105 protein-coding genes, 1 tRNA gene and 1 pseudogene (1 of these 107 cut by a window edge) are annotated in these 112,753 nt (G+C 67.8%); 59 read left to right on the forward strand and 48 right to left on the reverse strand.

The genetic code is table 11. The annotated features are described in order from the left end of the window. Positions 1–424, forward strand: a 424-nt coding sequence (locus tag ABD719_RS13000) for a penicillin acylase family protein (RefSeq protein WP_344693820.1), incomplete at its 5' end; no start/stop codon positions are given. A 226-nt stretch (positions 425–650) separates the two neighbouring features. On the opposite strand, the pseudogene ABD719_RS13005 reads toward ABD719_RS13000, so the two are convergent. From ABD719_RS13005 to ABD719_RS13015, 3 genes and pseudogenes are all read right to left on the reverse strand, one after another. Next, positions 651–932: pseudogene (locus ABD719_RS13005) on the reverse strand (transposase); the annotation flags it as partial. Positions 933–1,132: 200 nt separating this feature from the next. After that, a tRNA-Gln gene (locus ABD719_RS13010) sits at positions 1,133–1,207 on the reverse strand. A 46-nt stretch (positions 1,208–1,253) separates the two neighbouring features. Beyond that, positions 1,254–2,345, reverse strand: coding sequence for a branched-chain amino acid aminotransferase (locus ABD719_RS13015; RefSeq protein WP_344693821.1), 1,092 nt, complete (start codon positions 2,343–2,345; stop codon positions 1,254–1,256). A 64-nt stretch (positions 2,346–2,409) separates the two neighbouring features. Here ABD719_RS13015 and ABD719_RS13020 point away from each other — a divergent pair, with 64 nt between their 5' ends. Continuing rightward, positions 2,410–2,898 carry a MarR family winged helix-turn-helix transcriptional regulator gene (locus tag ABD719_RS13020; RefSeq protein ID WP_344693822.1) on the forward strand — a complete coding sequence of 163 codons (489 nt, stop codon included), beginning with the start codon at positions 2,410–2,412 and terminating at the stop codon, positions 2,896–2,898. A gap of 33 nt (positions 2,899–2,931) precedes the next feature. Here ABD719_RS13020 and ABD719_RS13025 read toward each other — a convergent pair whose 3' ends face one another. The 5 genes from ABD719_RS13025 to ABD719_RS13045 form a co-directional block, all read right to left on the reverse strand. After that, the gene (locus ABD719_RS13025) at positions 2,932–3,726 is read right to left on the reverse strand and encodes a pyrroline-5-carboxylate reductase family protein (protein WP_425567177.1); all 795 of its coding nucleotides are present in this window, start codon (positions 3,724–3,726) and stop codon (positions 2,932–2,934) included. An 11-nt stretch (positions 3,727–3,737) separates the two neighbouring features. Next, positions 3,738–4,241, reverse strand: coding sequence for a type III secretion system chaperone family protein (locus ABD719_RS13030; protein WP_344693824.1), 504 nt, complete (start codon positions 4,239–4,241; stop codon positions 3,738–3,740). 63 nt (positions 4,242–4,304) lie between these two features. Next, positions 4,305–4,568, reverse strand: coding sequence for an accessory factor UbiK family protein (locus ABD719_RS13035; protein ID WP_344693825.1), 264 nt, complete (start codon positions 4,566–4,568; stop codon positions 4,305–4,307). 32 nt (positions 4,569–4,600) lie between these two features. Next, positions 4,601–5,143, reverse strand: a complete 543-nt coding sequence (locus ABD719_RS13040; RefSeq protein WP_344693826.1) for a TspO/MBR family protein — start codon at positions 5,141–5,143, stop codon at positions 4,601–4,603. A 23-nt stretch (positions 5,144–5,166) separates the two neighbouring features. Further along, the gene (locus tag ABD719_RS13045) at positions 5,167–5,922 is read right to left on the reverse strand and encodes a TlyA family RNA methyltransferase (RefSeq protein WP_344693827.1); all 756 of its coding nucleotides are present in this window, start codon (positions 5,920–5,922) and stop codon (positions 5,167–5,169) included. Between the two features lie 82 nt (positions 5,923–6,004). Here ABD719_RS13045 and ABD719_RS13050 point away from each other — a divergent pair, with 82 nt between their 5' ends. Both ABD719_RS13050 and ABD719_RS13055 read left to right on the forward strand, forming a co-directional pair. Beyond that, on the forward strand, positions 6,005–8,374 hold the full coding sequence (locus ABD719_RS13050) for a hypothetical protein (RefSeq protein ID WP_344693828.1): 2,370 nt from the start codon (positions 6,005–6,007) through the stop codon (positions 8,372–8,374). Further along, a complete protein-coding gene (locus tag ABD719_RS13055) occupies positions 8,371–8,925 on the forward strand; it encodes an NUDIX domain-containing protein (protein WP_344693829.1) in 555 nt (184 codons plus the stop codon). The genes ABD719_RS13050 and ABD719_RS13055 overlap by 4 nt, the downstream gene beginning before the upstream one ends. Before the next feature lie 141 nt (positions 8,926–9,066). Here ABD719_RS13055 and mgrA read toward each other — a convergent pair whose 3' ends face one another. Beyond that, positions 9,067–10,065: an L-glyceraldehyde 3-phosphate reductase gene (gene mgrA / locus ABD719_RS13060; RefSeq protein ID WP_344693830.1), complete on the reverse strand. Its 999-nt coding sequence runs from the start codon at positions 10,063–10,065 to the stop codon at positions 9,067–9,069. An 84-nt stretch (positions 10,066–10,149) separates the two neighbouring features. Here mgrA and ABD719_RS13065 point away from each other — a divergent pair, with 84 nt between their 5' ends. The 6 genes from ABD719_RS13065 to ABD719_RS13090 are packed head-to-tail and all read left to right on the forward strand — an operon-like array spanning position 10,150 to position 17,686. Then, positions 10,150–11,178, forward strand: a complete 1,029-nt coding sequence (locus tag ABD719_RS13065) for a UDP-glucose--hexose-1-phosphate uridylyltransferase (RefSeq protein WP_344693831.1) — start codon at positions 10,150–10,152, stop codon at positions 11,176–11,178. Then, a complete protein-coding gene (galK, locus tag ABD719_RS13070; RefSeq protein ID WP_344693832.1) occupies positions 11,175–12,335 on the forward strand; it encodes a galactokinase in 1,161 nt (386 codons plus the stop codon). The genes ABD719_RS13065 and galK overlap by 4 nt, the downstream gene beginning before the upstream one ends. Positions 12,336–12,342: 7 nt before the next feature. Further along, positions 12,343–12,927 carry a DNA-3-methyladenine glycosylase gene (locus ABD719_RS13075; protein ID WP_344693833.1) on the forward strand — a complete coding sequence of 195 codons (585 nt, stop codon included), beginning with the start codon at positions 12,343–12,345 and terminating at the stop codon, positions 12,925–12,927. Between the two features lie 43 nt (positions 12,928–12,970). Continuing rightward, the gene (locus tag ABD719_RS13080; RefSeq protein WP_344693834.1) at positions 12,971–15,040 is read left to right on the forward strand and encodes a TonB-dependent receptor; all 2,070 of its coding nucleotides are present in this window, start codon (positions 12,971–12,973) and stop codon (positions 15,038–15,040) included. Between the two features lie 40 nt (positions 15,041–15,080). Further along, positions 15,081–15,902, forward strand: a complete 822-nt coding sequence (locus ABD719_RS13085) for an MOSC domain-containing protein (RefSeq protein WP_344693835.1) — start codon at positions 15,081–15,083, stop codon at positions 15,900–15,902. A 23-nt stretch (positions 15,903–15,925) separates the two neighbouring features. Continuing rightward, positions 15,926–17,686 (forward strand): DUF885 domain-containing protein, encoded by a 1,761-nt coding sequence (locus ABD719_RS13090; RefSeq protein ID WP_344693836.1) that lies wholly within the window; start codon positions 15,926–15,928, stop codon positions 17,684–17,686. A gap of 8 nt (positions 17,687–17,694) precedes the next feature. Here the strand turns inward: ABD719_RS13090 and ABD719_RS13095 are convergent, their stop codons facing one another. Both ABD719_RS13095 and ABD719_RS13100 read right to left on the reverse strand, forming a co-directional pair. Then, positions 17,695–18,921, reverse strand: coding sequence for a glycosyl hydrolase 53 family protein (locus ABD719_RS13095; protein WP_344693837.1), 1,227 nt, complete (start codon positions 18,919–18,921; stop codon positions 17,695–17,697). A gap of 92 nt (positions 18,922–19,013) precedes the next feature. Then, positions 19,014–21,428 (reverse strand): TonB-dependent receptor, encoded by a 2,415-nt coding sequence (locus ABD719_RS13100; RefSeq protein ID WP_344693839.1) that lies wholly within the window; start codon positions 21,426–21,428, stop codon positions 19,014–19,016. 245 nt (positions 21,429–21,673) lie between these two features. Between ABD719_RS13100 and ABD719_RS13105 the strand changes: the two genes are divergently transcribed. After that, complete coding sequence (locus ABD719_RS13105; RefSeq protein WP_344693840.1) at positions 21,674–22,150, forward strand: Hsp20 family protein; 477 nt, start codon at positions 21,674–21,676, stop codon at positions 22,148–22,150. Positions 22,151–22,198: 48 nt separating this feature from the next. Here the strand turns inward: ABD719_RS13105 and pyrG are convergent, their stop codons facing one another. Both pyrG and secG read right to left on the reverse strand, forming a co-directional pair. After that, positions 22,199–23,851 (reverse strand): CTP synthase, encoded by a 1,653-nt coding sequence (gene pyrG, locus ABD719_RS13110; protein ID WP_344693841.1) that lies wholly within the window; start codon positions 23,849–23,851, stop codon positions 22,199–22,201. Between the two features lie 83 nt (positions 23,852–23,934). Then, positions 23,935–24,339 carry a preprotein translocase subunit SecG gene (gene secG, locus ABD719_RS13115; RefSeq protein ID WP_344694022.1) on the reverse strand — a complete coding sequence of 135 codons (405 nt, stop codon included), beginning with the start codon at positions 24,337–24,339 and terminating at the stop codon, positions 23,935–23,937. A gap of 300 nt (positions 24,340–24,639) precedes the next feature. On the opposite strand from secG, the gene ABD719_RS13120 reads away from it, so the two are divergent. The 8 genes from ABD719_RS13120 (at position 24,640) to eda (ending at position 32,043) form a co-directional block, all read left to right on the forward strand. Continuing rightward, complete coding sequence (locus ABD719_RS13120; protein WP_344693842.1) at positions 24,640–24,984, forward strand: MarR family transcriptional regulator; 345 nt, start codon at positions 24,640–24,642, stop codon at positions 24,982–24,984. A gap of 52 nt (positions 24,985–25,036) precedes the next feature. After that, a complete protein-coding gene (locus tag ABD719_RS13125; RefSeq protein ID WP_344693843.1) occupies positions 25,037–25,309 on the forward strand; it encodes an SH3 domain-containing protein in 273 nt (90 codons plus the stop codon). Then, on the forward strand, positions 25,306–26,235 hold the full coding sequence (gene argC / locus ABD719_RS13130) for an N-acetyl-gamma-glutamyl-phosphate reductase (RefSeq protein WP_344693844.1): 930 nt from the start codon (positions 25,306–25,308) through the stop codon (positions 26,233–26,235). The genes ABD719_RS13125 and argC overlap by 4 nt, the downstream gene beginning before the upstream one ends. Before the next feature lie 18 nt (positions 26,236–26,253). Beyond that, positions 26,254–27,717 (forward strand): glucose-6-phosphate dehydrogenase, encoded by a 1,464-nt coding sequence (gene zwf, locus ABD719_RS13135; protein ID WP_344693845.1) that lies wholly within the window; start codon positions 26,254–26,256, stop codon positions 27,715–27,717. Between the two features lie 127 nt (positions 27,718–27,844). Next, complete coding sequence (gene pgl, locus ABD719_RS13140) at positions 27,845–28,549, forward strand: 6-phosphogluconolactonase (protein ID WP_192124765.1); 705 nt, start codon at positions 27,845–27,847, stop codon at positions 28,547–28,549. Positions 28,550–28,552: 3 nt separating this feature from the next. After that, positions 28,553–30,364 (forward strand): phosphogluconate dehydratase, encoded by a 1,812-nt coding sequence (gene edd / locus ABD719_RS13145; RefSeq protein ID WP_344694023.1) that lies wholly within the window; start codon positions 28,553–28,555, stop codon positions 30,362–30,364. A 108-nt stretch (positions 30,365–30,472) separates the two neighbouring features. Next, on the forward strand, positions 30,473–31,441 hold the full coding sequence (glk, locus tag ABD719_RS13150) for a glucokinase (RefSeq protein ID WP_344693848.1): 969 nt from the start codon (positions 30,473–30,475) through the stop codon (positions 31,439–31,441). Continuing rightward, positions 31,438–32,043: a bifunctional 4-hydroxy-2-oxoglutarate aldolase/2-dehydro-3-deoxy-phosphogluconate aldolase gene (eda, locus tag ABD719_RS13155; protein WP_192124761.1), complete on the forward strand. Its 606-nt coding sequence runs from the start codon at positions 31,438–31,440 to the stop codon at positions 32,041–32,043. Before glk ends, eda begins: the two co-directional genes overlap by 4 nt. 3 nt (positions 32,044–32,046) lie before the next feature. Here the strand turns inward: eda and chrA are convergent, their stop codons facing one another. From chrA to fabD, 7 genes are all read right to left on the reverse strand, one after another. Continuing rightward, the gene (gene chrA / locus ABD719_RS13160) at positions 32,047–33,234 is read right to left on the reverse strand and encodes a chromate efflux transporter (RefSeq protein ID WP_344693849.1); all 1,188 of its coding nucleotides are present in this window, start codon (positions 33,232–33,234) and stop codon (positions 32,047–32,049) included. Between the two features lie 147 nt (positions 33,235–33,381). Continuing rightward, entirely contained in the window at positions 33,382–34,347 is a 966-nt protein-coding gene (gene mltG, locus ABD719_RS13165) for an endolytic transglycosylase MltG (RefSeq protein WP_344693850.1), read from the reverse strand. 7 nt (positions 34,348–34,354) lie between these two features. Further along, entirely contained in the window at positions 34,355–35,614 is a 1,260-nt protein-coding gene (fabF, locus tag ABD719_RS13170) for a beta-ketoacyl-ACP synthase II (RefSeq protein WP_344693851.1), read from the reverse strand. Between the two features lie 108 nt (positions 35,615–35,722). Beyond that, complete coding sequence (locus ABD719_RS13175; RefSeq protein WP_192124750.1) at positions 35,723–35,959, reverse strand: acyl carrier protein; 237 nt, start codon at positions 35,957–35,959, stop codon at positions 35,723–35,725. Positions 35,960–36,058: 99 nt separating this feature from the next. Further along, positions 36,059–36,802 carry a 3-oxoacyl-[acyl-carrier-protein] reductase gene (gene fabG, locus ABD719_RS13180; RefSeq protein ID WP_344693852.1) on the reverse strand — a complete coding sequence of 248 codons (744 nt, stop codon included), beginning with the start codon at positions 36,800–36,802 and terminating at the stop codon, positions 36,059–36,061. A 4-nt stretch (positions 36,803–36,806) separates the two neighbouring features. Continuing rightward, a complete protein-coding gene (locus tag ABD719_RS13185) occupies positions 36,807–37,235 on the reverse strand; it encodes a GxxExxY protein (protein ID WP_344693853.1) in 429 nt (142 codons plus the stop codon). Between the two features lie 59 nt (positions 37,236–37,294). Then, entirely contained in the window at positions 37,295–38,254 is a 960-nt protein-coding gene (fabD, locus tag ABD719_RS13190) for an ACP S-malonyltransferase (RefSeq protein WP_344693854.1), read from the reverse strand. A gap of 201 nt (positions 38,255–38,455) precedes the next feature. On the opposite strand from fabD, the gene rpsF reads away from it, so the two are divergent. Genes rpsF through rplI form a run of 3 tightly spaced genes read left to right on the forward strand, consistent with a single transcriptional unit; the run spans position 38,456 to position 39,711 of the window. Next, a complete protein-coding gene (rpsF, locus tag ABD719_RS13195) occupies positions 38,456–38,884 on the forward strand; it encodes a 30S ribosomal protein S6 (protein WP_192124743.1) in 429 nt (142 codons plus the stop codon). After that, positions 38,884–39,108, forward strand: coding sequence for a 30S ribosomal protein S18 (gene rpsR / locus ABD719_RS13200; protein WP_007403456.1), 225 nt, complete (start codon positions 38,884–38,886; stop codon positions 39,106–39,108). Before rpsF ends, rpsR begins: the two co-directional genes overlap by 1 nt. 12 nt (positions 39,109–39,120) lie before the next feature. After that, entirely contained in the window at positions 39,121–39,711 is a 591-nt protein-coding gene (gene rplI / locus ABD719_RS13205; RefSeq protein ID WP_344693855.1) for a 50S ribosomal protein L9, read from the forward strand. Between the two features lie 521 nt (positions 39,712–40,232). On the opposite strand, the gene ubiA is transcribed toward rplI, so the two are convergent. Continuing rightward, positions 40,233–41,138, reverse strand: a complete 906-nt coding sequence (ubiA, locus tag ABD719_RS13210) for a 4-hydroxybenzoate octaprenyltransferase (protein WP_344693856.1) — start codon at positions 41,136–41,138, stop codon at positions 40,233–40,235. 83 nt (positions 41,139–41,221) lie between these two features. Here ubiA and ABD719_RS13215 point away from each other — a divergent pair, with 83 nt between their 5' ends. Together ABD719_RS13215 and ABD719_RS13220 are read left to right on the forward strand one after the other, a co-directional pair. Further along, entirely contained in the window at positions 41,222–41,398 is a 177-nt protein-coding gene (locus ABD719_RS13215) for a hypothetical protein (RefSeq protein ID WP_344693857.1), read from the forward strand. Positions 41,399–41,409: 11 nt separating this feature from the next. After that, positions 41,410–42,156 (forward strand): 16S rRNA (uracil(1498)-N(3))-methyltransferase, encoded by a 747-nt coding sequence (locus tag ABD719_RS13220; protein ID WP_344694024.1) that lies wholly within the window; start codon positions 41,410–41,412, stop codon positions 42,154–42,156. Positions 42,157–42,165: 9 nt separating this feature from the next. Here the strand turns inward: ABD719_RS13220 and ABD719_RS13225 are convergent, their stop codons facing one another. Next, positions 42,166–44,436, reverse strand: coding sequence for a TonB-dependent siderophore receptor (locus ABD719_RS13225; protein ID WP_344693858.1), 2,271 nt, complete (start codon positions 44,434–44,436; stop codon positions 42,166–42,168). A gap of 87 nt (positions 44,437–44,523) precedes the next feature. Between ABD719_RS13225 and ABD719_RS13230 the strand changes: the two genes are divergently transcribed. The 10 genes from ABD719_RS13230 (at position 44,524) to ABD719_RS13275 (ending at position 58,329) form a co-directional block, all read left to right on the forward strand. After that, positions 44,524–44,847, forward strand: a complete 324-nt coding sequence (locus tag ABD719_RS13230; RefSeq protein WP_344693859.1) for a ketohydroxyglutarate aldolase — start codon at positions 44,524–44,526, stop codon at positions 44,845–44,847. A gap of 20 nt (positions 44,848–44,867) precedes the next feature. Next, a complete protein-coding gene (locus ABD719_RS13235) occupies positions 44,868–46,382 on the forward strand; it encodes a PepSY-associated TM helix domain-containing protein (RefSeq protein WP_344693860.1) in 1,515 nt (504 codons plus the stop codon). Next, on the forward strand, positions 46,375–46,710 hold the full coding sequence (locus tag ABD719_RS13240; RefSeq protein WP_344693861.1) for a hypothetical protein: 336 nt from the start codon (positions 46,375–46,377) through the stop codon (positions 46,708–46,710). Before ABD719_RS13235 ends, ABD719_RS13240 begins: the two co-directional genes overlap by 8 nt. A 165-nt stretch (positions 46,711–46,875) precedes the next feature. Continuing rightward, positions 46,876–47,511 carry an aldehyde dehydrogenase iron-sulfur subunit PaoA gene (gene paoA / locus ABD719_RS13245; protein WP_344693862.1) on the forward strand — a complete coding sequence of 212 codons (636 nt, stop codon included), beginning with the start codon at positions 46,876–46,878 and terminating at the stop codon, positions 47,509–47,511. Next, a complete protein-coding gene (locus tag ABD719_RS13250) occupies positions 47,508–48,470 on the forward strand; it encodes an FAD binding domain-containing protein (RefSeq protein WP_344693863.1) in 963 nt (320 codons plus the stop codon). Before paoA ends, ABD719_RS13250 begins: the two co-directional genes overlap by 4 nt. After that, positions 48,467–50,686 (forward strand): aldehyde oxidoreductase molybdenum-binding subunit PaoC, encoded by a 2,220-nt coding sequence (paoC, locus tag ABD719_RS13255; protein WP_344693864.1) that lies wholly within the window; start codon positions 48,467–48,469, stop codon positions 50,684–50,686. Before ABD719_RS13250 ends, paoC begins: the two co-directional genes overlap by 4 nt. 120 nt (positions 50,687–50,806) lie before the next feature. Continuing rightward, positions 50,807–52,915, forward strand: a complete 2,109-nt coding sequence (locus ABD719_RS13260) for a malate synthase G (protein WP_344694026.1) — start codon at positions 50,807–50,809, stop codon at positions 52,913–52,915. Next, the gene (locus ABD719_RS13265) at positions 52,915–53,448 is read left to right on the forward strand and encodes a gamma carbonic anhydrase family protein (protein ID WP_344693865.1); all 534 of its coding nucleotides are present in this window, start codon (positions 52,915–52,917) and stop codon (positions 53,446–53,448) included. Before ABD719_RS13260 ends, ABD719_RS13265 begins: the two co-directional genes overlap by 1 nt. A gap of 77 nt (positions 53,449–53,525) precedes the next feature. Beyond that, on the forward strand, positions 53,526–54,821 hold the full coding sequence (locus ABD719_RS13270; RefSeq protein WP_344693866.1) for a DUF2264 domain-containing protein: 1,296 nt from the start codon (positions 53,526–53,528) through the stop codon (positions 54,819–54,821). 82 nt (positions 54,822–54,903) lie between these two features. Continuing rightward, positions 54,904–58,329 carry an amidohydrolase family protein gene (locus ABD719_RS13275; protein WP_344693867.1) on the forward strand — a complete coding sequence of 1,142 codons (3,426 nt, stop codon included), beginning with the start codon at positions 54,904–54,906 and terminating at the stop codon, positions 58,327–58,329. A 31-nt stretch (positions 58,330–58,360) separates the two neighbouring features. On the opposite strand, the gene ABD719_RS13280 is transcribed toward ABD719_RS13275, so the two are convergent. Together ABD719_RS13280 and ABD719_RS13285 are read right to left on the reverse strand one after the other, a co-directional pair. Continuing rightward, positions 58,361–59,743: a sensor histidine kinase gene (locus tag ABD719_RS13280; RefSeq protein ID WP_344693868.1), complete on the reverse strand. Its 1,383-nt coding sequence runs from the start codon at positions 59,741–59,743 to the stop codon at positions 58,361–58,363. Next, the gene (locus tag ABD719_RS13285) at positions 59,733–60,398 is read right to left on the reverse strand and encodes a response regulator (RefSeq protein ID WP_344693869.1); all 666 of its coding nucleotides are present in this window, start codon (positions 60,396–60,398) and stop codon (positions 59,733–59,735) included. Before ABD719_RS13285 ends, ABD719_RS13280 begins: the two co-directional genes overlap by 11 nt. A 112-nt stretch (positions 60,399–60,510) precedes the next feature. On the opposite strand from ABD719_RS13285, the gene ABD719_RS13290 reads away from it, so the two are divergent. The 5 genes from ABD719_RS13290 to ABD719_RS13310 are packed head-to-tail and all read left to right on the forward strand — an operon-like array spanning position 60,511 to position 66,191. Further along, positions 60,511–61,605: an ABC transporter substrate-binding protein gene (locus tag ABD719_RS13290; RefSeq protein WP_344693870.1), complete on the forward strand. Its 1,095-nt coding sequence runs from the start codon at positions 60,511–60,513 to the stop codon at positions 61,603–61,605. Next, positions 61,602–63,122, forward strand: coding sequence for an OprO/OprP family phosphate-selective porin (locus ABD719_RS13295; protein WP_344693871.1), 1,521 nt, complete (start codon positions 61,602–61,604; stop codon positions 63,120–63,122). Before ABD719_RS13290 ends, ABD719_RS13295 begins: the two co-directional genes overlap by 4 nt. 37 nt (positions 63,123–63,159) lie before the next feature. After that, positions 63,160–64,461 (forward strand): CitMHS family transporter, encoded by a 1,302-nt coding sequence (locus ABD719_RS13300; RefSeq protein ID WP_344693872.1) that lies wholly within the window; start codon positions 63,160–63,162, stop codon positions 64,459–64,461. A 7-nt stretch (positions 64,462–64,468) separates the two neighbouring features. Beyond that, on the forward strand, positions 64,469–65,512 hold the full coding sequence (locus ABD719_RS13305; protein ID WP_344693874.1) for an AbrB family transcriptional regulator: 1,044 nt from the start codon (positions 64,469–64,471) through the stop codon (positions 65,510–65,512). A 19-nt stretch (positions 65,513–65,531) separates the two neighbouring features. Beyond that, complete coding sequence (locus ABD719_RS13310) at positions 65,532–66,191, forward strand: alpha/beta fold hydrolase (protein WP_344693875.1); 660 nt, start codon at positions 65,532–65,534, stop codon at positions 66,189–66,191. Positions 66,192–66,196: 5 nt separating this feature from the next. Here ABD719_RS13310 and ABD719_RS13315 read toward each other — a convergent pair whose 3' ends face one another. Next, positions 66,197–67,270: a D-alanine--D-alanine ligase family protein gene (locus ABD719_RS13315; protein WP_425567172.1), complete on the reverse strand. Its 1,074-nt coding sequence runs from the start codon at positions 67,268–67,270 to the stop codon at positions 66,197–66,199. A gap of 112 nt (positions 67,271–67,382) precedes the next feature. Between ABD719_RS13315 and pncB the strand changes: the two genes are divergently transcribed. After that, on the forward strand, positions 67,383–68,687 hold the full coding sequence (gene pncB, locus ABD719_RS13320; RefSeq protein ID WP_344693877.1) for a nicotinate phosphoribosyltransferase: 1,305 nt from the start codon (positions 67,383–67,385) through the stop codon (positions 68,685–68,687). Between the two features lie 24 nt (positions 68,688–68,711). Here pncB and ABD719_RS13325 read toward each other — a convergent pair whose 3' ends face one another. From ABD719_RS13325 to ABD719_RS13340, 4 genes are all read right to left on the reverse strand, one after another. Continuing rightward, positions 68,712–70,463 carry an aspartyl protease family protein gene (locus ABD719_RS13325; RefSeq protein ID WP_344693878.1) on the reverse strand — a complete coding sequence of 584 codons (1,752 nt, stop codon included), beginning with the start codon at positions 70,461–70,463 and terminating at the stop codon, positions 68,712–68,714. Positions 70,464–70,535: 72 nt separating this feature from the next. Beyond that, a complete protein-coding gene (locus ABD719_RS13330; RefSeq protein WP_344693879.1) occupies positions 70,536–71,252 on the reverse strand; it encodes a hypothetical protein in 717 nt (238 codons plus the stop codon). A 74-nt stretch (positions 71,253–71,326) separates the two neighbouring features. Continuing rightward, complete coding sequence (locus tag ABD719_RS13335) at positions 71,327–72,187, reverse strand: SMP-30/gluconolactonase/LRE family protein (RefSeq protein WP_344694027.1); 861 nt, start codon at positions 72,185–72,187, stop codon at positions 71,327–71,329. A gap of 37 nt (positions 72,188–72,224) precedes the next feature. After that, on the reverse strand, positions 72,225–72,689 hold the full coding sequence (locus ABD719_RS13340; protein ID WP_344693880.1) for a MarR family winged helix-turn-helix transcriptional regulator: 465 nt from the start codon (positions 72,687–72,689) through the stop codon (positions 72,225–72,227). A gap of 80 nt (positions 72,690–72,769) precedes the next feature. Here ABD719_RS13340 and hppD point away from each other — a divergent pair, with 80 nt between their 5' ends. From hppD to ABD719_RS13355, 3 genes are all read left to right on the forward strand, one after another. Beyond that, entirely contained in the window at positions 72,770–73,837 is a 1,068-nt protein-coding gene (gene hppD, locus ABD719_RS13345; protein WP_344693882.1) for a 4-hydroxyphenylpyruvate dioxygenase, read from the forward strand. A gap of 118 nt (positions 73,838–73,955) precedes the next feature. Continuing rightward, the gene (hmgA, locus tag ABD719_RS13350) at positions 73,956–75,242 is read left to right on the forward strand and encodes a homogentisate 1,2-dioxygenase (RefSeq protein WP_344693884.1); all 1,287 of its coding nucleotides are present in this window, start codon (positions 73,956–73,958) and stop codon (positions 75,240–75,242) included. 62 nt (positions 75,243–75,304) lie between these two features. Then, entirely contained in the window at positions 75,305–75,625 is a 321-nt protein-coding gene (locus ABD719_RS13355) for a Rieske (2Fe-2S) protein (protein ID WP_425567178.1), read from the forward strand. An 82-nt stretch (positions 75,626–75,707) separates the two neighbouring features. Here the strand turns inward: ABD719_RS13355 and ABD719_RS13360 are convergent, their stop codons facing one another. Both ABD719_RS13360 and putA read right to left on the reverse strand, forming a co-directional pair. Further along, entirely contained in the window at positions 75,708–75,989 is a 282-nt protein-coding gene (locus ABD719_RS13360; RefSeq protein WP_344693886.1) for a CsbD family protein, read from the reverse strand. Between the two features lie 119 nt (positions 75,990–76,108). Further along, complete coding sequence (gene putA / locus ABD719_RS13365) at positions 76,109–79,102, reverse strand: bifunctional proline dehydrogenase/L-glutamate gamma-semialdehyde dehydrogenase PutA (protein ID WP_344693887.1); 2,994 nt, start codon at positions 79,100–79,102, stop codon at positions 76,109–76,111. Positions 79,103–79,224: 122 nt separating this feature from the next. Between putA and ABD719_RS13370 the strand changes: the two genes are divergently transcribed. From ABD719_RS13370 to ABD719_RS13380, 3 genes are all read left to right on the forward strand, one after another. Next, a complete protein-coding gene (locus ABD719_RS13370) occupies positions 79,225–79,659 on the forward strand; it encodes a MaoC family dehydratase (protein ID WP_425567179.1) in 435 nt (144 codons plus the stop codon). A gap of 47 nt (positions 79,660–79,706) precedes the next feature. After that, complete coding sequence (locus tag ABD719_RS13375; protein WP_344693889.1) at positions 79,707–80,885, forward strand: acetyl-CoA C-acyltransferase; 1,179 nt, start codon at positions 79,707–79,709, stop codon at positions 80,883–80,885. 248 nt (positions 80,886–81,133) lie between these two features. Beyond that, positions 81,134–81,616, forward strand: coding sequence for a pyridoxamine 5'-phosphate oxidase family protein (locus ABD719_RS13380; RefSeq protein ID WP_192125076.1), 483 nt, complete (start codon positions 81,134–81,136; stop codon positions 81,614–81,616). A gap of 65 nt (positions 81,617–81,681) precedes the next feature. On the opposite strand, the gene ABD719_RS13385 is transcribed toward ABD719_RS13380, so the two are convergent. After that, positions 81,682–82,911, reverse strand: coding sequence for a polyhydroxyalkanoate depolymerase (locus ABD719_RS13385; protein ID WP_344693890.1), 1,230 nt, complete (start codon positions 82,909–82,911; stop codon positions 81,682–81,684). Between the two features lie 168 nt (positions 82,912–83,079). Here ABD719_RS13385 and ABD719_RS13390 point away from each other — a divergent pair, with 168 nt between their 5' ends. Beyond that, positions 83,080–84,879, forward strand: a complete 1,800-nt coding sequence (locus ABD719_RS13390; RefSeq protein WP_344693891.1) for an ABC transporter transmembrane domain-containing protein — start codon at positions 83,080–83,082, stop codon at positions 84,877–84,879. Between the two features lie 173 nt (positions 84,880–85,052). Here the strand turns inward: ABD719_RS13390 and ABD719_RS13395 are convergent, their stop codons facing one another. From ABD719_RS13395 to gatC, 8 genes are all read right to left on the reverse strand, one after another. Continuing rightward, positions 85,053–87,245 carry a ribonuclease R family protein gene (locus tag ABD719_RS13395; RefSeq protein ID WP_344693892.1) on the reverse strand — a complete coding sequence of 731 codons (2,193 nt, stop codon included), beginning with the start codon at positions 87,243–87,245 and terminating at the stop codon, positions 85,053–85,055. Positions 87,246–87,290: 45 nt separating this feature from the next. Then, entirely contained in the window at positions 87,291–88,319 is a 1,029-nt protein-coding gene (locus ABD719_RS13400) for a potassium channel family protein (RefSeq protein ID WP_344693893.1), read from the reverse strand. A 47-nt stretch (positions 88,320–88,366) separates the two neighbouring features. Continuing rightward, the gene (locus ABD719_RS13405; RefSeq protein WP_344693894.1) at positions 88,367–89,899 is read right to left on the reverse strand and encodes an aminoacyl--tRNA ligase-related protein; all 1,533 of its coding nucleotides are present in this window, start codon (positions 89,897–89,899) and stop codon (positions 88,367–88,369) included. Between the two features lie 51 nt (positions 89,900–89,950). Beyond that, on the reverse strand, positions 89,951–90,577 hold the full coding sequence (locus ABD719_RS13410; RefSeq protein ID WP_344693895.1) for a peptidylprolyl isomerase: 627 nt from the start codon (positions 90,575–90,577) through the stop codon (positions 89,951–89,953). Between the two features lie 161 nt (positions 90,578–90,738). Further along, a complete protein-coding gene (gene gatB, locus ABD719_RS13415; RefSeq protein ID WP_344693896.1) occupies positions 90,739–92,214 on the reverse strand; it encodes an Asp-tRNA(Asn)/Glu-tRNA(Gln) amidotransferase subunit GatB in 1,476 nt (491 codons plus the stop codon). Beyond that, positions 92,207–93,286 (reverse strand): glycosyltransferase family 4 protein, encoded by a 1,080-nt coding sequence (locus ABD719_RS13420; protein WP_344693897.1) that lies wholly within the window; start codon positions 93,284–93,286, stop codon positions 92,207–92,209. The genes gatB and ABD719_RS13420 overlap by 8 nt, the downstream gene beginning before the upstream one ends. A gap of 29 nt (positions 93,287–93,315) precedes the next feature. After that, on the reverse strand, positions 93,316–94,800 hold the full coding sequence (gene gatA / locus ABD719_RS13425; protein ID WP_344693898.1) for an Asp-tRNA(Asn)/Glu-tRNA(Gln) amidotransferase subunit GatA: 1,485 nt from the start codon (positions 94,798–94,800) through the stop codon (positions 93,316–93,318). A gap of 1 nt (position 94,801) precedes the next feature. Then, a complete protein-coding gene (gatC, locus tag ABD719_RS13430; protein ID WP_344693900.1) occupies positions 94,802–95,104 on the reverse strand; it encodes an Asp-tRNA(Asn)/Glu-tRNA(Gln) amidotransferase subunit GatC in 303 nt (100 codons plus the stop codon). Between the two features lie 111 nt (positions 95,105–95,215). On the opposite strand from gatC, the gene ABD719_RS13435 reads away from it, so the two are divergent. The 5 genes from ABD719_RS13435 (at position 95,216) to ABD719_RS13455 (ending at position 99,802) form a co-directional block, all read left to right on the forward strand. Next, positions 95,216–96,364: a DUF3089 domain-containing protein gene (locus ABD719_RS13435; protein WP_344693902.1), complete on the forward strand. Its 1,149-nt coding sequence runs from the start codon at positions 95,216–95,218 to the stop codon at positions 96,362–96,364. Then, positions 96,361–96,819 (forward strand): Holliday junction resolvase RuvX, encoded by a 459-nt coding sequence (ruvX, locus tag ABD719_RS13440; RefSeq protein WP_344693903.1) that lies wholly within the window; start codon positions 96,361–96,363, stop codon positions 96,817–96,819. Before ABD719_RS13435 ends, ruvX begins: the two co-directional genes overlap by 4 nt. 113 nt (positions 96,820–96,932) lie before the next feature. Beyond that, a complete protein-coding gene (locus ABD719_RS13445; protein ID WP_344693904.1) occupies positions 96,933–97,469 on the forward strand; it encodes a hypothetical protein in 537 nt (178 codons plus the stop codon). 132 nt (positions 97,470–97,601) lie between these two features. Further along, on the forward strand, positions 97,602–98,591 hold the full coding sequence (locus tag ABD719_RS13450) for an aspartate carbamoyltransferase catalytic subunit (RefSeq protein ID WP_344694029.1): 990 nt from the start codon (positions 97,602–97,604) through the stop codon (positions 98,589–98,591). Next, entirely contained in the window at positions 98,588–99,802 is a 1,215-nt protein-coding gene (locus ABD719_RS13455; protein WP_344693905.1) for a dihydroorotase, read from the forward strand. Before ABD719_RS13450 ends, ABD719_RS13455 begins: the two co-directional genes overlap by 4 nt. A gap of 73 nt (positions 99,803–99,875) precedes the next feature. Here ABD719_RS13455 and serB read toward each other — a convergent pair whose 3' ends face one another. Further along, a complete protein-coding gene (gene serB, locus ABD719_RS13460) occupies positions 99,876–100,757 on the reverse strand; it encodes a phosphoserine phosphatase SerB (protein ID WP_344693906.1) in 882 nt (293 codons plus the stop codon). Between serB and miaA the strand changes: the two genes are divergently transcribed. From miaA to ABD719_RS13485, 5 genes are all read left to right on the forward strand, one after another. Continuing rightward, positions 100,750–101,676, forward strand: a complete 927-nt coding sequence (miaA, locus tag ABD719_RS13465) for a tRNA (adenosine(37)-N6)-dimethylallyltransferase MiaA (protein WP_344693907.1) — start codon at positions 100,750–100,752, stop codon at positions 101,674–101,676. The two genes, serB and miaA, sit on opposite strands and share 8 nt — an antisense overlap. A gap of 70 nt (positions 101,677–101,746) precedes the next feature. Next, positions 101,747–103,495, forward strand: coding sequence for an acetolactate synthase 3 large subunit (locus ABD719_RS13470; protein WP_344693908.1), 1,749 nt, complete (start codon positions 101,747–101,749; stop codon positions 103,493–103,495). Between the two features lie 70 nt (positions 103,496–103,565). Beyond that, positions 103,566–104,081, forward strand: coding sequence for an acetolactate synthase small subunit (gene ilvN / locus ABD719_RS13475; RefSeq protein ID WP_192124655.1), 516 nt, complete (start codon positions 103,566–103,568; stop codon positions 104,079–104,081). A gap of 48 nt (positions 104,082–104,129) precedes the next feature. After that, complete coding sequence (ilvC, locus tag ABD719_RS13480; RefSeq protein ID WP_192124653.1) at positions 104,130–105,149, forward strand: ketol-acid reductoisomerase; 1,020 nt, start codon at positions 104,130–104,132, stop codon at positions 105,147–105,149. Positions 105,150–105,283: 134 nt separating this feature from the next. After that, entirely contained in the window at positions 105,284–105,886 is a 603-nt protein-coding gene (locus ABD719_RS13485; protein ID WP_344693909.1) for a YceI family protein, read from the forward strand. A 23-nt stretch (positions 105,887–105,909) separates the two neighbouring features. On the opposite strand, the gene ABD719_RS13490 is transcribed toward ABD719_RS13485, so the two are convergent. Further along, complete coding sequence (locus ABD719_RS13490) at positions 105,910–106,323, reverse strand: BLUF domain-containing protein (protein ID WP_344693910.1); 414 nt, start codon at positions 106,321–106,323, stop codon at positions 105,910–105,912. 261 nt (positions 106,324–106,584) lie between these two features. On the opposite strand from ABD719_RS13490, the gene leuA reads away from it, so the two are divergent. Next, entirely contained in the window at positions 106,585–108,240 is a 1,656-nt protein-coding gene (gene leuA, locus ABD719_RS13495) for a 2-isopropylmalate synthase (RefSeq protein WP_344693911.1), read from the forward strand. Between the two features lie 85 nt (positions 108,241–108,325). Beyond that, positions 108,326–108,616, forward strand: coding sequence for a hypothetical protein (locus ABD719_RS13500; RefSeq protein ID WP_344693912.1), 291 nt, complete (start codon positions 108,326–108,328; stop codon positions 108,614–108,616). Between the two features lie 176 nt (positions 108,617–108,792). Here ABD719_RS13500 and ABD719_RS13505 read toward each other — a convergent pair whose 3' ends face one another. The 6 genes in view from ABD719_RS13505 to ABD719_RS13530 are tightly spaced (at most 24 nt apart) and all read right to left on the reverse strand, a layout consistent with a single transcriptional unit that may run on beyond the window. Beyond that, positions 108,793–109,548, reverse strand: a complete 756-nt coding sequence (locus ABD719_RS13505; protein WP_344693913.1) for an SDR family oxidoreductase — start codon at positions 109,546–109,548, stop codon at positions 108,793–108,795. After that, on the reverse strand, positions 109,532–110,149 hold the full coding sequence (folE, locus tag ABD719_RS13510; RefSeq protein ID WP_344693914.1) for a GTP cyclohydrolase I FolE: 618 nt from the start codon (positions 110,147–110,149) through the stop codon (positions 109,532–109,534). Before folE ends, ABD719_RS13505 begins: the two co-directional genes overlap by 17 nt. After that, positions 110,146–110,994: an S-formylglutathione hydrolase gene (gene fghA / locus ABD719_RS13515; RefSeq protein WP_344693915.1), complete on the reverse strand. Its 849-nt coding sequence runs from the start codon at positions 110,992–110,994 to the stop codon at positions 110,146–110,148. Before fghA ends, folE begins: the two co-directional genes overlap by 4 nt. Beyond that, positions 110,991–111,836 carry a formyltetrahydrofolate deformylase gene (gene purU / locus ABD719_RS13520; RefSeq protein WP_344694030.1) on the reverse strand — a complete coding sequence of 282 codons (846 nt, stop codon included), beginning with the start codon at positions 111,834–111,836 and terminating at the stop codon, positions 110,991–110,993. Before purU ends, fghA begins: the two co-directional genes overlap by 4 nt. Before the next feature lie 20 nt (positions 111,837–111,856). Then, a complete protein-coding gene (locus ABD719_RS13525; protein WP_344693916.1) occupies positions 111,857–112,243 on the reverse strand; it encodes a VOC family protein in 387 nt (128 codons plus the stop codon). Positions 112,244–112,267: 24 nt separating this feature from the next. After that, positions 112,268–112,753: the final stretch of an S-(hydroxymethyl)glutathione dehydrogenase/class III alcohol dehydrogenase gene (locus ABD719_RS13530; protein ID WP_344693917.1), read on the reverse strand. Its footprint extends 621 nt past the window's final position; the window shows 486 of its 1,107 coding nt (coding positions 622–1,107); the start codon falls outside the window, past its right edge — the gene reads right to left on this strand; it ends in the stop codon at positions 112,268–112,270.

Raw genomic sequence — 112,753 nt, forward strand, 5'->3', positions numbered from 1 at the left:
GGCGGTCGGGCAACTGACGCGCGATTTCGGCAGCTGGAATACGCCATGGAACGCGATCAACCGCTTCCAGCGGCTCGACGGTGCCATCCGACCGCACTTCGACGACGCGAAGCCGTCGACGCCGGTGCCCTTCACCTCGGCGCAATGGGGCAGCCTCGCCTCGTTCGGTGCCAAGACGTGGCCGGGAACGAAGCGCTATTATGGCACCAGCGGGAACAGCTTCGTCGCCGTGGTCGAGTTCGGCCCCCGCGTGAGAGCCATGGCCGTCATGGCGGGTGGGCAGAGCGGCGATCCTGCCTCACCGCATTTCGCCGACCAGATCGACCGATACGCCACCGGTCGTCTTCGGCCGGTCTACTTCCACCCCGATGAGTTCGCCGGTCATATCGAACGGGTGTATCGTCCTGGCGACGACGCTCCTTGATCGCTGTTCACCTGCAACAACAAGACGACCCGGAAACGAACATGCACACTGCCCTTGCCCCTTCCCGAAAGCAGTCGCGCAGTCATGGACGCGGATTGGCTGCTTTAGCCGCTTCAGCCATTCCCTCGAAACGGCCTATGTTGCGACTAAGTCACCAATAGCGCCGCTTGTTGTATCCGACCGACTCGTTGCGTGCCGCCGATCCAGGATTTCCCTTTTTACCCACAGACGCGGTGCCGTGCGCCTCCGGATAGGTCGCATCGATCATGACGGCCTTCGGATCAGCATCCACTCCGGCCAGCCCTTCCATCATCCGCGTGCCCCCGCCTGCCTCGGCCTGGCGCGTTCACCGGTTATACAGCGTCCCTAGCACAGGCTTACGAGGACCATAGTCATTCGGCGCATTCCGCCAGCGCAGCCCGTTTCGATTGATGAACACAATGCCGCTCAACACCCGGCGGTCATCAACGCGCGGCTTGCCATGGCTTTTCGGAAAGAACCGCCGCAGTTGCTACATCCGCTCGTTCGTCAGCCAATACAGGTCGCTCATGCCGGTAAACGTGCCGGTAAACGTGCCGGGGAGAATCCAAAGCCGAGGCCTTCCCGGCCAGCGTATTGGCACAATCACGCGCGCCAGTGAGCCGACCGTCATGGCCAACCATTTTTGTCAGATACTTAGCATGTCATTGGCTGGAATTTCCAATGACTTGGCTGGGGCGGCAGGATTCGAACCTGCGGATGGCGGCACCAAAAGCCGCTGCCTTACCACTTGGCGACGCCCCAGCAGAGCGCGGGCTTATAGCGCAGCCCGCGTGGTTGGGAAGACCGTTTACAACCGATGCAACCAACCATGGGGATCGGGTGCCGTACCACGCTGGATCGCGACCAGCGATTGATGAAGTCGGTCGGTCACCGGGCCACCGGTACCGTCGCCGATCGTGAAGTCGCCGTCACGATCCGCGATGCGGCCCACCGGGGTCACCACCGCCGCCGTGCCGCAGGCGAACGCCTCGACCAATCGGCCGCTCTGCGCGTCGGCGCGCCACTGGTCTATCGCATAGGGCTCCTCGCGCACAGTCAGGCCAGCGTCGCGCGCCAGTGTCAGCAGCGAATCGCGGGTGATGCCGGGCAGGATCGTACCAGTCAGCGGTGGCGTCTGCAGGCTGCCATCGGCGAACACGAAGAACAGGTTCATGCCCCCCAGTTCCTCCACCCAGCGCCGCTCCACCGCATCGAGGAAGACGACCTGATCGCAGCCATGCGCAATCGCCTGTTTCTGTGCGATCAGGCTGGCGGCATAATTGCCGCCGCACTTGGCCGCACCTGTACCGCCCAGTGCGGCACGGGTATGATCCCGGCTGACCCACACCGTGATCGCACGCACCCCGCCCTTCCAATAGGCGCCGACGGACGAGGCGATGACCATGTAGATATATTCCGCCGACGGCTTCACGCCCAGGAACACCTCCGACGCGATCATGAACGGCCGCAGGTAGAGCGCCCCGTCGCCTTCCGGAATCCAGTCGCTGTCCGCCGCGACCAGCCGCTCGATCGATTCGATGAACAGGTCGTCGGGCAATTCCGCCATCGCCATCCGCCGTGCCGAATCACGGAACCGCGCTGCGTTCGCCTGCGGCCGAAACAAAGCGGTGCCGCCATCGGCCAGCCGATACGCCTTCATCCCCTCGAATATCTCCTGCGCGTAATGCAGGACCGACGAGGCAGGATCGATCGGCAGCGGCGCCCGCGCGGTGATATGCGCATCATGCCACCCTGCCTGATCGGAATAGCGGATCACCGCCATGTGATCGGTAAAGACGCGTCCGAAACCCGGATCGATCAATCGCTTGGCCCGCTCCGCCGCTTCGACCGGGGCAGCATGGGGATCGTGGCGGAAGGCGGCGGGCGCAGGGGCAGACATTTCGTATCGTTCTCTTATCTCATGGGGTTGCGGACGCGTAGGAGTGCGGCTTAGACGGGTCAACATGGCTGTCTCAGCACCTCTTCCCCCCGCCCAGTTCCTCCGCGAGCCCGAATTGCGCCGCGGCCTGGAACTCCTGTATTTTGGCCACAGCCACCTGAATCGCTCGATCGATCGCGATCTGGCGAGACAAGGACTGGGTCGTGCCCATCATCGTGCCCTATATTTCATCAGCAGGAAACCCGATCTGACCGTCAGCGAGCTGTTGTCGTTGCTTGCCATTACCAAACAGTCACTTGGACGCGTGCTCAACGAACTGACGGAGCGCGATCTGGTAGAGAATCGCGCCGGAGAGCGCGACCGGCGCCAGCGCCTGCTCCGATTGACCGATGCGGGCAGAAAGCTGGAAGGCGAATTGTTCGATGCCTGGAAGCAGAAAATCTCGGCGGCATACACTCATGCCGGGCCGGCGGCGGTTGCCGGCTATTGGGCGGTACTGGAAGGCATGATCCCGGAAGAGGCGATGCCGCAGGTCGAGGGTCTGCGCCGCTAGGCCAGCGATGGCACAGCAGCGCGGGATTGATTATCAGTCTCGCGCCGCCGCTGCCATTTCGCCGTTACGCCGGGCGGATGCCGCGAGTGTTTCGGCCAGCAGCCGCTCCAGCGCGCGATCGGCATCGAGGATATTCAGCCCTTCGCGCGTCGATCCGCCGGGGCTGGCGACGCGGTCTGCCAGCACCGCCGGCGGCACGTCCGCCGTCACCGCCATCGCCGACGATCCGGCCAGCGTCGCCAGCGCCAGTCGCCGTGCCTGTTCCTCGGGCAGACCCAATGCTGCTCCCGCCACCGCCAGCGCATCGGCGAAGCGGAAGACGAAGCCCGGCCCACAGCCGGCCAGCGCCGTCACGGCATCGAACGATCCTTCACCGGCCACCCATTCGACATGCCCCAGTACCGCCGCCAGAGCCTCTGCGGTCCGCCGAACATCGGCATCGCTCGTTGGCGTATATAACGCGGTAACGCCCTGACCGATCGCTACCGGCAAATTGGGCATCGCCCGGACGATGGCCGCCGCCTCGATCCGCCGCGCCAGCGCCGCCACCTCGACGCCCGCAAGAATTGATATCAGCAGCGCAGGACGCACATCGGCAAGCAGGGGCGCGATCACATCCAGTTGCTGGGGTTTCACCGCAAGGATCAGGGTCGCCGGACGTTCGTCCGTGGGGATCGAGGTGACCGATCGCACGCCATCCGGCACGCCGCGTCGGGTACGCGTCACCACCATGACCGTCGCCGGGTCAAGCCCGGCTGCCAGCCAGCGGTGCAACATCGCACCACCCATGTTACCGCATCCGATCATCCAGAGCGGCCCAACGGGCATCGCGGCGGCATTCATGCTTCACCCTGCGTTTCGACCAGTGCGGCGGCAAGCGCATCCCGCGGGCTCTTTCCGCCCCACAACACGAACTGGAACACCGGATAGAAGCGCTCGCATTCCTCGATCGCCGATTCGACCAGTAGTTCGGCACCGCCCAGCGTCATCGTCCGGTCATCGTCACCGTCGATCATCGCGGCGTGGCGGAACAACAGGACGCCCGTGGAGGACCATAACTCGAAATGGCCGATCCACAGTTGTTCGTTGACGAGACCGATCGTCTCGTAGATCGATGCGCGCCGATCCTCGGGTACCTTGATATCGGGAAACGCCAGGAACTGGAGGACGCTGTCATCCTCCCGCCAGAGCGCGCGCAACTCATAGGTCGCCCAGCTACCCTTCACCGAGGCGACGATCTCCTCGTCCTGTCGCTCATGGTCCCAGCCGTGCGCGGCATAATAGGCCTCAAGCATGTCGATCGGGGCGGCATCGTCATCGTCGTGTTCGGTCTGGTCGAGCATCAATGTCTAGTCGCACGGGGCGAGCCGGCTGGCAAAGGCCGACACGATCCCGTGCAATCCCTGTCAGACGGTCGGCAACGGATTGCTGGCCTTCGCCTCCAGCGCGTCGAGACGGGCACGCAGCATATCAGCCTCGTCCCGCGCGGCGGCGGCCATCGCCTTTACCGCGTCGAATTCCTCGCGGCTGACGAAATCGAGGCCGCCGATCCATTCCCGCGCACGCGATCGCGCGCTGGCTTCCGCCTCCCGGCCCATGCCGGCCACGGTGCCCGCGGCACCGTTCACGAGCTTGGCGAAATCATCGAAGAAGCGATTTTCGGATTGCATGCTGATATCCCCAGGGGCGATGGAACGCGTCGTCACGACATTTGGGACGTGACGGGCGGGGGCACAAGGGTTTCCGCCGCCGGGTTCAGCCGGTCGATACGCCATGTCAGTACCCCGGCGAAACTGATCCAGACCAGATACGGCACCATCAGCCATGCCGCCAGCCGCCGCACGCGTGCGAACGCGAAGGTGGTGGCGATGCCCATCACCAGCATCGCGGCGATCAGCCAGACCGCCGCCGATACCAGATGGGCGCCGAAGAACAGCGGCATCCACGCCAGCGACAGGCCGAATCCGACCATGAACAACCCCGTCGCCCACCCGCGGCCGGGTGCCGGGCGTGCGGCAAGAACGATCGCCAGCGCGAGGCCGAGCAGGACATAGATCGTCGTCCAGGCCACCGGGAACACCCAGTCGGGCGGCGTCTGCGCGGGGCGGGAAAGCGCCATGTACCAGGCGTTGCCGCGCCCTGCTGGCGCCGACATGCCCGAAGCGAAACCGAGCAGCAGCACCAACGGCACGGTGATCGCGCTCCAGCGCAACAGGGAAGCGGTCCGGGTCGATCGAATGGCCATACCGGCCCAAATCCTGCGCCCGGCTATCGTTCCCCGGCCGGGCCGTCGCCGCGTGCCGCCGCGATCAGGAATTCGACATTGCCCTCTGGCCCGGTGATCGGGCTGGGGGTGATGCCCGCGACCGTCCAGCCCTGTCCGGTCAGCCAGGCGGCGACATCATCGCAGACGCGGGCATGGATGGCGGGGTCCCGGACCACCCCGCCCTTGCCCACCTCACCGCGCCCCGCCTCGAACTGCGGCTTCACCAGCGCGCACAGCCGCGCATCGGCCCGTGTGAACGACAATGGCCTCTCCAACACCTTGGCCAGGCCGATGAAGCTGGCATCGCAAACGATCAGATCAACGGGCTCGGGAATGTGGGTTGGCGTCAGGATGCGGGCGCTGGTCTGCTCGTGGACAATCACCCGCTCGTCCTGCCGCAGCGACCATGCAAGCTGGTTGGTGCCGCTGTCGACCGCATAGACGCGTGCCGCGCCATGCTGAAGCAGCACGTCGGTGAAGCCGCCGGTCGACGATCCGACATCGATCGCGACTGCACCGGCCACGTTCCAGCCGAAATGATCCAGCCCGTGTGCCAGCTTGATACCGCCACGCGATACCCAGGGATGGTCCCGGCCGCGCACGTCGAGCGCCGTATCGTCGGGCAGTTGCTGGCCGGGCTTGTCGACCTTGCGCGTGCCCGCGAACACCAGCCCGGCCATGACGAGGGCCTGTGCCCGCGCACGCGATTCGACGAGACCCCGATCGACGAGCATCTGATCCACGCGCTGCTTGGCCATCCCCGCCCTATCGCGCTGCGGGCGGGCGGCGGCAAGTCCCGGCAGGACTTGCGGCGGTGGTTCCACGGGGTAAGGCAGGGCGATGACCCGAACGATCGCCAGTGTGGCGGCAGGCGTGGCGACCGCGGCCGCCTGTGTCCTGACTCCCCTGTCCGCCCCGGCCGAGGTCGCGGCATTCGACCTCGCCGGCCCGCGCCTGACGGTGACGGTGACCCGCGCAGGCGTGACGCTGCCGATCGCGCAGGTGCCCGATCTGGCGGCGGGGGACGAGATGCTGGTCCGCGCGGACCTGCCGGCCGATCAGTCCGCGCATTATCTGCTCGTCGTCGGCTTCCTGCGCGGCGCCACCAATCCGCCACCCAAGAAATGGTTCTTTCGCGCCGAAACCTGGAAGAAGAAGCAGCGCGACCTGCGCATCAAGGTACCCGCCGGCGCGCAACAGGCCATCGCCTTCCTCGCACCGGAAACCGGCGGTGATTTCGGCACGCTGACCGGGGCAGTACGCGGCCGGCCCGGCGCGTTCGTGCGCGCGTCGCAGGACCTCAATCAGGCGGCGCTCGATCGCGCCCGGCTCGATGCCTATGTCACCGGCGTCAATCGGCGCGATGCCGAAGGCGGCACCCGGCTGGAGGAAGCGTCGCCCGCCCTCGCGCGCAGTCTGGCGATCCAGCTGAAAGCGGAATGCCTGACCCGCCCCGCCGAACTTCAGGCCGGTTGCCTGACCGGTGGTCGCGAGGCGCTGGTACTGAGCGACGGGCATAGCAGCACGATGGCGGAGGCGCTGACCGGCACGCCCACCGACCTCGCCTTTCAGTTGAGCGCGACGCCGCAGGGCGGAGCGGGTTATTACAGCCCCTATATCGGCGTGATCCGCGACGTCGCCCGCATCCTCGGCGCATTCCGCACCGCCAGTTATCAATATATCCCGGCGCTCAACACGCATGACGGCGATCGGCTGGCCCTGCTGCTGAATGCAGCCCCCTCGTTCAATCGGCCGCAATCGGTGATCGTCGCGGCGCTGCCGCCGGTCGGCCCCGCCTCGTTGCCGCCGTTACGGGCGACATCGCCCGCGGTGGCGCAGTGCCTGGCCCGACCGGGGCTGGTGCTGCCGGTCGAGGGAGCGCCGCTGATCTATGCGACCCGCTATGCCCGCGACATGGCGCTTCGTGTCGCGGGGCGCGACGGACGGGAAGTGGACCTGCCGGTGGTCGCCGATGCCGAACGCGGCGGCTTCGTCGTCCGGGAACCGGTGCCGCGATCGATCGCGTTCGAACAGGAACTAACCGGGCGGCTGCATGGACGATGGGGCTTCACACCGTTCGACGGCCCCCGCTTCCGCCTGCAAAGTCCGCAGGACGGCACATGGCGTGCCGGGGATGAAACGACCCTGGTCGCAGGTCGTGACAACGCGGTCGAACTGACGGGCGCGGCTTCCGCCTGCATCGAGGCGATGGAGCTGCGCCTGCCCGGTGGTGGTGTCCGCGCCGTGACGTGGGAGGCGCGCGGGGCGAACCGCGTGTCGGCCAAGCTGCCGCTTGCCGATGTACCGCCGGGAGCGGTCACGCTGCGGATCGGTCGATACGGCGCGGCCGACCCGATCGACCTGCCGCTGCGAGCCTATACCGAAGCCGGACGGATCGATGGGTTGACGCTTCATGCCGGCGATCGGGCCGGAACGCTGGCGGGGGCGCGGCTCGACACGGTCGCATCGCTGACGGTCGAAGGCACCGTCTTCACGCCGGGTGCGCTGGCGCGGGTCGACGGCGGCGACCGGCTGACGATGACGGCGGCGGCACCGCTGTCGCTGGCGGCGGGCGAGACGCGGAGTGCGACCGTCACGCTGACCGATGGCCGCACCGTGGCTACCCGGCTGCGTGTCGCGCCGGCCCGGCCGGCCGCGACGTTGCTGACGCGCAGCGTGACGCCGGCGTCCCCGCCCACCCCCGTATCGATCACGCTGCCGGAGGGTGTAGTCGCGGCGGGCGACCGGCTCACCTTTTCGTTCCGCGCCACCGGGACGACGCGGTTCACCGCCGCAGACCGGATCGAGCTCGGCAGCGACGATGCGAGCGCCACGGTCGCCGTGACGCTGCAGGATGCGCAGGTCGGGGTTGCTGCGATCACGCCCGCCACCGCGCTCGGCGCCTCGGCGGCGGGGCCGCTGCGGTTTCGTCCGGTGCAGGGCGATATCGCCGGCGACTGGCAACCTTTGGCGACGTTGGTAAGGGAGCCGACGCTGACTGCGCTGGCCTGTTCCGAGGTCTGCACGCTCACGGGTCGCAACCTGTTTCTGCTCGCCGGTGTCGCTGACCGGATGGTGCCCGAGGGATTCACGGGCGACCGTCTCACCTTTTCCCCGCCCCCCCGCGGCGGCCCGGTCCCGGTTCACCTGCGCGACGCGCCGGAGGCTGCCGCCACGCTTTCCCTTCCCCCCACCGGAGCGACGCCATGACCGATACCCCGCCCGAGATCACGACGATCGGCTCCCGCATCGCTTATCGCAACCGCTGGCTTCAGGTCCGCGAGGACGAGGTGCAGCGCGCGGACGGATCGCGGGGCATCTACGGCGTCATCGAGAAACCCGATTTCGCAGTAATCGTCCCGGTCGAAGCGGACGGATCACTTCATCTGGTCGAACAATATCGCTATCCGGTCGGCGGTCGTTACTGGGAATTGCCGCAAGGCGCATGGGAACAGGCGCCCGAGGCCGATCCGATCGATCTCGCCAGAGGTGAATTGCGCGAGGAAACCGGGCTGGTTGCCGGGCGGATGGTGCATCTGGGCCATCTGTTCCTCGCCGCCGGCTTCGCCAACCAGGGTTATCACGTCTTCCTTGCAGAAGATCTGACCCGCACTGAAACCGCGCTGGAGGTTGAGGAACAGGGTCTCGTCACTCGTGCCTTTCCGCGGGCCGAAGTGATCGACATGATCCGCACCGGCCGGATCAAGGACGCGACCACGGTCGCCGCCCTGTCGCTGGTCGATCTCCACCAGCCGATCTGACGCGGACAAAAAAAGACCGGGTCGAAACCCGGTCATGAAAGTTTTTAGGAGAGGATGCCTGAAAGGCCTGATCCTGTTAGGCCGACCCATTATCGCAATCAATTGCATTTAACGCTATCATGGATGCAAGATTTGCAATCGTTAGCCGAGTAACGCATTGATGGCAGCTAGTTCGTCGGTGGTCAGTGCAGGAGCATTGACGGCATCCAGCAACTGATCGAGCTGTTCCAAGGTACGCGCGCCGATTAGGGCGGAGGTGACGCGGGGATCGCGCAGCACCCATGCCACCGCCATCTGCGCCAGACTTTGCCCGCGGGCCTGCGCGATCGTGTTCAGCCCCCGCAGCTTGTCCAGCACCGCATCGGTCAGCCGGTCGGGTGTCAGCGTGCGCGCCTTGGCCAGCCGCGTGCCTGCCGCCGGTGCGCCGCCGTCCAGATATTTGTCCGTCAGCAGTCCCTGTGCCAGCGGCGAGAACACGATGCAGCCGCTGCCGGTCTGCTCCAGCGTATCAAGCAGCCCCTTCTCGATCGTGCGTTCCAGCATCGAATAGCGCGGCTGATGGATCAGCAGGGGAATGCGTTCCTCCGCCAGGATCGCCGCGATCCGCGCCGTCGCATCGGGCGTATAGTTGGATACGCCGACATACAGCGCCTTGCCCTGCCGGTGCAGATGCGCCAACGCGCCGGCGGTTTCCTCCAGCGGGGTGGTCGCATCCATGCGGTGCGAATAGAAGATGTCGACATAATCGAGCCCCATCCGCTTCAGGCTCTGCTCTGCACTGGCGATCACATATTTGCGGCTGCCCGACGGCCCGCCATAAGGCCCCGGCCACATGTCATACCCCGCCTTGGACGAGATCAGCAGTTCGTCGCGATAGGGCGCGAAATCCTGCGCCATCCAGCGCCCGAAATTCTCCTCCGCCGAGCCGTAGGGCGGGCCGTAATTGTTCGCGAGATCGAAATGCGTCACCCCGCGGTCGAACGCGCGGCGCAGCAGCGCCCGCCCCGTCTCGAACACGTCCTGCCCGCCGAAATTCTGCCACAGCCCCAGCGAGATGGCCGGCAGGTCAAGGCCGCTGCGCCCGCACCTGCGATACGGCATCCGCCCGTCATATCGTTGGGTATCGGGCTGATAGGGCATGGCTGTTCCTCGTGATGATTTCGACACGGCTAGGAATTGCAGGCCGCGCGGTCAACGCGTAGTGGGCGGGCGGAGGGGTTTTGTATGACATTCGACGCATCCGATCATCCGCACCGGCGGCAAAACTTGCTGACCGGCGAATGGGTGCTGGTTTCGCCCCATCGCGCCAAGCGGCCATGGCAGGGCGAAGAGGCCCCGCCCGCCCCCCCACGCGGGCCGACCTACGATCCGAACTGCTATCTCTGCCCCGGCAATGTGCGCACGGGCGGCGAACGCAATCCGGATTACGCCAGCACCTTCGTCTTCCCCAACGACTTCGCCGCCCTGTTGCCGGATACGCCCGCCCCGGCCGACGACCCGCTGTTTCCGGCGCAGGGCGCCAGTGGCGAGGCGCGGGTGATCTGTTTCTCCCCCGACCATTCACGGACCCTACCCGAACTGACCAACGCCGAACGCCGGGTGATCGTCGACACCTGGGCCGATCAGTCTGCCGAACTCGGCGCCCGCTGGGCGCATGTCCAGCTCTTCGAGAACAAGGGCGCGATGATGGGGTGTTCCAGCCCACATCCTCACGGTCAGGTATGGGCCGGCGATTTCGTCCCCGCCCATGTCGCGCGTGAAGACGAGGGCCAGCGCGCCTGGCTGGCCGAACACGGCACCGTCCTGCTCGATGCCGTCGCCGAGCGGGAGGCCGGCGGCGAGCGCGAGGTGGAGTCGAACGATCATTGGCTCGCGATCGTGCCATGGTGGGCGGCATGGCCGTTCGAGACGCTGATCATCGCGCGCGATCCCGTCGTGCGGATGGAGGATCTGTCGGATGCGGCGCGCGATGCGCTGGCCAGCCTGCTCGGCCGGCTGATGGCGCGGTACGACAATCTGTTCGCGACCAGTTTTCCCTATTCCTTCGGGTGGCACGGCTGCCCGCACGGCACCGCAGACACCGCACCATGGCGGCTGCACGCGCATGTCTTCCCGCCCCTGCTGCGGTCGGCGACGGTGCGCAAGTTCATGGTCGGGTTCGAGATGCTGGGCGAACCCCAGCGCGACCTAACGCCCGAGCAGGCCGCCGAACGGCTGCGCGCGGCAAGCCCCCTATTGGAGAAACGTGCATGACCGACCTCGCCGCCCGCCTGTCCGCCGGCTTCGCCGCTGCCTTCGACGGATCGCCCGACGGCGTCGTCCGCGCGCCTGGCCGCGTCAACATCATCGGCGAGCATACCGACTATAACGATGGTTTCGTCCTGCCCTGCGCGATCCCCGTCGAAACGCGGATCGCGTGGCGCGCGCGCCCCGATACGACCGTCCGTGTCGTCGCGATCGAATTCGCTAACGAGCAGGACGAATTCGACGTCGCCCAGCCGATCGAGCATGCCCCCGATGGCGGCTGGCGCGATTATGTGCGCGCGATGATCGCGACGCTGGTGAAGGAAGGCCGCACGCTGCGCGGCGCCGACCTCGCCATCGTCGGCGACATTCCGCGCGGGGCGGGACTGTCGTCGTCCGCCTCGCTGGAGGTGGCGGTCGGCCATGCGATGCTTGCCGTGCTGGGCGAGACGCCCGACGCGACGAAGATCGCCGTGCAGGCACAGACCGCCGAGAATGATTTCGTCGGCATGAAATGCGGGGTGATGGACCAGCTCGCCTCGGCCGCCAGCGTCGCCGATGCCGCGCTGCTGATCGACTGCCGCTCGCTGGACACGCGGGCGATCCCGATCCCCGCCGGCACCGCAATCGTCATCATCCATTCGGGCGTCGTCCGTGGTCTGGTAGAGGGGCATTACAACCGCCGCCGCGCCGAATGCGAGGAAGCCGCCCGTATCCTCGGCGTCCCGAAGCTGCGCGATGCGACGCTGGACATGATCGCCGCGGCCGGGCTGACCGGCGACGTGCTGGCCCGCGCCCGCCACGTCGTGACCGAGGACGATCGCGTGATCGCGGCCGCCGAGGCGCTGGCATCGGACGACCTGCGCACGATGGGTCGACTGATGGCCGACAGCCACGCGTCGATGCGCGACGATTTCCAGGTCACCGTTCCCAAGGTCGACGAACTCGCCGCCACCGCGCACGACCTGATCGCGACGCTGTGCGACGGTCAGGGTGGTGCACGCATGACCGGCGGCGGTTTCGGCGGCGCGGTCGTCGCGCTGATGCCCGAAAGCGGCGTCGAGGCGGTGACCGCCGGTATCCGGGAACGCTACCGCACGCCGGCGGGCGAAGCACCGGAGATCATGGTGGCGCGTGCCGTGGCGGGAGCGGGCAACGTCGACTAGCACCGCGATGCCGCCCCCTGCCGCGCAGGCGATATCACCTGCATTCTATGATCGCCCCGTCCTCGATCTCGCCCGTGCGCTGATCGGGTGCCGGCTGTTCGTGGACGGGGTCGGTGGCACGATCGTCGAGACGGAGGCGTATCACGCCGGGGATGCCGCCTCGCACAGCCATGCCGGGATCACCCCGCGTACCGCCACGATGTTCGGCCCGCCCGGCCGCGCCTATGTCTATCGCAGCTATGGCCTGCACTGGTGCATGAACATCGTCGGCGGTCGCGAACCCGGTGCGGCGGTGCTGCTGCGCGCGATCGAGCCGGTCGAGGGACTGGCGATCATGGCGACGCGGCGCGGCACCGCCGATCCACGCCTGCTATGCGCGGGGCCGGGCCGGCTGTGCCAGGCGCTGGGCATCACCGCCGCGCTCGACGGCCAGCCGCTCGACGCCCCGCCTTTCACGCTGCTGCCACGGACGGGGGAGCCAGACCTTCAGGTCGGTCCCCGCATCGGCATCACCCGCGCCGCCGCCGAGCCGTGGCGCTTCGGGCTTGGCGGCTCCCGTTTCCTCAGCAAGCCGTTTCGACGGATCGACTGACAGGCCCTTCATCCCTACCCCATCCTCCCCTAAGCGCCGGAGCATGATCGATTTTCGTGCCGCGCTCCTCCTGCTGACCTCCTGTTCCGCCGGGGCGCTTGCGCAGACGCCACCCGACACGCCGCCGCCGGAGATCATCGTTACAGGCCGTGGTCTGGCCGACCGGCCCGGCGATCGCGCGTTCGATGTCATCGAGATCGATCGCACGCGGATCGAGGCCAATGCCGCGAACCGGCTCGAAAGCGTCCTTGCCGATGTCGCCGGGCTCCAGCAGTTCCGCCGGTCGGACAGCCGCACGGCCAATCCGACCAGCCAGGGCATCACCCTGCGCGGCCTTGGCGGCAACGCCGCCAGCCGGGCGCTGCTGATCCTCGACGGAGTGCCGCAGGCGGATCCGTTCGGCGGCTGGGTGGCCTTTCCCGCCTATGCCACCGATCGGATAGGCCGCATCCGCGTGACGCGTGGCGGCGGCAGCGGCTTCTATGGTCCGGGTGCCCTGGCGGGAACGATCGAACTGGACAGCGCGACGCCCGACCAACTCACGCCGCTGGTCGGCCGCATGGCCTATGGCAGCCGCGATTCGATCGATGCGCAGGCATCGGCGGCGCTGGTCCGGCCGGGCGGGTTCGCGGTGCTGTCGGGCGCCTATACGCGCGGCGACGGGTTCACCCCGATCGTCGCGGCAAACCGGGGGCCGGTCGATCGGCCTGCCCCCTATGAACAGGCATCCGGCGCGCTGCGTACCGTCGTCGCGCTGGCGCCGCAAACCGAGTTGCAGGCGAACGTCGCTGCCTTCACCGACACGCGCGATCGCGGTACGCCGTTCACCGCCAACCGGTCGGAGGGCGCGGATGCCAGCCTGCGCCTGGTTGGCCGTGGCCGCTGGGGCTGGTCGGCGCTCGGCTATGTCCAGAGCCGCGCCTTCGCCTCCAGCTTCGCCAGTGTGAACGCCGCCCGGACGACCGCGACGCAGACGCTGGACCAGTACAACACCCCCGCCACTGGCCTCGGCGCGCGGGTGGAGGTGGCGCCGCCGTTGGGCGAGGCGATCCGGCTGCGGCTAGGGGCGGATCTGCGCCGCGTGGCGGGACGCACGCAGGAGAACTTCACCTTCGTGGCCGGCAGCCCGACCCGCCGCCGCGTTGCGGGCGGGCACAACGTGACCGGTGGCCTGTTCGCGGACGGCAGCGTCGAGGCGGGGGCGCTCATCCTGTCGCTCGGCGGCCGGATCGACCGGTGGCGGATCGCCGGCGGCTTCCTGCGCGAACAGACGCTGGCGACCGGCGCCGCAATCACCAACCTGTCCTTCACGGATCGAAGTGGCACGGAGGCGACCGGGCGAGTCGGCCTCGCCTGGCAGATCGCGGGACCGGTGACGCTGCGCACCGCCGCCTATCGCGGCTGGCGACTGCCGACGCTAAACGAACTCTATCGCCCGTTCCGGGTAGGGGCGGATGCGACCGCCGCCGACGCCACCCTGTCACCGGAGCGCCTGTCCGGGGTGGAAGGCGGCATCACCATTACGCCGACCGGATCGACCAGCATCGCCGCGACCTGGTTTCACAACGTGATGGACGACGCGATCGCCAACGTCACCGCCGGCACCGGCCCCGGCACCTTCCCGCTGGTCGGCTTCGTGGCGGCGGGCGGCGTATACCGCGTCCGTGCCAATCTGGACGGCATCCGCTCGAACGGGCTGGAGGTGGATGCGACGTGGCGCCCCGGCCCGGTCGGATTGCGCGCATCGTGGTCGCATGTCGATGCGCGGATGCGGGCGGACGGTGCCGCCGCCCCGCTCGACGGACTGCGCCCGGCGCAAACGCCCCGCGATCAGGTGTCGGCGACGATCGACGGCCGCTATCGCGGAGCTGCCGCCGCCGTCACCCTGCGCCATGTCGCCCGGCAGTTCGAAGACGACCAGAATCGCCGGACGCTGGCCCCCGCCACGACGGTCGACGCCTATGTCGCGATCCCGCTGAATGCCGCCCTCGTGATCGAGGGCCGCGCGGAGAACCTGACCGATGCAAGGGTCGAGGCGGGGATCAGCGGCGCCGATATCGTCGAACGCGCCACGCCGCGCACCCTGTGGCTGGGACTGCGTTACCGACCATGACGGTCTGGTCGGGTGAAAGGGGATCGGGCATGATGGCGCGATGATGCAGCTTGCCGGCCTGTTCACCTATCCCGTCAAAAGCCTGCGCGGCCATGCGGTCGACGAGGCGACGCTCGAGCCGTGCGGGCTGACCGGCGACCGCCGGTGGATGCTGGTTGATCCCGACGGACGCTTCATCACCCGGCGACAGGTGCCCGCGATGGCCGCCATGTCCGTGGAAACCACGGTGGACGGCCTGATCCTCCGCCACCCCGACCATGGCGATTGTCGCGTGACCACCCCTGATGCTACTGCGCCCGTGATCGATGGTCGTGTGTGGAAGGACGAACTGCCGGTCCGGCTCGGCAACCCGCAGGCGGACGGCTTCCTCGCCGCGATCCTCGACCGGCCTGCCCGACTGGCGTGGCAGCACGATCCGCGCCGCCGTCCCATCGCCACCGCCCATGCCCGTCCGGGCGAGCATGTCAGCCTCGCCGACGGGTTTCCGCTGCTGGTGACGACCGAGGCTTCGCTTGCCGCGCTGAACGACCGTTTGGCGGTGGCGGTACCGATGGCGCGGTTCCGCCCCAATCTGGTGATCGCGGGGGCAACGCCATGGGCGGAGGATCGCTGGCGGCGGATCAGGATCGGCGATGTCGAATTACGCCTCGCCCTCCCATGCGCGCGCTGCATCGTCGTGACGCAGCAGCCGGATACCGGCGAGCGGCTGGAGGGCAACGAACCCCTGCCGACGTTGCGCGCGATGGGCCATGCCACCACGGCAGGAATCATGTTCGGCCAGAACGCGGTCCCCGAACGCCTGGGCAAGGTGCGGATCGGCGATCCCGTCGAAATTATCGAAACCGGTGAGGGGCTTGGTTGATCTGTCCCATGAAGGATATCCCCATGAAACTGCTTCCGGTGCTCCTGCTGTCCGCGCTTGCCCCCCTGCCCGCCATCGCGCAGGCGCCGGCCGCCGCCACCACCGCCACCAGTGCCGATGCGCGGTTCGATGCGCTGGCGACGGCGGAATACCGGTGGCGTCGATCGCTGTCGGGTACCGATGAGAACACCCCACGAAACCAGCGTCGCGGCCTGCCTGATGTCGGCCCCGCGATGCAGGCGATCAAGACGAAGCGGTGGACCGAAACGCTGGCGGCGCTCGCCGCGATCGATCCGGGCACGCTGTCGCCGGCGACGCGTGACAACTACACCGTCTATCGTGGTCAAGTGGCGGCGCTGCTCGCCGAGCAGCGGTTCCGCGAGTACGAAAAGCCGTTGAACGCCGATAGCAGCTTCTGGGGCGACCTCGGCTACCTCACCCGCTCGACCTATCGGACCGAGGAGGATTATCGCGGCTATCTCCGTACCCTCGCCGAAGTGCCGCGCTATTTCGACCAGAATGTCGCGAATATGCGCGCCGGGCTGAAGCGTGGCTTCACCCCGCCACGGGTGACGCTGCAAGGCCGCGATGTCGGCGTCGCCGCGGTGGCGAAGGCCGGCGGCGACACCTCCACCTTCTACGCGCCGTTCAGGACGATGCCCGCCACCATCCCGGTCGCGACGCAGGCGGCGCTGCGCGCCGAAGCGTTACGGGTGATCGCCGGTGCGGTGGTCCCCGCCCATGCATCGCTGCTTGCCTTCCTGCGTGACGAATACATCCCCGCTGCCCGGACCGGACTGGCAGCCTATGATCTGCCGGATGGTCGCGCCTATTACGCCTCCAAGATCGCCGAATACGTCACCCGCGACCAGTCGGCCGACCAGATCCATGCGATCGGCCTGGCCGAGGTCGCCAGAATCCGCACCCGGATGGGCGAGGTGATGAAGCAGGTGGCATGGCAGGGCGATCTCGCCGGTTTCCTCACCTTCCTGCGGACCGACCCGCAATTCTACGTGAAGACACCGCAGGCGCTGCTCGATCGGGCGGCCTGGACCGCCAAGGAATTCGACGGCAAGGCGTCCCGCTGGTTTGGCCGCCTGCCCCGCGGGCGCTTCGCGATCGAACCGGTCCCGGCGGAAATCGCCCCTTATTACACTGCCGGTCGCGGCGGTTCCGGCGTCTATCTGGTCAACACCTGGAACCTGCCGGCACGCCCGCTCTACTCGCTGCCCGCGCTGACGCTGCACGAAAGCGCGCCCGGCCATGCGTGGCAGATGTCGTTCTCCGCGGAACTGGACGACCTACCTGCCTATCGCCGCAACACCTATATCTCCGCCTATGGCGAGGGCTGGGCGCTATATTGCGAGGCGCTGGGCGAGGAGATGGGGCTGTATCACACCCCCTATGAGACGTTCGGGATGCTCAGCTACCAGATGTGGCGCGCGGCCCGACTGGTGGTTGACACCGGCGTCCATGCCAAGGGCTGGTCGCGCGAACGGGCGCAGGCCTTCCTGCACGACAACACTGCCCTTTCCGATCACGAGATCACGACCGAGGTCGATCGATATATTTCGTGGCCGGGACAGGCCCTCAGTTATTATATGGGCGAACTGACCTTCCTCGCCGGACGGGCGAAGGCGGAGAAGGCGCTGGGTACGAAGTTCGATATCCGCGCTTTCCACGATGCCATGCTGTTGCTGGGATCGGTGCCGTTGCCGATGGTCGATGCGCGGGTCGATCGCTTCATCGCCGATGGCGGCAAGGGCCCCTACCCGCTGTCATGATCTGCCGATCAGCGTAGTCCGTAATCGCTGGCGATCCGGCGATACAAGGCGAGGAACTCGTTACCCTCATATTGTCCGCCGACGCCGTAGGTGCGGCGACGTTGCGTTGCGGGTACACCATCGCCGGGGGCCTCGGCCGAATTCAGCCCCTGAGCGATCAGGTTGGGGCGTGGCCCCTCGCCGGCGTTGCGGCCACCGCGATCGAAGATGGCTTCCTGATGACGGGTCGGTTCCCAGATGAAGCTGCCCCAGCCCTGTCCGTTGGGCAGATCGTGGACCAGATCGTTCACATATCGCTTGCGGCTGGAATATTCGGCGACGAGCAGCCCGAGATCGGGATAGCGGCGGCAGAATTCGGTGAAGCTGCGCGCCCAATCACCCTCCGCCGCCTGCTGGTAGCAGGATAAACCGATCGCATCGAACCGCACATCGCGGGCACGGAGCGCGTCGGCCCAGTCGCGCAGGATCGGCCAATGCCGGCCAAGGTGATTGTGCAGCACGATCCGGGTTCCCGGCGCAGCCGCGCGTGCCCCGGCGATCCCCGCCTTCAGTAACGCCGCGAAGCCGTCGAACCCACCGACCCGACCGGGATCGAGATGCGTCTTGTCCGTCACCGGATTACCGGTCGGCCGGGTCAGCGGTACCCGTCCCTCCGGCCACATCATGCCGAACGTCGTCTCGTTGCCGACGACGACCATGTCCGGGGTCGCCCCCGCCGCGACGAGCGCGGCGACCGTGCGCCGGCTGTACGCCTCGACCGCGGCGGCCAGGGCGACCGGCGACATCGTTGCCCAGGCGGCGGGCTTCACCTGCTTCTGGGGATCCGCCCAGTCGTCGCTGAAGTGCAGGCTCAACGTGAAATCGAACCCTGCCGCCTTTGCCCGCCGCCCCAGTGCCACCGTCCGCTCCAGTCCCGCCCATCGGGCCGTCGGCGCATCGGCGGAATAGCCACCGGCGGCGGCGGGATCGACGAAGGTACGGACCTTGATCGCGTTGAACCCGATCCGCCGCAACAGCGTGAGCAGGTCCCATGTCTTTCCCTCGTAACGATAGGTCGCGCCCGCCGCCTCGTCTTCGGGCAACCACGATATGTCCGCCCCGAGCAGATAGGGGCGCGGGCGCCCGGCCACTGCCCTGGCCCCTGCCACCGACGATGGCAGGGCAAGCCCGGCAACGGTGCCGAGACCGCCCGCCACGAAACCGCGTCGATCGATCGGTGAGATATGGTCAGGCATTCCGCTCTCCTTTTCCCCGATCATGCCCGGCGAAAAGGACAGGTCAATTCACCTTTTGAATATCACTATCGAATGTTGATACGTTGTCTTGGTTAGAAGCTACGCGAGACGGTAAGGCCATAGGTGCGCGGATCGCCCGGCTGGCCGACGATCAGGCCCGTGCTGCCCGACTGGGTAGCGAGCAGTTCGTAATAATCCTTGTTGAACGCGTTTCGCAGCCAGAGGAACGCGTTCCAGCTCCGTTCCGCCCGAAAGCCGAGGCGGAAGTTGGACAGCGCATAGCCCTTGATATCCGTGTAGGCCGACCGCGACGGGTTGGACGAATACTTGGACCGGTAGCTGCCGTCATAGCCAAAATAGAAGCGGCCCTCGAGCCCCGCCACCTGAGCAGGAACGCCATATTCCGCGCCGTAGGAGAAGGCCCATTTCGACACACCAGGCAGCCACTGGCCGGAGATGTCGCAATTGTCCGGGCTGGGTCCGGGCGTCCCGGCCGCCGCGGGCTGTTGTCCCGCCGTCAATGCGGTGCCGCCAGACAGTTCGGGCGGGCACGGCGCATCGACGAAGCGGACATATTTCGCGTCGGTGAAGGCGGCGTTGGCATAGAGGTTCAACCGGTCGACCGGGCGGAATGCGCTGTCGATTTCCAGCCCGCGCGTGCGGACCTTGCCGGCATTGGCCAGGTAACCGCGCAGCACGCCCACCTGATTGTTGGTGACGGTGGCCTGATAGTCCTCGATCTCCGTCCAGAAGCCGGCGAAGTTCACCGTCGCGCGGCGATCGGCGAACTGCGTCTTCAGGCCCAGTTCGAAATGGTTGACCTTCTCGGGCTTTACCTGCGCCACCGACAGGGCGGGGTTGCCCAACCGGTCGTTGGGCAGGCCCGACAGGTTGATGCCGCCCGATTTGTAGCTGCGCGCATAAGTGGCATAATAATGCACATCGTCGGTGATGTCGTAGGCGACGGTCAGGTCGCCCGAGACGTTCCAGTTGTCGAACTGCGGCCGATAGCTTTGCGGCGCCAGCACGCCGCGCTGGTCGGCGGTCAGGTTGGTGCTACCCGTGCCGTTGGTGACGACCGATACATAGGAGCCGTCCTTCTTGTCGTAATTGACGCGCAGGCCCGGCGAGATCGACAGCCGTTCGTCGGCATGCCAGGTCAGCTTGCCGAACACCGCGGCGGACGTGTTGACGAAGCCGATCGTGTTGCGTGCGGTCAGTCCGTTCAGTGTCGCCGAGTTGCGCCCGGCCGTGCTGGTCGGGTTGAGCAGGAAGGCGCTGGCCGCCGGGCCCTGCACCTGCAACCCCTGCGTATCGATCGTCTGGCGAAAATAGAACAGGCCGCCGACATAATCGATCTCGCGGTCGCCGTTCGATGCGATCCGCAGTTCCTGGCTCACCTGCCGCTGCTGCGACGGGTTGGCGGAAACGGTGGTGACCGGCAACCCGATGAAATCGCGGTCGTTCGATGGATTCCAATTCCAGAATCGCCACGCGCTGACCGACGTCAGCGTCGCCCCGCCAAGATCCCAGTTGGCGAGCAGCGACAGCCCGCCCAGCTCCTGTCTCGCGCGCAGATCGGTATCGACATCGGTCACCCGGTCGAACGCGTTGGTCGATGGCACGACATAGCCCTGCGCCGCGGCGAGGGCGGCATACTGGCGGATCACCGGCCGTTGCGTCGCGCCGGTGCGGGCATAATATTGCACGCAGCAGTTCGGGTTCTGCCGGTTATAATCGGCGAACAGCGTCAGATCGAGGCTCGGCGATGCCTTCCACAGGATTTGGGATCGCAGGCTCAGATTGTCCTGGCTGTTCTGATATTCGTCCTGCCGGACATTGTAGATGGTGCCGCGACGCGTGGTGATCGACGTCGACAGGCGGATCGCCACCTTGTCGTCGACCAGCGGGCCGGAAACGGACGCCTTGCCTTGAAAGAAATCGAGATTGCCGCCGGTCAGCTCGACCCGCGCCTCCGGCGTGAAGCTGGGTTTGCGTGTCGTCACGTTGATCGCGCCGGCCGTGGTGTTCTTGCCGTAGAGCGTACCCTGCGGTCCGCGCAGCACCTCCATCCGTTCGGTATCGGTGAAGTCGAACGTCGCCGATGCGATCCGGCTGTAATAGACCTGATCGACATAGATGCCGACGCCCTGCTCGATCCCGTCGTTGGTCAACCCGAACGGCGCGCCGAGCCCGCGGATATTGGCGGCGGAATTGCGCGGGTTGGTCGAATAGAATTGCAGCGTCGGCTGCAACTGCGTCAGTCGGTTGACATTATACGTCCCCGTCTCCGCCAGCGCGGTGCCGCCGATCACCGAGATCGCGATCGGCACCTTCTGCACCGTCTCCGTCCGCCGACGCGCGGTAACGACGATATCGCCGCCCGCCGATGTCGCGGCGGGGCCGCTGCGTCCGGTCGGCTCCGCCTGATCTTCGACGGCTGGCACCGCGCCGGCCTGCGGTTCGGCGACCTGAAGGGCCAGTAGCAAGGCAAGTGTCGACGTCATGGCAAATCCCCTTTCTCCTTAAACTCTATTCAATTGGGGGATTATCAATCGGAGTCGGGCTTGCCTGCTGCAAAGGTCAGCTTCATCCCGTTGAAAACGGGCGATGAATTTTTCCGGGATCACCCTCTTGAAGCCGTATCGGCCATACCCAGATAGCCGGTCGCACGGGGCCGATAGCGGACCGTGCGACCGGCGCCGCACACTGGTGGGCGCCTTGTGACAACTCGCTCGACAGAGGATTTGACATGCGTATCGACCTGACCCCCTATCGCCGCTCGACCATCGGTTTCGACCGGTTGTTCGACCTGCTGGAAACCAATGCCCGCAGCAGCGGCCCGGAAAACTACCCCCCCTTCAATCTCGAACGTCTCGGCGACGACCGCTATCGCATCACGCTGGCGGTGGCCGGCTTCGGCCGCGACGAGATCGAGGTCACCGCGCAGCAGAACCTGCTGCTCGTCGTCGGCCGCAAGGATGACAAGCAGCCGGGCGCACAGTTCCTGCACGTCGGCATCGCCAACCGCTCGTTCGAGCGCCGCTTCGAGATCGCGGACTTCGTGTTCGTCGAGGATGCGCGGCTCAACGACGGCCTGCTGGTGATCGATCTGGTCCGCGAGGTGCCCGAGGCGATGAAGCCCAAGACCATCGCGATCAAGACCGGCGCGCCCCTCGCGGCGGTCGAGGCGCAGACGCCGGAGGTGGACGCCGCCAAGGCAGCATGACGGACAGGGGCGTCCCGATCGTCACGATTGGGACGCCCCTTCCCTTTATCAGACCAGCCGGCTCTGCTTCACCGCCGCGCCGATGAAGCTGGCGAACAGCGGGTGTGGGTCGAACGGCTTTGACTTCAGTTCCGGGTGGAACTGCACGCCGACGAACCACGGATGATCGGGGCGCTCGACGATTTCCGGCAGCATCCCGTCCGGCGACATGCCGCTGAACACCAGCCCGCCCCGCTCCAGCGCCTCGCGGTAATGCGTGTTCACCTCGTAGCGGTGACGATGCCGTTCGGAGATCGCGGTGCCGCCATAGATCGAGGCGACCACCGAATTGCCCGCCAGCGTCGCATCATAGGCACCGAGCCGCATCGTGCCACCCATGTCTCCCTGCTCCTCGCGCTGTTCCAGCCCGTCGCGACCCATCCATTCGGTGATGAGGCCGACGACGGGTTCGTCGGTCGGGCCGAACTCGGTCGACGATGCATTGGCGATCCCCGCCAGATCGCGGGCGCCTTCGATACAGGCCATCTGCATCCCGAAGCAGATGCCGAAATACGGCACCTGCCGCTCGCGGGCGAAACGGACGCTGGCGATCTTGCCCTCCGCGCCGCGTTCGCCGAACGCACCGGGGACGAGGATCGCGTGGCACGGCTCCAGATGCGCGGCGATCGCGGCATGATCGTCGCCCTCGAACAGTTCGGCGTCGATCCAGCGGACGTTCACCTTCACGCGGTTGGCGATACCGCCATGGACCAGCGCCTCGTTCAACGACTTGTACGCGTCCTGCAGCCCGACATATTTGCCGACCACGCCGACCGTCACCTCGCCCTCCGGGTTGAACAGACGGTCGACGATCTCCGACCAGCGCGACAGGTCCGGCGCGGCACCGGGTTCGATCCCGAAGGCGCGCAGCACCTCTTCGTCCAGCCCCTCGGCATGATATTGCAGCGGCACCGCATAGATGCTCTTGGCGTCCAGCGCCGGGATCACCGCACTGGCCGGCACGTTGCAGAACAGCGCGATCTTCGCGCGTTCCGATGGCGGCAGCGGCTGTTCGCAGCGGCATACCAGCACGTCGGGCGCGACGCCCAGCGCCGCGATCTCGCGCACCGAATGTTGGGTCGGCTTGGTCTTCAGTTCGCCCGCCGCCGCGATATAGGGCACCAGCGTGACATGGATCGAGATCGACTGGCCGCGCCCCAGTTCGTTCTTCAACTGCCGGATCGATTCGATGAACGGCAGCGACTCGATATCGCCGACCGTGCCGCCGATCTCGCACAGCACGAAATCGAGGTCCTTGCCGTTCTCGTCGATGGTGTCGGCGCGCGCGAACGCCTTGATCGCGTCGGTCACGTGCGGAATCACCTGCACGGTCGCACCCAGATAATCGCCGCGCCGCTCGCGCGTGATGACCTGATGATAGATCCGGCCCGACGTGACGTTGTCCGACTGGTGCGCCGCAACGCCCGTGAACCGCTCGTAATGACCCAGGTCGAGATCGGTTTCGGCCCCGTCGTCGGTCACATAGACCTCGCCGTGCTGATAGGGGCTCATCGTGCCCGGATCGACGTTCAGATAGGGATCGAACTTCCGGATCCGGACCTTGTAGCCACGCGCCTGCAACAGCGCCGCGAGGGAGGCCGCCATGAGGCCCTTGCCGAGCGACGAGACCACGCCCCCGGTGATGAATATGTACCGTGCCATGGGAGGAATCGCCTAGCGTGGATAGGGCACGCGCGACAAGCACCCGCGACCCGCGCAGGTGCCTTTAACGCGGCGAATGGAACTTAATTGGCGAGCGGGACCGACGAATTGTCGGCCGGGCTGCCCGGCCCGACCTGCACCGGCTTGCCGGCCCCGGTGGTGACGGTGCCGTCCGCCGGCGTGTTGGGGACGGCATTGTCCTGCGGCGCGGGCGCGGTCTGCGGCGCGGGCGTGCGCGCCAGCGACGTGTCGATCGACTCGACCTTGCGCGTCGCGGCATAGACCGCCAGCACGATCGAGAAGACGACGAAAATGCTCGCCAGCACCGACGTCGCCCGGCTGAGGAAGTTGGCGGCGCCGCGTGCGGACATCAGGCCGGAGGGGCTACCGCCCATGCCGAGCCCGCCACCCTCGGATCGCTGCATCAGGATCACCGTCACCAGGGCAGCGGCGACGATGGCGTGGACGACGAGCAGGAAGGCAAACATGGGCCGGGGGTGATCCAGAATTTCGGGGAGAACCAGCCGCGGCACATAGGCGAGTGGAAGGCGGCGATCAACCTCGCGGACGCTGCCGCGCATCGGGCATGCATCCGCCCCCCTGCCGCCCCGCCGCGAAGATACAGGTTAACGCCATCCCGAAAAGCCGGGACGGGGCGGGAAACCTGCTGCGGTCAAGGCGTTATGACTGCGAAACGACGCTCGATCCACCGGGCGTCGCACCGGACGAACCAAGGATCGGAAGCCAGCCCCGTGCCCGCACACGACCCCCATGCCCTGTCCAGCTGGATGAGCGCCCTCGTCGATTATGTCAGATCCGGGGAACCCGATCTGACCAACCGACAAATGGCGCTGCTGCTGCTCGTATATCTCAAGCCCGGCCCCCATACCGTCCGCGGTCTGGCGCGTGCGCTGAACGTATCAAAGCCTGTCGTAACGCGCGCCTTGAACAGGCTGGGTACGCTCGGCTATCTGCGTCGGCAACGCGACGACAGCGACAAGCGCAATATCTTCGTCGCGCGTACATCCGAAGGGGCAGATTTTCTTGAAGAGTTCGGGCAATTCATCGGCGACGGCGACGCCCCTGCCCCCGGCCCTCACTCCGGCAACCGCCTCAGCCACGCCGTCGCGTAAGGCGTTCGCGCTAACCGGAAGATCCATCGTCTTCGATCCGTCGACTCATGCGGTGCGATCCGATCTGGCCGATGTCCGGCTCGCCGACCGGGTCTTCGCGCCGCATTACGCCGCGCCGATGCCCCGGCGGATTGCCACCGCAGTCGATCTGCGCGTGGCTCGCGACCAGGGATCGGCGGTACTCGCGACCTTGGCGGCCGGCGACCTGTTCGAGGTGCTGGACCTGATCGGCGAAGCGGCGTGGGGCGTGGCTCCTGCGTTGACGCTGGTCGGATATATTCCCGCCGCCAGCCTGACCGCGGTCGATGCGGTGCTGCCGGCATGACCGTCTCCATCTTCGTCGACGGCGCCGCCGGCACCACCGGGTTGGAAATCCGCGATCGTATCGCCGGCCGTGACGGGATCGCCGTCATCGCGATCGACGAGGCGCGCCGCAAGGACGCCGCGGCGCGGAGTGAGGCGCTCAACGACGCCGACATCGTCATCCTCTGCCTGCCCGACGATGCCGCGCGGGAAGCGGTGGCCTTAATCCGCAATCCCGCCACCCGCGTCGTCGACGCGTCGAGCGCGCACCGGGTCGCCGACGGCTGGACCTATGGCTTGCCTGAACTGGAGCCGGATCAGGCGGCCCGGATCGCCGGAGCCCGGTTCGTCAGCAATCCGGGTTGCTGGCCCAGCGGCTTTCTGGCGCTGGTCCGCCCGTTGGTCCGGGCCGGGCTGGTGCCTGCCGACTGGCCGCTCGTCTATTCGGGTGCCTCCGGCTATTCGGGCGGCGGCAAGGCGATGATCGCCGAGTTCGAAGGCGGGAACGCCACCGGCTTCCGCGCATACGGCCTTGGCCTGTCGCACAAGCATCTGGCGGAAATGCGGATGCATGGCGGCCTCGCCCAGCCGCCGATCTTCCTGCCCGCGGTCGCCAATGTGTATCGCGGGATGCTGGGGGAAATCGGGCTGGCGCTTCACGCCTTGCCCGGCCAGCCCAGTCTGGCGGCCGTGGAGGATGTGCTGCGCGAGGCGTACCGGGATACCCCCGTCGTCCGCGTCGCCGCGACGGACGACATCGCCGCGGTACGGATCGAGGAAGATGCCGCCAGCGACCGCATGACGCTGCGTGTCTTTGGCAATCCGGACAACGGGCAGGCACGGCTGATCGCCACCTATGACAATCTCGGCAAGGGTGCGGCAGGTGCGGCGGTGCAGAACCTGAACATCATGGCGGGGCTTGATCCCGTCGCCGGCCTGACGCTTTAAATCGAAGAAGGAAGCCTGATGCAGCGTAAACCGGTAGGCAAGCTGCTCCTGTTCGGAGCGACCGGCGATCTCGCACAGCGGATGCTGCTGCCATCCCTCTATGGTCTTCATGCCGACGGCCTGTTGCCGGAGGGGCTGACGATCACCGGTTCGGCGCGCACCGACATGGACGATGCCGGTTACCGCGAGTTCGCCAAAAAGGCACTCGACGAGTTCCTGACAGAGGACCGCCGCGACGAAGGCGCACTGGCCAGCTTCCTGGACCGCCTGTTCTATCAGTCGGTCGACCTGTCCAACCCCGACACCTTCCCCGCGCTGGCCGAAAAGCTGGGCGATGTATCAGGTGGTCTGGCCATCTATCTGTCCACCGCGCCCTCGCTGTTCGAGGCGGCGATCACCGGGCTGGAACAGGTCGGGCTGGCGGGTGAGACGGTGCGGATCGGACTGGAAAAGCCGCTCGGCTACGACCTCGCCTCCAGTCAGGAGATCAACGACGCGGTCGCGGTCGCCTTTCCCGAGGACAGGACGTACCGGATCGACCATTATCTGGGCAAGGAAACGGTCCAGAACATCCTGGCGCTGCGTTTCGGCAATTCGTTCTTCGAACCCGTCTGGAACGCGCGCGGCATCGACAACGTCCAGATCACGATCGCCGAGACGGTCGGGCTGGAAGAACGCGCCGGCTATTACGAAACCGCAGGCGCAATGCGGGACATGGTGCAGAACCATATCCTGCAGTTGCTGGCGCTCGTCGCGATGGAGCCGCCCGCCAAGTTCGACGGCAACGACGTGCGCGACGAGAAGAGCAAGGTGTTCCGTTCCCTGCGCATCATGAAGCCCGAGGAAGTGCCCCAGAACGTCGTGACCGGCCAATATGGCGACGGCGCGGTGAAGGGCGAGTTCGTCAAAAGCTATGCCGACGAACTGGGCAAGCCGTCATCGACCGAAACGTTCGTCGCGATCAAGGCGCATATCGACAACTGGCGGTGGCAGGGCGTGCCCTTCTACCTGCGCACCGGCAAACGCATGGCGACGCGCCGGTCGGAGATCGCGATCCAGTTCAAGGCGGTGCCGCATTCGATGTTCGCGGGGCGCGGCGGGCTGCTCCAGCCCAACATGCTCATCATCCGGTTGCAGCCGGAGGAATATGTCCAGCTGCTGGTGATGGCGAAGGAACCCGGCCTCGACCGCGACGGCGTGCGCCTGCGCGAGGTGCCGCTCAACCTGTCGATGGACGCCGAATTCGCCGGCAGCCGCCGCCGGATCGCCTATGAGCGCCTGCTGCTCGACCTGATCGAGGGCGACCAGACGCTGTTCGTCCGCCGCGACGAGGTGGAGGCCCAGTGGCGCTTCATCGATGCCATCCGCGCCGGCTGGGTCGCGAACGACCAGAAGCCGAAACATTATCCGTCCGGCTCATGGGGGCCGTCTGCGGCGATCGGCCTGACCGAACGCGGCGGCGTGACCTGGCAGGACGACTGATCGTCGCGCACCCCGCTCGTCGGGCGGGAGCGCGCTTCATACATATCCATCACGACTACCCATGGGCGCCCGCCCGGTCTATCCACGGGTGCGTCGCCCGTTTCTTTCAGCGACACGAAGGCACGACATGACCGAGATCGAATGGTGGGAATATGACGACGCCGGCGAACTGGCCGATGCGATCGCCGGCGACATTCAGTTCGTCATCGAAAGCGCACTGGACGCCCGCGGCTCCGCGGTGATCGCGCTGGCGGGGGGCAAGACGCCCTTCCCCGCCTATGAGAAGCTGGCCAAGGCGAAGCTCGACTGGAAGAAGGTGACGATCATCCCGACGGACGAACGGATCGTGCCGCTCGGCGATCCGCTGTCGAACGTCACCGCGCTTGCCAAGATCTTCCTGCCCAAGGGTGCGCGGGTCATGCCGATCGTGCCGGAGGCGACGGCCGATCACAAGGCCGCCGGCCGCTCCGCCGATGCGTTGATGCAGGACCTTCACTGGCCACTCGACTTCTGCCTGTTGGGCGTGGGCGGCGACGGGCACACCGCCTCGATCTTCCCCGGTCCCGATTTCGACGAGGCGATGAACGGCCCCAAGGAACGCCGCGCACTGGGCGTGATGCCCGATCCGCTGCCGCCCGAAGCGCCGGTCGCGCGCGTCACGCTGTCGCGTGCCGCCATCGCCTCCACCCGCGCGCTGATGATCGCCGTCACCGGCGACGCCAAGCGCAAGGTGCTGGAACAGGCGATTGCGGAGGGGCCGTCGTCCCCCTACCCGATCGGCCGCGTCCTGGCCGACGTCGAACTGCCCATCGATATCCACTGGAGCGCCTGAATGATGAAGGATGCCGTCGCCGCCGTCACCGACCGGATCATCGCCCGGTCGCGTGACAGCCGGCGCGCCTATCTCGACCTGATCGAGCGGGAGCGGGACAACGGCATCCGCCGGCCGCAGCTCGGCTGTGCCAACCTCGCCCATGCCTATGCCGGCACGGACGAGGACCGAGATGCGATGAAGGCCGATCGCGGCATGAACATCGGCATCGTCACCGCCTATAACGACATGCTGTCGGCGCACGCGGTCTATTATCGGTATCCCGAACTGATGAAGATCTGGGCGCGCGAGGCCGGTGCCACCGCGCAGGTGGCGGGCGGCGTGCCCGCGATGTGCGACGGCGTGACGCAGGGTTATCCCGGCATGGAACTGTCGCTGTTCAGCCGCGACACGATCGCGCTGTCGACCGCGGTCGGCCTGTCCCACGGCACGTTCGAGGGTGCGGCCCTGCTGGGCATCTGCGACAAGATCGTGCCGGGCCTGCTGATGGGCGCGCTGCGCTTCGGCCATCTGCCGACCATCCTGATCCCCGGCGGCCCGATGCCGACCGGCCTGCCCAACAAGGCGAAGGCGGCGGTTCGCGAACGTTATGCGGTGGGCGATGCCAGCCGCGACGAATTGCTAGATGCGGAGATTCAGGCCTATCACGGCAAGGGGACCTGCACCTTCTACGGCACCGCCAACACCAACCAAATGATGATGGAGGTGATGGGCCTGCACATTCCCGGTGCCGCCTTCGTCAATCCCGGCACGAAATTGCGGCAGGAACTGACCCGCGCCGCCGTCCACCGGCTGGCGGCGATCGGCGTGCGCGGCGACGATTACCGGCCGCTGGGCTGGTGCGTCGACGAACGCGCGATCGTCAATGCGGCGGTCGGGCTGCTGGCGACCGGTGGTTCGACCAACCACCTGCTCCACGTGCCCGCCATCGCCCGTGCGGCGGGCATCGTGATCGACTGGGAGGATTTCGATCGCCTCTCGACGACGGTGCCGCTGATCGCGCGCGTCTATCCCAACGGATCGGCGGACGTGAACGGGTTCGAGGCGGCGGGCGGCATGCCCTATGTCATCCGCGAACTGCTCGGCGAAGGGCTGCTCCACGACGACATCATGACCGTCGCATCAGGCGGCATGGCTGCCTATGCCGGCAAACCGGTGATCGATGATGATACTCTTCACTGGGTCGATCCCGGCGTCAGTGGCGACGACACGATCCTGCGCCCGGCGGCGGCACCCTTTTCCCCCGATGGCGGCATGCGCATCCTGGCGGGCAATATCGGCCGCGCGTGCATCAAGGTATCCGCCGTCGAGCGCGAGCGCTGGGTGGTCGAGGCGCCGGCCCGTGTGTTTCACGACCAGCTCGACGTGCTGGAGGCGTTCAAGGCCGGCGAGCTGGAACAGGACGTCGTCGTCGTCGTCCGCTTCCAGGGGCCGCGCGCCAACGGCATGCCGGAACTCCACAAGCTGACGCCGCCGCTCGGCGTTCTCCAGAATCGCGGCTTCCGCGTCGCACTGGTGACGGACGGCCGGATGTCGGGTGCCAGCGGCAAGGTGCCGTGCGCGATCCATTGCTCGCCGGAGGCGCTGCTGGGCGGTGCGATCGGTCGCATCCGCGACGGCGATCTGATCCGCGTCGATGCGGTGGCGGGCACCGTCGATGCGCTGGTCGATGCCGATGAATGGGCCGCGCGCGAACAGGCCGTAGCCCCGCCCGCCGCCACCGGCATGGGTCGCGAACTGTTCGGCATGTTCCGGTCGCTGGCCGACGAAGCCGAAAAGGGTGCATCCGCCGTGCTGGCGGGCGCGGGCCTGTAATCCCCTTTCCCCATCGGGGGAGAGGGCCGGGGAGAGGAACGGTGCGGCGGTGGTGAGTGATGCTCCCACCTTCCCCGACCCTCTCCCTCAACGCGGAGATGGAATAGAATGCAGGTCGTCGCAGTCGATATCGGGGGCACCCATGCCCGCTTCGCCATCGCCGAGGTCGAGGGCGGCCATGTCGTCTCGCTGGGCGAGGTCTGCACGCAGAAGACCGCCGAGCATGCCTCGCTCCAGACCGCGTGGCAGGCATTCGAGGCGCAAGCTGACGGCCCCCTGCCCCGTGCCGCCGCGCTGTCGGTCGCCTCGCCGATCACCGGTGACGTGATCCGGCTGACCAACAACCCCTGGGTCATCCGCCCTTCGCTGATCCCGGAGCGGCTGAACGCTGAAACCTATACGATCATCAACGACTTCGGGGCGGTCGGCCATGCCGTGGCACAGTTGCCCGATGCGGATTTCGTCCATCTCTGCGGGCCTGACGTGCCCTTGCCGACCAAGGGCATCACCACCGTCTGCGGCCCCGGCACCGGGCTGGGCGTGGCGCAGGTGCTGAAGGCCGATGGCGGTTATCACGTCCTGTCGACCGAAGGCGGGCACATGGACTATGCGCCGCTCGACGGGATCGAGGACACGATCCTGCGCCGGCTGCGCAAGACCTTCACCCGCGTGTCCGCCGAGCGCGTCGTCGCCGGCCCCGGCATCGTCGCGATCTACGAGACGCTGGCCGAGATGGAGGGCCGCCCCGTCCCCAGCCGTGACGACAAGACGATCTGGCAGGAGGCGCTGGAGGGCACCGATTCGATCGCGCTCGCCGCGCTCGACCGCTTCTGCCTCGCGCTGGGCGCCGTCGCGGGCGATCTCGCGCTGGCGCACGGCGCGAAGGGCGTGGTGATCGCCGGCGGCCTCGGCCTGCGCATCAAGGACCGGTTGCTGCGCTCCGGCTTCGACCAGCGCTTCGTCGCCAAGGGCCGGTTCCAGTCGATGATGGCCGCCATGCCCGTCAAGCTCATCACCCATCCCCAGCCCGGCCTGTTCGGCGCGGCTGCCGCCTTTGCCCAGGAGCATTCCAGATGACCGATATCCTCACCATCATGCGCACCAGCGCCGTCATCCCCGTGCTGGTGATCGACGACGCCACCACCGCCCGCCCGCTGGCCGAGGCGCTGGTCGCCGGTGGCCTGCGCGTGCTGGAAGTGACGATGCGCACCCCCGCCGCCCTCGACGCGATCGCCGAGATGAAGAAGGTGGAGGGCGCGATCGTCGGCGCCGGCACGGTCGTGTCGCAGGGCCAGTTCGAACAGGTGATGGCGGCGGGCGCTGAATTCATCGTCTCCCCTGGCCTGTCGCAGGGTCTGGGCGAGACGATCGTGAAGTCCGGCGTCCCCTTCCTCCCCGGCGTCGCCACGGCGGGCGACATCATGCGCGGGCTGGACATGGGGCTGACCGCGTTCAAGTTCTTCCCTGCCGAAACCTCGGGCGGGATCAAGGCGCTGAAGGCGCTCGCCGCCCCCTTCTACCAGTGCCGCTTCTGCCCCACCGGCGGCATCACCGAAGCGAGCGCGCGCGACTGGCTGGCAGTGGAACCGGTCGAATGCGTCGGCGGCAGCTGGGTGACCGGCGGCACGCTGGCCGAGATCGAGGCGAAGGCACGGGCGGCGGCGGCCTTGCGGGGCTAGCCGTCACGCGACCAGCAACCATCCGACCATGCCCCCGCCGGCGATGATCGCGGGCGTTACCCACGCCCCCTTCAATCGCCAGGCGGCGACGGCGGCGAGGCCAAACAGCGCCAGTCCGACCGACAGCCGTTCGACCGCCCCCGCCGCCGTAATCCCCAACTGCACGAAGATCGCGGCGATGATCCCCACGACCGCTGCCGCGACGCCGGCCAGCAGGCGATGCAGAGCGGGGTTTTCCACCAAGGCCTCCAGCCGCTCGAACAGGATCAGGGAAAAGGCGAAGGCGGGCAGGAACATCCCTGCCGTGATAGCCACCGCACCTGCCGGCCCACCGGCCACATAGCCGACGAACGTTGCGAAGATGACCAGCGGTGCCGGCAGCACGCCCGCCAGTGCAATGCCGTCGAGGAACGTCGCGTCGCCGATCCATCCACGCCCGACCGTGTCGGCTCGCACATAAGGAATGGCGGTGTATGCCCCACCGAAGGTAAGCAATCCGCCCTTCAGCCCGGCAATGAACAAGGCCGGCACCGTGACCGCCGTCGCATCGACGACCGACGCGCCCGGCCATGTGATCGCGTCGACCGCGATGGCGATGGCGACCGCGCCGCCGACGATGAGCGCGATGATGCCCGTCCGTTCCGCCGCTACATAGACCAGACCAGCCGTCACCAGCGGGATCCAGAACGGCACACCGAGCAGGGTCGCAACAAGACTGGCCAAGGCTATCGCCGCCAATAATCCTCCCTCGATGACATGCCCCCCGATGCGCACCACCGCGCGCAGGATGATGGCGAGGACGGCGATCTGGATGCCCGTCAGCGCCCCGGCCAACCCGACATCACCGGTGATCCACGTCACGTACAGCCAGCCGGCGGCCATCATCGCCAGAAACCCCGGCAGCATGAAGCCCAGTCCTGCCAGAAAACCGCCAGCCCGGCCCCGCGCGATCATGCCCAGATGCACGCACAGCTCGTGCGCTTCCGGCCCCGGCAGTACCTGCAGCACCGCCAGCAACCGGTTGAACCTCTGCGATCCGATCCAGCGTTCGTCCTCGACCAGCGCCGCCCGCAACATCGCGATCTGGGCGACCGGCCCACCGAATGCCAGCGCGCCAAAGCGCAGGAACTTCAGGAAAAGCGCGATCAGGCCGATCTGCGGTGGGCGGACTTCGTCGGTCATATCGATCATGCATCGCTCCTAATCGCCGCAAGCGCGGCGGAATGGAGCGGACTTGAACGATTACCGTTTGAACGGGCGTCCGCATAAGCCCGTGAGGGTCATTGTGGCGCATCCCGGGATTGCGAGTCAAGTTCGCCCGGAACTGCGGGGCAACGCCTACATCTCGCCCCGTTGCCGCCGGATCGCGTACCATTTCGCGACATTGGCATTATGCTCCGCCAGCGTGTTCGCGAACACGTGGCCGCCGCTGCCGTCCGCGACGAAATACAGCGCCTGCGACTTGGCAGGGTCCAGCACCGCGTCGATCGAGGCGCGGCCGGGGTTGGCGATGGGGCCGACCGGCAGGCCGGGACTGGCATAGGTGTTGTAGCCGTTCTTCGCGTGCAGTTCGGACCGCAGGATGCGGCGGCCGAGTGGTCGGCCTTTGGTGATCGGGTAGATCACGGTCGGGTCCGCCTGTAGCGGCATGCCGATGCGCAGGCGGTTGCCATAGACCGCCGCCACGGTGCGGCGTTCGGCGGGCTTGCCGGTTTCCTTCTCGACGATCGCGGCCAGCGTGATCGCCTGTCCGGGCGTCGTCACCGCGATACCCGGCTTGCGCTTCGCCCAGGCGGCGGCGAGGTAGTCCTTCATCGCCTTCTGCATCCGGGCGACCAGCGCGGCACGGGTATCGCCGCGCTGATAAGCATAGCTGTCGGGCAGGATCGACCCTTCCGCCGGCACCGCCACCGTTCCGGTCAGCCCGTCGGCCCGCATCACCGCATCATGCACCATGATCGAGGGATACCCCTCCGGCACCGCGACCAGCCGCTGGCGGACCTTGCCCTCCCCCAGCAGGGCCAACACGTCCTTCTGGCTGGCACCGGCGGGGATCTGATACTCGCCCGCCTTGATCGAGCCACCGCCGCCGAACACCCGCGCGAACAGGCGGAAGCGGCTGGCGGAGCGGATCGCGCCGGCCCGCTCCAGCTCGGTCGCGGCACGGGCGAGGCTGGCGCCCTCCGGCACCACCACCGCGACGGGCCGCTCGGCCGGGCCGGTACCCACCCACAGATTGGTGGCGACCAGCACGGCGGTGACCACCAGCGCGATCAGGAGGATCAGGCAGCCGAGCTTGCGCATATGCCGGTCAGACCGCGCGCATCACCAGCGACGCGTTGGTGCCGCCGAAGCCAAACGAGTTGTTCAGCACCGCGCGCACCTGCCGCTTTTTGGCGACATGCGGCACCAAATCGACCCCGACGCAGCTGTCGCTGGGATTGTCGAGATTCAGCGTCGGCGGCACGATCTGGTCGCGCAGCGCGAGGATGCAGAAGATCGATTCGACCGCCCCCGCACCGCCCAGCAGATGGCCGATCGCCGATTTGGTCGACGACATCGACACCGTCTGCATCGCATCGCCGAACAGCCGCCGCACCGCGCCCAGCTCCAGTTCGTCGCCCATCGGCGTCGAGGTGCCGTGCGCGTTGATGTAATCGATGTCCGACGGGGCCAGCCCCGCCTTCTTCAGCGCCATCTGCATCGATCGGAACGCGCCGTCACCCTCCGGATGCGGGGCGGTGACGTGATAGGCGTCGCCCGACAGGCCGTACCCGATCACCTCGGCATAGATCTTCGCGCCGCGTGCCTTGGCGTGTTCATATTCCTCCAGCACGACGATGCCCGCGCCTTCGCCCATGACGAAGCCGTCGCGATCCTTGTCGTACGGGCGGCTCGCCTTTTCCGGCGTGTCGTTGAACCCGGTCGACAGCGCGCGCGCCTGCGCGAAGCCGGCGATGCCGAGCGGGCAGACCGTGCCCTCCGCCCCGCCCGCCAGCATCACGTCGGCGTCGTCCATCGCGATCATCCGCGCCGCATCGCCGATCGCATGCGCGCCGGTGGAGCAGGCGGTGACGACCGCGTGATTCGGCCCACGCAGGCCGTATTTGATCGATACCTGACCCGAGATCAGGTTGATGAGCCGGCCATGGACGAAGTGCGGCGAGACGCGGCGTGGCCCCTTGGTATGCAGGACGATCGACTCGCTTTCGATCCCCGGCAGCCCGCCGATGCCCGATCCGATCGAACAGCCCGCGCGCCAGCTTTCCTCGACCGTCATCTCGGTCAGGCCGGCATCCTCCAGCGCCTGTCCGGCGGCGTCGATGCCATAGATGATGAACGGATCGACCTGACGCTGCACCTTGTGGTCGACGCGCTTGCCGGGATCGAACCCGTATTCATGGTCGGCGGGCTTCACCTCGCACGCGATCCGACATACCTGGTCGGAGGCGTCGAAGCGGGTGATGGGGCCTGCGCCCGACTTGCCCGCCAATATGTTCGCCCACGCCGTCTCGACGTCCGCACCAAGCGGCGTCACGAGGCCCAATCCGGTCACGACGACGCGCCGCATACCCAATCTCCATCCTGTCTCATAATGAAACGGCCCCCCGCCCTCTCAGCGGGGACGGGGGGCCGTTGTCATCCGGGCTCCCCGATCAGGGAGCCACGGCGCGTGTCTTTATGCCTTGTGCTCGTCGATATAGGTGATCGCATCGCGCACGGTCGTGATCTTCTCGGCCGCATCGTCGGGAATCTCGACGCCGAATTCCTCTTCGAACGCCATGACCAGCTCGACGATATCGAGGCTGTCGGCACCCAGGTCGTCGATGAAGCTCGCTTCCTCGGTCACCTTTTCGGCCTCGACGCCGAGATGCTCGACGACGATCTTCTTCACGCGGTCGGCGGTCTCGCTCATGGTAGTCCCTCTTCGTTAAGCGGTAATTCGGTATTCCTGAACGCACCTATAACGCGGGTGGTGCCGTGGCAAGGCCCGCACGACAGGTGGCCCGTCGCGTCAGACCATCGCCATGCCGCCATTGACGTGCAGCGTCTGCCCGGTGACGTACCCCGCCTCACGGCTGGCCAGATAGACGACCGCCGCGGCGATATCCTCGCCGGTGCCGAGGTCGCCCGCCGGAATGCGCGCGGTGAGCGTCGCCTTCTGCGCCTCGGGCAGCCCGTCCGTCATCGCGGAGCGGATGAAGCCGGGGGCGACGCAGTTGACGGTGATGTTGCGGCTGGCCAGTTCCTGCCCCAGCGCCTTGGACATGCCGACGAGGCCGGCCTTGGATGCGGCATAATTGGCCTGCCCCGGATTGCCCGTCTGCCCGACGACCGAGGTGATCGAGATCATCCGCCCGAACCGCGCCTTCATCATCGGCCTGGCCGCCGCGCGCATCAGCCGGAACGCCGCCTCCAGATTGACGCGGATGACGGTGTCCCACTCCTCGTCCTTCATCCGCATCGCCAGATTGTCGCGCGTCACCCCGGCATTGTTGACGAGGATATCGAGCCGACCGCCCAAGGCCGCCACCGCCTGCGGCACCAGTGCATCGACCTGGGCGGCGTCCGACAGGTCGCAGGGGAGCGCGACATGGCCGGTCCCGCCCAGCGAGGCGCGGAAATCCTCCAGCTTGGCGGCGTTGGACCCCGACACCGCCAGCGTCGCGCCCTGCGCCACCAGCCCGCGCGCGATCGCCGATCCGATCCCCCCGGAAGCGCCGGTGACGAGCGCGGTCATGCCTGAAAGATCGAACATCGTTTTAATCTCCTGAAGGTTGGTTCACGCGGAGACGCGGAGACGCGGAGGGATGATGGTCGTTGACGATCCGTCGCACCCCTTCCTTCAGCGCCGCGCCACCGAAATTCAGCAACAGCCCGACGGGCTGCTTCAGCAGGCGGAGGTAGGTCAGCAATTGCTTGGCATGGGCGACATTCAGCCGCTCGATCGATTTGATCTCCACGACGAGCCGGTCGTGCACCATCAGGTCGACGCGAAAGGCGCCATCGAACACCATGCCTTCGAATTCGATGCTGACGGCACGCTGGCGCACCACGGCATAGCCCATCGCGGTCAGTTTGCCGGCTAGCACCGTCTCGTACACGCTTTCAAGAAGACCGGGACCAAGATCGCGATGAATCCTCAACGCAAGGTCGAGTACGTCACCGCTGATCTCGTCGATGTCCCTCACTTCTTCTCCGCGTCTCCGCGTCTCCGCGTGAACCAGCATCCTGCCTATCGCATTAGGTGTCAGAGCGTCTTCAGCAACGCCTCGATATCGTCCATCGTCACCACGCTGGTCGCCGTCGCATCGGGAGCGATGCGCTTGACCATCGGGGCCAGCACCTTGCCGCCCAGCTCGACGAACTCGGTCACCCCCGCCGCCGCCATCGCCAGCACCGATTCGCGCCAGCGGACCATGCCCGTCACCTGCGCGACCAGCGCGGCGCGGATCGCGCCGGGATCGGCGATCGCGACCGCATCGACGTTGCAATAGAGCGGCACCAATGGCGCGGCGATCATCGCCTCGGCCAGCGCGGCGTCCATCGCGGTCGCGGCGTCCGCCATCAACGGGCAGTGGAACGGCGCGGACACCGGCAGCAGCACCGCGCGCTTCGCCCCCAGCTCCTTCGCCAGCGCCACCGCGCGTTCCACCGCCAGCCGATGGCCGGAGATCACGACCTGCGAGGAATCATTGTCGTTGGCGACGGTGCAGACCAGTTCCTCGCCGCCTTCCGCCAGGATGGCGTCGACCGCCGCGCCCGCGATCACCTGCGCCTTGTCCAGATCGGCGCCGAGCAGGGCCGCCATCGCCCCCTCGCCCACCGGCACCGCCGCCTGCATCGCCTGTCCGCGCAGCTTGAGCAGCCGGGCGGTGGTGGCGAGGTCGAAGGTGCCCGCCGCGCACAGGGCGGTATATTCGCCCAGCGAATGGCCCGCGACGTAATCCGCCTTTTCGGCCAGCTGCACGCCGCCTTCACGCTCCAGCACGCGCAGGGTCGCGATCGCGTTCGCCATGATCGCGGGCTGCGCGTTCTCGGTGAGCAGCAGGTCGTCGGCCGGCCCCTCGGTCATCAGGCGGAACAGGTGCTGGCCCAGCGCCTCGTCGACCTCGCCGAACACCTCGCGGGCGACCGAACTGGCCTCGGCCAGCGCCTTGCCCATGCCGACGGACTGGCTGCCCTGCCCCGGAAAGATGAATGCGCGCATCCGGCGTCTCCCTGAATTCAGAAGCCGTGCGCCTTAGGCAGGGACGCCCGCGCAGGCAACTTGCGTTTCGGCCGGAAACGGGTATGGACCCTGCGCACGGGGTGGCAGGCGCATGTCTGCCGCCCCGTTGACGTACGACGACAGCCGGAGGGGCGACCGCATGGGGCGGCGTCAGCGATCGGCCAACATAGAAGGTAAGACATGGCTCTGTACGAGCACGTGTTCCTTGCGCGCCAGGATCTGGCACAGGCGCAGGTGGATGCGTTGGCGGAAGCCGCCACCAAGATCATCACGGACAATCAGGGCAAGGTCGTGAAGACCGAGACCTGGGGCCTGCGTTCGCTGGCGTATCGCATCGCGAAGAACCGCAAGGCGCATTACGTGATGCTCGAAATCGACGCACCCGCCGGCGTGGTCGCCGAACTGGAGCGCCAGACCCAGATCAACGAGGACGTGATCCGCTTCATGACCGTCAAGGTCGACGAGCTGGAAGCCGGCCCCTCGGCGATGATGCGCAAGCAGGAGCGCGACCGTGAGCGTCGTGGCGACCGCGAAGGCGGCGACCGTGGCCCCCGTGGCGACCGCCCCGAGCGCGCACCCCGTCGTGACCGTGAAGAGGAGGCCGCATAATGGCTCGCCCGTTTTTCCGCCGCCGCAAGTCCTGCCCGTTTTCGGCCAAGGATGCCCCCCGGATCGACTATAAGGACGTCCGGTTGCTGCAGGGCTTCGTGTCCGAGCGTGGCAAGATCGTGCCGTCGCGCATCACCTCGGTGAGCGCCAAGAAGCAGCGCGAGCTGGCGCAGGCGATCAAGCGCGCCCGTCATCTGGGCCTGCTGCCCTACGTCGTTAAGTAAGGAGTCCGAACAATGGACGTCATTCTGCTTGAGCGCGTCGAGAAGCTCGGCGCCATCGGCGACGTGGTGAAGGTGAAGGACGGGTTCGCCCGCAACTTCCTGCTGCCGCGCAAGAAGGCGCTGCGCGCCAACGAAGCCAACCGCAAGGTGTTCGAGGCCAACCGGTCGCGCATCGAATCGGACAATGCCAACCGTCGCGGCGAAGCCGAGAAGGAAGCACAGTCCTTCAAGGACGCGCAGGTCACGCTGATCCGTCAGGCATCGAACACCGGCCAGCTCTACGGTTCGGTCGCGGTGCGCGATCTGATCGAGGCGCTGGAAGCCGATGGTCACAAGGTCGCCAAGTCGGCGATCGTGCTCGACAAGCCGATCAAGGCGATCGGCGTGTACACCGTCAAGGTGGCGCTGCACCCGGAAGTCTCGGTCACCGTCAAGGTGAACGTGGCCCGCTCTCCCGAAGAGGCCGAGATGCAGTCGCAGGGCGTCGATGTCATGGCATCGATGTTCGAGCGCGACGAGGCCGGCTTCACCGAGGATTACGATCCCAATGCCGAGCCGGGCGCGACCGCCGAGGTCCAGTCCGACGAGCCGGCGCAGGGCTAACGCCTTCGCCGTCATCGGCCCGAACAAAAAGGCCGCCCGGAGAAATTCGGGCGGCCTTTTTTGTCGTGTGATCGGGACCTAAGCCGGGGTCCAATGGGACCGGCGGCGATTCTACCGCACATCGCCCCCCCCCGACAAAATACCGGCCTTTGCGAGACTTTTGGGAAGCCCCTGTGCTTCCCCGGCGGAAGCCGGGGCCCAGTTGGGAAGGTGGCAGTAAGTCATCACCAACGTTCATCCCACTGGACCCCGGCTTCCGCCGGGGAGGGCATGGTGGCGGATGAGGTGCCTTTCGCAAAAGGTTCGCGTGAACTCGCCGCGATGCGCTTTTTCCGCGGCCGGGTTCTCCCAATTACCTCACGGACAGGTAACGCACGCTCCGATTACGGCGGCCAGCGGGATGAGGGCGAGGACGACGGGCAACAGCTGTTTCATGACGCGACCTGACGATAGAAGGGGGTTCGTCGTCGCCAATGCCCGGTCGGGCCAAAGGTTTCGCGGCGATGAACGATACCGGCTGGTCAGCCCGCCGTTCCCACCACCGCGAAGGCGAGGAACAGCAACAGCCCCGTCATCCGGTTCGCGCGGAAGCGGGCCAGTGCGCCCGTGCCATCGTCGGGCCGCAGCGTCGCGACCTGCCACGCCAGATGCGCCGCCGCCGGCAACAGCGCGACGAGCGCCAGCGGATCGGCACGCACGCTCCAGATCGCGATGCCCCACAGCCCCACCGCCGCCGTATAGAAGGCCGCTACCCCACCCCGCACATGGCTGCCCATCCGCAGCGCGGACGATCGCACGCCGATCAACGCGTCGTCTTCCCGGTCCTGCAACGCGTAGATCGTGTCGTATCCGATCACCCAGGCGATGCTGCCGGCATAGAGCCACCACATCGGCGCGGACAGGTCGCCCGCCGTCTCGCTCCACCCGACCAGCGCCGCCCATGAGAAGACCAGACCCAGCCATGCCTGCGGCCACCAGGTGATCCGCTTCATGAACGGATAGGCCGCCACCGGCGCGAGGCTGGCCAGCGCCACCATCGCGGCCGGCCCATGCAGTTGCACCAGCACGACGAGCCCGATCAGGCTGAGCGCCACCAGCCATGCCCACGCCGTCCTCGTCGATACCATGCCGCTGGGAATCGGTCGCGCGGCGGTGCGGGCGACCTGTGCGTCGAGATCGCGGTCGACGATATCATTGTAGACGCAGCCCGCGCCGCGCATCGCGATCGAGCCGAGCAGTATCCACAGGATCAGATCCCATCGCCGGACCGCGCCACCGGCCAGCGCCACGCCCCAGGCCCCCGGCCAGAACAGTAGCCACCAGCCGATCGGCCGGTCGAGCCGTGCCAGCAGCACCAGCCCCTGCACGGTGCGCGGCAACCGCGCGACGAGCCCGCGATGCTCGCTGTCGGGAACGATTGTGATCATGGCCCCGCCCTATCGCGACGATGCCATCGGGGGAACCGCTATGACGCGGGCGCCGACCGCGCTATCCCCAAGGCGATGACACGGTGCCACCACCCATGATCGGCCTGTCGGTCGCGGTCGGCCGTTTCGTGGAGGCGCTGTTCTGGGCGATCTTCCGTGTCGCCGGGGTCGTCGCGGGCGGCGTGCTGCTGGCGGCCGCCATCGCCATCACCGCCTGGTTCGTGTTGCGCCGCCTGTGGCGTCGTCGCCCCCACCAATAGGAGTTCCTCCCCTGCCTGCCACCCCCGCCTGGCCGCCGCAATCGACGCCGCGCCTGTTCGTCGACCGATCGCTCGCCGCCGGCCCGATCACGCTCGATGGTCCGCCCGCGCATTACCTTGCGACGGTGATGCGGGCGAAGCCCGGCGATCCGGTGAAGCTGTTCGACGACCGGACCGGCGAGTGGCTTGCCACCGTCATGGCCGCCGGCAAACGCGACCTGACGCTGGATATCGTCAGCCTGTTGCGGGAACGCGAGCCGGTGCCAGACCTGTGGCTGTGCGCCGCGCCGCTGAAGAAGGGCCGGGTCGACTGGCTGGCGGAAAAGGCGTGCGAACTGGGCGTCGCCCGGCTGGTTCCGGTAATCACGCGGCGGACGATCGTCGACAAGCCCAATGCCGACCGCCTGCGCGCCCATCTGATCGAGGCGGCGGAGCAGTGCGACCGCACCGCACTGACCGATCTGGCCGATCCGGTGAAGCTGCCCGCGCTGCTGCGCGACTGGCCGGCGGAGCGTGCGCTGTTCTTCGCCGACGAAACCGGTGGTGTGCCCGCGTTCGACGCGATGCGCGCCCATGCCGGGCCGGCGGCGATCCTGATCGGTCCCGAAGGCGGGTTCGACGACGAGGAGCGCGCCCTGATCCGGGCACATGGATCGGCGACCGCGATCACGCTTGGCCCCCGCATCCTGCGCGCCGATACCGCCGCCGCCGCCGCCGTGTCGCTATGGATGGCGGCGGCCGGCGACTGGCGGGGATAGGCTACCCCGTCACCAATTGTAGCGCAGCGTCCCCACCACCGTCCGCGATTCGCCGAAATAGCAGCTGTTGTTGAAGAAGCAGCTGGCGATATGCCGCTTGTTCAGCAGGTTGGCGGCGTTGACCGACAATGACAGACCCTGCCAGCGTGGGTCGAGCGCGCCGAAATCGTAACCGGCGACCGCATCGACCAGTGTGAACCCTGGGGAACTGAACCGCTGCGTGATCAACTGCCGCGCCACGACGGTCTGCGCGGTGCCATCGGATTTGCCGACATACCGGACGCCCGCCCCCAGGTTGAGGCCGCCCAACGCCCCGGTCGCCGCCTGTTTCAGATCATAGGCGATGAAGCTGGACGCGCTCCATTTCGGAATGCCGAGCGGACGGGTACCGGTGACGCCCGCCAGCTGGTCGCCCATGCCGACGCGCGGATTGCCCCGCGTCGTCAGCGGATCGGTGTACGTCCCCGCCACGCTGAGCGACAGGCCGGGTGCCAGATCGCCGCGACCGTCCAGTTCCAGTCCGTGTACCTTCACCTCGCCGACCTGGACCGAAAAGCCGACATTGTTGGGATCGCCGACCGGCACGTTCTGCCGCCGCAGGTCGAAGGCGGAGAAAGTAAACAGCGCATTGGTGCCGCGCGGCTGGAACTTCAGCCCCGCCTCGTACTGGCGGCCGCTGACGGGCACGAAGGCCGATCCGTCGAACCCGGTGCCGGTCTGCGGCTCGAAGCTTTCCGAATAGCTGACGAACGGCGCCAGCCCGAAACCGAATTCGTACAGCGCGCCCAGCCGCCCCGTGAAGGCGGTCTGCGACAGGCGAGTCACGGCCGCGGCATTGCCCGGCGCGAGGTTCAGGTTCTGGGTGAACTGCGTGTACCAGTCGTACCGCCCGCTTGCGATCAGGTTCAGGCCACCCAGCGTGATCTGGTCCTGCGCATAGACGCCGACCTGATCGATCTTGCGGAAATTGCGCGCCACGCCGGCGAACCGGCCGAGATCGCTGGTCGGCAGCGACAGGCCATAGACGGGGTTGAACAGGTCCAGATCGGGGATACGGGGATTGCCCGTCAGCCCGGTGGCGAACGCCTGCGTGTTGCGGCCCTGATTGTTCTGCCAGTCGACCCCGGCGATCACCGTGTGCCCGACCGGGCCGGTGGCGAAGGTCGCCGCGATGCGGTTGTCGAGCGTGATCGTGCGGAACGACTCGTCGGCACCACCGCCGCCACGGCTGATCCGCGACAGATTGGTATTGCCGGCCGCATCCAGATTGGCGTTCGCCGCGAACGACAGATAAATCTGCCGGTAATGCAGATCGATGTCGAGGTAGCGGGCGTTGGTGGTCCAGGTCAGCGCATCGTTCAGCTGGCGCCGGAACAGCAGGGTGGCGGATTTCTGCTTGCGGTCGAACGCCTCGTAGGCGGGCTCCGACACGTTCAGGTCGCGGGGCAGTTCGCCGGACGGGTTAGGCAGCGCGGAGCCATAGACGGGCACGCCGCTGTACGACGCCGCCTCCGGATCGCGCTGATAGTTCAGGATCAGCGTGATGTCGGTCCGGTCGTCCGGGGCGAAGGTCAGCATCGGCCGCGCATAATAGCGGCGGTTGCCGGTACGCGCGATGAAGCCGTCGGATCGTTCCGCCCCGGCGATCACGCGGAACAGGAACTTGCCATCACGGTCGAGCGGCTGGTTCACGTCGATCGCGGTGCGCAGCAGGTCGAAGCTCCCACCGGCCAGTTCGATCCGTCCGCCGGCTTCGGCATAGGGCGTCTTGCTGACCAGATTGACGAGGCCACCCGGCGTCGAATTGCCGTAAAGGACCGATGCCGGCCCCTTGATGACGTCGACCCGCTCGACGAGATGGAAATCGATCTGCGGGCTGGAATAGGGGCCGCCGAGCAGCCGCATCCCGTCCATGTAGACACCGGGGGTGAAGCCGCGGATGTACAACTGGTCGTACCGCGTCGCCACATTGCCACGCTGGTTGGGGGAAACCCCGGCGACATAGCCCAGCGCCTGATTGATCGACAGCGCGTTGCGACGCAGCAGTTCCGTCTCGTCGATCACCGTCACCGATTGCGGCAGCGCGATCAGCGGGGTGGCGGTCTTGCTGCCCGTCTCGGCGGTGCGCTTCACCCGTTCGCCGTTGACGACGATCTCGTCACCGCGCTGCGTATCGTCGTCGGCCGTCACGATCCGATCGGCGACGGGTTCCGCCATGGCCGGCGCCGCGATGCCGGCCAGCATCGTTCCCCACAGCATCGCTGCCCATCCTGTACGCATGTCGTCAACCCCGAGATTCGATATTGCTAGTCAGTCGCAACAGCCGCTAAAGGGAGATCGTCATCCGGGCAAGAGGCTCATAACGTAATGTTCATCGACCGGCAGCGACCGCAGCCCGCCCCCCGTACCGCCCGCCTGCCGTGGCGCGGCGGGGCGATGGCGGCACGCTGCGTCACGGCGCTGGTGGGGGGCTATGCCGCCGCGGCAGTGCTGGCGACGCTGATCGCCCGACTGCTGCCGGGCGACCGGGCGGAGGTCACCGCATGGGGCATGACGCTGTCGTTCCTGTTCTACGCGGTGATCGGGCTGTGGTGCTTTCACGAAGGCCGGCTGGCGCGCGTGCTGGCGGCGGTGTGGGGCATCGCGCTGGCCGGTGGCGCGCTGCTGTGGCTGCTGGGCGTGCGACCGTGACAGGATCGCTGCGCCAGAACATGGCCTGGATCCACGGCTGGCTGGGGCTGCTGGCCGGCTGGATCCTGTTCGCGATGTTCCTGACCGGCACCGCCAGCTATTTCCGGCCGGAGATCACCCGCTGGATGCAGCCCGAACTGCCGGTGCGCAGCGTCACCACGGCACAGGCCGCCACCGCCGCCGTCGCGCATCTGCAGACCGTCGGCGCGGACGACGTGCAATGGTATATCTATCTGCCAGACGATCGCACCGGCATCACCCGCGTGTTCGAACAGCCCAATCCCAAGGCACCGCCCCGTCCGCGTGGCGAACTGCAACTCGATCCCCGGACCGGTGATCCGATCGCCGCCCGCGACACGCGCGGGGGCGAGCATTTCTACCGGTTCCATTTCCAGCTTCAACTGCCCTATCCCTGGGGTCGCTGGCTGGCGGGGCTGTGCGGGTTGTTCATGCTCGGCGCGATCATTTCTGGCGTGGTCACGCACAAGCGCATCTTCGCCGATTTTTTCACGCTGCGCTGGAACAAGGGGCAGCGGAGCTGGCTCGACGCGCACAACGTATCGGCGGTGCTGGCGCTGCCCTATCACGCGGTCATCACCTATACCGGGCTCATCACGCTGGTGGTGATGTACATGCCGTGGCCGATCGCCACGAACTATGCCAAGCCGCTCGACTTCGCGCAGGCCGCCTATGGCCTGCCCGCCGATGCGGAGGCGAGCGGCACGCCGGCACCGCTGGTACCGGTCGGCCCGCTGGTCGCGGCCGCCGAATGGCGCTGGGGCGCCACCGCCACCCGCGTCGTCATCCGCCATCCCGGCGACCGGGCCGCGACCGTCACCGTCGCCCGCCACCCCAGCGCCTCACTCGATGCGCGCGGAGCCTCGATCACCTATGCCGGCGCGACCGGGCAGGTGATTACGCAGTCGCCCGATCCGGGGTCGGCCCTCGCCACCGCAGGCGTGATGCTCGGCCTGCACATCGCGCAGTTCGCGGGGCCGGCGCTGCGCTGGACGCTGTTCCTGCTAGGCGCGACCGGCGCGGCGATGGTCGGCACCGGCTTGCTGCTATGGACCACCGCCCGCCGTCGCCCCGGCGTCGCCCCGTTCTTCGGCCTGCGACTGGTCGAGCGGCTCAATATCGCGGTCGTCGCCGGGCTGCCGATCGGCATGGCGGCGTTCTTCCTCGCGAACCGGCTGATCCCCGTCGATCTGGCCGGGCGCGCCGATCTGGAAGTGCAGGCGATGTTCTGGACATGGGGCGGGGCCGCGTTGCTGCAACTGCTGCGTCCCGCCCGCCGCGCCTGGGCCGAGGGGTTCGCGGTCGGCGCGCTCGCCTTCGCCGCCGTGCCCGTGGTCAACCTGCTGACGACGGCGCGTGGCTTGCCGCGGTCGCTGGCGGCGGGCGACTGGACGTTCGCCGGCTTCGACATCGCGATGCTGGCGATCGCGTTGCTGCTGGGCATCGCCGCCCGCCGCGCCGGCCGGACGCCGCGTCTCCCCGTTTCCCGCCGCTCGAAGGTATTGGTCGATGCTTGAAACCGCGCTGCTCGCCGCGATCGCCTGGCTACTGCTGGCCGCCGCCTCGTTCCGCTTCCGGCGGGAGGCGGGGGTGCCCAACCCCCGTCAGGTTCGCGTGTTGCGTCTTGCCGCCGCCGCGATACTTGCCCTGGCGCTGTTCCGCTGCGGCACGCCGCTGACCGGGGAGCGGTGGGTCCGCGTGATCGGTGGCGCCTCGCTGGGTGCGGTGATCGTGGTGCTGGCGCTGTCGCTCGACGCGATGCTGATCCTGCGGCCGTTGCGGCAATTGCTGACCCGCCCCGCCCCCGCGCTGCTGCGCCGTCTGCGCCGGGAACATCACCTGTAGACGCCGATTTGGGTGAGAATAACTTGCATCAGGAACCACCCCCGCCCCGCCATGCGTTGAGCGTGTCGATCGGATAGCCGACGACGATATCGTCGGTATCTCCATGACACGGGCGAACGCGCTCACGCCCCTGCGACGGGGGTGGCGGCCGGCGAGGGAAGAATGATGACGGACGATTCCGGCGAAGCGGCGATCAGCCGGCGCGGTATTCTGGTGGGCGGGGCGGCTTCGGCGGCGCTGACCGCCATTCCCGCACAGGCGCAGACGCCCCCTTCCCAGCCCGCACCGACCACGATGAAGGTTGATCTGCGGGTCAACGGCACCCGTCGCACGCTGGAGGTCGACACCCGGACCACCCTGCTCGACGCGCTGCGTGAGCATCTCCACCTCACCGGCACCAAGAAGGGGTGCGACCATGGCCAGTGCGGCGCCTGCACCGTGCTGGTCGATGGCAAGCGGATCAATTCCTGCCTCAGCCTCGCGGTGATGCATGAGGGCGATGCGATCACCACGATCGAGGGGCTGGGCACGCCCGACAAGCTGCACCCGATGCAGGCCGCCTTCGTGAAGCATGACGGGTATCAGTGCGGCTATTGCACCCCCGGCCAGATATGTTCCGCGGTGGCGGTGCTGGGCGAGATCAAGGCCGGCGTCCCCAGCCACGTCACCCCCGATCTGACGGCCCGGCCACAGGCGACCGGGGACGAGATGCGCGAGCGGATGAGTGGCAACATCTGCCGGTGCGGCGCCTATTCCAACATCGTCGACGCGATGACCGACGTCGCGGGAGCCCGCGCATGAAGCCCTTCACCTACGAACGCGCCACCTCCCCCGCGGCAGCGGCCTCTGCCGCCGCCCGGCCGAACGTGAAGTTCATCGCCGGCGGCACCAACCTGCTCGACCTGATGAAACTGGAGATCGAGGCACCGGCCCATCTGGTCGACGTGAACGGCCTCGGCCTCGACACCATCGCCGCTACCGCCGATGGCGGCCTGCGCATCGGGGCGCTGGTCAGCAACACCGACCTTGCCGCCGATCAGCGCGTCCGTCGCGACTATGGCGTGTTGAGCCGCGCCATCGTCGCGGGGGCGTCGGGACAATTGCGCAACAAGGCGACGACGGCGGGCAACCTGCTCCAGCGTACCCGCTGCCCGTATTTCTATGACACCAACATGGCGTGCAACAAGCGCAAGCCTGGGTCCGGCTGCGCGGCGATCGGTGGTTACAGCCGCCAGCTCGCGGTGATCGGCGGCAGCGATGCGTGCATCGCCACCTATCCGGGCGACATGGCGGTCGCGATGCGGGTGCTGGATGCGAAGGTGGAGACGGTGAACCCGGGGGGCCAGACCCGGACGATCCCGATCGCGGATTTCCATCGCCTGCCCGGCACCACGCCGCATATCGAAACCGCGTTGGTACCGGGCGAACTGATTACCGCCGTCACCTTGCCGAAGCCGATCGGCGGACAGCATTTCTATCACAAGGTCCGTGACCGCGCCTCCTACGCCTTCGCGCTCGTCTCGGTCGCCGCCGTGATCCAGCGTGACGGCACCGGCCGCGTCGCGGTCGGTGGCGTCGCGCACAAGCCATGGCGGGTGGAGGCGGCGGAACCGGCGATGCCGCAAGGCTCGCGCGCCGTCGCCGGCCGGCTGCTGGCGGGCGCGAAGCCCACCGCCGACAACGCATTCAAGGTCCCACTGGTCGAGCGAACACTCGCCGCGGTGATGGCCGAAGCACGGACCGGGAAGGCATCCGCATGAAGTTCGACACGCCCGCCGGGACCAACCCGATCGATCAGCTGAAGGTCGTCGGCAAGCCCACCGACCGGATCGACGGTCCGCGCAAGACCACCGGCACCGCCCCCTATGCCTATGAACGCCACGACGTGGTCGCCAATCAGGCCTATGGCTATGTCGTCGGGGCCGGGATCGCCAAGGGGCGGATCGCGTCGATCGACCTGAGCGATGCGAAAGCCGCCCCCGGCGTGATCGCGATCGTCACTGCCGATAATGCCGGCCCGCTGGCCAAGGGCAAGATGAACACTGCCAAGCTGCTCGGCGGACCCCAGATCGACCATTATCATCAGGCGATCGCGGTCGTCGTCGCCGAGACGTTCGAACAGGCGCGCGCCGCCGCCGCGCTGGTCCGTGTCGACTATGCGCGGGGCAAGGGCCGGTTCGATCTCGACGCCGCGCTGACCGCCGCACCGCTCAAGGGCGACAGCAGCGGCGAGGGTAGCAGCGCCCCGCCGATCGAACGGGTCGGCGATTTTGACAAGGCGTTCGCCGCGGCCCCGGTCACGCTCGATGCACGCTACACCACGCCCGACCAGACCCATGCGATGATGGAACCCCATGCCAGCATCGCGGCATGGGAGGGGGACAAGCTGACGCTGTGGACCTCCAACCAGATGATCGCCTGGGGCAAGGGCGATGTCGCGCTGACGCTGGGCATCCCCAAGGAGAATGTCCGCCTGATCTCCCCCTATATCGGGGGCGGATTCGGCGGAAAGCTGTTCGTCCGCGCCGACGCGATCATGGCGGCGCTGGGCGCGAAGGCGGCGGGCCGCCCGGTCAAGGTCGCGCTGACCCGGCCGATGATGGCGAACAACACCACGCATCGCCCCGCGACGGTGCAGCGCATCCGTATCGGCTGCACCAAGGACGGCACGATCACCGCGATCGGGCACGAGAGCGGTTCGGGCGACCTGCCCGGCGGCGGTCCCGAGACGGCGGTGTCGCAGACCAAGCTGCTCTATGCCGGCGCGAACCGGATGACGGCGATGCGCCTCGCCGTGCTCGACCTGCCGGAGGGCAATGCGATGCGCGCGCCGGGCGAGGCCCCGGGCCTGATGGCGCTCGAAATCGCGATGGACGAGATGGCCGAAAAGCTGGGCATGGACCCCGTGGAGTTCCGCATCCGCAACGACACGCAGGTCGACCCCGCCAAGCCGGAGCGTAAATTCTCGCAGCGCAACCTGATCGCCTGCCTGCGTCAGGGTGCGGACCGGTTCGGCTGGGACAAGCGCAATCCGAAGCCCGCCCAGGTCCGTGACGGGCGCTGGCTGGTCGGCATGGGCGTCGCCGCCGGGTTCCGCAACAACATGAACATGAAGTCGGCCGCGCGGGTCGGTATCGATCGCAAGGGTATCGTTACCGTCGCCACCGACATGACCGATATCGGCACCGGCACCTATACGATCGTCGCCCAGACCGCGGCTGAGGTGATGGGCGTGCCGATCGACAAGGTCGTGGTGCTGCTCGGCGACAGTTCGTTCCCGGTATCGGCCGGATCGGGCGGGCAATGGGGCGGCAACAGCTCGACCGCGGGCGTCTACGCCGCCTGCATGAAGCTGCGCGAGACGGTGGCGCAACGGCTCGGCTTCAATTCCACCGACGTCGAATTCGCGGACGGCAAGGTCCGGGCCGGCAATCGCAGCGTCTCGCTGGCCGAAGCGGCGGGCGATGCCGGGCTGTCGGCGGAGGATGGCATCGAGTTCGGCGATCTGGCCAAGAAGATGCAGCAATCCACCTTCGCCGGTCATTTCGTCGAGGTGGGGGTGGATGCCTGGACCGGTACGGTCCGCATCCGCCGGATGCTGGCGGTATGTGCCGCTGGCCGCATCCTCAACCCGAAGGCGGCGCGCAGTCAGGTGATCGGTGCGATGACGATGGGCGTCGGCGCCGCGCTGATGGAGGAACTGGCGGTCGACAAGCGGTTCGGCTTCTTCGTCAACCATGACCTCGCCGGCTACGAAGTGCCCGTCCATGCCGATATCCCGCATCAGGAGGTGATCTTCCTCGACGAGGTCGATCCCACCACATCGCCGATGAAGGCAAAGGGTGTCGGCGAGCTGGGGTTGTGCGGTGTCGGCGGCGCGATCGCCAATGCGATCTACAACGCGACCGGCGTCCGCGTCCGCGACTATCCGATCACGCTGGAGAAGCATCTGGCGAAGCTGCCCCAAATCGCCTGAAAATCCCCTTGCCCCGGCCCACCGATCCGGGGCAAGTTGGCGATGTTCCTCCCCGGACCCATCGTCGTTCGCGCCAACGCGTGCGATCGATCAGACGTGACAGGAGTGGAGGATATGCCGATGGTCGATCGCGCGGAACTGCGTATTGCGGAGCCCCTTGTCCGCTTCATCGAGGAACGCGCGCTGCCGGGTACCGGGATCGACCCCGCCCGTTTCTGGTCCGGCATGGCTGCGATCCTGACGCGGTTCGCACCAGAAAATGCCGGGTTGCTGCGCATCCGCGACGACCTGCAAAGGCGGCTCGATCATTGGCATGACGGGCGTGCCGGCCAGCCGGTCGATCAGCCCGCCTATCAGGCATTCCTGCGCGACATCGGTTATCTGGTCGACGAGCCCGCCGCCTTCACGGTCGATCCCGCCAATGTCGATGCGGAGGTGGCGACGCTGGCGGGTCCGCAACTCGTCGTGCCAATCCTGAATGCGCGGTTCCTGCTCAACGCCGCCAATGCGCGCTGGGGCAGCCTGTACGACGCGCTCTACGGGACGGATGCGATCCCCGGCGTGGCGGCCGGCCCGAATTATGATCCGGTACGGGGCGCCGCGGTGATCGGATGGGCAAGGTCCTTCCTCGACCGCACTGTGCCGCTGGCGGCGGGATCGTGGCGCGACTGGACGGGCGATGCGCCCCTGTTGGCGGACCCGGTGCAACTGGCCGGGCGGGCCGGCGACAACTGGCTGTTCCGCCACCACGGCCTGCATATCGAACTGGTCGTCGATCGCACCCACCCGGTCGGCCGCACCGACCCCGCCGGGCTGGCCGACGTGATCCTCGAATCCGCGCTGACCGCGATCGCCGATCTGGAGGATTCGATCGCGGCGGTCGATGCGGCGGACAAGGTCGCCGCTTATGCCAACTGGCTGGGCCTGATGGCCGGCACACTGGAGGCGTGCTTCACGAAGGACGGCCATGCCGTCACCCGTCGCCTTGCGGCGGACCGCGCCTATACCACGCCCGACGGCACCCGGTTCACCCTGCCCGGCCGCAGCGTGATGTTCGTGCGCAACGTCGGCCATCTGATGACCACCCCGGCGATCCGCCTGCCCGGTGGCGCGGAAGCACCGGAGGGGATCGTCGATGCCGTCATCACCAGCCTGATCGCGCTCCACGACGTCAAGGGTCCCCGCGCCAACAGCCGCGCCGGATCGATCTACATTGTCAAACCCAAGATGCACGGCCCGGCCGAAGCGGCATTCACCGACCGGCTGTTCGATGCGGTCGAGGACCTGCTGGCGCTGCCCCGCCACACGATCAAAATCGGGGTGATGGACGAGGAACGCCGCACCTCCGCCAATCTGGCCGCCTGCATCCATGCGGTCCGTCACCGGATCGTGTTCGTCAACACCGGGTTCCTCGACCGGACGGGCGACGAGATGCACAGCGCGATGCGCGCCGGCCCGATGATCCGCAAGGGCGCGATGAAGGCGGCGGACTGGATCGCCGCCTATGAGGATCGCAACGTGCAGATCGGCCTCGCCTGCGGCCTCGCCGGTCGGGCGCAGATCGGCAAGGGGATGTGGGCGGCACCGGACCGGATGGCGGACATGCTGGCGCAGAAGCACGCGCATCCGGCATCCGGGGCGACCACTGCCTGGGTCCCCTCCCCGACCGCCGCGACGCTGCATGCGACGCATTACCACGCCATCGACGTCGCCGCGCGCCAGTCCGCCCGTGCCGCCGAACCGGTCACGTCGCTGGACCGGCTGCTGACGATCCCCGTCGCCACCGCCCCGCCTTCGCCTGACGAGGTGCGTGAGGAACTCGACAACAACGCGCAAGGCATCCTCGGTTATGTCGTCCGCTGGATCGATCAGGGCATCGGCTGTTCCAAGGTGCTCGACATCCACGATATCGGCCTGATGGAGGATCGCGCCACGTTGCGCATCTCGTCGCAGCACATGGCGAACTGGCTGCTCCACGGCATCGCCACCCCGGCGCAGGTCGATGATGCGCTGCGCCGGATGGCGGCGAAGGTCGACGCACAGAATGCAGGCGACCCCGCCTATCGCCCGATGGCGGGCAATGAGGCGGACAGCATCGCCTTCCGCGCCGCCCGTGCGCTGGTGTTCGAGGGGCTGGACCAGCCGAACGGCTATACCGAACCGCTGCTCCACCGCTTCCGCGCGCATCGCAAGACAGCCGACGCCACCATGCAGCAGGTGGCCGCCTGATGCCGCTCTACGACATCGATGGCCGCCGCCCCTCGCTGCCCGACGACGGATCGGCCTGGATCGCGCCGTCCGCCGACCTGATCGGCGACGTTCGCCTCGGCACGGGCACCAGCGTCTGGTTCGGCGCGGCGATCCGGGCGGACAACACGGCGATCGTGATCGGTGATCGCACCAATATCCAGGAAGGTGCGGTGCTCCATTCCGATCCCGACAGTCCGCTGACGATCGGCGCGGGCTGCACGGTCGGTCATCGCGCGATCCTGCACGGCTGCACGATCGGCGACAACGTGCTGGTCGGCATGGGCGCGACCGTGCTGAACGATGCGGTGATCGGCGGCGATTGCCTGATCGGGGCGGGCGCGCTGGTGACGGAAGGCAAGGTCTTCGGCCCCGGCAGCCTGATCGTCGGCGCCCCCGCCCGCGCCGTCCGCACCCTGTCGCCTGACGCCATTGCCCGCCTGCGCGCGGCCGCCGATGGCTACGCCACCCGTGCGCTCGCCTATGCGACCGGCCTGACCCGCATCGACCGGTGATCGGGTTTCAATCGAATAATCTTGTATTATAAGTTACCCGCGCCATGCTGGCCCGAAGGCGACACGGGGAGTGGATGATGGAACGACGCAGCTTTCTGGCCGGACTGGCCGGCGGGGCGGGCATGGCGGCGATGCCGGCGGTGGCGGCGACGCAGGCCGGCGCCGGGCAGGCGCAGTCCGCCGGCACCTTGCCGACCGGGGCCGAGGACCGCGCTTATATGGCCGCGCTCGCCGAGCGGATGGCGACGCCGATCCTGTCACGGATGGCGCGCGGGCGGTTGCAGCGTGAGTGGACGCCCGAACTCAGCCCCAACTGGGACGGCCGCGACCCCAAGGTGTCGTATATGGAGGCGTTCGCGCGACTGATCGACGGCATCGCGCCCTGGCTCGCGCTGCCCGACACCAATGACGCCGAAGGTCGCGTCCGTCGCACCTTGCGCGAACAGGCGGTGCAGAGCTTCATCCACTCGGTCGATCCCAAAAGCCCCGACCGGCTGGGCTGGGAAGGCCATGGCCAGGCGCTGGTCGACAGCGCCTATTTCACCAGCGCGCTGCTGCGCGCGCCGGAGGCGTTGTGGACGCCGCTCGATCCCGCCACCAAGCGCCGCATCGTCGAAGTTATCAAGGGCCTCCGCCGCGTCTCGCCCCCCTATCAGAACTGGCTGCTGTTCGCCTGCATGAACGAGGCGTTCCTGTTCTCGATCGGCGAGGACTGGGACCCGATGCGGGTCGACCTGACGATCAAGCTGTTCGCCGGCGACTGGTATCTGGGTGACGGCTGGTATGGCGACGGCGCCAGTTTCCACTTCGATTACTACAACAGCTACGTCATCCACCCGATGATGGTGCAGATCATGGAGACGATCGCGAAGGGGAAGACGAACTTCAACAACCTGAAACCGGCCGAGGAGCAGGCGCGCGCACTGAAGCGGATGCAGCGGTTCGGCGAGCATCTGGAACGGATGATCGGGCCGGACGGCGCCTATGCCGCGATCGGCCGGTCGCTGACCTATCGGATCGCCGCGCATCAGGTGCTGGGCGTGCTGGCATGGCGCGGCTGGCTGCCCGATACGCTGCCGCCCGCGCAGGTGCGCGCCGCGACGGCGGCGGCGGCGCGACAGGTTTTCGGCACCGCCGGTGGCTTGCGCAATTTCGACGATCGCGGCTTCATGCAGATCGGCTTCACCGGCCACCAGCCGGCGCTGGGCGACTGGTATTCGAACGCCGGCAGCATGTACATCGCCTCGGAAGGGCTGGTGGCGCTGGGGTTGCCGGCCAGCCATCCCTACTGGTCGCAGCCGGGCCAGCCCTGGACGATGCGGCGTGCCTATGCCGGCATGGATTTCCGCAAGGATTATCCGGTCAGCTACTGACGGGCGACGGGTACGCGCATTTCGCGCGTGACGGCGGCGGCGGATCGGGTAAACCTTGGGCAAACAGGGGATATACCGCACCGTGAAGCACCACGCACTGACCGCCATCGGCCTTTGCCTCGCCGCCGGCCAGCTTCTGGCGCAGACCGCGCCACCACCCGCCGACAAGCCCGTGCAGCGGACGCAGGCGCCCGAGGATCAGGCGACCGCGCCCGTACCCGACCCCGCCGGTGCGCTGCCGCCGCCAGCGCCGGTGGCTGCGGCCACCCCCGTCGCCTCGGCCAGCCCGACCGCGAAGAAGCCGGCCGCCTGGGACGTCAATCGTCCCACCGGCCTGCGCACGCGCGAGGTGCCGATCCGGGTGGACGAGGGCAGCTGGATGAACGTCGACGTGTCGCCGGATGGCCGCACGATCGCGTTCGACCTGCTCGGCGACATCTACACGATGGGCATCGCGGGCGGCACGCCGACCCGGATCGCCGACGGCCTCGCTTTCGAACACCAGCCGCGCTTCTCGCCCGATGGGCGGCGCATCGCCTTCACCTCGGATCGCGGCGGCGGCGACAATATCTGGGTGATGAACGTCGACGGCTCCGACAAGCGGCAGGTGACGAAGGAGGATTTCCGCCTCCTCAACCAGCCGACCTGGAGCCCGGACGGCCGCTTCATCGCCGCCAAGAAGCATTTCACCACCGGCCGTTCGCTCGGCACCGGCGAGATCTGGCTCTACCATGTCTCCGGCGGCGGCGGCGTCCAGCTGGTCAAGCGCGCCAGCGAGGTGCTGCAGAAGGAACTGGGCGAACCGATCTACGCCCCCGACGGCAAGAGCATCTTCTACACCCGCAACGTGTCGCCGGGGCCGATCTTCGAATATGCGCAGAACTCGCGCACCGATCTGTTCGACATCGAACGCTACGACATCGACACCGGCGAGGTGACGACTGCGGTGTCGGGCGTGGGCGGATCGGTACGGCCGACGCCATCGCGTGATGGCAAGCGGATCGCCTTCGTCCGGCGCGAGGACAATGTCAGCAAGCTGTGGGTGAAGGACCTCGCCACCGGGGTCGAACGCGTCGTCTACGGCACGCTCGACCGCGACGTGCAGGAAACCTGGGCCGTCACCGGCGTGTACCCCAATCTGGCATGGACGCCGGGCGATGGCGCACTGGTGTTCTGGGCGGGCGGCAAGCTGCGCCGGGTATCCCCGGACGGATCGGGCGCGGCGCTGATCCCGTTCCGCATCGACGACACCCGCGTGATCGTCGACGCGGTCCATCCGCAGGTCGCGGTCGCCCCCGATCGCTTCGCCACGAAGATGCCGCGCTGGGCCAGCGTATCGCCCGATGGCCGCACGATCGTGTTCGAAACGCTGGGCAAGCTGTGGACCAAGCCGGCGACCGGCGGCACCGCCACCCGCCTGACCCGTGGATCGGACGAGCTGGAACTCTATCCCAGCTGGTCGCGTGACGGCCGCCAGATCGCGTTCGTCGGCTGGACCGATGCCGGGCTTGGTCAGGTCCGCACCGTTGCCGCCAGCGGCGGATCGCCCCGCACGGTGACGACCGTGGCCGGCACCTATCGCCGCCCGCGCTTCTCCCCGGATGGCAAGACGATCGTGTTCGAACAGGGCGAGGGCGGCGGGTTGACCGCACCGCGCGGCAATCCCGGCACCGGCGCCTATCGCGTCGCGGCGACCGGCGGCGCGCCGGTGCAGATCGCCCGCGACGTCGCCTCGCCCCAGTTCGGTGCGGGCAACGACCGCGTGTTCCTGATGGCGAACGACAAGGGCAAGCGCCAGCTGGTCAGCACCGACCTGACCGGGCAGGACCGCCGCGTCCATGCCTCCGGCGAACTGGTCAACGACTATCAGATCTCCCCCGCCGGGGATTACATCGCGTTCCGTCAGAATTACGAGGCGTTCGTGATGCCGCTGCTGCCTGGCCGGCAGGCGGTGGAGACGGATGCGAAGGGCGGGCCCCTGCCCGTCACCCGCGTCAGCGGCGACGGGGCGGACTTCATCAACTGGTCGAATGACGGCCGCCGCATCCACTGGAGCGCCGGCCCGACCCTGTACACCGCCGATACTGCGGCGCTGTTCCGCACCGCCCCGGCGGGCGAGGACGCGCCGAAGTTCGCGGCACCCCGCACCGGCACATCGCTGTCGATGGATATCGCCGCGGCCAAGCCCACCGGCACCGTCGCGCTCACCGGCGCGCGCGTCGTGACCGTGGCGCGCGCGGATGGCGGTATCCTCGACGATGCCACGATCCTGATCCGGGGCGACCGCATCGTCGCGATCGGCGCGCGCGGCACGGTGACGATCCCGGCCGGCACGAAGACGATAGACGTCACCGGCAAGACGATCATACCCGGTCTGGTCGATGCCCATGCCCATGGGCCGCAGGGCGACGACGAACTGGTGCCGCAACAGAACTGGTCGGCGATGGCGAACCTCGCCTTCGGCACCACCACCGTCCACGACCCCTCGTCGCGATCGGCCGAAATCTTTCCGGCGGCGGAGATGCAGCAGGCCGGCATGGTGCTGGCCCCCCGCACCTTCTCGACCGGCGAGATCGTCTATGGCGCCAAGGCGCCCGACGTCTATGCGCAGATCGACAAGTACGAGGACGCGCTGGCCATCATCCGCCGGCTGAAGGCGCAGGGCGCGCACAGCGTCAAGAATTACAACCAGCCGCGCCGCGAACAGCGCCAGATGGTCGTCTCCGCCGCGCAGGCCGAAAACATGGAAGTGGTGCCGGAAGGCGGCTCGCTGTTCACGCTGGACATGAGCCTGGTGCAGGACGGCAATTCCACGGTCGAACACAATGTCCCGCTCGACCGGTTCTATGCCGATGTCGTGGGCCTGTGGTCGCAGACCACGGTGGGATACACGCCCACGCTGGTCGTCGCCTATGGCGGCCCGGCGGGCGACCCCTATTGGCGCGCGCACAGCGATGTGTGGCGGCATCCGCTCCTCACCCGTCACGCCCCCCCCGCGCTGCTTGCGGCGCAGAACGCCCGGCGTGAGATCGCACCGGAAAGCGACTATGTCGACGGGGCGACCGCGCGCGAGGCGAAGAAACTGGCGGACAAGGGCGTGCCGGTCGCGATCGGCGCGCATGGCCAGCAGCCGGGGCTCGGCGCCCATTGGGAATTGTGGAGCTTCGTACGCGGCGGCTTCACCCCGATCGAGGCGCTGCGCGCGGGCACCATCGCGGCGGCGACCTCGCTCGGCTATGCGAAGGATGTCGGCTCGCTGGAGGTCGGCAAGCTCGCCGATCTGGTCGTGCTGGATGCCGATCCCACGGTCGATATCCGCAACAGCGACAAGGTGGCGCAGGTGATGCTCGGTGGCCGCCTCTACGACGCCGCAACGCTGAACGAGGTGACGACCGGCACCCGCCGTCGCCTGCCCTATTGGTGGGAGAATGGCGGCAGCGGCACCGCCAGCGGCACCGGCGCCAAGATGACGACCGGCCACGGCTTCGGCCACGGCGATATCGACTGAGCGCTACCCCTCCCCCGTAGGGGAGGGGTAGTCAGGCGGACGGAAACCGCACCACCACCACCGTCCCCCGCTCGGCATCCTCCAGTTCCACCGTCGCGTTCAGCCGCGCGGCGGCGGAGCGGACGATCGCCAGCCCCAGTCCGCTGCCCTCCGGACTGCCCGCCGCGCCGAGCCGCACGAACCGCTCGAACGCCGCATCGCGGTGCCCGGCGGGAATACCCGGCCCGTCGTCCGCGACGATCATCAGCGTCGCCGTGTCCATCACCGCGAGCCGCACCGACACCGTGCCGCCCCGCCGATTGTAGCGGATGCCGTTGTCGATCAGGTTGGACAGAATCTCGAAGATCAGCGTGCGGTGCCCCGGCACGACCGGCCGTTCCTCGCCTTCCAGCGTCAGGTCGACCCCCGCCTCCATGGCCTGCGCGAACAGCCGGGTGATGACCGCGCTCGCCACCTCGCGCAGGTCGACCGCCTCCAGCGGCGCGGACACCCCGGCTTCCTCCGCCCGCGCCAGCGCGAGCAATTGCGTCACCAGCCGTTCCAGCCGCGTCACCGCCTCCGCGATCTCGTCCAGCGCCTCGGCCCGCTCCCCGCCCGATCCGCGTCGCGCCAGCGCCACCTGCACCTTCAGCACCGACAGCGGCGTGCGCATCTGGTGCGAGGCATCGGCGGTGAAGCGACGAACACCGCCCGTCGCGCCGTCGAGCTGCGCCAGCAACCGGTCGAACGCCTGTGCCAGCGGGCGCAGTTCGCTGGGCAGCGGCCCCGCCTCCAGCGGCGAGAAGTCGGGCCGCGCCCGTTCGTCGCGCGCCTCCACCGCACCGCGCAGCCGGGCGAGCGGACGCAGGCTCCACCCCAAAGCGGGCCGCAGCAGCAGCGCCGCCGCACCGACCAGCACGCATTCGCCGATCAGCAGCGCGATCATCAGCCGCCGGTTGAGCGCCCGGCGGTTGTCCAGCGTCTCGGCGATCTGGATCACCACCGGCCGATCGATCCGGGGCAGCGCGCGACGCACTTCGGCGATGCGGATGTCCTGGTCGCGATAGTGCGCGAAGCGATAGCGGGGCACGTCGACCGCCATCGCGGCCGGATCGGGCGCGGGCAGATCGGCATAGCCGGTCAGCAACTCGCCCCCCACCGCGATCCGGTAATAGACATTGTCGCGCTCGCCATTCTCCAGCATCCCGAACGCGGCGGCGGGCAGGTCCAGCGTCACCTCGCCGCGCTCCACCTGCACCGTCTCCGCAATCGCGCCCAAGGCGCCGCCCAATACCCGGTCGCTGGTCCGCCGCACCACATCGGCGATCAGCGTCGCGCCGACCAGCCCGAGCACCACCGCCGCCAGCAGCAACGGCCCGACCATCGCCACCAGCAACCGCGTCCGCAGCGCGGGCGTCCGGGTGTCACCCGGCATCGAGCATGTATCCGACCCCGCGCACCGTGCGGATTTCCGGGCCGTCGGGGGCCAGCTTGCCGCGCAACCGCGTGACATGCACCTCGATAGCGTTGCCGCCGACCGGCTCGTCGAAGCCGAACACCTCGCCGATCAGCAGTTCGCGCGGCACCACCCGCCCCGCCCGCGTCGCCAGCGCCTCCAGCACCGTCCGCTCGCGCCGCCGCAGGTCGAGCGTGCGGTCGCCGACCCGTGCCTCCCCGCTCGACCGGTTGATCGTCAGCGTGCCCACGCCCAGCACCGGCAGGGGATCGCCGCCCCGCCGCCGGCCCAGCGCCCGCACCCGTGCCTCCAGCTCCTCCGGCTCGAAGGGTTTTCGCAGATAATCGTCCGCGCCCAGATCCAGCCCGCGCACCCGGTCGTCCAGCGCGTCGCGCGCGGTCAGCATCAGCACCGGCACCCGGTCGCCCCGCTCGCGCAACCGCGCCAGCACGGTGAAGCCGTCGATATCGGGCAGGCCCACGTCGAGGATCACCACCGCATAGGGTTCGCCCGCCACCACCGCCAGCGCATCGCGACCCGTGGCGACATGATCGACCGCGTGGCCCCCCGCCCGCAACAGGGCGGCGATGCCGCGGGCCAGCGCCGCGTCGTCCTCGATCATCAGGATGCGCATCGCCTTACCTTCGCATGGGCTGGACCCGCGTGAAAGGCTGCTGACAGCTTCGCCGCCTATCGCGCCGGTGAGCCCATCCGAGCGGAGACGCGGAGGGCGAGGAGAGATGCAGATGGCGACCCCCGTTTCCAGTATCCGGCCGATCACGGCGATGATGGCGATGGCCGTGACGATCACGCCCGCGCTGGCGCAGCGTCCCGCCGGCTATCCGCGTTCCTACGACCAGCTGATCGCCGATGCCCGCGCCGAGCGGCAGGTCCGCATCTACGCCAATGCCGACCGGGCGGAGATGATGCCCGTCGTCGCCGCCTTTCGCCGCCGCTATCCCGGCATCACCGTGCTGTACGCCGATCTCGGCTCCACCGAGATCTATCGCCGCTTCGTCGCCGAAACGCGGGCGCGCCGCCCGTCAGCCGACCTTGTCTGGTCATCGGCGATGGACCTGCAGGTGAAGCTCATCAACGACGGCTTCGCGCAAGGCTATGCCAGCCCGGAGAAGCCGGCGCTGCCGCCGACCGCGGTCTGGAAGAACATGGGTTTCGGCGTGACAGCGGAGCCGATCGGCATCGTCTACAACCGGAAGCTGGTACCGGAGGCCCGCGTGCCCCGCACCCATGCCGCGCTGGAATCGCTGCTTCGGCAGCAGCGCCCGTATTTCACCGGCCGGGTGACGACGTTCGATCCGGCCCGCTCCAATGTCGGCTATCTCTACCTGTCGGAGGATTTCGCCACCACCCGCGACACCCGGTCGCTGCTGGAGGCGATCGCGGCGACGAAACCGGTCCTGTCGCTGACGACCGAACCGATGCTGCGCGCGGTCGCTGAGGGGCGGCAGGCGATCGCCTATAATGTGATCGGCTCCTATGCGTTGGAGCGGGCGCGCACCGATCCGCGCATCGGTGTCGCCTTCCCGCGCGACTACACCATCGTCACCTCGCGCATCGCGTTCGTCGCGCATGATGCGGCGCATCCCGCCGCGGCCAAGCTGTTCCTCGATTTCCTGCTGTCGCGCGAAGGGCAGACCCTGCTCGCCGCGCGCAGCCTGTGGCCGGTGCGCACTGACGTGCGCGCCCGCCGTCTGCCGTCTGCCCAGACCCGGCCGATCCGGGTCGGCCCGCAGCTTCTCGTCAACCTCGACCGCGTCAAGCGCCAGCGTTTCCTGCGGGACTGGACCGCGATCCTCGCCACCGGAGCCCAACAACGATGACCCCCTTCCGTACCGGCTGCGCCATCGTGGCGCTGATCGCCGCCACGCCCGCACTTGCCCAAACGCCGACCGATGCCGATCTGGCTGCACTGGTCCGCGCGCAGGCGGCCGAGATCGCGGCGCTCAAAGCCCGGCTCGATCGACTGGAGGGTGTCGCCACCGTCGCGCAGGCCGATCCCGCCCGCCCAGCCGACCCCGCCGCGCCACAGGTCGCAGCAGCGGCACCAGTTTCCGCTACGCCAGCTACGCAAATCGCACAGGCCGGCCAGCCCCGCCGCACCGAACCCTTCGCGCCGCAGCTCGCGCCCCCCGGCCCCGCCGACCGCGACGTCGGCCGGGCCATCGCCGCTCGCGACAATCCTTCCGGCCTCACCACCGAATGGGGCGCGGGACTGCCCGTGTTCCACTCGGCGGACGGTGTCTACACCTTCAAGCCGCGCGGCCGCATCCTGACCGATGTCAGTTCCAGCTTCGGGTCGAAATATGACGGCCGCAACATCACCACCACCGGGATGCGCGCCCTCCGCCTCGGCCTCGAAGGCGGGGTCGGCACGCACTTCTTCTACCAGTTCGAATCCGATTTCTCCGAGAACGAGGTCGATGTCGTCACCGCCTTCGTCGGCTGGCGGGAACGGATCAGGCCCGGCCTCGACTGGGATGTGCGCGCCGGCCATCTGTTCAACGATCGGAGCTTCGAAGGCTCGACGGGTTCGGATTCGACGCCGTTCCTCGAACGCACCACCGTCGCCACCGCGATCATTCCGCAGCGCGGCTTTTACGGCATCGGCGTGATGCCGCGCCTGTTCTGGAAGACCGGCCACGCCTCGGTCACCCTCACCGGCGACCGGATCGACGGCGTACAGAATGTCGGCGACAGCCGCACCGTGCTGGCCCGCGCGCACTGGAACCCGATCAAGACCACGACCGGCGTCCTCCATCTCGGCGCATGGGGCTTCGACGAATCGCTGTCTTCGGTCGCGACCACGCTGACCCGCAACACCGTGATCGGCGGCCGCTTCAACGGCGCGCTGCGCGTCGGCAGCGGCACGCTGACCGGCGGCACCGGCACCACAGGCTACGGGATCGAGGTCGGCGGCTATCGCGGACCGCTCTGGGTGATGGGCGAGGCGGGCCGCCGCAACGCGCGGCTGGACGCCGGCCGTCCCGATTTCGTCAGCAAGGCGTGGAGCCTGTCGGGCGGCTTCTTCCTGACCGGCGATCTGCCGCCCTACAATCCCCGCCTCGGCAGCTTCGGCCAGCCACAGGTGCTCAAACCCACCTTCGACGGCGGCGTCGGCGCGATCGAACTGACCGCCCGTTACGAGAATCTCGATTACACCAGCCTCCTGACCGGCGGCGAGGGCTGGGCCGCGACGATCGGCGTCAACTGGTACCTCAACAGCTTCACCCGGTTCCAGGTGAACGCGATCCGGTGGAACACCGACAACCGCGCCGGCGCCTTCACCGGCGATGACAGCGGCCAGACGCTCAGCGCGCGCGTCGGCGTCACCTTCTGATGATCTCCCCTTTCCGCCCTTTTGTAAGGACGATGCGATGAATCTCGCCCTGCTCGGCTTCCTGATGGTCGCCACGTTCATGACGCTCATCATGACGAAAAAGATGACGCCGCTCGTCGCGCTGATCGTCATCCCCTCGATCTTCGGCGTCTTCGCCGGTCAGGCCGCGGGCCTGGGCCCGATGATGATCGACGGGATCAAGAACCTCGCCCCCACCGGCGTCATGCTGCTGTTCGCGATCCTGTTCTTCTCGACCATGACCGATACCGGGCTGTTCGATCCGCTGGTCGGGCGGCTGATCCGGCTGGTGCACGGCGACCCGATGCGCATCCTGATCGGCACCGTGGTGCTGTGCGCGCTGGTCAGCCTCGATGGTGACGGATCGACCACCTACATCATCACGATCGCCGCGCTGCTGCCGCTCTACAAGCGGTTCGACATGAACCGGCTGTACCTCGTCTGCCTGTTGATGACGACCAGCGGCATCATGAACCTGACGCCGTGGGGCGGCCCCACCGCCCGCGCCGCCAGCGCGCTGAAGCTCGATCCCGCCACGCTGTTCCTTCCGCTGATCCCCGGCATGGTCGCCGGCCTCGCCTTCCTGATCGGCCTCGCCATCTATTTCGGCCGCAAGGAACGGCTGCGGATGGGCGAGGCGGGGATCACCGCCAGCGACGAATTCACCGGCATGGCCGTGTCGCAATATCCCGAGGCGCGTCGCCCGAAGCTGATCTGGTTCAACGCCGCCCTCGTCGTCACGCTGCTGACGCTGCTGGTCTGGGGCATCCTGCCGCTGTCGGTGCTGATGATGATCGCCTTCGCGATCGCGATGATCGTCAACTATCCCGGCGTCGCCGACCAGAAGGAGCGGATTTCCGCCCATGCCGGCAATGTGCTGGCGGTGGTCTCGCTGATCTTCGCCGCCGGTATCTTTACCGGCATCCTCGGCGGCACGGGCATGGTGGAGGCGATGAGCAAGGCGGTGGTCGGCGTGATCCCGCCGGCGATGGGGCCGTACATGGCGCCGATCACCGCCGCACTCAGCCTGCCCTTCACCTTCTTCATCTCCAACGACGCCTTCTATTTCGGGATGCTGCCGATCCTCGCCGAAGCCGGCGCGCATTACGGCGTCGCGCCGGAAGCGATCGCGCGGGCGTCGCTGATGGGTCAGCCGGTCCATCTGCTCAGCCCGCTGGTGCCCTCCACCTACCTGCTCGTCAGCCTGGTCGGCATCGATCTGGCCGATCACCAGCGGTTCACGCTGGTCCCCGCCACGCTGGTCTGTCTGGTGATGACGCTGGTCGGGATGATCGCGCTGGCCTTCCCGTTCGTCGCCTGACCTGCCCGTGAAGGACCCTGCCGCCATCCTCCGCTTCCTCGCCGCGCTCGGTGTCGGTGCGGCGGGTGGCGTGTTGTTCCGGTCGATCGGCGCGCCTCTGCCCTGGGTGCTGGGTTCGATGGCGGCCTGCGCGGCGGCCAGCATCGCCGGCCTGCCGGTCGCCGCATCCTCGGCGGCGCGGCGGCCGATGGCGGCGGTGATCGGGGTGGTGCTGGGCAGCAGCTTCCGCCCCGACCTGTTCGAACAGGCACGCGAATGGATCGTGCCGCTGGCGCTGTTGCCCGTCTTCCTCGCCAGCGCCGCGTTCGTCTGCGTCACCTATTTCCGCCGGGTGGCGAAGTTCGATCCCGTCACCGCCTATTTCGCCGGGATGCCCGGCGGCATCGCCGAGATGGTGGTGATGGGGTCCGAACGCGGCGCGGACGAGCGGACGATCGGGCTGATCCACGGCGCGCGCATCTTCCTCGTCGTCTTCACCTTGCCCTTCCTGATCCGCCTCGTCGCCACGCCGGTGGCACCGCCCGCCGCCACGGTCATCCAGCAGGGCGATGTCGCGAACCTCGCGCTGCTTGGCTGGTCGGTCGGCTGCGTCGTGGTCGGCCTCGCGGTCGGGCGGTTGCTGCGGTTGCCGGCATGGCACCTCGTCGGTCCGCTCGCGGTATCGGCGGTCGTCCATGCAACCGGCATCGCCGATTTCCGTATCCCGGCCTGGGCGCTCGCCGCCGCGCAGGTCGGGCTGGGCGCGACGATCGGCTGCCGCTTCGTCGGGATGACGATGCGCGCGCTGCTCCGCACGCTGTTGCTCGCCGCCGGATCGACGGTGTTGCTGCTCGTCCTCACCGTCCTGTGGGCGGTCGGGATCGCGGCGGTGACCGGACTGGACCCGGTGCTGCTCGTCCTCGCCTATTCACCCGGTGGGCTGGCGGAGATGAGCATGGTCGCGCTCAGTCTGGCGCTCGAGCCCGCCTTCGTCATCGTCCATCACCTGGCCCGTGTCGTGCTGGTGCTGATCGGTGCCCCCTTCGCCTTCCGCCCGCCCCCTTTGCCCTGATCGCTTCCGGAGACCTTGCATGGACCGTTCCGCCACCCCCCTCGTCCTGCTCCCCGCCATGGGGTGCGACGGCCAGCTATGGGCGCGCCAGATCGTCGACCTGTCCCGCCTCGCCCAGCCGGAATTTGGCGACCTGTCGCGCGACGATACGCTGGACGGCATGGCCGCGCGCGTGCTGGCCGATGCGCCGCCGCGCTTCGCGGTCGCGGGCGTCAGCCTTGGTGGATACGTCGCGATGGAGATGGTGCGGCAGGCGCCCGACCGGATCACCCGCATCGCCCTGTTCGGCACCCGCGATTCGATGGACATGCGCCCCCGCACGGTGACGGGTCAGGGGATGCTCGCCACCGCGCCCCATGCCGATCCGCGCCTGTCCGCGATCGTCAGCGGCCCGGCACAGGCGATGGCGGACCGGGTCGGCCCCGCCGTGTTCGAACGCCAGCAGCGCGCCCTGCTCGCCCGCCCCGACATCAGCGAGGCGATCGCCGCGATCCGCGTGCCCGCGCTGGTCGCGGTCGGCGATCGCGACCGTATCTGCACGCCGGACGATGCCCGCGCCCTCAGCGCCCGGATCGCCAGCGCCCGTTTCCACCTGCTGCGGTCATGCGGTCACCTCGCCCCGATGGAGCGGCCGGGCGAGGTCACGGCGTTGTTGCGCGACTGGCTGACCCATGGCTGACCGGGTCAGCCGGTCCACCCGGCATCGAGCATCGCACCCAGCAGATCGGCATAGGACCACCCGTCCGCCCGTGCGGCGATCCCCGACAGGCAATTCTGATCGTCGCGCCCCGGCCGTCCCGGCCCGGTCATGTTCGGCTTCATGTTGAGGTCGAACAACCGGAACGCACCGTCCGCACCGGCCCGGCAGTCGATCCGGATCGCCGCCCGCGCCCCGACCAGCGCGGCGGCGCGGACGCACGCGGCGATCATCGCCCGCACCGGTTCGTCCTCCAGCCGTTCCGCCCCAATCGCCGCGCTGTTGCGGGTCACCGGCACATCGCCGTTATACGGCGCGACACCGTTGCGCTGATCGAACCGCCGTACCGGCCGCAACGCCCAATGGGCATCGCCGCGTTTTCCGGAGGGCCGCGGCGATCGTGGCGGCATGACGGTGACGGTCATCTCCTCGCCAGCCAGATATTCCTCCACCATCAGCATGTCGCCGAACGTCGCCTCGTCCAGCAGGCGCGCCGCCGCGATGCGCAGCGCCGGCAGGTCGTCGACCAGCGTCACACCCTGACTGCCCCGGCCGCGCACCGGCTTCACGATCACCGGAAACGACAGCGCCATGCCGGGCAGGTCGTCCAGCCCCGACACGCCGTTCCGCGCGGTGGCCGACAGCAGGAATGACGCCGCCACCGGCAGGCTGGCCGCCGTCAGTGCCCGGTTGGTGTCGAACTTGTCGTCGAACCGCTGCATAGCAACGGGGGTCTGGCCGACGATGCCGACCCGGCCGATCACGGCTTCCAGCGGATGCCCTTCGAACAACACCGTGTTCGCCCACAATACGCCTGCCCCCGCCGCCAGTGCGGCATTGATACCCGCGCCGGTATCGGGGAACACCCAGTCCAGCGCGCGCGCCGGATCGGGGTTTGCCACCGGCGTCACCACCGCCCGCCCGGCAGAACGCAGCGCCGCCGCGATATCCGCGCCGCCATCCGAATAGCCCCCCGGCTTGGCGTCCTTGCGCAGCCCGTCGATGATCGGCGGCGGTAGCGCCTGATAGAGGATGGCAACCGGTGTCGACGTCAAATCCATATCTCTCAGATGGTTGAAGGCAGCATCGCCTATGAACCCGCCACCCGGCGATGCAACCCGGCGGGCCGACATATCCCCTTTCACGCCCCGTCGTGCCGGGTAGAAAGGCGGCATGGCCTTCACCGACATCGCGACCCGCACCTACGATCACGGCTTCCGGCTCGACCCGATCGTCCGCAGCCTGCTCGATACCGATTTCTACAAGCTGCTGATGCTCCAGATGATCCGGCATCTCTATCCGGACGTGCAGGCCACCTTCACGCTCATCAACCGGACGAAGACGGTACGGCTCGCCGATACGATCGACGAAGGAGAGTTACGCGCCCAGCTTGATCACGCCCGCACCGTGCGCTTCGCCAAGAAGGAACTCATCTGGCTCGCCGGCAACAGCTTCGCCGGGCAGGAACGGATGTTCGCGCCCGATTTCCTGGCATGGCTCGCCGATTTCCGGCTGCCCGATTACGATCTGCGCCGGGTCGGCGGGCAGTTCGAACTACAGTTCGCCGGGCCGTGGACGCATACGACGATGTGGGAAATCCCTGCGCTCACCATCGTCAACGAACTCCGGTCGCGCGCGGCGATGCGCGACATGGGCCGCTTCACACTCGACATCCTCTATGCCCGCGCCAAGGCACGGCTGTGGGACAAGGTGGAGCGGCTGCGCGCCCTGCCGGACCTGATCCTGTCCGATTTCGGCACCCGCCGCCGCCACGGCTTCCTGTGGCAACGCTGGTGCGTGGAGGCAGTAAAGGAGGGGCTGGGCGACCGGTTCATCGGCACCTCCAACGTCCTGCTCGCGATGGACAACGACCTGGAGGCGATCGGCACGAATGCCCATGAACTGCCCATGGTGATCGCCGCGCTGGCGAACGACGACGCTGAATTGCGCGCCGCGCCGTACCGCGTGCTCGACGAGTGGCGGCGGCATTATGGCGGCAACCTGCTGATCGCGCTGCCCGATGCGTTCGGCACCGCCGCCTTCCTCGCCGATGCGCCCGACTGGGTGGCGGACTGGACCGGTTTCCGCCCGGACAGCGCGCCACCGATTGCGGCGGGGGACGAGATCATCCGATGGTGGCAGGCGCACGGTCGCGACCCTGCGGGCAAGCTACTGATCTTTTCGGACGGGATGGACGTCGGCTCCATCGAGGCGACCTATCGCCATTTCGACGGACGGGTGCGGACCAGCTTCGGCTGGGGGACCAACCTGACCAACGATTTTCGCGGTTGCGCGCCCGACGGCACCACCGGGCTGGAGCCGATCTCGCTCGTCGCCAAGGTCACCAGTGCGAATGGCCGGCCGGCGGTGAAGCTGTCCGACAATCCCGCCAAGGCCACCGGCGATCCGGCCGAAATCGCCCGCTACCTGCGCGTGTTCGGTGAGGCGGGGCGGCAGGCCAGCGCCGTCACCGTCTGACCGCGCGCCCGGTTCCGCGTTGGGTCATTCCAGCCCCATCCGCTTCGCCTGTTCGCCGATCCGCGTATTGATCGCGAGCGCGGCGGCACGATTGGCCCGCGCCTCGTCCGCCCGCCCCGCCTTTGCGGCGGCGATCCCACGCGCGTACAGCGACCAGGCCTGGCGCGGTCTGATCTTCAGCGCCGCATCGTAATCCGCGAGCGCCGCCACCAGTTCGCCCCGCCGCAGCCGGACCAGCCCCCGGCTGTCCAGATAGGCGGGGTTGCCCGGCGACAGCTTCAGCGCCGCGTTGCAATCGTCCAGCGCCATGTCCAGATCGCGGCCCATCTGTGCCAGCGCCCAGCACCGGCCGTTCAGGGCATCGCCGCGCTTGCCATCGTCGCGATGGGTACGCAGCCATTGTCCGTAATTGTCGGCGGAGGCCGCCGGCATATCGACCCGGCCGTATAGCGCGCCCAGGGCCAGCCGGCCGTTGGCGGACGGCGCCAGTGCGGCATCGGCCGCCGCCAGATCGACCTTCGTCCCTTCCGCGTCGCCTCCCGCGATCCGCAGGCTCGCCCGCGTCAGCCGCGCCTCGGCATCCGTAGGCGACAGCGTGATCGCGCGGTCCAGATCGGCGAGCGCGGGCAGCATCTGGCGGTCCGCCAGTCGCGCCATCGCACGCTGGTGGAAATAACGGCCCTCGTCCGGCGCCATCGCCACCGCCTTGTCCAGATCCGCCAGCGCCTCCGCCACCCGCCGGTTCGACAGCAGCACCGCGCCCCGCCGGCTATACCCGGCGGCATCGGTCGGTTGCGCCGCCTTGTCGGTCAGGTCGATCGCCTTGCCGGCCACGTCGCGGGCGCCCGTGGGCGTCAGCCCGAACACCGGCCCGCCCTCATAGGTGAAGAACATCCGGTTCGTGGCGTTCGACACGAACACCCGGTGCGTCAGGAAGAAATCGATGCCCACCAGCAGGTCGGCACGACCCAGATCGATCTCCGCGATATGGATTTTCGGCTTCGGGATCACCTCGCCGCCCAGATCGATGCGCTCGAACGGCGCGTACCAGGAACGGACCTGTCGCGATCCGAGCCCGCCGCCCATGCCGGCGGCCACCACCCCCGGCGATGTCGGGGTGACGCCAAGCTGCTTCGCGATCTCCAGCGACAGCAGGGATGTCTGCGCCCCGGTATCGAACAGCGCACGGATCTTGCGCCCGTTCAGCTCCACGGTGGCGATGGTGTGCGGATTGAAATTGCTGTGCGCCTGCTCGATCAGCGGCAGGATCGTCATCGGCTTGTCGCCCGCCCAATAGGCAAGATTGGCCTTGCCGCAGTCGGTCGTCTTCATCAGCCGGACGACGCCATGCGGCAGGTCGTATTCGACATCCGCCAGCCCAAGGACGTTCTGGCCCAGCAAGCCCGCGGTGCCGGTATCGCTGCCGCCCACGATGAACGATATTTTGGGGATCGCCACGCCGCCCAGCGTGAAGTCGCGCGTGACGGCGGCGCCGACGGTGGAATCGCCGCCGATTCCCCTTACCCGGAACTGCGGCGGCATCGCCGACACCTTCAGGCCGAACTCCGCCGCGTTCGCGCGCGAAATGGTGCTGTAGAACGCACCGCTGTCGAGGATGAAGCGCACGTCCCGCCCGCCCAGCTGCGCCGTCACCATCGGCCGCCGTCCGGCCATCGTCACCGGCAGTTCGAGAATCCTCGATACCTTGCACGCCGCCACGGCCGGCACCGGTGCCAGCAGCATCGACGCCAGCACCGCCCCCATCGTCGATCGCATCCCGCCTCCCCCGTTCTGATTGCCGGCAATCATCGCCAATCACCGCGACGAAGGCAATCGGCCCATAAAGCCTCAATCTCTCGGAATGCCGTCGAATTCCTGATAGTTCAGGGCGGGGGTGAACAGCAGCGGCACCAGTTCCTCCGCGTTGCGCTGGTTCCTGACCGGCGATCCGGGGCAGTCGCCTTCGCGCACGGCCACCGCCTGCCAGCGATATCCCTTCGCCCGCCCGGGATTCCACCCCGGGCCGCCGCCCCGTTCATGGCCATCAAACAACTCCTCCGTGGCGAACATGATCGCCAGTTGCCGGGTGTCGTATCGGCCTGATATGTCCGTCGTCGCCCTCTGCCCGGCACCGCCGGACGTGCATATCCGCTTGCCCGCGACGCGGCCCTTGCCGACCGTCAGCCTCAGGTCGTTGCACCGGGCCTGGCTCATCAGCGACGATCCCTCGCCGCTCGCCCGGCGCAACGCGGCCTCCAGCTCGCCGTCCGGCAGGCACGTGAGGAAACTGAACGGCAACGAGGTGGCCTGGGTGAACCGGCCGGTAGTCGCGCCGTAGTTCATCGTGCCCGACCGGCGAAACCGCCACAGCCCGCCGCGAATGACCGGCCGGGCACCGGTGACGACGATATCGTCCTCTTGCCGTGGGCCGATGACGAGGATGCCGTCATCCTGCGGCGCCGCCCGCGGGGTCGGGGTTCGAGCCGTATCGCGCTGCACCGCGGCGAAGGCGGCGACACCCACACCCGTCGCCAGCATCGCTGCCAGTATCGCCGCCGCACGCATCTCGCTCTCCCGCCGTCGTTTTCGCGATGCTCGCAGCGAATCGTCGTCACGGCAAGGCAGCGGGTGCCTCTACGCTACCCCATCGCCACCGTCGGCTGGCCGGGTATCGCTACGCGGAACGTGAACACGTCGCCGGCCAGTGGCTGCGCGGCGAGCGCCGCCGCGTCCAGCCCCTGCCGCGCGGTCGTCGCCCAGGCGGTACGGCCATCGGAACCGCCCAGCGCGATTTTGGTCACGTTGGCGACGGGGAAGTGGATCGTATCGGTCAGCGTGCCGTCCGGCGCGTAGCGTCGCGCCTGCCAGCCGCCGAACAGGCCGAGCCACACGCCGCCCTCCGCATCGCAGATCACCCCGTCGGGCCAGCCCTCATGCTCGCCCAGCCGCAGGAATTCCTCCCCCGCGCCCAGCGTGCCGTCCGCGGCCAGCGGATGCACGATCACCCGCTTGCCGGAGGTGTCGACATGGTACAGCCGTGTCCCCGCCGGATCGATCGCCGGGCCGTTGGCGATCGTCACCGCATCGGCGCCGCTGTCGATCGCCGCCGTTCCGTCCCAGCGGTACAGCCGGCCGCTCACGGCCAGTTCGTCATTGTCCATCGTGCCGAACCACAGCCGGCCGGTGGAATCGACCGTGGCGTCGTTCAGCCGGTTGGCGGGCAGGTGCGCATCGATCGTCGTCATCCGCCTGAACGTCGCGGTATCCGGATCGAAGCGGTGCGGCCCCGATTTCAGCCCGACGACGAAACCGCCCAGCGCCGCCGGTACGATCCAGCCGACCATTTCGGGCGCGTCCCATTGGTCGAGCGCGCCGGTCGCCGGGTGATGGCGATACAGCCGCTGGCCCTTGATATCGACGAACCACAGCGCATCGCCGATCCAGATCGGCCCCTCACCCAGCATCGCGCCGATCGTCAGCGCGTGTTCCGCCTGCATCATCGTCTCTCCCGTACCGTTCGTATCGCCAGTACCGCTATCATGGCGCATCCCCGGTCGCGTCAAGCGCCAGCGCCGCTGCCTCGATCCGGCGCAGCATCGCGGTGAAAGCGGCGATCTCGGCCGGTGCGAAGCCGGCGAAGATACGCCGCTCCAGCGCGATCGCCTGCGGCGCGACCGCCGCGTACAATTCCTGTCCCGGTCCGGTCAGCCGCAGCAGATGCGATCGCCGATCGTCGGGATTGGCCATGCGGGCCAGCAGTCCCCGGTCGACCAGCGCGATCGCCGCACGGCTGACGGTCACCTTGTCCATCCGCGTCGTCGCGCCGATCGCCTGCTGCGTGATCCCGTCCCGCTCCGCGATCACCGCCACCAGCCGCCATTCCGGGATCGTCAGCCCGAACAATGCCTCATAGGTGCGCGCGATCGTGTCGCTGACCAGATTGGAGGTCACCGACAATCGATAGGGGATGAAGTCGTCCAGGATCAGCGGTCGTCGGGCCATCGGCGGCATCGTATCATTTGACACCGGTTCGGCAAACGCCCAGATAAGCGGTAACGATTGATACTTCTTCAGGAGCGGTTATGGACCATATGAACGTCAATCCGATGGGGCTCGACGGCTTCGAGTTCGCCGAGTTCACCTCGCCCGATCCCGATGCGCTTGCCCGCCAGTTCGAACAACTCGGCTTCGTCGCTGCCGCCACCCATCCCGTGCTGCCCGTCACGCGGTACAAACAGGGACGGATCAACCTGCTGCTCAATCGCAGGCACGACGGTCATGCCGTTGACTTCGCCCGCGATCATGGGCCGTCCGCCAGCGGCATGGCGTTCCGCGTCCATGATGCGAAGGCGGCCTATGATGCCGCTCTCGCCCGTGGCGCCAGGCCCGGCGATGCCACGGGCGGCGCGCTCGGCGGCGGTTATGTGCTGGAGGGGATCGGCGGTTCCAACCTCTATCTGGTCGATCGGCATGGCGCGGCCGGCTCGCTCTACGACGACTGGACGCCGGTACCCGGTGCCGAGGCGGCGGAGGCCGAGAACAATGTCGGGCTCGACCTGCTCGATCACCTCACCCACAATGTCCGCCGCGGCCAGATGCGCACTTGGTCGGCCTTTTACGGCCAGATCTTCGGGTTCGAGGAACAGAAGTATTTCGATATCAAGGGCAAGGCGACCGGCCTGTTCAGCCAGGCGATGATCGCCCCCGATCGTGCGATCCGCATCCCGCTGAACGAGAGCCAGGACGACAAGAGCCAGATCGAGGAATTCATCCGCGACTATAACGGCGAAGGCATCCAGCACCTCGCCCTCACCACCGACGACATCTACACCACCGTCGAGAAGCTGCGCGCACGCGGCGTGAAGTTGCAGGACACGATCGAGACCTATTACGAACTCGTCGACAAGCGGGTGCCCGGCCATGGCGAGGACCTGGAACGCCTGCGCCGCAACCGCATCCTGATCGACGGCGCGGCCGGCGAGGAAGGGCTGCTGCTGCAGATCTTCACCGAGACGATGGTCGGCCCGATCTTCTTCGAGATCATCCAGCGCAAGGGGAACGAGGGTTTCGGCAACGGCAATTTTCAGGCGTTGTACGAGAGCATCGAGCTGGATCAGATCCGGCGCGGCGTCATCACGGTGGATGCCTAGGTATCCACCGGCGCGCGCATGAACAGGCGCCAGCGCGCCCGGCCAGCGCGGCCAAGCCGGCGTACAAGGCGCGGCTTGGCCGCGTCTGACACGCCGGTGTGTTGAAAGGAGCGACCCCATGCCCGACTACCAGACCGGTTTCGCCAACCACCACGCCACCGAAGCCATTCCCGGCGCGCTGCCGATCGGCCGCAATTCCCCCCAGCACGTTCCGTTCGGCCTCTATGCCGAACAACTGTCGGGCACCGCGTTCACGGCGCCTCGCGCCGAGAACCGCCGCGCCTGGCTCTACCGGCTGCGCCCTACCGCCAATCATCCGGCGTTCGTCCCCTATGAGGGAGCGTCGCAGCTGAAATCGGCGCCCTTCACCGACACGCCCCCCAGCCCCAACCGCCTGCGCTGGGACCCGCTTCCCTGGCCGGACGCGCCGACCGACTGGGTCGACGGCCTCGTCACCTATGGTGGGAACGGCGATGTCGGGACGGGCACCGGCGTCGCCATCCACCTCTACGCCGCCGATGCGGACATGACCGATCGGGTGTTCTTCTCGGCGGATGGCGAGATCGTGATCGTGCCGCAGGAGGGACGCCTCTCGATCGATACCGAGCAGGGCCGGATCGATATCGCGCCACTCCATCTGGCGGTCATTCCGCGCGGCGTGCGGTTTCGCGTCGCCCTGCCGGACGGGCGTGCGCGCGGTTATGTCCTCGAAAATTACGGTGCGCTGCTGCGCCTGCCCGATCTCGGCCCGATCGGGGCCAACGGCCTCGCCAATCCGCGCGACGTCGAAACCCCGGTGGCATGGTTCGAGGATATCGACGCCCCCCATCAGGTGATCCAGAAATATCAGGGCGGGCTATGGGCGACCACGCTCGATCACAGCCCGTTCGACGTAGTGGCATGGCATGGCAACCTTGCCCCCTATCGTTATGATCTGACGTGTTTCTGCACGATCAATACCGTGTCGTTCGATCATCCCGATCCATCGATCTTCACCGTCCTGACCAGCCCCAGCGACACGCCCGGCACCGCCAATGTCGATGTCGTGATCTTCCCGCCGCGCTGGATGGTGGCGGAGGACACGTTCCGCCCGCCCTGGTTCCACCGCAACGTGATGAGCGAGTTCATGGGCCTGATCCACGGCGCCTACGACGCCAAGGAGGGCGGCTTTGCCCCTGGCGGCGCGTCGCTGCACAACCAGATGAACGGTCACGGTCCGGATCGCGCCAGCTACGACAAGGCGGTCGCGGCCGATCTTGCCCCGGTGAAGATCACCGATACGATGGCTTTCATGTTCGAGACCCGGTTCCCCGTCCGCCCGACACGGTGGGCGACCGAAACCCCGACGATGCAACTGGATTATGACGGGGTATGGACCGGGTTCGCCAAAGCGCATCTGCCGTGACCGCGACCGGACGCGTCTTCGCCACCCCGGCCGGCGTCCGCCTCGGCCCGGTGGACGCGATCATGGCGGGCAAGGCGCGCAATTATGTCCTGCAAATGCGCAGCGGCCGATTTCATGGCTTTATCGTCCGTCGTGGCGACGCGGTGTTCGGTTATGTCGATCGCTGCCCGCATGCGGGGGTACCGCTGGCGCAGGTGCTGGACGATTATCTGACGCCCGGTGGCGATCATATCGCCTGCAGCTGGCATGGCGCGCTGTTCGATATCGAGGACGGCCTGTGCGTGGGCGGCCCTTGCCTGGGTCAACGTCTGACGGCGTGGCCGGTCGTCGTGGACGCGGGTGAGATCGTCACCGCCGTCCCGCCCGAACCACCCATTGCCTGAACTACCCGTCGCCTGAACGACCTACGAAAATGCCGGCCGGCGATCGCTCGCCGGCCGGCACATCGGGTAGGTAGACCGGGTGTTACTTGCCGCGCAGGCTGTTCAGCACCGCCAGCCCGACCACGCCGACCAGCGCCGCGGTGGCATAGGGGCGTGCCTGGGCGAAACCCTTGGCCTTTTCCACCACCGGGCCGGGGTTGTTGAACGCGTCCTTGGCCGCACCGGCGATCTGGCGGGCATTGCCGGCCAGCTGATCCGCGATCCCTTCGTTCTGCAACGAGCGATCACCGGTCACCTTGCCGATCGTCTCCTTCACGTTGCCGCCAAGGTCCTGTGCGTCGCCGTTGAGGGTCGTTGCGTTCATCGTCGGTCTCCCATGTCGTTGCATTCCCCGTGAATGCCGTCAGGGCAGCACAACGAGCCTGATGCCATTCGGTGCCATGCCGTAACGATTTGTCGATCGGCACTTGTCCGGACGGACCCTCAGATGCCGCCCTCGTCCAGTGACAACAGGGTCGCATTGCCCCCGGCGCTGGTCGTATCCACCGACACCGCTCGTTCCGCACAAAAGCGGTAGAGGTAGTGCGGCCCGCCCGCCTTGGGGCCCGTGCCCGACAGTCCCTCGCCCCCGAATGGCTGCGATCCCACCACCGCGCCGATCATCGACCGGTTGATGTAGAGATTGCCGACCGCCGCTTCCGCCTCCGCGACCTCGGCGGCGCGGGCGATGCGGCTGTGCAGCCCCATCGTCAGGCCATATCCCTTGGCGTTCACCCGCGCGATCGTCTCCGTCAACTTTCCGGCGGGCCAGGTCGCGACATGCAGGATCGGTCCGAACCATTCGCGGTCCAGTTCCTCGATCGCCGTCAGCCGGATCAGCGTCGGCGGTACGAACAGCCCCTCGGCCGGCACCGCCAGCGTCTTCAGCGTCTGCCCCTTCGGATTGGCCCGATAGGCCATCAGCTTGTCGTAGGACGCCCGGTCGATCACCGGGCCGACATCGGTCGCGGGATCGCCCGGATCGCCGATCCGCAGCGTGTCCATCGCCCCGGCGAGCATCTCGATGACGGTGTCGGCCACCTCCTCCTGCACCAGCAACAGCCTGAGCGCGGAGCAGCGCTGCCCCGCCGAACGGAAGGACGAGGCGACCACATCCGCCACCACCTGTTCAGGCAGTGCGGTAGAATCGACGATCATCGCATTGATTCCGCCCGTTTCCGCGATCAGCGGCACGATCGGCCGGTCGTCGTCCTCCACCAGCGTGCGCGCGATCCGTTTCGCGGTCGCGGTCGATCCGGTGAAGGCAACGCCCGCCACCCGCACGTCGCCGGTCAGCGCCGCGCCCACGTCCGGCCCGCCGGTCACCAGCACCAGCGCATCGCGCGGTACCCCGGCGCGGTGCGCCAGTTCGACCGCGGCCTGAGCGATCAGCGGGGTCTGCGGCGCCGGCTTGGCCACCACGGTGTTCCCCGTGACCAGCGCCGCCACCGTCTGCCCCAGGAAGATCGCGAGCGGGAAGTTCCACGGCGCGATCGTCGCCCACACCCCGCGTCCGTCGAGATGCAGCATGTTGCGCTCGCCGGTCGGCCCCGGCAGTTCGATGGCGCGCAGGTGCATCCGCGCCTGCTGCGCATAGTAACGGCAGAAATCCGCCGCCTCGCGCACCTCGCCGATCGCATCGGGGATCGTCTTGAACGCCTCCTGCACGCAGATCGCCATCAGCCGGTCGCGATCCTGCTCCAGCAGGTCGGCCAGCCGATCGAGACAGGCGGCACGATCGTCGACGGTGGTGGCGGACCAGCCGGGGAACGCGGCATGGGCACGGGATACGGCATCCCGGACCAGCCCCGCCGCGTCCGCCGGAGCGTTGGCGACAGCCCCCGCGCGACGGACGAGGCCGGTATCGTTCACCACCGCAACAGTCCGCGCCAATATGTTGACATCGCTCAGATCGATCCCGCCCGAATTGCGATGCCCTGCGCCGAACAGATCGACCGGCAGCGGGATGGAGGGATGGCGCGAACCGCCCACGCCGGCGATCTTTGCGACCGGATCGGCGAGGATCTCATCCTCGGTCAGCCGGGCATCGGCCAGCTGGTGGACGAAGCTGGAATTGGCGCCGTTCTCCAGCAGCCGACGGACCAGATAGGCCAACAGGTCGCGGTGTCCGCCGACCGGCGCATAGATACGGCAGTGATGGCCGTTCTCCCGCACCAGCCGCTCGTACAGGCCGTCGCCCATCCCGTGCAGACGCTGGAACTCGAAATCCCGGCTGTTGCCTGCCCATTCCAGGATAGTCGCCACCGTCAGGGCGTTGTGGCTGGCAAAGGCGGGGCGGATGTTGCGCGCCGCCAGCATGTCCTTCGCCACCGCCAGATACGACACATCGGTCGCCGCCTTGCGCGTGAACAGCGGATAATCGGCCAGCCCCTCGACCTGCGTGCGCTTGATCTCGCTGTCCCAGTATGCACCCTTCACCAGCCGCACGTTCATGATCCGGTCGAGCCCGTCCGCCCAGGCGATCACCGCCCGTGCGCGCTTGCCATAGGCCTGCACCGCCATGCCGAACCCGTCCCAGCCCTTCAGCGACGGCAGCGCCGCGACGCCGCCGATGATGTCGAGGCTCATTTCCAGCCGTTCGGATTCCTCCGCATCCACGGTCAGCGCGATGCCCTTGCCCGCCGCCTGCACCGCCAGTGCCTCCAGCATCCCGGTCAACGCCGGCACGCATTCGTTCCAGCGCGCGACCTCGTAGCGCGGGTGGAGCGCCGAGAGCTTCACCGATACCGAATGACCCGCCGCCGGATCGTTGCCCACCGCATCGATCGCCCCGACATAGGCCCGGAAATAGCGATCGGCGTCGGCAAAGGTCCGCGCCGCCTCGCCCAGCATGTCAAAGCTGGCGGTGAAGCCCTTGTTTTCGGGCTTCTTCATCCGGCGCATCGCTTCGTCGATGGTGCGGCCCATCACGAAGATTTCGCCCATCATCTTCATCGCGGCGCCGACCGCCTGCCGCACGAACGGTTCGCCCGCCCGCGCCATCAGCCGCTTGAGCGGCCCTGCCTCGCCTTCGCCGACCAGTACGCGGCCGACCACCAGTCCCCAGGTCGCGGAGTTGACCAGCCGCGACGACGACTTGCCGGTATGCGCGCGCCAGTCGGCATCGCCCAGCTTGTCCGCGATCAGCAGGTCCGCCGTCTCGGGATCGGGTACGCGCAGGAACGCCTCGGCAAGGCTGAGCAGCGCGATCCCCTCCGACGAATTGAGCCGATATTCCTGCAGGAACTGGTTCACCCAGCCCCGGCTCTGCGCGCTGCGCAGGTCGGCGAGCAGGCCGGAGGCATGGCCGATGATCCGGCTTCTCGAATCGGGGCTGGTCGCGGCGCGATCGAGCAATGGTTTTAGAACATCGGGTTCGGGCGCCCGGTACAAATTATTCATGCTTTTACGGGCTTCGGACGTTACGGCAGTCGTCATCTTCAAGGTTCCGGTCTTGCGAGGGCTTGCCGCGGACATGACCCCGTGGCTACAGGACGATACGCGTCTAGCGCGAAATAGGGCTGGAAGGGAATCAGGTGGCGACGATCAGCATCGCGGACATGCGCCAGCGCGTCGGTACCGAGACGATCGGCGATTGGGTAACGGTCGATCAGGCGATGATCGATGCCTTCGCCGAGACGACGGGTGACCGACAGTTCATCCATGTCGATCCGGTCGCCGCCGCCGCGACGCCGTTCGGCGGCACGATCGCGCATGGCTTCCTCACCCTGTCGCTGATGCCCCGCCTTGCCGCCAGCGTCGCCGACGCGCCAGTGGTGGAGGGGATGCGGATGGCGGTGAATTACGGCGCCAACAAGCTGCGCTTCCTGTCACCGGTACGCAGCGGATCGCGGGTGCGCGGACGCTTCGTCACCCTGGCCTTCGACGAACGGAAACCGGGTAATTTCCATCATCTGGTTTCCTTCACTGCCGAGATCGAGGGGCAGGACACCCCCGCCCTGATCGCCGAATGGATCACCCTGATCGTGGTCTGACCCCCTCTGCCCATGCGTCAATCGACCGAACCTGAAAGGACACGTCCATGCGTTCCGCCGTCATCGTCTCCACCGCCCGTACGCCGATCGGTCGCGCCTATCGCGGCGCTTTCAACAACCTGCCCTCCCCCACGCTCGCCTCGCACGCGATCAAGGCGGCGGTAGAGCGTGCCGGCCTTCAGGGCGGCGAGGTCGACGACGTGGTGTGGGGCGCCGCCCTGCAACAGGGGCATCAGGCGGGCAACATCGCTCGCACCGCGCTGCTCCGCGCCGGCCTGCCGACCACGGTATCGGGCATGTCGCTCGACCGGCAATGCGCCAGCGGCCTGATGGCGATCGCCACCGCCGCGAAGGAGATCGTGGTCGACGGCATGGAGATCGCCATCGGCGGCGGCGTCGACAGCATCAGCCTGGTCCAGACGCCCAAGATGAACATCGCCCCCGATCCCGAACTGCTGTCAATGCACAAGAACATCTACATGCCGATGCTCCAGACCGCCGAGGTCGTCGCCAAGCGCTATGGCATCACCCGCGATCAGATGGACGAATACAGCCTGCGATCGCAGCAGCGTACCGCCGCCGCGCAGGCCGCCGGCCGTTTCGACGACGAGATCGTCCCCGTCACCGCGACGATGGCGATCGTCGACAAGGAGACGAAAGAGGTCACGCACAAGGAGGTCACCCTGTCGAAGGACGAGGGCAACCGCGCGGACACCACGCTGGAGGGGCTGTCCGCGCTGAAGCCCGTGCTCGGCCCCGATGCGACGATCACCGCCGGCAACGCCTCGCAATTGTCGGACGGCGCCTCCGCCTCGGTATTGATGAGCGAGGACGAGGCGAACCGCCGTGGCCTGACCCCGCTCGGCCGCTATGTCGGCATGGCCGTGGCGGGCACCGAGCCGGACGAGATGGGCATCGGCCCGGTCTTCGCGATCCCGAAGCTGCTGGAACGCAACGGCCTGACGATGAACGACATCGGCCTGTGGGAACTGAACGAGGCGTTCGCGGTGCAGGTGCTGTATTGCCGCGACAAGCTGGGCATCCCCGACGAACTGCTGAACGTCGATGGCGGTGCGATCTCGATCGGCCACCCCTATGGCATGTCCGGCGCCCGCATGACCGGCCACGCGCTGATCGAGGGCAAGCGTCGCGGTGCAAAATACGTCGTCGTCACGATGTGCGTCGGCGGCGGCATGGGCGCGGCCGGGTTGTTCGAGGTGCTGTAAGGCAGTCTTTATATTTCGACCTGCCGTAACAAATACATCAGGCGAGGCTCATGAGGCTTGCTTCCTGAATTACCAAACCCCGGTCGTGCCAGCGGCCGGGGTTTTTCACGTTCGAGCCACCGGCGGGACGGGGCATCGACGGTGAATCCGCTTATGTCATCAGCTGGGCCGCGACAACGCGACCCCCCGGCGCAACCAACGCCCGCCCCTCTCGTTCTCCCGGCAACCCCATCAAAGGAGAGCAGCACATGGCCGACCACGACAGCCCGCAGGAAATCGCCGCGAAGTTCATCGAGAAGGTGAAGGCCAGCCCCTATGTCATGCTGGGCCTGACCAATGGCCAGCACAGCGAGCCGATGTACGTCCGCCTCGACGACGACCAGCCCAACACGCTGTTCGTCTTTGCCGGCAAGGACAATCGCGCCGCCGGCGGTGGTGAGGCGATGGTGCAGTTCGTCGGCAAGGGCCACGATTTCTTCGCCTGCCTCGCCGGCAATCTGCGGCAGGACAATGATCGCGCGCAGATCGACAAGCTGTGGGACAACAATGTCGAGGCATGGTTCCCGGGCGGCAAGGCGGACCCCAACCTCGCCCTGCTCCGCTTCGATGTCAGCTCGGCGGAACTGTGGGAAACCGATATCTCGCTGTCGGGCCGCGTGAAGATGCTGTTCGGCGGCACGATCCATCAGGATGAATCGTCGAGCCATGCGAAGGTCGGTTCGATCGCCTGAACCGGGCAATCGAAACGACATAGCTGGAACGGCGGCGATCCACCCGGATCGCCGCCGTTTCCATGTCAGCTGTTCTGTGTCATCCACTGTTCCAGCACGGGCGCGATGCGGTCACGCCATTTGGAGCCGTTGAAGATGCCGTAATGGCCGACGCCCTCGGCCATCAGATACTGTTTCTTGTCGTCGGGCAGTGCCGTCGCCAGCGTCAGCGCCGCCTTGGTCTGGCCCAGCCCGGAGATGTCGTCACGCTCGCCCTCGATCGCCAGCAGGCCGATATCGGTGATCGCGGCGGGATCGACCCGCTTGCCGCGATGGATATATTCGCCCTTGGGCAGGGCATGGGTCTGGAAGACGACATCGATCGTCTGGAGGTAGAACTCCGCCGTCATGTCGCAGACCGAACGATATTCGTCGTAGAAACCCTTGGTCGCGTCCGCACCCTCGCCATCGCCCTGCACCAGATGCTTGAACATCCCCCAGTGGCTGATCATGTGGTTGCCCAGGTTCATTGACATGAAGCCGGCAAGTTGCAGGAACCCCGGATAAACCTGACGGCCGCTGCCCGGATAGGTGCCCGGCACCGTCACGATCACGTTCTGCTCGAACCAGCTGTGCGGCCGCTTGGTCGCCAGCGTGTTGACCGCGGTCGGGGCCTCGCGCGTGTCGACCGGGCCGCCCATCATCGTCAGCGTCAGTGGGCGATGGGGGTGGGCATCCGCGCTCATCACCGCGGCGGTGGCATAGGCGGGGACGGAGGGCTGGCACACCGCCAGCATGTGCGAACGGGGATCGCCGTCACGGCCCATCGCGGTCAGGAATTCCACCAGATAATCGACGTAATCGTCCAGATCGAAGCGACCGGCCGACATCGGCACCAGCTTCGCATCGCGCCAGTCGGTGATGTAGACGTCGGCAAAGGGCAGCATCCGTTCCACCGTGCCGCGCAGCAGCGTGGCGAAATGGCCCGACATCGGCGCGACGATCAGAAGCCTGGGGCCACCCTCCACCCCCTCGCGACGGAACCGCTTGAGCTGGCCGAACGGCTTGCGCAGCACGATCTCCTCGTGGATCGGCACGTCGCGCCCGTCGATGCTGGTATGAGCGAAACCGAACGCGGGCTTGCCGCGCGGCGCGGCGGCATGGGCAAACACTTCCAGCGCGGAGCCGACGATCGCACCGCCACCCAGATAAGCAAAGGGATTGGCCGGGTTCTGGAGCAGACCCGCACCGAAATTGGCCATGGCGCTGGCGCCGGCCATCATGGAACGCTGCATTTCGTAGGCGTGGTAAAGCATCGGGTATCCTTTGGCCCAAGATAGGCGTGTCTGGACGAAGTGCCTAATTACTTATCGGCAACGTCTGCCCGGCGGCAAACGCTCCATGCCGCCCTGTCTACCACATGGATCGTTACCGAACGATACGCAGCGTTGAGCGGGGTGCCCCGCGCTGCTAGGCGCAGGGGCATGGCCCGACGCGACACTCCGCCCGCCCCCACCGGGACCCCGCCGGTGGCCGAACCCCGCCGCCTCGGCGATCTCGGCATGGTCTGGCATCATGCCCGTCGCTATCCCGGCCGGATCGCCATTGCCGGCGCCGCCCTGCTCACCACCTCGGCGGCGACGATCGGCATCCCCTATGGTTTCAAGCGGGTGATCGACCGGGGGTTCGCCGGTCAGGGGGGCACGTCGTTCGCCACCTCGTTCCATTACCTGCTGATGATCGTCGCGGTGCTCGCCATCGCCACCGCGATCCGCTTCTACTACGTCTCGTGGCTGGGCGAACGGGTGGTGGCGGATATCCGCACCGACGTGCAGCGCCACCTGCTCCGCCTCAGCCCGCGGTTCTTCGAGGAGAACCGCCCGTCGGAGATCGCGTCGCGCCTGACCTCGGATACCGCGCTGATCGAGATGATCGTCGGCAGCACGGTGTCGATCGCGCTGCGCAACATGTTCACCGGCATCGGCGGGCTGATCTACCTGTTCGTCATCTCGCCGAAACTGGCGGGGATGCTGACGCTGGGCATCCCGCTCATCATCCTGCCGATGACGGTGCTGGGCAAGCGCGTGCGCCGCTATTCGCGCGCCTCGCAGGACCGCATCGCCGAGGTGGGGACGATCACCACCGAAGTGCTGGGCGCGATGCGGATCGTGCAGGCGTTCGGGCAGGAACCACGCGAGGCGGAACGCTTCGGCACCGCGGTGGAGGCGACCTTCGCCGCCGCGCGCCGCCGCAACGCGCTGCGCGCGGTGATGACGGCGATCGTGATCGGGCTCGTCTTCGGGTCGATCACGCTGGTGCTGTGGGAGGGCGCGGTCGACGTCGCCGCCGGCCGCCTCAGCGGCGGGTCGATCGCCGCGTTCGTGCTGACCGGCGGCATCGTCGCGGGGGCGTTCGGCGCGCTGACCGAGGTCTATGGCGACCTGCTGCGCGGGGCCGGTGCGGCCAGCCGGCTCGCGGAACTGGAACGCGAGGTGCCCGAGATCGCCGCCCCGGCCAACCCCGTCGCCTTTCCGGTGCCATCGCGCGGGGCTATCCGGTTCGAGGGGGTCGGCTTCCGCTATCCGACCCGCCCCGAAATCCTCGCGCTCGACGGCTTCTCGCTCGACATCGCACCGGGCGAAACGGTGGCGGTGGTCGGCCCCTCCGGCGCGGGCAAGTCGACGCTGTTCCAGCTGGCGCAGCGCTTCTACGATCCCGAACAGGGGCGTATCCTCGTCGATGGCGTGCCGCTGACCGACGCCGATCCGGCGCAATTGCGCGCGCGGATCGCGATGGTGCCGCAGGAAACCGTGATCTTCGCGGCCTCCGCGCGCGACAATCTCCGCTATGGCCGCTGGGAAGCAGGCGACGATGAACTATGGGGCGCAGCGGAGGCAGCCAACGCCGCCGAATTCCTGCGCCGCCTGCCCGACGGTCTCGACACCTATCTGGGCGAAGGCGGCGCGCGCCTGTCCGGCGGGCAGCGCCAGCGGCTGACGATCGCCCGCGCGTTGCTCCGCGATGCCCCCATTCTGCTGCTGGACGAAGCGACCAGCGCGCTGGACGCCGAGAGCGAGCGACTGGTGCAGGAAGCGCTGGAGCGGCTGATGGCGGACCGCACCACGCTCGTCATTGCCCACCGCCTCGCCACCGTCCGCGCCGCCGGCCGGATCGTGGTGATGGACGAGGGGCGGATCGTCGAACAGGGCACCCATGCCGATCTGATCGCGGGCGGCGGCCTCTATGCGCGGCTGGCGGGGCTGCAGTTCCACGCGGCCGCGTAACGGCCGATCCCGTCATCGTCAGGGCACCGAAGCGATGACGGTTTAATGATGGAGCCTGATGTCCGTCATTGCGAGCGCAGCGAAGCAATCCAGGGCCGGATCAGGACGTCCTGGATTGCTTCGCTGCGCTCGCAATGACGGATTAAGTCAGGCCAATGTCATCCTGCCATGAATCAACGCCGCTTGCCCTGATGCCGGATATTGGCCGGCCGGCCCCGCCGCTTCAACACGCGCGGCCCGCGCGGCGGTGCCGCCGCCTTGCCGCCCGGCAGTTCGAACCGCAGCGCGCCCGACACCGGGTTCGCCTCCGCCAGCCGCAGCCTTAGCCGCTGCCCCAGCGCATAGGCATCGCCACTCGTCTCGCCGACCAGTGTCCGTGCCGCCTCGTCGAAGCGGAAATACTCGCCGCCCAGATCGCGGACCGACATCAATCCGTCGCCACCGATGCCCTCGACCGTGGCGAAGAAGCCGTAATTCTGCACGCCGGTGATACGGGCATCCACCTCGTCCCCCACCCGTTCCGACAGGAAGGCGGCGACATAGCGGTCGACGGTATCACGCTCCGCCTCCATCGCCCGGCGTTCCAGCCGGCTGATCCCCTCGCCGATCCGCTCCATCTCGTCGCCATCGGGCAGTTGCCCGCCCGGCCCCAAGGCATAGGCGCCCGCCAGCGCGCGGTGGACGACCAGATCGGCATAGCGCCGGATCGGCGAGGTGAAGTGGGCGTAGCTGCCGAGCGACAGGCCGAAATGCCCCTGATTGGCGGGGGCGTAATAGGCCTGCGTCTGGGTGCGCAGCACCTGTTCCATCACCTGCGGGCGGAAATCCGCCTCGCCGATCCGGGTCAGGATATGATTGAACGTCGCCGGCTTCAACACCTGCCCCAGCGCGAAGGGCACGTCGAACGTCTCCAGATAATCCTTCAGCGCCACCAGCTTCTCGCGGCTGGGCGGCAGGTGGACGCGGTACATCACCGGTGCCTTCTTCGCCTCCAGCGCCTTGGCGGCGGCGACGTTGGCGGCGATCATGTAATCCTCGATCAGCCGGTGCGCATCGAGCCGTTCGCGCGGCGCGACCGACAGGATGCGCCCCTTCTCGTCCAGCACGACCCGGCGTTCGGGCAGGTCGAGGTCGAGCGGCTCGCGCGCATCGCGCGCCTTGGCCAGCGCGTGCCAGCATGCCCATAGCGGACGGAGCACGGGCAGCAGATCGCCCTCCCCCCGGTCGATCACCGCCTGCGCATCCTCATAGGCGATGTTGGCCGCGATCCGCACCACCGCGCGGGTGAAGCGCCAGCCCTTCAGCGCGCCCGATTTCGACACCTGCAGATGACAGGCCAGCGCGGCGCGATCCTCGCCTTCGACCAGCGAACAGACATGCGCCGACAGGATTTCGGGCAGCATCGGCACGACCCGGTCGGGGAAATAGACCGAATTGCCGCGCGCACGCGCCTCCTTGTCCAGCGCCGAACCGGGGCGGACGTAGAAGCCGACATCGGCGATCGCGACCACTGCCTTCCACCCACCCTCGTTCGCCGGATCGTCGTCGGGCGCGGCCCAGACCGCGTCGTCATGGTCGCGCGCGTCAGCGGGATCGATCGCGACGATCGGCAGGTCGCGCAGGTCCTCGCGCCCCTCGCCCAGCGTTTGCGCGGCGACCCGCTCCGCCTCTTCCAGCGCGGCCTCGGAAAAGACGTCGGGAATGCCCAGCTTGTGGATCGCGATCAGCGAGAAGGAACGCGGCGCGAAGGGATCGCCCAGCCGCTCCACCACCCGCACCGACAGGCCGGGGGGACGACCGGCGAGATCGCACAGCACCAGATCGCCCGCCGCCGCGTCGCCGCGATCGAACACCGCGAACTCGCGCCGTTCCTTCTTCTCGACCCCGGTCAGCCAGTATTTGCCGCCTTCCTCGCGCAGCACGCCCAGAATCTGTTCGGACGCCTTTTCCAGCACCTTCATCGGATGCGCGATCAGGCCCTGCCCCGCGTCCTCGGTCCGGGCCAGGATACGCTGGCCGATCCCCAGCGCGCCCTTCTTGCGGTCGCGCACACGCAGCCGCGGCGCGGGCGTTTCCGCTTCCCACCGGTCGGGCACTGCCCACACATTGCCGCCATCGTCGACATCGACGATGCGCAGCACCGTCACCTTGGGCACACCGCCCATCTTGTGAAAGGCGCGGCCGGGGCCGCCATCGATCAGCCCCTCGTCCGCCATGTCCTTGAGCAGCGCCTTGAGCGCGATCTTCTGTTGCGCGGTCAGGCCGAAGGCGCGCGCGATCTCGCGCTTGCCGGCGGGCTTGTCGGCGGTTTCGATGAAATGGAGGATCTGCGGACGGGTCGGCAGGCCGGGTGTGGGTCGAGGCATCGACAGCAGATAGGGCGCGCGACCGCCCGCGTCACCCTGCCCGCCCTACTTCCCTGCCTGCACCACCTCGATCACCGTGTCGCCCGCCGCCAGCGCCATCGCCTCATGCTCCCAGAACCCGATCGCCCGGTCGCCGCGATACAGGCGCAGCACCTGTCCGCCGACGATCTCGCGCACCGACCGGCCGATCTCGTCTGGCCGCACCGCGCGCTCGCGCAGTTCGACCGAGCCGCCCCGCGTCACCAGATCGGCCATATAGTCGGCGATGTGCGGCCCGGCGGTGCATTGCGCCAGCAACTGTCCGCCGAAGCTGACCGGGTTGACGATGATCGTCGCCCCCGCATCGCGCGCCAGCAGTTCGTTCTCGATCGCCGCGATCGCCACCGCGATGCCGGCATGGGGCGACAGCCGGCGGATGGTGAGGACGATCAGCACCGCGGTATCGTCGCGCCCCGGCGACACGATCACCTGCGCCGCCGCCTCCACCTTGGCGATCGACAGCACGCGGTTGTGCGTCGCATCGCCCTCCACGGTGGCGACACCCAGTTCCTCGGCCAACCGCAGCCGGTCGGCGCGTTCGTCGACCACCACGATGTCGCCGGGGTCGTGCCCGCGTTCCAGCAGTTCGGCGACCGCCGCCGTGCCCGACCGGCCATAGCCGCAGACGATCACGTGATCCTTCAGTTCGCGTCGTATCAGGCCCATGCGCCACCTTTCCCATCCCTGCCGCAACATGAAGCTGTACGCGCTGCCCAGGAAGATCAGGAACACGAAGATGCGGATCGGCGTGACGACGAACGTATCGAACATCCGCGCCGAGGTGGATACCGGCACGATATCGCCATACCCGACCGTCGTCACCGTGATGACGGTGAAATACACGATATCCAGGAACGTGACCGTCCCGTCGCTGTTGTCGCGCAAGCCGTCCCGGTCGATCCAGTGCCCGCCCAGCGCGATCCCGACCAGCACCAGCACCGCGACCGCCCGGATCGCCAGCGTCGTCAGCGGCCCCAGCCGTCCCGCGCGATAGAAGCGCGGCCGCACCGCCGACAGCGCGGCCTGCGCCGCCACCTGTCCGGGCGGCAGCGCGCGGCGACGGATCGGGCGGCGGGCGTCCGTCAGTATGCCCGCCCGACCAGGATGCGCTCCACCGCCGGCTCGCCGGTGAAGATGCAGGGGCCGTGATCGCCATGCGTCTGGCCCAGCGGCGCGTTGCGGATCGTCAGCTTCAACGCCTTCAGCCGTTCCACCACCGTATCGAGCGCCGCGCCGGTCGGCTTCGACCAGCGGACATCGACCCAGCCGGGGTTTTTGACGCTGTCGGCGAAATGCGCCTCGACGGTGGCGAAATCGTCGACCGGCACGATCTGCGCCCGCAGCCGCTCGGTTGATTGCGCCAGCAGCGTCGCCTGGATATCGGCCAGCGTCTGCGCGACGCCCGCCACCAGATCGCCGCGCGGCATCACCGCCGAATCGAGCTTGCCGTCCTCGCGGTACAGCCGGTCGCGACGGATGACGGAGACGTTGCCGCCCGCCACGTCGCGCCCGCCGACCTCGATCACGATCGGCGCGCCCTTCTTCACCCAGCCCCAGCGCTTGGTCGCGGCCTTGGCGGATTTCAGGTCGAGCAGCGCGCGCACCGGTTCGCCCAACGCCGATTGCGCCGCCAGTTCCTTTTGCAGGCTACGGCAATACTCCACGATCGACGCGTCCTCCGGCTGGTCGCGCAGCATCGGCACGATCACCACCTGCCACGGCGCGATCGCCGGCGGCACGCGCAGCCCGTCGTCGTCGCCGTGGACCATGATGACGCCGCCGATCATCCGCGTCGACACGCCCCAGCTGGTGGTATTCGCCAGTTCGAACTCGCCCGCGCTGTTCTGGAACTTGATATTCTGGGCATGGGCGAAATTGGTGCCGAGGAAATGGCTGGTGCCGGCCTGCAGCGCCTTGCCGTCCTGCATCATCGCCTCGATCGAATAGGTCGAGACCGCGCCGGGGAACCGCTCGTTCTCCGGCTTCTCACCCGCGATCACATGCACGCCGAGGCATGTTTCGGAGAATTCGCGGTACACCTCCAGCATCCGCAACGTCTCCTCCACCGCCTCGTCGGCGCTGGCATGGGCGGTATGGCCTTCCTGCCACAGGAATTCGGTGGTGCGCAGGAACATCCGCGTCCGCATCTCCCACCGCACCACGTTCGCCCACTGGTTGATGAGCACGGGCAGGTCGCGCCATGACTGCACCCAGCGCGAAAAGGCGGTGCCGATCACCGTTTCCGACGTCGGCCGCACGACCAGTGGCTCCTCCAGCTTTGCGGTGGGATCGGGCATCAGCCCGCCCTTGCCGTCCGCCACCAGCCGGTGATGCGTGACGACCGCCATCTCCTTGGCGAACCCCTCGACATGCTCCGCCTCCTTCTCGAAATAGGAGAGCGGGATGAACAGCGGGAAATAGCAGTTCTCGTGCCCGGTCGCCTTGATCCGGTCGTCGAGCAGCCGCTGGATGCGTTCCCAGATGCCATAGCCCCAGGGGCGGATGACCATGCAGCCGCGGACGCCGGATTCCTCGGCAAGGTCGGCTTCGGTGATGACGGACTGATACCAGGCGGCAAAGTCCGCCTCGCGCGTGACGGAAAGGGCGTGCTTCATGCCCGCCCGCTTGCCCGATGCCGGCCGGTTTCGCCAGCCCGTTCGTTTCGCTCAGGGCGTGACCGGCAGCCGCCGCGCGGTGAGAATCGTGACCGGTGCGCTCGGCACCTCGCCCTTGAAGGCACCGCGCACCGTCTTGTCGGGCGAAACGGGCGCATCGAAGATTCGCAGCACGACGTCCATCCCCTCGACGATCCGGCCGAACGCGGCATAGCCCTGATTGTCGCCGGGCCGGGTGGGGTCCGCATCGAACGACGGCTGGTCGCCGACCGAAACGGTGAACTCGCCCCGTGCGGTGCCGGGGGCCAGGCGCGCGGTGGACAGGGTGCCGTCCAGATGTTTCAGCCCGGTCGTGCTCGTCGGCTCATGCCTGATCGGCGGCAGCGAGCGCTTGCCATCGCCGTTCGACCCGAACTGCACGAACCCGAATTTGTGCGCGACCTTCACCACCCGGTAGAAGTTCGTGCCGTCCAGCCGGCGCTGGTCGACATAGCGCAGGAAGTTGTTCGCGCTGACCGGCGCGGCTCGCGTATCCGCCTCCACCACGATCCGGCCGGCGCTGGTGACGATCGCGACGCGCGGCAGCGGTGACGTGGCCGGTTGCGCGGCAGGCGGCGTCACCTGTGCAACGGCGGGCATCGCCACCAGCCCCAGCGCCATCGTCAGCATCCACCGCATCGCCGCTCTCCCGTTCAGTGTCTTCCTTACAAACCCATATCCCTCCCCGGCGGAGGCCGGGTCCAGTTGGGCGGACCTTCGCGTTCCATCATCGGCCCTTGCCCTACTGGACCCCGGCCTCCGCCGGGAAGGAATGCAGGATAAGGGCCGACCTTATCCATTCACCCCGCCAGCGCCTTCTTCAGCAATTCGTTGACCACCGCCGGATTGGCCTTGCCGCCCATCGCCTTCATCGTCTGGCCGACGAAGAAGCCGAACAGCGTTTCCTTGCCGCCGCGATACTGGCCCAGCTGGTTCGGGTTCTTCGCGATCACCTCGGCGATCACCGCCTCGATCGCGCCGGTGTCGCTGGTCTGCTTCAGGCCACGCTCCTCGACGATCCTGAACGGCGCGTCGCCGGTGTCCAGCATCACCTCGAACACCTGCTTGGCGAGGCTGCCCGACAGCGTCCCGTCCGCGACCAGCGCCAGCAGTTCCGCCGCCTGCGCCGGCCCCACCGGGCTGTCGACGATCGAGCGGCCCAGCCGGTTGAGCGCGCCGAACAGTTCCGACGTCACCCAGTTCGCCGCACGCACCGGCTCCGCGCCCGCATCCAGCAGGGTATCGAACCAGCGCGCGCTCTCCACCTCGGCGGTCAGCACGTCCGCCTGATAGGCGCTGATGCCCAGCGCCTGATAACGGCGGCGCTTGGCATCGGGCAGTTCCGGCAGCGACGCGAGGCAATCGTCGAGGAACGCGTCCTCCAGTTCCAGCGGCAACAGGTCGGGATCGGGGAAGTACCGGTAATCATGCGCGTCTTCCTTCGACCGCATCGACCGGGTGGTGCCGCTCTCGACGTTGAACAGCCGGGTTTCCTGCACGATGCGGCCGCCCGATTCGAGCACCTCGACCTGCCGGCGCGCCTCGTACTCGATCGCCGCCATCACGAAGCGGACCGAGTTGACGTTCTTCGTTTCGGTCCGGGTGCCGAGTTCGTCGCCGGGTTTGCGCACGCTGACGTTCACGTCCGCGCGCATCGAGCCTTCCTCCATGTTGCCGTCGCAAGACCCGACATAGCGCAGGATCGAGCGCAGCTTGCGCAGATAGGCCCCCGCCTCGGCGGGCGAGCGCATGTCCGGGCGGCTGACGATCTCCATCAGCGCCACGCCCGACCGGTTGAGATCGACATAGGATCGGGTCGGATGCTGGTCATGCATCAGCTTGCCGGCATCCTGCTCGACATGGATGCGCTCCACCCCGATCGATTTCTGCGAACCGTCCGGATCTTTCTCGTCGAGCGCGATGTCGATCGCCCCCTCGCCGACCAGCGGGTGATAGAGCTGGCTGATCTGATAGCCCTGCGGCAGATCGGCGTAGAAGTAGTTCTTGCGATCGAACCGCGACCATTTGTTGATGGTCGCGCCGATCGCCATGCCGGTACGCACCGCCTGCCGGATGCATTCGGCATTGGGCACCGGCAACATCCCCGGCATCGCCGCGTCGACCAGCGACACCTGCGTGTTCGGTTCCGCCCCGAACGCGGTCGCCGCGCCGGAGAACAGCTTCGCCTGCGACGTCACCTGCGCATGGACTTCCAGGCCGATCACGACCTCCCACGCGCCCGTCGCGCCCTCGACCATATACGCCTGCTCAGCCATCGATCCGTCCATTCTTCTCTTCGCGGCCGATCAACGGCGCGCTGAACCGCGCGTATCGGCGCATCATACCCAGTGTCGAATAATCGTCGCGGCGGAACCGCGCCTGCGCCCGTTCCGCCATCGCGCGCCGTTCGTCCGGCGTTTGCGACCGGGCGGCCGTCTTCCATGCCGCGGCATCGCCGGGGGGCACGAACAGCGCCTCGTCCTCCGCCATATAGGTCGGCACGCCGCCGGTGCGCGAGGCGATGACGGGGATGCCCATCGCCATCGCCTCCAGCGCGACGGTGATCCCGGAATAGATGTTATCGCGCATTGGCACCGCGATATAGGTCGCGCTGGCATACAGGCGACGCCATTCGGCCAGCGGCGGGCTGCGCGGGATCGTCAGGTTGCTGTACTTCGTCAGCAGATCGTCGGGCAGTTCCCGGTTCATGATGACCAGCTCGTAATCCGGATCGTTGCCGAACGCATCCAGCAGTACCTGCCAGTCGCGGGTCATGTCGTTGCCCGCCGCGACGATGCGCGTCACGCCGCGCGCATCCCCTTCGGCCGCATGGGGAGCGAAGTTCTCGGCGGCGATACCGAAATGCATCAGCGCGGCGTTCACGTCGGGCAGCCTGCGCCGGCACGCGTCGAGGCAGGGCTGCGTATGCGTCAGCAGCAGCGGGATGCGCTTCAACAGGTTGCGATACAGGAACTGCCGCCCGGCGTTGAGCGACTCCCACCAGTCGATCACCCAGATCGCGGTGCCGATGATCGGCTTGCGCGGCACGAGGCCCATCACCATCAGCAACTGCGCCGCCATCGCGTCCCATTCGGACATGGTGACGATAATATCCGCCGCCGCCATCCGCCGCCGGTTGAACAGCGCATGGGGCATGTCGAGCCGGATCGTCCGTTCGTCCCATCGCGCGATCTTGCGCGACAGCGGCCGGAAATCGTCGTCCGAATAGGTCACGTCGAATCCGCACTCGGCGGCGCGGTGAAAGCCATAGGGGCTTTCGTCGGGCTCGGTCCCTTCCTCGAACTGCTTCCGGTATTTCACCACGTTGCGGCCGAACGGAAGATGCACGTAGAGCCGGGGGCGACGCCCCCCCGCTTCTACCACCAGCGGTCCGGCCGGGCGACGAAGCCCGCACGCTCCTCGATCGCGAGGCTGGCGTTCAGTACGCCCTGCTCGTCGAGCGGCCGGCCGATGATCTGGAGGCCGAGCGGCAGGCCCTGATGATCCAGTCCGCCCGGCACGCTCATCGCCGGCAATCCCGCCAGCGACGACGGCACGGTGAACACGTCGTTGAGGTACATCGCGATCGGATCGTCCGACTTCTCGCCCAACCCGAAGGCGGCCGATGGCGCGGTCGGCGTCAGCAACAGGTCGCACTGTTCCCATGCCCGCTCGAAATCGCGGGCGATCAGCGTCCGCACCTTCTGCGCCTGCGTGTAATAGGCGTCGTAGAAGCCGGCCGACAGCACATAGGTGCCGATCATGATCCGGCGCTTCACCTCGTCGCCGAAACCATCGGCGCGGGTCGCGGCGTACATGTCCTGCAACCCCGCTCCCTCCGGCAGGTCGCGCAGGCCGTAGCGGACCCCGTCATAGCGGGCGAGGTTGGACGACGCCTCGGCGGGCGCGATGATGTAATAGGCGGGCAGCGCATATGTCGTATGCGGCAGCGATACCTCGACGATCTCCGCCCCGGCATCGCGCAGCCAGTCGATGCCCTGCTGCCACAGTGCCTCGATCTCGGCGGGCATCCCGTCGACGCGGTATTCCTTCGGGATGCCGATCCGCTTGCCGGTCAGGTTTGCGGACAGGCCCGCTTCCCATGCCGGCACGTCGAGCTGCAGCGAGGTCGCGTCCTTGCGGTCGAACCCCGCCATCGCGCCCAGCATGATCGCGCAGTCGCGCACGTCGCGCGCCATCGGCCCAGCCTGGTCGAGCGACGAGGCAAAGGCGATCGTGCCCCAGCGCGAGCAGCGGCCATAGGTCGGCTTGATCCCGCTGATCCCGGTGAAGGCGGCGGGCTGGCGGATCGAGCCGCCGGTATCGGTGCCGGTCGCGCCCGGGCACAGCCGGGCCGCGACCGCCGACGACGACCCGCCCGACGAACCGCCCGGCGCCAGCGCGGCGTTGCCGCCGTCGTTACGCCGCCACGGCGAGATGACGTTGCCGAACGCGCTGGTCTCGTTCGACGATCCCATCGCGAACTGGTCCATGTTCAGCTTGCCGAGCATCCCCGCACCCGCGTCCCACAGATTCTGCGAGACGGTCGATTCGTAGGGAGGCACGAAGCCTTCGAGGATATGGCTCGCCGCCGTCGTCGCGACGCCGGTGGTGCAGAACAGGTCCTTCATCCCGATCGGCACGCCGGCCAGCGGCTTCGGCGCGTCACCGGCGGCACGCGCGGCATCGGCGGCGTCGGCGGCGGCCAGCGCGTGGTCGGGCGTCTTGACGAGGAAGGCATTGAGCGCGTCGGCGGCGGCGACGTTGGCGTTGAACGCCTCCGCCACTTCACGCGCGGTGAAATCGCCCGCGCGAAAGCCGTCGCGGATGGCGGCGATACCCAGATCGGTCAGGTCGGTCATGCTATTCGATCACCTTGGGCACCGTGAAGAAGCCGTGTTCGGCCTGCGGCGCGTTCTTCATCAACAGGTCGCGGATGCCGCCGCCCGTCAGCGGATCGGCGTTCACCACGTCGTCGCGCAGCCGCAGGCTGTTGGGGATCACCGCCGTCATCGGCTCGACCCCTTGCGTATCGACCTGTTCGAGCTGCTCGATCCAGTGGAGGATGTTGCCGAGTTCGGGGGCGAGGCGGCTCGCATCCTCATCGGTGATGGCGAGCCTGGCGAGGCTGGCGATCTTCTTGACGGTGGCGGTGTCGACGGACATGCCATTGCGGCTAGCATCGCGCATCCCGGGCGCGCAACGCTTTTGCGCTGCACCATCGCGATTGCGCGTATCCGCCGGGTGCGGCAGGAGACGCCGGAACGGAGTGAATGGGTGGCGCGCAAATTCCTGTATCTGGTCGCGGGGCTGATCGTGCTCGCCATCGCGGGTGCCCTGACGTACCGGTTCTACGGCAACGACCTGATCCGCATGACGCTGGTTCCCAAGGAGGAATTCAGGGCGCAGCCCGATGTGCCGGGCAAGGCGTATGACGATCGCGCGATGTGGCTCGCCCGCCCCGATCTGCCCGGCAACCCCGCCCTGTGGACACCCGCCGGCTTCGCCCCGCGCGCCACGCCGGGCGGGGCGGCGATCTTCTTCATCCACCCCACCTCCTATGTCAGCCGCGACCACTGGAACGCGCCGATCGACGATGCCGAGACCAACGATCGCGCCGCGCTGTTCCTGCGTGGCCAGGCGAGCGCCTTCAACGAGGCGGGCGAGATCTGGGCGCCCCGTTACCGTCAGGCGACGTTCGGCGCCTTCCTGACCAGCGTCGCCGATGCCGAACGGGCGCTGCAACTGGCGTATGAGGACGTGGATGCCGCGTTCGACAGTTTCCTGCGGCAGATCGCGGCCGACCGGCCGATCATCCTTGCCGGCCACAGCCAGGGCGCGCTGCACCTGACGCGGCTGCTGCGCGACCGGGTGGCGAAGGACCCGACGCTCGCCCGCCGGATCGTCGCCGCCTATGTCGTCGGCTGGCCGGTATCGCGCGCCACCGATCTGCCGCGCATGGGCCTGCCGGAATGCACCGCCGCCGATCAGGCCGGTTGCCTGCTGTCGTGGGAAAGCTTCGCCGAACCCGCCGACCTGTCGCTGATCGTCGACACCTATGACATGACGCGCGGTTTCGACGGCCAGCCACGCCGCGGCACGCCGATGGTCTGCACCAACCCCCTGACCGGCACCGCCGACGCGACCGCGCCGGCGACCGCCAATCTGGGCACGCTGTTCCCGGCCGCCGACCTGTCGACCGCCGATCTGACGCCCGCCCGCGTCCCCGCCCGCTGCGGCGAGCGCGGGTTCCTGTTCATCGGCGAGGCGCCCGATGTCGGCCCCTATGTGCTGCCGGGCAACAACTACCACGTCTATGACTACAGCCTGTTCTGGGCGAACGTGCGGGCGGATGCGGGCCGACGGCTGGCGGCATGGCGCCCGGTGAAAAAGGCGGCGAAGCGCGCGTCGGGGAAAAGACGATGATCACCACCGATCGCGCGATATTCCGCGCCGCCCTGCCCGATGGCGGCCGGCTGATCGGGCTGGATGTGGGGACGAAGACGATCGGCACCGCGCTGTGTGATGCCGGCTGGAGCTTCGCCAGCCCGGCGCTGCTGATCCGTCGCACGAAATTCGCGAAGGACAAGGCGCAACTGGTCGACCTGATGACGGCGCAGCATGTCCGTGGCCTCGTCGTCGGCCTCCCCCTCAACCTCGACGGCACCGAGAGTCCCCGCTCGCAGGCGACACGCAGCATGGCGCGGCTGCTCGACGATCTCGGCCCGGTCCTGCTGTGGGACGAACGCTGGTCGACCGTCGCGGTGGAGCGGTTCATGATCGAGCAGGACATGAGCCGTGCCAAGCGGGCCGAGCGGATCGACAATCTCGCCGCCGCCCATATCCTGCAGGCCGCGATCGACGCGCTGGTCGCTGCCTGATCACAGGGCGGCGCGCGGGACCCGCGCGCCGTACACCATGTTTCCTGACGAATCGTCAACGAGTTGGCGGCTACAGTCACGGGTGCAGCCGTTTGCGAAGAGGGCCGTCCGCGATGAACATGATGACACCCGTCACGGGGAATACCCCGTCAGCCGCCATGACCGGCGTCGCCCCGGTTCGCCCGGTGGCCGAGCCCGAAAGATCCTTCGCGCAGGGAGATTCCGGCGAGGACCAGTCCGGCCGGGACCAGCCCGACGACGGGCGCGAACGGGGTGCGGAAACCACGTTGCGCTACAAGTTCGACTGGCTGGTGCAGAGTCAGGTCCGTGCCGGCACGATCGATCCGGACGATGCGGCGGAGATGATCCGGCTGTTCGACCGGACGATCGCCGATGCAACGGGCGCCGATGCAACGGGCGCCGATGCGACCGTTGCCGATGCGGAGGTCGACCGCGACGATCGCGACCCGGCCGGCCCGAACCGGCAGGCCCCGGCTGAAACGAAGGCTCGGTCCACGCCGCGCGGAAGCGCGGCCGCCGCGCTGCTCGACCGGATGCGCGAACGGTTCGGCGTCGACGGCCCCTATGACGACCATGGCGGGCAGAACGTCTCCACCCCGGTCGGGACGGTCGTCGACGAACAGGTCTGAGAGTCTGTTTGAAAACGCGCCGAGGCGCGTTTTACGGCACCGCCTGTGAAACTCGCCCTTTCGCGAGTTTCCAAACGGACCCTGAGCAAGCTCGCTTGCCCCGTGCGGCGGGCTTCGCTACCCGCCGCGACGATGCTGTCGCCGTCCGATCACCGCCCCGCCGCCCTGATCGCAGGGTCCGCCGTCTTCCCGCACCGGCACCTGACCGGGATCGAGGGGCTGCAACCGCACGAGATCGCGTTCCTTCTCGACGAGGCGGACCGCTGGGTGGAGGCGAACCGTACCCATGCGCGCGGCGACGCGCCCCTCGCCGGCCTCACCCAGATCAACGCCTTTTTCGAGAACAGCACGCGGACGCTGCTGTCGTTCGAGATCGCGGGGAAGCGGCTGGGCGCCGACGTGGTCAACATGCACGCCGCGCAAAGTTCGGTGAAGAAGGGCGAGACGCTGATCGACACCGCGCAGACGCTGAACGCGATGCGCGCCGACGTGCTCGTCATCCGCCACATGAGTTCGGGCGCGGTGAAGCTGATTGCGGACAAGGTCGACTGTCCGGTGCTGAACGCCGGCGACGGCCGCCACGAACACCCCACCCAGGCGCTGCTCGACGCGCTGACGATCCGGCGGCGACGCGGCAGCATCGCCGGGCAGCGCGTGGTGATCTGCGGCGATCTGCTGCACAGCCGCGTCGCACGGTCGAACATCCTGTCGCTCACTGCGCTGGCCGCCGAGGTGCGGGTCTGCGCGCCCTCCACCCTGATGCCGCCCGCGATCGAGCGGATGTTCGTCCAGCCCTTCACCGATTTCGATGCGGCGCTGGAGGGGGCGGACGTGGTGATGATGCTGCGCCTCCAGAACGAGCGGATGGACGGCGGCTACGTCCCCTCCCCCCGCGAATTCCGGCTGCGCTACGGCCTGACGCCGGAACGGCTGAAGTGCGCGAAGCCCGATGCGCTGGTGATGCATCCCGGCCCGATGAACCGGGGGATCGAGATCGATTCGGTGGTGGCGGACGGGCCGCAATCGGCGATCACCGAACAGGTGGCGATGGGCGTGGCGGTGCGGATGGCGTGCCTCGACGTCCTCACCCGCCGGGCGCGCGGCGTGGAGGGCTGGGCATGAGCGTGCTGGCGATCACCGATGTCCGGCTGGTGCTGCCCGACCGGGTCGAAACCGGCACGCTGCTGGTGCGGGACGGCGTCATCGCCGCGATCGGCGCGGTCGACGTGCCGGCGGATGCGGCGGTCGTCGATGGACGCGGCAGGCTGCTCGCCCCCGCGATCGTCGATCTCGGCGTGTTCGGTGTCGATCGTGAGGCGTGCCGGCGCGGCGGCATCGTCCGTATCGCGCTGATGCCCGATCAGTCGCCGGTGCTGGACGATCCCGGCATCGTCCAGCGGGCCGCGTTGGTCGGGCGCCCCGATCTGTGGATTCACCCCCTCGCCGCCGCCACGCGCGGGCTGGCGGGCAGCGAACTGGCCGAGATGGCATTCTGCCAGCAGGCCGGCGCCCATGCCGTCGCCACCGGGCGCGGCTGGATCGCCGATGCGCAGGTCATGGCGCGCGTCCTGTCCTACGCCCGCGATCTCGATCTGGCGGTCGTCACCCATGCCGAAGATGGCGGGCTGACCGCCGGTGCGGTCGCGACGACCGGCGAAACCGCGACCCGTCTCGGCCTGCCCGCCGCACCCGCGATCGCCGAGGCGCTGGCGGTGGCGCGCGACCTGATGCTGGCCGAGGAAACGGGCGCACGCCTGCATATCCGGCAGGTCACCACCGCCGCCGCGATCGACCTGATCCGGGCGGCGAAGCGGCGCGGCGTCCCCGTCACCTGCGGGATCACGCCCGCGCATCTTCACCTGTCGGATATCGCGATGAGCGATTTCCGCACCTTCGCCCATCTCTCGCCGCCCCTGCGCGACGAGGCGGACCGGCGCGCCTGTCTGGCGGCGGTGGCGGACGGGACGATCGACGTGATCGCCTCCGGCCACGATCCCCATGGGGCCGAGGAAAAGCGCCTGCCCTTCGCCGATGCCGCCGCGGGCATGGCGGGCGCGGAGACGCTGCTGCCGCTGGCGCTGATGCTGGTGCGCGACGGGCTGGTCACGCTCGACCGCCTGTTCACGCTGCTCGCCGCCAATCCGGCACGGATACTGGGGATCGATACCGGCCGGTTGGCGATGGGTCAGCCCGCCGATCTCGTCCTGTTCGACGACGGCGCACCATGGCGGATCGACGGCGAGGCGTTCGCCTCCGCCGGGAACACCCCCTTCGACGGCCTGCCCGTGCAGGGCCGCGTGCTGCGGCTGTGGAAGGGCGGCCGGGCGCTGTAGAGCAACCTGCCGATCCGTCATTGCGAGCGTAGCGATGGCATGGATCAAGCCGGTGCCGTCCGGCTTCAGCCGCCTATTCGCTGACCCATTCCGCCCTGGGGATACCCTGCGCCCATAACAGCGCGGTCAGGTCGCCATGCTCGATCCGCGCCGCCGCCGCGGCGGCGACGATCGGCTTGGCATGATAGGCGACGCCGAGGCCCGCCGCGCGGATCATCGGCAGGTCGTTGGCGCCGTCGCCCACCGCCAGCGTCTGCGCCGCCGTCAGCCCGCGTTCGGTGATGGCGGCGCGCAGGGTCGCCTCCTTGGTGGCGGCGCCGACGATCGGCTTGGCGACTTCGCCCGTCAGCCGGCCATCGGCCACCAGCAGGCGGTTGGCGATCGCGCGGTCGAACCCGATCCGGGCGGCGACCGGTTCGGCGAAGCGGGTGAAGCCGCCCGACACCAGGATCGCCAGCGCCCCGCCCGCCCGCATCGTGCGGACCAGTGGCACCGCGCCGGGCATGTTGCGCACCCGTTCCGCCAGACAGCGGTCGATCGCCCCTTCGTCCAGCCCCGCCAGCAGCGCGACACGAGCGTCCAGCGCCCCCTCGAAATCCAGCTCGCCGCGCATCGCGCGTTCGGTCACCTCGGCGACCTGCGCCTTGATGCCGGCATAATCGGCCAGTTCGTCGATGCATTCGACGGTGATCATCGTCGAGTCCATGTCGGCGATCAGCAGGGCCTTGCGCCGCCCCGCGCGGGGCTGCACGACCAGATCGACCCCCGCGAAGACGCCTTCCAGCGATGCCCGGGCCGCCAGGGAATCACCGGTGAAATCAATATCGACCGTCGCATCGGCATCGATCCAGCGCGGTGCCGACGGCCTGCACCCCGCCGCCGCCAGCCGGTCCGCCGCCGCCGACACGTCTCCCCCAGGCAGGCCATTGGCTGCTATCAGCGTCGCCGTGAACATCGCAATTCCCCCATTCCCCAGCGTCGCACTCATCGCAGGGCCGACCGCCAGCGGCAAGTCCGCCGCCGCGATCGCGGTGGCGACGGCGCATGACGGCGTCGTCGTCAACGCCGATGCCAGTCAGGTCTATCGCGACCTGCGCGTGCTCAGCGCCCGACCGTCGCCCGACGACGAGGCGCGCGTACCGCATCGCCTGTTCGGTCATGTCGACGGCGCCGATACCGGCTACTCCGCCGCCCGCTGGGCCGCTGAGGCGCGGTCCACCATCGCAGCGATCCATGCCGATGGACGGTTGCCGGTGCTGGTCGGCGGCACCGGGCTGTACCTGCGGACCCTGCTCGACGGCATCGCACCGGTGCCGGAGATCGATGGGGGCATCCGCGCCGCCGTGCGTGCGTTGCCAGTCGCGGCGGCGCACCGGCTGTTGTCGATCGAGGACCCGGCCGCCGCCGCCCGCCTCGCCCCCACCGATACGACGCGGGTCGCCCGCGCGCTGGAGGTGGTGCGCTCGACCGGCCGGCCGCTGGCGGACTGGCAGGCGGAACGGGTCGGCGGGATCGGCGACGCGATCCGGCTGGCCCCGATCCGGCTGCTGCCGCCGCGCGACCTGCTGCTGTCCCGGATCGATGCGCGCGCGGCGGCGATGATGGACGATGCGCTGGCCGAAGTGGCGGCGCTCACGATCCGCGCGGACATTCCCGCCGACGCCCCTGTCCGCCGCGCGATCGGGGTCGCGGCGCTGGCCAATCATCTTGCCGGACGGCTGTCGCGCGACGACGCGCTGGCCCGGCTGCGCCACGACACCCGCCGCTATGCCAAGCGCCAATATACCTGGTTCCGCAATCAACCACCGTCAGAATGGCATATCGCGACAGAAAATGACTCTATAGACGGCGTAATAGATGTTTTATTGCGATAGCAGGGGTTGACGGCTGGTGCTTACCCCTCTAGCGCCACCCCACCTTCTTCCATCACCGAAAGAGATAACCATGACCGAGCGAAGCGGAGCCGACATCCTCGTCGAGGCGCTATGCGATCTCGGTGTGGAGATCGTGTTCGGATATCCCGGCGGCGCCGTGCTGCCGATCTACGACGCGCTGTTCCGGTCCGGCCGGATCAAGCACATCCTCGTCCGTCACGAACAGGCGGCGACTCATGCGGCGGAGGGCTATGCGCGGTCGACCGGCAAGCCCGGCGTCGTTCTCGTCACCTCCGGCCCCGGCGCGACCAATGCCGTCACCGGCATCACCGACGCGCTGCTTGATTCGATCCCGATGGTCGTCATCACCGGTCAGGTGCCGACCGCGCTAATCGGCACCGATGCGTTCCAGGAAGCGGATACCGTCGGCATCACCCGCCACTGCACCAAGCATAACTATCTGGTGAAGGACCCGGCCAGGCTGGGCGCGGTGATCCACGAGGCGTTCCACATCGCCACCTCCGGCCGACCCGGCCCGGTCGTCGTCGACATCCCCAAGGACGTGCAGGTCGCGACCGCGAAATACCAGAAGCCCGGCCCGATCCAGCACAAGACCTATCGCCCGCAGGTGAAGGCCGATCCGAAGGCGATCGAAACCGTCGTCGACATGCTGGCGGCGGCGGAGCGCCCGGTGTTCTACACCGGCGGCGGCATCATCAATTCCGGCCCCGCCGCGTCGCAGATGCTGCGCGAACTGGTGCGGCTGACCGGTGCGCCCGTCACCTCGACGTTGATGGGACTGGGCGCCTATCCGGCCAGCGGCCCGCAATGGCTGGGGATGTTGGGGATGCACGGCACCTATGAAGCGAACATGGCGATGAACGAGGCCGATCTGGTCCTCGCGATCGGCAGCCGCTTCGACGATCGCGTCACCGGCCGGCTGGATGCGTTCAGCCCCAACAGCCGCAAGGTCCATATCGATATCGACCGGTCGAGCGTGAACAAGAACGTCCGTGTCGACCTTGCGGTGATCGCCGATGCCGGCCACGCGATGGAGGACATGGTCCGCGTGTGGAAGGCGCGCCAGCATCCCAGGCCCGACCTGACCGAATGGCAGGCGCGGATCGCCGGCTGGCGCGCGAAACGCTGCCTCGACTTCCCCGAAGGCAACGGCACCGAGATCATGCCGCAGCGCGCGGTGCGTGCGCTGTACGAGGCGACCCACGCGCGCGAGCCGATCATCACGACCGAGGTCGGGCAGCACCAGATGTGGGCCGCCCAGCATTTCGGCTTCGACGCGCCCAACAAGTGGCTGACCTCGGGCGGGCTCGGCACGATGGGCTACGGCCTGCCCGCCGCGATCGGCGCGCAGCTCGGCAATCCCGGTGCGCTGGTGATCGACATCGCGGGTGAGGCATCGATCCAGATGAACATCCAGGAACTGGCCACCGCCGGCCAGTACCGCCTGCCGGTCAAGGTCTTCATTCTGAACAACGAATATATGGGGATGGTCCGCCAGTGGCAGGAACTGACCTATTCGTCGCGCTATTCGGAAAGCTATAGCGAATCGCTGCCCGATTTCGTCAAGCTGGCCGAAGCCTATGGCTGGAAGGGCATCCGGATCGAGACGATGGACCAGCTCGACGCCGGCATCGCCGACATGCTGGCGCATGACGGGCCGGTGATGGTCGATTGCATGGTGTCGAAACTGACCAACTGCTTCCCGATGATCCCGTCGGGCGCGGCGCATACCGACATGATCCTGCAGGCCAACGAAGTGTCCGGCGAGATGGACGACGAGGCCAAGGCGCTGGTCTGACCGCCGCGCACCGATCCACCAACAGCCCTCCCCCGACCTCTCCCGCCAGCGGGAGGAGAGAGAGATCGATATGCACATCAAGACCGAAGCAGCCGAACGCCACACGCTGGCCGTGATCGTCGACAACGAACCCGGCATCCTCGCCCGGATCGCCGGCCTGTTCACCGCGCGCGGCTACAACATCGCCAGCCTGACCGTGTCGGAGATCAGCGACGACAAGGCGGTCAGCCGGATCACCATCGTCACCAGCGCGTCGCCGCCGGTGATGGAACAGATCATGGCGCAGCTCGACCGGCTGGTGCCGGTCCACAAGGTCGTCGATCTCACGGTCGAGGGCGATCACGTCGAACGCGAACTGGCGCTGGTGAAGGTCGCCGGGGTCGGCGAGAAGCGGATCGAGGCGATGCGGCTGGCCGAGGTGTATCGTGGCCGGGTGGTCGATGCCACCACCTCCAGCTTCGTGTTCGAGGTGACGGGCTCGTTCCAGAAGATCGACAAGTTCGTCGAGCTGATGCGCGAGGTCGGCCTGGTCGAGGTCGCCCGCACCGGGATCGTCGCCATCGCCCGCGGCCGCGACGCCGCCTGATTATCTACCGTTCCCCCCGGGGAACGATCAAAAAAAGGGACGAAGACCATGAAAGTCTATTACGATCGCGACGCCGATCTTAACCTCATCGCCGACAAGAAGATCGCGATCATTGGTTACGGCTCGCAGGGCCATGCCCATGCGCAGAACCTGCGCGATTCGGGCGTGAAGCAGGTCGCGATCGCGCTGCGCGACGGATCGGCCACCGCGAAGAAGGCGGCCGACGCCGGTTTCCAGGTGATGTCCAACGCCGCCGCCGCCGGCTGGGCCGACATCCTGATGATCCTCGCCCCCGACGAGCATCAGGCCGCGATCTGGGAAAACGATCTGAAGGGCAACATGAAGCCCGGCGCCGCCCTCGCCTTCGCGCACGGCCTGAACGTGCATTTCGGCCTGATCGAGCCGCCGAAGGACATCGACGTCATCATGATCGCGCCCAAGGGTCCGGGCCACACCGTGCGCAGCGAATATGTCCGCGGCGGCGGCGTCCCCTGCCTGATCGCGATCCATCAGGATGCCAGCGGCAACGCGCACGACGTCGCGCTCGCCTATGCATCGGGTGTCGGCGGCGGCCGTTCCGGGATCATCGAGACCAATTTCCGCGAGGAATGCGAAACCGATCTGTTCGGTGAGCAGGCCGTGCTCTGCGGCGGCATCACCCATCTGATCCAGGCGGGCTTCGAAACGCTGACCGAGGCCGGATACGCGCCGGAAATGGCCTATTTCGAATGCCTGCATGAAACCAAGCTGATCGTCGACCTGCTGTACGAGGGCGGCATCGCCAACATGCGCTATTCGATCTCGAACACCGCCGAATATGGCGACATCACCACCGGCCCGCGGATCATCACCGACGAGACGAAGAAGGAGATGAAGCGCGTGCTCGCCGACATCCAGTCGGGCCGCTTCGTCAAGAACTTCGTTCTCGACAACCGCGCCGGCCAGCCGGAACTGAAGGCCGCACGCAGCCTCGCCGCCGCCCACCCGATCGAGAAGACCGGGGCCGAACTGCGCGCGATGATGCCGTGGATCGGCGCCAACAAGCTGGTCGACAAGGCGAAGAACTGAACGGACGGCAGGATGGGTCGCGGGCGCGATCCATCCTGCCGCGCTCCTTGCGAAACGGATCGTTGTCGCAACGGCGTTTGACGGCACCCTCCCCGCCCGCCACGGTCCCGCGGGTCAACAGGGAGTTTACCGACATGCGTATCGCCATCGCCACCGCCATCATGCTGATCGCCGCCCCGGTCGTTGCCCAGACCGGCACGCCCGGCACGCCGAACCGGGCACTGATCACCGCCGGCACCTATCAGGTCGACCCCAACCACACGCAGGTGACGTGGCAGGTCAACCATATGGGCTTTTCGCTGCTGGAGGGTCAGTTCGGCGCCACCGCCGGATCGATCACCATCGATCCCGCCCGGTTGAGCGCGACCCAGGTCGATGTGACCTTCGCGGTCGATCAGCTGTCCACTACCTCGGAGGGCTTCACCAAGCACCTCAAGTCGAAGGACTTCTTCGATGCGGAGGCCAACCCCACCGCCCGTTTCGTGTCCACCAGCGTCCGCTCCAGCGGCAATGGCGCGACGATCGTCGGCAACCTGACGATCAAGAACGTCAGCAAGCCTGTCACCCTGCAGGCGACCTTCGTCGGCGCGGGCAACAATCCGATGAGCAAGAAGCTGAACTTCGGCTTCCGCGCGACCGGATCGATCAAGCGTAGCGATTTCGGGCTCGGCATGGCGGCGCCGGTCGTCTCCGACAAGGTCGATCTGACGATCAACGCCGCGTTCGCCGCGAAGTAAACCGGTCGGCGCCCGCCGGCCGGTCAGGCCGTGCGGGCGCTGGCGGCCAGCCCCTCGAACGTCGCCCGCACGTCGGGCGCGGCATGGGCGGCCAGCGAGGCGATCCGGTCCAGCGTGGCCGGATCGCCTCCCTGCCCACCCGCGCCGGGGGCGTGATAGGCCATCGCCCATTCCCCGAATTCGCGCACCGCCACCTCGCGGTTCGACAGCACGACCAATCCGTAATGCCGCTCGTCCTGCTGGATGCGCCTGAACGTCGTATCGACGATCGCCTCCTCGCCCTCCAGCACCTGGAGGAAGCGTTTGCCGTTGAAGAACAGCAGCCCGGTGATCCGGTCGCGCGCATTGTTGCGCCGCGACGCCGCCAGGATCGTCGCAGGGTCGATCGTCGTGGCGACCGCGCGGTGGACGGTACTGATGTAGAGCAACTGGCGCATGTCGAAATTCCTTATTTCTTCATCGACTTAGCTGCCCTGAAGCTAACGAATTGTTGCCACGGCACGGGCATCGGTGGACAAGTGCGCGGCCCGGCGGCATGATGCACCGGATGCTGAACGCGCTGCCCTGCCTGCGACTTATCCGCCCTTAGGGTGGCGTCGTTTCCATGCGCGTTTCCCTAAGGGCCTTATCCTACCCATAGCGCCATGATCGACCGCGACCGTGATACGGTGCCGCGGCGTCACATCCGGGAAATCACCATGCTCCGCGATCCCTCGACCAAATACCGACCCTTTCCGCCGATCGACCTGCCCGACCGGCAATGGCCGTCGCGCACCATCACCCGCGCGCCCCGCTGGCTGTCGACCGACCTGCGCGACGGCAATCAGGCGCTGATCGATCCGATGGACGCTGAAAAGAAGACCCGGCTGTTCGACCTGCTCGTGCAGGTCGGGCTGAAGGAGATCGAGGTCGGCTTCCCCTCCGCCGGCGCGACCGAGTTCGACTTCATTTCCGGGCTGGTGAAGACCGGCCGCATCCCCGACGATGTCGCGATCCAGGTGCTCACCCAGTCGCGCCGCGACCTGATCGAAACCAGCTTCGCCTCGCTGGCCGGGGCGAAGACCGCGATCGTCCACCTCTACAACGCGGTGTCCCCCGCGTGGCGCAAGATCGTGTTCGGCATGACCCGCGAACAGGTGAAGCAGATCGCGATCGACGGCGCGAAGGTGCTGCGCGACGAGGCGGCGAAGCGCCCCGACACGCGCTGGCAGTTCGAATACAGCCCCGAAACCTTCTCCACCGCCGAACTCGATTTCTCGGTGGAGGTGTGCGAGGCGGTGATGGACGTGCTGCAACCGACGCCCGACGCGCCGATCATCTTCAACCTGCCCGCCACGGTCGAATGTGCGACGCCCAACGTCTATGCCGACCAGATCGAATGGTTCGGGCGCCACATTCGTCATCGCGACGCCTGCGTCATCTCGCTCCACACCCATAACGATCGCGGCACCGGCGTCGCCGCCGCCGAACTGGGGATGATGGCGGGGGCCGACCGGGTTGAGGGCTGCCTGCTCGGCAATGGCGAGCGGACGGGCAATTGCGATCTCGTGACGGTCGCGCTCAATCTCTACACGCAAGGGGTCGATCCCCGGCTCGACCTGTCGGATATCGACGCGGTGGTGAACACGATCCAGTATTGCACCAACCTGCCGGTGCATCCGCGCACGCCCTATGCCGGCGATCTGGTCTTCACCGCCTTTTCCGGGTCGCACCAGGATGCGATCAAGAAGGGGTTCGCGGCACAAGGAGCCCGCAACGACGGTTTCTGGGAAGTCCCTTATCTGCCGATCGACCCCGCCGATCTCGGCCGCAGCTACGAAGCCGTGATCCGCGTCAACTCGCAAAGCGGCAAGGGCGGCGTCGCCTGGGTGATCGAGCAGGATCGCGGGCTGAAACTGCCCAAGCGCCTCCAGGCCGATTTCAGCCGCCATGTGCAGGCGCTGGCGGACGAGACCAGCCGCGAACTGGGCGCGGCGGATATCTGGGGCCGGTTCGAGGCGACCTACCTGCCGCGTCCCGATGATCGCTTCGTGCTGCGCGATTACGAGGAGACGGGCACCGCCGGTCAGCGGCTGTTCGTCGGGCGCGTCGCGGTGGATGGCGAGGAACGGTCGATCTCCGGGCGCGGCAACGGCCTGATCTCCGGCGTGATCGCCGCGCTGGGCGAGACGGGGCCGAACCTCGACGTGATCGATTATAGCGAACACGCGATCGGCCATGGTGCCGATGCGCAGGCCGCCGCCTATGTCGAATGCCGCACCGACGATGGCCGCATCGTGTTCGGCGTCGGTCTGGACAGCGACATCGCCACCGCCAGCGTCCGCGCGGTATTGAGCGCCGCCAACCGCGCCTGACGGAACCCCCGTCGGCGCGGCCGGTTCGTCTCCCGGATGTCCGGGAGACGAACCGATGCCGAACGAACACAAGCCCACGAAGAAAATGGCCGACAACGCGCAAAAGGGCATCGACCTGCGCGATAAATTCAACCGGGGCGGCACCGATGTCGGGGTGAAGCGCGCCAGACAGATAATTGACGGCGGTCCGATGTCCGACGAGGACGTCAAGTCGATGCACAGCTATTTCGCCCGCCACGACGTCGACAAGGACGCCAAGTCCCACGACTGGGGCGACGAGGAAAACCCCTCCGCCGGCTATATCGCCTGGCTGCTGTGGGGCGGCGAGGAAGGCAAGACCTGGGCCGACAGGCAACGCGAGAAGATCGGGGACTGAGGGGGCCATGCTCCGGAACGGTCGTGGATAGCTGCGCCGACCTACCCCGAATATACCTCCCCGGCGGAGGCCGGGGCCCAGTTGGATGAAGGGCTGTTATACCCCACCACGGCTTTCCCGACTGGACCCCGGCCTCCGCCGGGGAAGTGGAGGTTATCCGCGGAAATGCCCCGATCTCATCCCGCCAGATGCATGAAATCGCGCTCGAACGGCACCAGATGCGCGCCGCCGTCGACGAACAGGATCTGCCGGTCCATCTCCGTCGCGCCCGCGCAGAACAGCACCGCCGCCGCGATATCGTCGGGCATCGACAGGCGTTGCAACGGCATCATCGCAGCCAGCCGCGCCATCTGCCCGCTATCGTAATCGTCGGTCGCCAGCGTTAGGCCGGGGGCGACCCCGTTCATGCGGATGCCCGCCGCGCCGATCCGCGTCAGCCCGGCCAGACCCAGCTTGGCGAGCGTATAGGATAGCTGGTCGGGGTGCGGATGCGCGATCCGCTGGTCGAGGATGTTGACTACCGACCGATCCCCCGCCCCGCCGGCCGCCACGAACGCCTGCACCAGCAGCACCGCCGCCGCACAGTTCACCGCATAGGCGCCGGTCAGGTCGTCCACCCCGATATCCGCCAGCCGGTCCTGCCCGAACACGGATGCACCGTTGACCAGCAGGTCGGGCGCCCGGCCGAACCGCGCCGCCACCGCCCCGAACAGATCGGTCGCCGTCGCCGGATCGGTGAAATCCGCGACGAAGCCATGCCACCGCATGTCCGCATCGGCCAGCACCGCCGCCAGCGCCGGCTCCGGTTCGGCATCGTGGCTGCCGTGCAGCGCCAGATCATAGCCCGCGCCCGCCAGCGCCGCCGCCACCGCCGCCCCCAGCCGCCGGCACCCACCGGTGACGAGCGCGAGCGGCCTACCGACCACCGACACCGATCAGCGCCAGCACCTCCTTGCGGCTGCGCTCGTCGTCGCGGAACGCGCCCATCATCCGGCTGGTCACCATCGCGACGCCGGGGGTGCGCACGCCCCGTGCGGTCATGCACGCATGGGTCGCCTCGATCACCACCGCCACCCCCAGCGGCTTCAGGTGGGTCCAGATGCAGTCCGCGACCTCGGCGGTCAGCCGTTCCTGCACCTGCAATCGCCGGGCATAGCCATGCAGCACCCGCGCCAGCTTGGAAATGCCGACGACATGGTTGCGCGGCAGATAGGCGATATGCGCGCGGCCGATGATCGGCGCCATGTGATGCTCGCAATGCGACTGGAACGGGATGTCCTTCAGCAGCACGATCTCGTCATAGCCGCCCACCTCCTCGAACACGCGCGACAGGTGGCGGCCGGGGTCCTCGCCGTAACCGGCGCAATATTCCTTCCACGCGCGCGCGACGCGGCGGGGCGTGTCGCGCAGCCCCTCGCGCGCAGGATCATCGCCGGCCCAGGCGATCAGCGTCTCGATCGCCGCCGCCACATGCGGCGGCACCGCGATCTTGCCGTCCGCCTCCACCAGGTCGCCGTCGTCGGATGCGGTCATACGGTGTTCCTCAATCGCCCGGCCGCCCAGGCGACATGGTCCGCCATGAAGGTCGAGATGAAATGATAGCTGTGGTCGTAGCCCGGCTGCATCCGCAGCGTCAGGTCGATACCCGCATCGGCGCACGCGGTGGCGAGCAGATCGGGCCGCAACTGTTCGGCGAGGAAATTATCCGCCTCGCCCTGATCGACCAGCAGGTCGGGGAAGCGCGCCCCGTCCTCGATCATCGCCACCGCGTCATGCGCGCGCCATGCCGCCCGGTCCTGCCCCAGATAGCCACCCAGCGCCTTCTCCCCCCACGGCACCTGCGACGGCGCGACGATCGGCGCGAAGGCGGTGCAGCTGCGGAACCGGTCCGGATGGCGCAGCGCGATCGTCAGCGCGCCGTGGCCGCCCATCGAATGGCCGGTGATCGCCTGCGCGCCCATGTCGACCGGAAATTCGGCGGCGACCAGCGCGGGCAGTTCGTCCTCGATATAGGTCCGCATCCGGAAATGCGGCGCCCATGGCGCCTCGGTGGCATCGACATAGAAGCCCGCTCCCTGCCCCATGTCCCACGCCGGATCGTCCGCCACGCCCTCGCCACGTGGGCTGGTATCGGGCGCGACCAGCATGATACGATGTTCGGCGCAGGCGCGGGCATAGCCGCCCTTGTCCATCACATTGGCATGGGTGCAGGTCAGCCCCGACAGATACCACAACACCGGCAACCGCTCGCCGGCCTCATGCGCGGGCACGAAGACGGCGAAGGTCATGTCGGTGCCCGTCGCGGTCGAGGCATGGCGGTACACCCCCTGCGTGCCACCGAACGCCTTCGCCTCGGATACCGTCGTCATCGTCGTCATCGAAATACCACCGTCCGGTTGTCGTTGAGGAACACGCGCCGTTCCCCGATCCAGCTTACCGCGCGCGCCAGCACCTGCGCCTCGATATCGCGGCCGATGCGGATCAGATCGTCGGCGGAGGCACGGTGATCGACCCGCTCCACCGCCTGTTCGATGATCGGCCCCTCGTCCAGGTCGGCGGTCACGAAATGCGCGGTGGCACCGATCAGTTTCACGCCGCGCTCATGCGCACGGTGATAGGGTCGCGCGCCCTTGAAGCCGGGCAGGAAGCTGTGGTGGATGTTGATGCACCGCCCCGGCAGGGCGGCGACCAGCGTCGGCCCCAGCACCTGCATGTACCGCGCCAGCACCAGATATTCCGCCCCCTGCGCCGCCATCAGGTCGAGGATCGCCTGTTCCTGCGCGCTGCGCGTGGCATCGTCGACCGGCAGATGGTGCCAGGGCAGCCCGTGCCACTCGACCAGCGGCCGCAGGCTGTCATGGTTGGAGACGACGCCGGTGATCTCCACCGGCAGCGTATCGGTACGCCAGCGGTGGAGCAGGTCGTTCAGGCAATGTGACCCCTTCGACACCGCGACCAGCACGCGCGGCCGGTGATCGGCGGGGGTCACTTCCCACGCGAAGCCGAACCGCGCGGCGACCGGGGCCAGCGCGGCGCGCACGCCGTCCGCCATCGCCGGAAACCCTGGCCCGCCCCCGGCGAAGACGACGCGCATGAAGAAGCGCCCCGTCTCCAGATCGGCATATTGCTGGCTGTCGAGGATGAACCCGTCGATCCCTGCCAGCGCCCCCGATACCGCCGCGACGATCCCGATCCCGTCCTGACAGGTCAGCGTCAGGATATAGGCCGTCCCCGTATCCGTCACGCGGCGGCGGGACGGTGCATCGCGCACAGCTTGTTGCCGGCGGGATCGCGCAGATAGGCGAGGTACAGCGGTCCGAACGGCGACTGGCGCAGGCCGGGCGGGTTCTCGATCGGGGTGCCGCCCGCCGCGACGCCCGCCGCATGCCACGCATCCACCGCCTCGGGCGACGACGCGGCGAAACCGATCGTGCCGCCATTGGCGTGGCACGCCGGCTCGCCATCGATCGGCCGGGTCAGCATCAACATGCCGCCGGGATGGCGATAGGCGGTCCGGCCGACCGGATCGGTGCGCCCGGGCGCGATGCCCAGCGCGCCCAGCGTGGCGTCGTAGAACGTCTTCGACGCTTCCAGATCGTTGGCCCCGAGCATGACGTGACTGAACATGGTCTTCCCCTCCTTGATTGATCGTCAGTAGATCACGACGGAACGGATTGATTCGCCCGCGTGCATCAGGTCGAACCCCTTGTTGATCTCGTCCAGCGTCAGCCGGTGCGTGATCATCGGATCGATCTGGATCATCCCGTCCATATACCAGTCGACGATCTTCGGGGTATCCGTCCGTCCGCGCGCGCCGCCGAACGCGGTGCCGCGCCAGTTGCGCCCGGTCACCAGCTGGAACGGGCGCGTGCTGATCTCCTTGCCCGCCTCCGCCACGCCGATCACGATGCTGGTGCCCCAGCCGCGGTGGCAGCATTCCAGCGCCTGCCGCATCACATCGGTATTGCCGGTCGCATCGAAACTGTAATCCGCGCCGCCATCGGTCAGCGCCACGATGTGCGGCACGATGTCGCCGACCACCTTGGGATTGGCGAAATGGGTCATGCCGAACCGGCGGCCCCATTCCTCGCGATCCGGGTTGATATCGACGCCGACGATCATCTTCGCCCCCGCCAG

The organism is Sphingomonas cynarae (genome assembly GCF_039537815.1).
Lineage (GTDB): Bacteria > Pseudomonadota > Alphaproteobacteria > Sphingomonadales > Sphingomonadaceae > Sphingomonas > Sphingomonas cynarae.

What these genes read in the sequence shown, in the direction of transcription:
- ABD719_RS13015 (WP_344693821.1), bottom strand. Translation starts at nt 2,345, where the DNA reads ATGTCTGCCCCTGCGCCCGCCGCCTTCCGCCACGATCCCCATGCTGCC.
- ABD719_RS13020 (WP_344693822.1), top strand. Translation starts at nt 2,410, where the DNA reads ATGGCTGTCTCAGCACCTCTTCCCCCCGCCCAGTTCCTCCGCGAGCCC.
- ABD719_RS13025 (WP_425567177.1), bottom strand. Translation starts at nt 3,726, where the DNA reads ATGCCCGTTGGGCCGCTCTGGATGATCGGATGCGGTAACATGGGTGGT.
- ABD719_RS13030 (WP_344693824.1), bottom strand. Translation starts at nt 4,241, where the DNA reads ATGCTCGACCAGACCGAACACGACGATGACGATGCCGCCCCGATCGAC.
- ABD719_RS13035 (WP_344693825.1), bottom strand. Translation starts at nt 4,568, where the DNA reads ATGCAATCCGAAAATCGCTTCTTCGATGATTTCGCCAAGCTCGTGAAC.
- ABD719_RS13040 (WP_344693826.1), bottom strand. Translation starts at nt 5,143, where the DNA reads ATGGCCATTCGATCGACCCGGACCGCTTCCCTGTTGCGCTGGAGCGCG.
- ABD719_RS13045 (WP_344693827.1), bottom strand. Translation starts at nt 5,922, where the DNA reads ATGGCCAAGCAGCGCGTGGATCAGATGCTCGTCGATCGGGGTCTCGTC.
- ABD719_RS13050 (WP_344693828.1), top strand. Translation starts at nt 6,005, where the DNA reads ATGACCCGAACGATCGCCAGTGTGGCGGCAGGCGTGGCGACCGCGGCC.
- ABD719_RS13055 (WP_344693829.1), top strand. Translation starts at nt 8,371, where the DNA reads ATGACCGATACCCCGCCCGAGATCACGACGATCGGCTCCCGCATCGCT.
- mgrA (WP_344693830.1), bottom strand. Translation starts at nt 10,065, where the DNA reads ATGCCCTATCAGCCCGATACCCAACGATATGACGGGCGGATGCCGTAT.
- ABD719_RS13065 (WP_344693831.1), top strand. Translation starts at nt 10,150, where the DNA reads ATGACATTCGACGCATCCGATCATCCGCACCGGCGGCAAAACTTGCTG.
- galK (WP_344693832.1), top strand. Translation starts at nt 11,175, where the DNA reads ATGACCGACCTCGCCGCCCGCCTGTCCGCCGGCTTCGCCGCTGCCTTC.
- ABD719_RS13075 (WP_344693833.1), top strand. Translation starts at nt 12,343, where the DNA reads ATGCCGCCCCCTGCCGCGCAGGCGATATCACCTGCATTCTATGATCGC.
- ABD719_RS13080 (WP_344693834.1), top strand. Translation starts at nt 12,971, where the DNA reads ATGATCGATTTTCGTGCCGCGCTCCTCCTGCTGACCTCCTGTTCCGCC.
- ABD719_RS13085 (WP_344693835.1), top strand. Translation starts at nt 15,081, where the DNA reads ATGATGCAGCTTGCCGGCCTGTTCACCTATCCCGTCAAAAGCCTGCGC.
- ABD719_RS13090 (WP_344693836.1), top strand. Translation starts at nt 15,926, where the DNA reads ATGAAACTGCTTCCGGTGCTCCTGCTGTCCGCGCTTGCCCCCCTGCCC.
- ABD719_RS13095 (WP_344693837.1), bottom strand. Translation starts at nt 18,921, where the DNA reads ATGCCTGACCATATCTCACCGATCGATCGACGCGGTTTCGTGGCGGGC.
- ABD719_RS13100 (WP_344693839.1), bottom strand. Translation starts at nt 21,428, where the DNA reads ATGACGTCGACACTTGCCTTGCTACTGGCCCTTCAGGTCGCCGAACCG.
- ABD719_RS13105 (WP_344693840.1), top strand. Translation starts at nt 21,674, where the DNA reads ATGCGTATCGACCTGACCCCCTATCGCCGCTCGACCATCGGTTTCGAC.
- pyrG (WP_344693841.1), bottom strand. Translation starts at nt 23,851, where the DNA reads ATGGCACGGTACATATTCATCACCGGGGGCGTGGTCTCGTCGCTCGGC.
- secG (WP_344694022.1), bottom strand. Translation starts at nt 24,339, where the DNA reads ATGTTTGCCTTCCTGCTCGTCGTCCACGCCATCGTCGCCGCTGCCCTG.
- ABD719_RS13120 (WP_344693842.1), top strand. Translation starts at nt 24,640, where the DNA reads ATGAGCGCCCTCGTCGATTATGTCAGATCCGGGGAACCCGATCTGACC.
- argC (WP_344693844.1), top strand. Translation starts at nt 25,306, where the DNA reads ATGACCGTCTCCATCTTCGTCGACGGCGCCGCCGGCACCACCGGGTTG.
- zwf (WP_344693845.1), top strand. Translation starts at nt 26,254, where the DNA reads ATGCAGCGTAAACCGGTAGGCAAGCTGCTCCTGTTCGGAGCGACCGGC.
- pgl (WP_192124765.1), top strand. Translation starts at nt 27,845, where the DNA reads ATGACCGAGATCGAATGGTGGGAATATGACGACGCCGGCGAACTGGCC.
- edd (WP_344694023.1), top strand. Translation starts at nt 28,553, where the DNA reads ATGAAGGATGCCGTCGCCGCCGTCACCGACCGGATCATCGCCCGGTCG.
- glk (WP_344693848.1), top strand. Translation starts at nt 30,473, where the DNA reads ATGCAGGTCGTCGCAGTCGATATCGGGGGCACCCATGCCCGCTTCGCC.
- eda (WP_192124761.1), top strand. Translation starts at nt 31,438, where the DNA reads ATGACCGATATCCTCACCATCATGCGCACCAGCGCCGTCATCCCCGTG.
- chrA (WP_344693849.1), bottom strand. Translation starts at nt 33,234, where the DNA reads ATGATCGATATGACCGACGAAGTCCGCCCACCGCAGATCGGCCTGATC.
- mltG (WP_344693850.1), bottom strand. Translation starts at nt 34,347, where the DNA reads ATGCGCAAGCTCGGCTGCCTGATCCTCCTGATCGCGCTGGTGGTCACC.
- fabF (WP_344693851.1), bottom strand. Translation starts at nt 35,614, where the DNA reads ATGCGGCGCGTCGTCGTGACCGGATTGGGCCTCGTGACGCCGCTTGGT.
- ABD719_RS13175 (WP_192124750.1), bottom strand. Translation starts at nt 35,959, where the DNA reads ATGAGCGAGACCGCCGACCGCGTGAAGAAGATCGTCGTCGAGCATCTC.
- fabG (WP_344693852.1), bottom strand. Translation starts at nt 36,802, where the DNA reads ATGTTCGATCTTTCAGGCATGACCGCGCTCGTCACCGGCGCTTCCGGG.
- fabD (WP_344693854.1), bottom strand. Translation starts at nt 38,254, where the DNA reads ATGCGCGCATTCATCTTTCCGGGGCAGGGCAGCCAGTCCGTCGGCATG.
- rpsF (WP_192124743.1), top strand. Translation starts at nt 38,456, where the DNA reads ATGGCTCTGTACGAGCACGTGTTCCTTGCGCGCCAGGATCTGGCACAG.
- rpsR (WP_007403456.1), top strand. Translation starts at nt 38,884, where the DNA reads ATGGCTCGCCCGTTTTTCCGCCGCCGCAAGTCCTGCCCGTTTTCGGCC.
- rplI (WP_344693855.1), top strand. Translation starts at nt 39,121, where the DNA reads ATGGACGTCATTCTGCTTGAGCGCGTCGAGAAGCTCGGCGCCATCGGC.
- ubiA (WP_344693856.1), bottom strand. Translation starts at nt 41,138, where the DNA reads ATGATCACAATCGTTCCCGACAGCGAGCATCGCGGGCTCGTCGCGCGG.
- ABD719_RS13225 (WP_344693858.1), bottom strand. Translation starts at nt 44,436, where the DNA reads ATGCGTACAGGATGGGCAGCGATGCTGTGGGGAACGATGCTGGCCGGC.
- ABD719_RS13230 (WP_344693859.1), top strand. Translation starts at nt 44,524, where the DNA reads ATGTTCATCGACCGGCAGCGACCGCAGCCCGCCCCCCGTACCGCCCGC.
- ABD719_RS13235 (WP_344693860.1), top strand. Translation starts at nt 44,868, where the DNA reads ATGGCCTGGATCCACGGCTGGCTGGGGCTGCTGGCCGGCTGGATCCTG.
- ABD719_RS13240 (WP_344693861.1), top strand. Translation starts at nt 46,375, where the DNA reads ATGCTTGAAACCGCGCTGCTCGCCGCGATCGCCTGGCTACTGCTGGCC.
- paoA (WP_344693862.1), top strand. Translation starts at nt 46,876, where the DNA reads ATGACGGACGATTCCGGCGAAGCGGCGATCAGCCGGCGCGGTATTCTG.
- ABD719_RS13250 (WP_344693863.1), top strand. Translation starts at nt 47,508, where the DNA reads ATGAAGCCCTTCACCTACGAACGCGCCACCTCCCCCGCGGCAGCGGCC.
- paoC (WP_344693864.1), top strand. Translation starts at nt 48,467, where the DNA reads ATGAAGTTCGACACGCCCGCCGGGACCAACCCGATCGATCAGCTGAAG.
- ABD719_RS13260 (WP_344694026.1), top strand. Translation starts at nt 50,807, where the DNA reads ATGGTCGATCGCGCGGAACTGCGTATTGCGGAGCCCCTTGTCCGCTTC.
- ABD719_RS13265 (WP_344693865.1), top strand. Translation starts at nt 52,915, where the DNA reads ATGCCGCTCTACGACATCGATGGCCGCCGCCCCTCGCTGCCCGACGAC.
- ABD719_RS13270 (WP_344693866.1), top strand. Translation starts at nt 53,526, where the DNA reads ATGGAACGACGCAGCTTTCTGGCCGGACTGGCCGGCGGGGCGGGCATG.
- ABD719_RS13280 (WP_344693868.1), bottom strand. Translation starts at nt 59,743, where the DNA reads ATGCCGGGTGACACCCGGACGCCCGCGCTGCGGACGCGGTTGCTGGTG.
- ABD719_RS13285 (WP_344693869.1), bottom strand. Translation starts at nt 60,398, where the DNA reads ATGCGCATCCTGATGATCGAGGACGACGCGGCGCTGGCCCGCGGCATC.
- ABD719_RS13290 (WP_344693870.1), top strand. Translation starts at nt 60,511, where the DNA reads ATGGCGACCCCCGTTTCCAGTATCCGGCCGATCACGGCGATGATGGCG.
- ABD719_RS13295 (WP_344693871.1), top strand. Translation starts at nt 61,602, where the DNA reads ATGACCCCCTTCCGTACCGGCTGCGCCATCGTGGCGCTGATCGCCGCC.
- ABD719_RS13300 (WP_344693872.1), top strand. Translation starts at nt 63,160, where the DNA reads ATGAATCTCGCCCTGCTCGGCTTCCTGATGGTCGCCACGTTCATGACG.
- ABD719_RS13310 (WP_344693875.1), top strand. Translation starts at nt 65,532, where the DNA reads ATGGACCGTTCCGCCACCCCCCTCGTCCTGCTCCCCGCCATGGGGTGC.
- ABD719_RS13315 (WP_425567172.1), bottom strand. Translation starts at nt 67,270, where the DNA reads ATGGATTTGACGTCGACACCGGTTGCCATCCTCTATCAGGCGCTACCG.
- pncB (WP_344693877.1), top strand. Translation starts at nt 67,383, where the DNA reads ATGGCCTTCACCGACATCGCGACCCGCACCTACGATCACGGCTTCCGG.
- ABD719_RS13325 (WP_344693878.1), bottom strand. Translation starts at nt 70,463, where the DNA reads ATGCGATCGACGATGGGGGCGGTGCTGGCGTCGATGCTGCTGGCACCG.
- ABD719_RS13330 (WP_344693879.1), bottom strand. Translation starts at nt 71,252, where the DNA reads ATGCGTGCGGCGGCGATACTGGCAGCGATGCTGGCGACGGGTGTGGGT.
- ABD719_RS13335 (WP_344694027.1), bottom strand. Translation starts at nt 72,187, where the DNA reads ATGATGCAGGCGGAACACGCGCTGACGATCGGCGCGATGCTGGGTGAG.
- ABD719_RS13340 (WP_344693880.1), bottom strand. Translation starts at nt 72,689, where the DNA reads ATGGCCCGACGACCGCTGATCCTGGACGACTTCATCCCCTATCGATTG.
- hppD (WP_344693882.1), top strand. Translation starts at nt 72,770, where the DNA reads ATGGACCATATGAACGTCAATCCGATGGGGCTCGACGGCTTCGAGTTC.
- hmgA (WP_344693884.1), top strand. Translation starts at nt 73,956, where the DNA reads ATGCCCGACTACCAGACCGGTTTCGCCAACCACCACGCCACCGAAGCC.
- ABD719_RS13355 (WP_425567178.1), top strand. Translation starts at nt 75,305, where the DNA reads ATGGCGGGCAAGGCGCGCAATTATGTCCTGCAAATGCGCAGCGGCCGA.
- ABD719_RS13360 (WP_344693886.1), bottom strand. Translation starts at nt 75,989, where the DNA reads ATGAACGCAACGACCCTCAACGGCGACGCACAGGACCTTGGCGGCAAC.
- putA (WP_344693887.1), bottom strand. Translation starts at nt 79,102, where the DNA reads ATGACGACTGCCGTAACGTCCGAAGCCCGTAAAAGCATGAATAATTTG.
- ABD719_RS13370 (WP_425567179.1), top strand. Translation starts at nt 79,225, where the DNA reads ATGCGCCAGCGCGTCGGTACCGAGACGATCGGCGATTGGGTAACGGTC.
- ABD719_RS13375 (WP_344693889.1), top strand. Translation starts at nt 79,707, where the DNA reads ATGCGTTCCGCCGTCATCGTCTCCACCGCCCGTACGCCGATCGGTCGC.
- ABD719_RS13380 (WP_192125076.1), top strand. Translation starts at nt 81,134, where the DNA reads ATGGCCGACCACGACAGCCCGCAGGAAATCGCCGCGAAGTTCATCGAG.
- ABD719_RS13385 (WP_344693890.1), bottom strand. Translation starts at nt 82,911, where the DNA reads ATGCTTTACCACGCCTACGAAATGCAGCGTTCCATGATGGCCGGCGCC.
- ABD719_RS13390 (WP_344693891.1), top strand. Translation starts at nt 83,080, where the DNA reads ATGGCCCGACGCGACACTCCGCCCGCCCCCACCGGGACCCCGCCGGTG.
- ABD719_RS13395 (WP_344693892.1), bottom strand. Translation starts at nt 87,245, where the DNA reads ATGCCTCGACCCACACCCGGCCTGCCGACCCGTCCGCAGATCCTCCAT.
- ABD719_RS13405 (WP_344693894.1), bottom strand. Translation starts at nt 89,899, where the DNA reads ATGAAGCACGCCCTTTCCGTCACGCGCGAGGCGGACTTTGCCGCCTGG.
- ABD719_RS13410 (WP_344693895.1), bottom strand. Translation starts at nt 90,577, where the DNA reads ATGCGGTGGATGCTGACGATGGCGCTGGGGCTGGTGGCGATGCCCGCC.
- gatB (WP_344693896.1), bottom strand. Translation starts at nt 92,214, where the DNA reads ATGGCTGAGCAGGCGTATATGGTCGAGGGCGCGACGGGCGCGTGGGAG.
- gatA (WP_344693898.1), bottom strand. Translation starts at nt 94,800, where the DNA reads ATGACCGACCTGACCGATCTGGGTATCGCCGCCATCCGCGACGGCTTT.
- gatC (WP_344693900.1), bottom strand. Translation starts at nt 95,104, where the DNA reads ATGTCCGTCGACACCGCCACCGTCAAGAAGATCGCCAGCCTCGCCAGG.
- ruvX (WP_344693903.1), top strand. Translation starts at nt 96,361, where the DNA reads ATGATCACCACCGATCGCGCGATATTCCGCGCCGCCCTGCCCGATGGC.
- ABD719_RS13445 (WP_344693904.1), top strand. Translation starts at nt 96,933, where the DNA reads ATGAACATGATGACACCCGTCACGGGGAATACCCCGTCAGCCGCCATG.
- ABD719_RS13450 (WP_344694029.1), top strand. Translation starts at nt 97,602, where the DNA reads ATGCTGTCGCCGTCCGATCACCGCCCCGCCGCCCTGATCGCAGGGTCC.
- ABD719_RS13455 (WP_344693905.1), top strand. Translation starts at nt 98,588, where the DNA reads ATGAGCGTGCTGGCGATCACCGATGTCCGGCTGGTGCTGCCCGACCGG.
- serB (WP_344693906.1), bottom strand. Translation starts at nt 100,757, where the DNA reads ATGTTCACGGCGACGCTGATAGCAGCCAATGGCCTGCCTGGGGGAGAC.
- ABD719_RS13470 (WP_344693908.1), top strand. Translation starts at nt 101,747, where the DNA reads ATGACCGAGCGAAGCGGAGCCGACATCCTCGTCGAGGCGCTATGCGAT.
- ilvN (WP_192124655.1), top strand. Translation starts at nt 103,566, where the DNA reads ATGCACATCAAGACCGAAGCAGCCGAACGCCACACGCTGGCCGTGATC.
- ilvC (WP_192124653.1), top strand. Translation starts at nt 104,130, where the DNA reads ATGAAAGTCTATTACGATCGCGACGCCGATCTTAACCTCATCGCCGAC.
- ABD719_RS13485 (WP_344693909.1), top strand. Translation starts at nt 105,284, where the DNA reads ATGCGTATCGCCATCGCCACCGCCATCATGCTGATCGCCGCCCCGGTC.
- ABD719_RS13490 (WP_344693910.1), bottom strand. Translation starts at nt 106,323, where the DNA reads ATGCGCCAGTTGCTCTACATCAGTACCGTCCACCGCGCGGTCGCCACG.
- leuA (WP_344693911.1), top strand. Translation starts at nt 106,585, where the DNA reads ATGCTCCGCGATCCCTCGACCAAATACCGACCCTTTCCGCCGATCGAC.
- ABD719_RS13500 (WP_344693912.1), top strand. Translation starts at nt 108,326, where the DNA reads ATGGCCGACAACGCGCAAAAGGGCATCGACCTGCGCGATAAATTCAAC.
- folE (WP_344693914.1), bottom strand. Translation starts at nt 110,149, where the DNA reads ATGACCGCATCCGACGACGGCGACCTGGTGGAGGCGGACGGCAAGATC.
- fghA (WP_344693915.1), bottom strand. Translation starts at nt 110,994, where the DNA reads ATGACGACGATGACGACGGTATCCGAGGCGAAGGCGTTCGGTGGCACG.
- ABD719_RS13525 (WP_344693916.1), bottom strand. Translation starts at nt 112,243, where the DNA reads ATGTTCAGTCACGTCATGCTCGGGGCCAACGATCTGGAAGCGTCGAAG.